Below are 115,343 nucleotides of genomic sequence, written 5' to 3' on the forward strand. Positions count from 1 at the left end.
GAAGGAATTGTCAACGAGTCCAGCCAGTCAGTCTTCACCTCCATGACGTCTTCATTCAGCGTCAGGCTCTTCAACTGCAGAACATCTCCGGACGTTGTTTTCAAAGCTCCGGCACTCGATCCGCTCTTCGACTCGCGACCGGAGTAGATCACCGCGAACACTCGTTCGAGCGGGGCAGTCAATTCGCGGCCTTTGACAGAAACCGTCACTCCTTTATCGGTAATCCGTGTGACCGTTCCGCCCACGTAGTCGAGGACGTCACCTTTCCGAAAGACAAGCAAATCGTCTCGCGAACCTCGCGTCTGTAAGTCCGCCCAACTCTCAGCGATCTGTTCTTCCACCGGACTCCACCGGATTCGAGTCACTTGCTCGGTTGGCAATTCGTGCTCTCCGAGGACCTTCGATTGGAAGTGCATTGTCTGCGGTTCACTCGTGACGGAGTCGAATTGAATCGACGAACCATCGACAAGAACCACCGCACGATCTGTTGTTTCGACCGCTTCAGCAACGCGATCAAACTGTAAGAGCATCAGTTGGTCAATCGCGATTTCTGAGCGTCCATCATCCGACTGAAGGACGACTTGCTCATTGTCGAGAGCCAAGACCTCTCCACGAATGGATTCCCCATCCAACGTTGTCGCTGTCGCAGGTTCGCCCGAGAGAACAGCCATTACAAGCAGTTGCAGCGCCGTATTCAATCCATTGTCCTTTCACGTTGGAAACGATGAGAAGCAACATCTCTTCCTCCGGGAAAGTATAGGCAAACGTCACTCAATTGTCTTGGCGCGAACCGGTCAGAGTGCTGATCAAACTGGTTCATCCCAGCTCACAGGATTACGAACCGCAGTCTGACGAATTCCGGGCTATGGACTCGGTGCGGGGCGATCGGCAAGCTTTTTGAGATACTGTTCAACGGCCTGTCGATAATGCGAAGGAAACTGGCGGTCGAGCATATTGCGGGCTGCTTCACGTGCCTTGGGAGGAAGATCTCCCCAGTTGTCTTTGTTGCCGATATCCTTCTTGTCGGTCAAACCTTCACCTTGGATTCCGCCCAGATAGGTGTCGTCGGCTCCGTTCTCAGGTGCGGAGGAATTCGACGAACCGGCTGAAGACTGCGATTGCTGCTGTTGTTGCTGTTCCATTTTTTTGATCAGCTCATCCAACGTCGCAATGATTCGCTCTTCAACTTCCTGAACACCATACCCGGTTCGTCCGAGATTCAATCGGCGCTCGACATCACGCATTTGTCTTGCCACTTCGCCCAGAGATTTCTCTTTGACGGACTGGAGATCATTTCTCATCAGTTCGCCGAGTTCTTGATATCGCACTGGAACACTTTCTGTGCTCTCAAGAAGCTTATCGAGAGAATCAAGACCTTCGTTTCTGAGCAAGAGATGATGTTCACACACAGAGCGATAGAACAGACATCCCGCTGGATCGACGACGTAATTCAGATCGATCGTTTTGAACAACTCAACAGCTTCTGAATACGCTGTTAACAATGCGAGATGCCTCGCCAGAAAATAGTTCACATTGTGGCTGTAAAGAGGCTCCGCAGCAGCCATTTCTGAGGGAACAGCCTGGAGTCGAAGCAACTCCGGACCATAACTGAACGACTGACACTGGTCCACGATTTTGCGTGTCTGGTCATCTGCGAGATAGAACGTACGCATAAGCGCGTCGAACTTTTGCTCCGGTGAGGGAGTCCCGGAAAATTCCCAGAAGGGTTGAACAGCGTCAACGGCTGGCGATCGTTCCAATCCCCGTTGAGTCAGCCATTCGTTCACACCAAGCTGAAGCTGTTCAGCACTGGGAGAGGAATAAACCTGATCGCTGGCTGCAGGACAGGATTTCGAAATTGCCAGAACGGCAACGAGGCCGAACCCGCACAGAATCACACTCTTAGCAATACGCCGTCTCACTTATTTCTCCCCACTGAAAGGTCATAAGTGGCTTTTTGAATCCGCTGTTGTCGGCGGGCGAGATCATCAATCAAATCAAGCTGCTCTGCATCGAGTGGAACAGAGGGATCATTTTCCGTGCCAATCTGCTGCGTAATTCGATTGATTTGTAATTGTAGGGACCGAATCATCTTCAGTTCTGCAATTTGATTGACAAGAGAAGGGTCATCAGGTTCGGAAGGTTGTCCAGGTTGGCCTTCCTGCTGCTCCCGTTCCTGGTCTTCAAGTTCCTGTTGAAAGGTCTCGATCATCTCCTCAAGTGTTTCAGCAATCAGAGTTTCCACCAACTGCGTGGTATTTCCGGTGTCCTGATTTGCCAAACGATTAATCACGATCTGCATATTCTTGTTCATTTGCTGGACCGCTTCCGGAAACGCGACCGAGGAACCTTCTTCAATCAGCAGATTGAGTGCTTTTTGAGCATCGATGAGATTGTCTTCCTGTTGTTTGCGCACATCAGCAGTTTGCGATGCATAATTTTGCTGCAGTCGCGCGTCTTCAGGAATCTGATTGATTCGCACCGTTTCTGAATTCACACGCAACTGACGCGTCAGCATGTTCTGAAAACGGGCTTCCAGAAGAGTGAGATAAGATTCCTTCTCTTCTTCGCGAAGCTGTCTGAGGATTTCCTCGAGTTCCGCCTTCAGTTCTTCCAGGCGTGCGATGGCGGAATCCTGATCTTCGACAGCTTCATCGTTCTGCTCATTGAGCAGATCTTCGATGGCTTTCTCCATCTCCTTGCGGGCCTGTTCCAACTGCTCTCGCCCCGCAGTCTGCTGTTGTTCTTGTTGCTGCTGCTGTTGACCCTGTTGCTGCTGCCCCTGTTGTTGTTCGCCCTGTTGTTGTTCGCCTTGTTGTTGTTCGCCTTGCTGTTGTTCGCCTTGCTGCTGTTCGCCCTCGCTCTTTTGCCCGCTGCTTTCTGATTCTGAAGACTCAGACTTTTCACCTTCTGAACGTTCGCCGGAAGAAGAAGACTGCTCACCGGTTTCAGAAGAGGAGCTTTCGCTCGAACTTGATTCGCCGTCGCTTTCTGATTTCTCGCCCTCGGACTGTTCTGCCGGGGACGTCTCTTTCGGCTCATCGGAAGATGAGTCTTCGGAAGTGTTGGATTCCTCGTCACTTCCTTCCTCGGAGTCGCTGCTGTCTTGCGAATCTTCGCGTGCTTTGTCCTGTTCGTCGATTTTCTCAGCGAGTTCGTCGGCCTTGTCGGCCACTTTCTTCTGTGCTTCGCTGAGCTGTTCTGAATCGCGACCTCGGAGCGTTTCGGCACGGACATCTTTTTGTCCCGCAATCACGCGATTCGTATCTTTCAGCAACTCCTGAATCCGTCGCATTTCGTCGGCCAGACGTTGCCGTTCGTCGAGACTTTGAAGCAACTTGAGAATGGTTTCCATTCGGGCAAGTACTTCTTTCTGACGGTCCACAGCTGGTCCGTACTGCGCAGGTTGGTCTCCCTGAGTCGAGGGGGACAGAAGCTCGGAAATGAGTTCCATTTCCTGAAGGACGTTTTCCTCCTGGCTTTTGCTGCGCGCCCGATAGAGGATTTCCGCCTGTTCCGGATCTTTTTGACGAATCTGCTCAGCGACGTCGTAGAGAGACTTTTCGAAGCGCTCGTAGTCGCGAAAGAGCTGTTTCTGTGCGTTTGAGAGATCGGCAGCGGGGGCAGCTGGAGAATCTTCGCTGCTGCCTGTCGGTGATTGGCTTTGAGCCTGACTCACCGGCGCGGCCGCCATGACCATCCAGATGAGGAGAATTGGCAGATTCCGCATAATTAACATCTCGTCATTTACTGTGCTCTGAGATGAATGATCTCACTCACTCGTCGAAATCAAAGAAGAAATTTTCTTCAATCCGCTTGTTCTCAGTCTCTTCCAACAACTTACGTTGCTGTTCAATTGTTCTCTGGAGATTTTGAATGAGATCGTTGATCGTCCCACGATCCCGCATTTCATCCAGAATTCGATCCATCTGCGCCAGCAAGTCATCGACTGCCGGGATTGTCTCGTTGATCGATTCCTCGACTCCTATCACTTGCCGTAACCGCATACGCTGCAATGCGTAACGTTCATCCGCAGTATCGAAGAGCTGTTCATTGAGAATTTGAAGCGGGGCAATGACACCGGTGTCGATCCGCTCGAGCTTCTCTTTTGTGTCGATTCCGTTGTTGACCATTTCTTCGCGCAGTTCGCGGAAGGCGACTTCGATGGCCCGTGATTCGGTATGATTTTTTCGCAATTGATGGAGCGACCGCTCAATAAACGACGACAGCACCGGACTTTCCGCCGATCGGACCGCTGGATCGGTGTCGAATCTCTGTGCCCGTTCTGTTTCATTTCCGAGTGAGTTCCGTAGTTCGTCGACTTCAGAACGAATCTGTTCGAATCGGAGACGCAAGTTGACCTCGCGATCGAAAAGTCGCGCGAGCAATTCGTCATCGGAGACAATCTTAAAGCTGAACAACTCTCCGTGAGCGATGTTGGGTCCGTTCAGGTGATCCTTGTCCTCAGCATAAACACCGAGTGTCAGAGTTTGACCTTCCTGAAGTTTGAGTGGACGAAGCGCGAAACGTTCAAACTCTCCCGATGAGGAATCATTCAAGACGAAGTCCTTTTGACCATCGGGACGATTGAGAAGCGGTGTCTGGTTCACTGTCGAGTCGCTTCCGATCCGGTAGCCAAACCAGGCGTCTGCCAGCCCGTAGTCGTCGGAGATACGGCCTTCAATTGGCAAACTGGCATTCCGAGTCACGATGGTCCCAACTCCGGTCCGCTTCGTGTCGATGACCGGAGCACGATCGGCGATTCCCTCGATCAGCAATTGCGTCGGTTCCTGACTGAAAATGTCATCCTCGTCATGCAGGAAAATCTTGAGGCTGGTGTCTGCAGAAATCGGGAACGGGAACGTCACATCATCGTCCATTGCATTCCATTCCTCTTCGGCACCAGTCGTCACGACGAGGGGAAACTGAAAAGCGGTCCGATCGCTTGAATAGAGACTTTCAATTGGCGTCGTCACTGTCAGACGTTTCTGAGTGATGCCGTTTTCATCAAGCAGTTCGAGGCTGACTTCGTCCTTGCTGTCCGATGAATCACCGCGCCGACCGAAACGGAGTCGGAACCTGTCGCTGCGAAGATCGACTTCGCGAAGAGGTTTGTTCGTTTGCGCATTCAGAAGAAACTCCGTTTCCATCGGGAGCGCCACTTGCGTTGCGACGACACGAACGATTTGATCCTCTTGGCCATCCATTCCTGTGTAGCTGGGGTAGTCGCATTCAAGTGTGATGGAATCAATTTCAGGCGGATCGACAACCTGAACTCGATACGGCCGCCGATTCACGAAGTCTCCGCCGATCATCCAGAGTTCGTGATCTTCTACAACTTGTGAGATTGTCTGAACGAAACGCCCGGACCCGACCGGCGACATCGTCGCCCGTCCGCGTTTTGTTCCTCCGGATGCGAAGATCAGATAGTTGAGATCCACTCGTTCGGGAACTGTCATCGCTTCATCACTCTCGACGATCAGTTCCAGATCTGATCCGCGAGGGTGTTTATAGATTCGATTGGAATCAAACTCTTTGACGCGATCACCGGGCTGCGCGAGGACACTCAGATTCAGCGAGTGTTTTCGAAACGGGTCCCAGTAATTTTCTTCTCCATAGAGATACGCCTGCATCCATCGCTTCACCCCAGCTGCGTTGGCAACACTGAAAACTGCCAGCGTGCAGAACAGGACCGCAGCCACCATGCCCAGGCGTTTGAGAGGAGTTGGATCAAAGCTTTCATCGATGTCAATTTTCGTGAGTGCGTCGACGGCTTCTCGGCTCGTCCGTTCCATCATCGCCGACTTGAGATGCGACGCTTCCTCACCTTCGAACTCAACTGTGGTAATCAACCGATCCTGCAGCTGAGGGAAACGTTTTTCCAAAGCGAGAGCGAGGTCGCGATTGCGAAAGCTTCGCAACAGTCGAAAAAAGAACCACGAGGCAGCGACACTCGCCAGGAGAATGACCATGCTCATCAAGACGAGCAGTCGAAACGAGGTCGGCAACTCCAACCGGGAAAACCGGAAGTAGATCACGTCAACGGCGAAGGTGATCCAAAAAATCGCACAGGCAATCGCAATCAGAAGAGCGATCCCTTCGAGGAAAACGTACCGACGAATTGCTCGCCGAAACTTGCTCAGAACACTCTGAATTTCCTGGGGGAGCACAAATGCACCTCTTCTGTTGTGATCAGGCAAGACGAAGTAATTTTCTTGTCAGCCATTCTGCGGACAAGAGAGCGGCCAACAGGACCATCAACCACTTCCGATCCCAGACTTCCTGGATCTTCTGATCAATCGTCACGGACTCGCTTCTGTTTGGCAAACGCAAGGCAACAGCCTCTGCTGCCTGTTCGATTGGGAAATAATCTCCACCGGTTCCTTCAACGAGTTGTCTGAGAATTCCAATCTCTTGAACGAACGAGGCGGCTTCTTGCCGGGGGAAGAGCACATCAATCTCCTGAGAGATGCGTTCATTGGAATCTGGCACATCATACTCAAAGCGATACCGTCCGGGCTGAAGTGGTCGATAATCTCCGACGAATTCCGACGGTCGGACACGATCTTTCGTGAGTGTCGGCCCCGGAAGAATCGGTCGATCTTTGGGACCATATAGATCAAGAGAAATCGAATCCGCGACGAGCGGCTCAAATTCGGGAGTGAGAGATCGTAACCGCAAAGGGACCGACTGGCCCAGATCAAACTCTCGACCATCGAGGATGAAGAAGCTTCGTTGTAGTCCCCTCTTCGACCGCCCTTCGGCAGCTTTCCGAACCGCCTTGATCCAGAAACGTTCGAAGTAGCTTTCATCGATGGCACGCAAACGCCACATCTCGGGGCTTCCCAGATACAGGACATTCCCCTGTCCAAACCGCTGACTGGCGATCAGGATCGGTTGTCCTCCTGGCCCGCGCGCCAGCGGGTCGGTGAACTCTGCGAAGACCGTCGTTCCTGCCTTTGCTCCCACAGTGGGGTAGGTTCGAAAGACACCGGGGAACTCTTCCCATGGCGACGATTCACCGTCTTCGTCGACTTTCAGGAATTCAGCAACCTGTCCCTCTTGAGTCAATCCGACAGGAAACGGAGTGGTGGCGACTTCGGTGTTTCCGAGTCGAAGGCTCACTTCCTCGAGCAAAACGGGATACAACTTTTTGATCTGCGAGAGGTCATCACTGGCCGCCAGTTCCGATGTGTGCACATCCCCAGCGACGACGAAAACCCCTCCGCCTTCGTTCGAAACCCACTCGTTGAGCAACTCCTGCTGCTCCGCCGAAAGCTGCGACCAGTCAGGGTCGAACGCCAGCAAGACGTCGTACTCATACATCGTTTCCTTGTCTTCAGGAAAACGAAAGAGCAGTCGATTGGATTCCTGGCTGATCCCAACCGTTCCCGTCTGGAGCCAGACATCGACAAGAATCGAAGGATGCCGATGAAGAACATTTTTGGAGAACCGATAGTCACGCATCGGTCCGCCCGCCACAACGAGCACTCTCAACGGACGATCGTAGAGGCTGACCGTGCGGCTGAGTTGATTGTCTTCATCGCGAATTTCCTGCCCTTCTTGCAACTTGGCCCGGAGTGTGTATTCGTATTCACCGGCGTCGTTCGGCTTGAGATCGAAGCGAATCTCAGTCGGCGCTGCGTCCGTTGACATTGTCGTGGTTTCAGTGAGAACGACGATCGGTTCGGGATCGTTGGGTCCCTGCTGGAGAAGTTCCACCTGAACGGAATCTCCGGAAACGCCCTGCCCGTTGAGGATTGCGGAGAACTCGAAAGAGTCGCCCTTCTGAACGTCCGTTGGCGCGATCACTCGGACAACTTCCAGGTTTCGCGGTTCCTCAGTTCCTCCCACGCCGACTGCGACGAGCCGCACTTGCTCAGCGATGGCTCGCTCGCGGGGGATCGAAACGTCCTTGCCTGCGTTCACGGCCCCGTCGGAAACGACAACAATTCCCGAAAGAGTCGCTCCTCCTGCTTCGACGAGCATTTGGTCAACGGCATCTCCCAAGCGGGTCAGATGCCCCTCCGGAGCTAAGACCTTCGACCAGTCGAATTCAACATCCGACTCACTTGAGGAATTTGAATCCGACGCCGACGCATTCGTCTGCTGCGATGAAGAGTCATCACCTTCCGATTGCTGCGGAAGACGCACGAGCAATTCGCTCACGTTGTCCTGAAACGTGTAGACGTCCACAATATGATCCGTCCGCAGCTGATCGATGAGCGGAGAATCTTCGAGGAGAGTTTTGACCACTTCTGCCCGCGTTGTGCTCGGAGCGGAAGATGTTCCGGGGTCGTTGCCGGCGGGTTGCTGCATCGATGTCGACGTGTCGACGAGCAGAATGACACGAGAACTTCGAAACGCACTCGTTTGCGTTCTGACATGTGGATTCAAAGCAATGACAATTGCGATCGCCAGAAACGCGAGGCGAAATCCACCGAGCAGCGTTTTCCAGAACCACGGAAGTCGTGACGTATCTTTGCGAACAAAGAAGAACGTGGCGATGACAGCCATTCCAATCAAGATGAATGGCAACCACTCCCACCATAAATATGGCCAGTCAAACTCCAGATTGGACGTTGTCGACGACGTTCCGGACTGGCCCAACAATAATGACGGCGAAAAATTCAATTGACAGGACTTACTAGTAAAGGTGTCATCCATTCCATGCCCTGCGGATCACCGGACGAGATTTCTCCCGCTGGCAGGGGCTTCTGGAAATTGTAGCAGTCTGACCACACTCGTCGACAGGGACTGGTTGAACCGCCACAGATTTTCGATCTCTCCCAAACAGATCCACTTCCTCCGCGATCACGGAAAATTTTCAATAAAAAAAGATCGGTCACCCGAAGGCAACCGATCTATCTGGCTTCTCTCAGCGTTTTTCAGCTTCTCTTGGGGTCAGTGCGAGAACTTCTCCCTCCTGACGCTGAGAGAACGTCAAACTCACTTAGTGGACGCTGTCGCAAGTGTCGCAAGGAGCGGCACAAGCTGGTCCGGCAACATCGCAAGCGTCACAAGGATCGTTGCAGACAGGAACCTGTCGGCAGACAGTCTTTGGAACACAGCGAGTCTTGGTCACGCTGACCTGTCGTGGAATTCGCTTCACGTTTGTGACATAGCGAGTTTCGCAAACTGTTCGTGGAACACAGTAAGGAACTTTTCGTGTGCGTGTTTCACAAACGTATGAGCAAGTCGTGTAAGGAACCTTTTTGGTTCGTGTTTCACATCGGTAGGTGCAGGTGGTGTAAGGAACCTTACGGCAAACTTTTTCACAGGTGTAGGTGCAGGTGGTGTAAGGAACCTGCTTGCATTCGCGAACCATGCAGCATGTTGTGTAAGGAACCTGTCGAGTGCGAGTTTCGCAGCGGTAGGTGCAAGTTGTGTAAGGAACTTGCTTGGTTTCGCAAACTGGAGTTCGAACACAGACAGTGTAAGGAACTTTGCAGGTCTTGACTTCTGGAACCATGCGGGTGCATGTCACTGTTTTGTTCACAGTTTTTGGGCACCAGACTTTTCGGCAAATCGTTCGTGGTGGATCTTGGACCATCACGCGTCGAGTTTGACCTGGCTTGTAAACGCAGCAGCATGAATTTTCGTCGTAGCAGAAAGTGCCTGGGTCCTGAACGCACTTCTCGTAGCATTCCCCGGGAACAGTTTCGGTGACTGTTTTCCACTCACCGCACTGAACAGGAACACATTTCGTCGTGGTCACAGGTCGGAACACTGTCTGGCAGATATCGCGGTAGCAAGTCTTGTAGTCAACTTTGCAGCTTCGAACACAAACATTGCGGTAGCAAGTTTTGTATTGAGGAATCCGAACCGTGTAGCACTGATTGCGGTAGCATGTCTTGTAGACAGGTCGGCAGTAGCTGACGGTTCGATAGCAGGTTTTGTAGACAGGCTTGCGAATCGTCTGCGTCACGCAGCGGTAGCAAGTCTTGTACTGAGGAACCCGCACGGTGTAGCACTGAGTCCGGTAGCAAGTCTTGTAAACAGGCTTGCGGACTGTGTAGCACTCGTCACGGTAGTGAGTGTCGTAGACAACTCGCTGACACGTCACAGGTGTCTTTTCAACGCAGGTGTCGTAAACAGTCACGCATTCGTTGTACGTTTCCGTACACATGATTGTTTCGCGGACAGTCTTGTACGATGGCCCGCAATTCACGCGTGCATTGCAGTAGTCGCCCATCGTTCCGCATGTGTCCAACGGGCAACAACGGAAGCGACCACTTCCGCAGAACAGCCCAGCTTCTGTTTCAGCAGCACTTGCCATTGCCATGCAGGCAGCAAGTAGCGGCACCCATAAGTTGTGTCTCATGACTCCGGTCCTCTTCAACTAACCCCAACTCTCTGGACGCTCCAACAGCGACCACTAGTCAGGGTTTCGGCGCATCCATCTCCCGCACTTCACGCAATCGGAACGTCTTCCCCACTCTCGCAGGTCTTCGCGACCACTAACCTTGTGCAACCGCAACGACACGTGAATGCGTTGTTCTCACTACGTTGGGAATCAACGTCAGGATGTGTCAGAATGGATCGACCGGTAGAACCCGCACGCTTGACACTCGATCACTCGGTCGACACATGATGTGGAACTATCGCCTCAGGAATCCGGCAACCCCCTCAAGGTTGTTACCCCTTTACTACCTTCCCAAAGACCACCAATCGCTAAAGAGAGAATTGGTTCATGAAGTTTGCCATTTGCCAAGAGTTGTTCGAAGGCTGGAGTTGGAAGAAACAGTGTGAGTTTGCAGCTTCTGTCGGTTATACCGGAATGGAAGTCGCTCCTTTCACGTTGGGCTCGAATGTTCAGGAAATCACTTCAGATCAACGCCAGGAACTGGTTCGCGTCGCAGCAGACAACGGACTCGAGATCATCGGGCTGCACTGGCTTCTCGCGAAAACAGAGGGCCTCCACCTGACGACAGCCGATTCCGATGTCCGCAAAGCGACGAGCGACTATCTCATCGAACTCGGCGACTTGTGCGGCGATCTCGACGGAAAGGTGATGGTCTTCGGCTCACCGTTTCAACGGAATCTCGAAGAAGGAACAGACTCACCGCAGGCATTCGACCGCGCTGTCGACGTCTTCAAATCGGCAATGCCACGAATTGCAGATCGGGGCGTTCACCTTCTGATGGAACCTCTGACAACGAAAGAGACCGATTTCATCAACACCTGTGATCAAGCTGCCGAACTGATCGCAGCTGTCGATCATCCCAACTTTGCCCTGCACCAAGATGTGAAAGCGATGCTGGGAGAAGGAACGCCCCTCCCCGAACTGATTCACAAACACCGGGCAATCACACGACACTTTCACGTCAACGACAGCAACCTGCTCGGCCCAGGAATGGGAGAAACGGACTACCACCCGATTTTCGAAGCACTGCTCGAATCAGGATACGACGGCTGGGTCTCCGTCGAAGTCTTCGACTACTCCCCCGGCGCAGAAAAGATCACCCAAGAGAGCATCGACTACATGCGCCAAATCCTGTTCGACCTTGAAAGCAAGTAGAACGATAGACTTCGCTACGAATCGTCTCCTGGTGAGATATTCTTCTCAAACAGATTATCGAGTCGGTTAACGCGTTGATCCCAGCAAAGCGTTTTCGATGGCGTTCACGTCGTAGACGCAGCCGCCCCAGGTTCCTCCGCTGGCTTGTTGCAGAAGAGCCCACATGCGCGTTTCGTCCGGCAGGTCTGGATCGGCGTGCAGTGGATTTGTCACAGGGCGCTCAGCCAGGATCTTTGCACCGGCCTGAGGATCGACGCGTTCGTCTTCCGTTCCGACGAAGTTGATTGTGCCGGTTAGCTCTCCGCAATCGATCACGATTTCGATGAGGTCACCATCCTGAAGCTTGGCGATCGGTCCACCTGCCAGTGCTTCGGGGCCGACGTGGCCAATGCAGGCGCCGGTTGAGACTCCGGAAAAGCGAGCATCCGTGACCACTGCCACATGTTTCCCCCATGGAAGGAACTTGAGGGCGGAAGTAATTTGATAGGTCTCTTCCATCCCAGACCCCAAAGGTCCACGGCACATCAGGACCAGGACATCGCCCGCTTCGACTTTGCGGTCGCCTTGCCCTTTCACAGCCCGGATTGCTTCCCGTTCTGAGGTAAAGACCTTCGCCGGGCCGAGTTTTCGATAAACTCCGTCCGAATCGACAACACTCGAATCGATGGCTGTGCTCTTGATTACTGATCCTTCAGGAGCAATGTTTCCGACCGGAAACGTGACCGTACTCGTCATTCCCCGCTGCCTGGCTGCTTCGGGAGAAAGGATGACATCGTCCGGATTGACTCCGTCTTTCTCCATCAGCATGTTGCGAAACTGTGTTCGTCGATCGGAAGATTCCCACCACTCGAGGACTTCTCTCAATGTGATGCCCGCGGGCGTCATGACATCCAGCTTGAGAAGGTTAAGTTCCCGCAGATGCAACATGACTTCGGGAACACCGCCCGCCAGAAAGACTCGAACGGTCGGATGACCGACGGGTCCGTTTGGAAGAACATCGACAAGTCGCGGCGTCTGCCGATTAATGCGATTCCAATCGGAAACAACCGGGCGTTCGAGCCCCCCTTCGAATGCGATTGCCGGAATGTGCAGCAACAAATTGGTCGAGCCTCCAAATGCTGCGTGAACGACCATCGCGTTGTGCAGAGCATCGGGAGTCAGAATATCTTTGACGGTCTTTCCCTCCGCGATCATGTTGACCAGTGCTTGGGCCGATCGCGTCGCTGCGTCGACCCAAACGGGTTGTCCACTCGGCGCGAGTGCAGTGTGCGGAAGAGACAACCCCAACGCTTCGGAGACAACCTGAGACGTCGCAGCGGTTCCGAGGAACTGGCATCCTCCCCCAGCTGATCCACATGCTTTGCAACCCATCTCCGCTGCGGTGCGAAGATCAATCTCTCCATGCGCGAACCGGGCTCCAATCGTTTGAACCTTGCCAGCATCTTCTCCTTCCGTGGGAGGCAATGTCACTCCGCCGGGAACGATGACACATGGCAGATGATGCTGGGCAGCAATCGCCATCATCGCAGCTGGAAGTCCCTTATCACACGTGGCGACACCAATCACGCCCTTGCGAGTGGGAAGCGATCGAATGAGCCGTTTCATCACGACAGCTGCATCGTTGCGATAAGCGAGGCTGTCCATCATCGCAGTCGTTCCTTGTGAACGACCATCACACGGGTCGGAGACATACGCTGCGAACGGAAGACACTCGTTGCGGCTCAGTTCTTCCGCAGCTTCCCGCATCAACAGACCAACTTCCCAGTGACCGGTGTGATACCCCAACGCGATCGGACGACCGTCCTCAGCCCGGATTCCCCCCATTGTACTCAAGATGAGAACCTGATCACGAAGCAGCTGGTTCGGGTCCCAACCCATCCCGGCATTTTGCGTCATCCCGAACAGGTCCCCACTCGGCAAATCAAGCAGCATTTGATCATTGAGTGGAAGTTCCCCTTTTGGACCTGGGCCATGTGTTGTCAGGCTGAAAAGATCGGGATGAGAACCGTCGAGGAGTTGTTTTGCGTCGAAAGCCATAGTGTTTCCGAAAGTCAGTATCGAACGACTGAAGTCTACTCTGAGGTGAGGAATTCGCTCTGATGAACGCGATGTCATTGCTTTCAGTTCATCTTAGCGATTCCGGAATGAGTTCCGTATTCAACCTGCTCTCCTTTCTTTGTTGGCTCAACTGATGACCGGATCGCAACGAATCTAACAGCCTTGATCAGGGAATTTCCTCTCGGCTCGCAATGCTTCCAATCGACAATCGACCATAAATCACGTATCGTTGATGCATCGCCCGCCTTGTATCCCCCGTTTACCCCAATCCTCCTGCGGTGAGCCTTCCGATGCTTCTCACCTGTAAAACGCCTCTCAATCGTTTCTGCTCGCTTCTCCTGACAGCAGTTGCCACTCTCTCGCTTGTCTCTTCAGGCAATTTGCTCGCAGACGAAAAGGTCGAATTTTTCGAAAGCAAAATCCGGCCCGCCCTGATTGAGCACTGCTACCGATGCCATTCGCAAGAATACAGCGAAGCGAAGGGCGGCCTGACTGTTGACACGCGCAATGGAATTCGACGCGGAGGAGATTCGGGCCCGGCAGTTGTCCCGGGGAAAACTGACGAGAGCCTCCTTGTCGAAGCGATCAACTACGAATCCTTCGAGATGCCTCCCAAGTCAAAGCTTCCTCCGGAAACCATCGCCCATTTCGAGAAATGGATCGCGATGGGTGCTCCCGACCCGCGCGACGAGACAGTCGATCCCATCGTCGCACGCAAAGCCGCAGAAATTGATTGGGAGGAAGCCCGCCAACACTGGTCATTTCAATCACCACAACAGACGACCGTTCCTGACGAAACCGAAAACCGGATTGACTACTTCGTCGACAAAAGACTGGCCGAAGAAGACATCCAACCCAACAGACCCGCCGACGACAAAACACTCCTCAGGCGGCTTTACTTTGACTTGATTGGCTTACCGCCGACGATTGAGGAATCGCAGGAATTCTTCGAACTCGCCAAAGTTGATCGTAATCAGGCACTCAGAACAACTGTCAATAAATTGCTCAACTCTCCCCGATTCGGAGAGCACTGGGCGACTCTCTGGCTCGATATCTCAAGATACGCCGAAGACCAGGCACACATCGTCGGCAACAATAAAGCACTCTTCTTTCCGAATGCGTACCGCTATCGAGACTGGGTCATTCAGGCGTTCAACCTCGATCTGCCGTATGATCAATTCATCAAACTACAACTCGCTGCAGATCTTCTCACTCCGGAAGATGTCAGCGATGATGCCGCCCTCGGATTTATTGGACTCGGACCGAAGTATTACCGTCGATCTTCTCCGGAAGTCATGGCGGACGAATGGGAAGACCGCGTCGATGTCGTCAGCCGTGGCCTGTTGGGACTGACCGTCGCGTGTGCCCGGTGTCACGACCACAAATTCGATCCGATTCCAACCGAAGATTACTACGCGCTGGCCGGTGTGTTCGCCAGTACAGAAATGTGGAACCGACCAATCGACGAGGCGGCCGAAGTCAAAAAAGATGGCCATGCAGAAGACCCCGAACAAGCCCTCCACATCATCCGGGACAAAAACGTTCACGACCTGAATGTCTTGATTCGCGGCGACATCAACACGAAAGGAGAGATTGTTCCCCGACGATATCTGCAAGTTCTCTCCGAAGGAACACCACAACCCTACACACAGGGAAGTGGACGACTGGAACTGGCCGATCAGATCGCCTCTCTCGACAACCCGCTGACAGCCCGTGTGATCGTCAATCGTATTTGGGCTGCCTATTTCGGAGCCCCGCTTGTTTCGACGCCGAGCAACTTTGGTCATCTGGGGACATCCCCTTCTCATCCCCAACTGTTGGATGACCTCGCGTTCCGATTCATGGAAAACGGCTGGTCGCTGAAGTGGCTGCACAATGAAATTGTCACCTCGAACGCTTACCAGCGCTCCAGCGATCTCAACGAGAAAGCGATGGCTGCGGATGAAGCGAACATCAATCTTTGGAGGATGAACCGGCAGCGAATGACCGTCGAGCAATGGCGCGATGCGGTTCTTTCAGCAACCGGTCAACTCGAAAGCGCCATTGGTGGTCCGTCGATGGAACCCGATTCGCTCGAGGAATTGCGACGCACCGTTTACAGCGTTCGAAGCCGCTTCGAACTCAATCCGCTGTTGGCGATGTTCGACTTCCCCGATCCAAACGCGCACTCCGCCCGACGAGTCGAAACAACAACCCCGCTCCAGAAACTGTTCGTCCTCAACAGCCCGTTTATGGTTGCTCAAGCGGACAAGTTTCAACAGCGAATTCTCAACAGCGCAGAGACTGAAGAAGAGCAAATTGACCTGGCTTACCAGATCCTCTTCCATCGGAAACCAGAGCCCGACGAAAAAGACCTCGCGCAGAAGTTCCTGGCCACCGCAGACTGGACACAATTCGCGCAGGTGTTGCTGGCATCAAACGAATTTCTGATCATCGACTGACATCACTCATCGAGAAGACACCCATGTTCGATTCATTCACTCAGCCTGTATCGCGACGTGAGATGCTTAAGAAGTCCGCGACAGGGTTTGGCTCGGTCGGTCTGATTGGAGCTTTGCAGCAATCCGGAAGCCTCGGAACAGCCTCAGCCGGAACCGTTTCACAGCTTGACGTTCTGCCGAAAGCGAAACGTGTCATCTTTCTGTTTATGAACGGGGCCCCGTCTCACGTCGACACATTCGACCCCAAACCCGCGCTGGAAAAACACGCTGGCCAACAACCCTCCGGTAAGCTCTACAAGCCATCGAAGGGAAGCGGATTCATGCCGTCCCCATTCAAATTTGCGGCGCACGGCAAAAACGGCGTCGTTATGAGCGAACTCTTCCCGCACATGGCGCAATGTGCTGATGACCTCTGCGTCATCCGCTCCATGCACACGGATGTCCCCAATCACGAACCGGGACTCCTTATGATGCATTGCGGAAATCTCCAGCCAATCCGCCCCTGCCTCGGCTCGTGGATGTCGTACGGATTAGGCAGCGAAAACCAGAACCTGCCGTCGTTCGTTGCTCTCTGTCCCGGCAGACCTGTTGTCGGTCCGCAACTCTGGTCGAGTTCGTTTCTCCCCGGGGAACATCAAGGAGTCGCCGTCGACACGAACAACCTCGATGTCGAAAAACTCATCGCCAACATTCAACACCCTTCCTTAACTCGAAAAGAACAGCGAACGCAACTCGATCTGCTTCTCGAATTAAATCGTCGCCACGCACAGCAGAGACAAAACGAAGCGGTCTTAAATGAACATATCCAGGCGATGGAACTCGCCTATCAAATGCAAAGCGAAGCTTCTCAAGCTTTCGACATCAGTCTTGAGTCCGAAGAAACTCGCCGCATGTATGGAGAAACTCCGTTCGGACAAAGCTGTTTACTTGCAAGACGACTCTGTGAACGAGGCGTCCGATTTACCCAGGTTTACTACGTCACTAAAAACGGCAAACAACCCTGGGATACACATACAAGAAATAATCAGAAGCACCGCGAACTTTGTGCGGACAGCGACAAAGCCACCGCCGCCCTGCTCGCCGATCTAAAAGTGCGTGGGTTACTCGAAGACACACTCGTCGTCTGGACGGGCGAATTCGGCCGCACGCCCTACTCGCAAATGGATAAAAAAGAAGACCTCGAAAAAGCAGGTCGCGACCATCATCACACAGCATTCACAACGTTGCTCGCTGGCGGCGGAGTGAAAGGCGGATTCACTTACGGAAAGACAGACGAAGTCGGGATGGATGCCGTCGAGAACCGCGTTCACGTCCACGACCTCCACGCCACAATCCTCCATCTCCTGGGCCTCGACCACGAAAAGCTCACCTACCGCTACTCGGGCCGCGACTTCCGACTGACCGACGTCCATGGCTCAGTCGTCAACGACATCATCGCTTAGAACATTTTCTGATTTTGTGTGCACGATCTCGCACGAGCAAGCACAGCCTTTTAACTTATGAAACATTGCAAGCGAGTGCACAGGAAAGAGCACCTTGCTCTATGAGCGGACGCTCCACAGACTCGCATCAAGCAACTCGGACTGAATCAGCGACTCAAATCCACGCGCACGATCTCTTTGTCGTTTCGAGCGAAGACACTTTTCATCGCGAACGCAGGATGAGACCAGATCGTCATTCGCCGCTGCACTTTTCGCGTCGGTTCGACCAGCAGCGCTCTCGAGTGCTCGGTGTACCCGTCGGCTCCGAGAGAAGCGACAATCAATTCGCCCTGCTCGTTGTGAATAAAGAAACGATCTTCATGCGGGATCAGAAACGCGTTCCACCACCGCCCGTCGCCTGTCGCCTCACGTGTCTCCCACAGCCTCTCACCAGTCCCAGCATCTAACCCGCGAAGCTGACCATAGCTGTCGACTCCAAAAATCAAATCATCCTCAAACCATGGTGTCGAGATAATCGAATGCAGCTTGTCAGTCTTAATCTCGCTGTCGCTTTCACCTCGCCAAAGCACCTTGGCATTCGAGCCATCTTCAGCGACTTCGATCATCAACGGCCCATTATAAAACGCTGTAACAAAGACTCTTTGCCCGTGCTGGCGCGCCATCGGAGCAGTTAACCCGGAACGCACAGCGAACGGAACCTCCCAGACGACTTCTCCTGTTTCGGGACGAAGAGCACTAATCGCCTTCGGGTGCCATTGAATTAAAAGTCGATGCCCATTGAAGTCGTGAATCACTGGCGGGCTGTAACCAATAGCCGGATCATCCAGTGCTCTCCAGATCACCTCACCGGAGTACTTATTGAAACTGATCACCAGACCATCCTTCGCCCCGACCAGAGTGATCAGTTGATCTCCATCGACAAGAGGACTCGCTGCCATCCCCCACGTTGGCAACCTGACTCCGAAGTCCTTCTGAAAATCCCGACTCCAAATCACGTCGCCAGTGCTGACATTCAAACACAAAAAATTCCCGACAGCCCCGATTGTGTAAACTCGATCCCCATCGACAACTGGAGTCGCTCGCGGTCCAGCCGGATAGCTGATGTCGTACAGACACGGATACTCGTGCTTCCAGAGCATCTCTCCTGTCTCTGCGTCCAGAGCCAGAATCCGCTCCGTTCCGTTCGTCCCAGCCCCATGGATTCGATCGGTAACGAAAACGCGTCCATCTGCAACCGCCGGACCCGAATACCCTTCCTCAATGGGCGTCGACCAGACACGTGGAAGCAATCCCGCCGGCAGCGACTCGACAATCCCCGACTCTCGCCACACAGCATCACGCTGCGGACCTCCCCACTGCGGCCAGTCATCACCAACCCCCGTAGAAACAAGAATCGACAAAGAAACAAGAAACACAAACAATGAGACCATTGCGATTCCGCTTACTGAGATCTGACGGATGGAAAGAATCAAACATCGAGTATGCCAGAAGACCCTCGACGAAATCCACTCACAGCACAGAATTGGCCGAACACCGTCGATGCATCCTGGCTCCTCGACGACGCATTTATGACACGGAAAGACTTGATCCGACATCCACAACCACCGTCACTTTTGGACCAGCCATTAATCGCTGAATTTCCATGCCCTGCCTGCCCTTACATTTCACCCAAACCCACATAGAACCACGATCCAAGAGCGTGGCCAGCGATCAATTTTCATGTGTTCTCATCAATTCATCTTGTATTCGCTCAACCGATCGATTAATCCTGACTTATGCGCCTGTCGTGTTTATTGTTTTTCACAGTATCACGGGCCACAGGTTCAAAACGGGTTACAGGTTCAAAACGGGTTACGGGTTCATCACGGGTTACGGGAGATCGCGCTCTCGAGTTTCTTAATTGAGTCTTGCGTTGAATTGAACGCGATTATTCTCTGTCTCGCGGAATTTCAAACTGTTGCAATCGTGCCCTGCACACGACTGTTTCGATGGAGGTTTGCGTCAAGCTGAAGGCTTGTTGTGATTCTCAGTCGTAACGAAATGGGTCCTCTAATTCGTTGGCACAACGCGACCGATGTCTGTCTCATCAATCTGACAAGACATTTGATCGCGTCACTGAAACTCACGGGTATTGGACTGTCACCTCACGAAAATGACAGCCAGAAGTTTCCATAGTCAACACGATTCACCTTAGCTCTTAGCAACGCGAAGGAAGCGGGCAATGCCGAATTACAGAATCTACCCAGAACAAGCTGCGACCGGGATCTACAGAGACGCTCTAAAAGCCGAGCTTCTCTCCCACTATGAAGAATCTGAGCTGGGCACGTACCCGCTCAGTCATCCTGTCGTCACTTCATACAAAGCTCGCGTCCTTGGTGCGGAAACTCCCGCCTCCGATTTCGCTGACTGGACCCTGCCCATTATCAAAGAGTTCGGACCACGGGAAAAGTGTCTCAGCCTCGGATCGGGAGTCGGTCAAGTTGAACGATACATGATCAATAACGGATTCACCGAATCGTTCGACTCAATCGAGCTCAATCCTGAACATGTCAGAGCCACGATTCATCGAGACGATCGCGTTGGTGCAATCGTCGGTGACTTGAACTTCGTCAACCTGCCCGAGAATCACTACGATTTTATTCTCTGCCACTCGATACTGCACCATCTGATTAACCTCGAGCATGTCCTGGAGCAAGTCAACAATGCGTTGACTCCTGGCGGAATCTGCCTGATCTACGGTAAGCGCCGTTTGGAGTGCATGTTGACTTGGGTTGTATTCTTTGGGGTTTCTGGTTTTGGAATTCCTGGGGGATGGTGTCTTGTCGCGTGTGGGTTATTCTCGAGTGCAGTGGGTCGAGTGGATTGGAATCATTTCGATCATCTCCCACTGAAGGTCAGTCAGGTCACTTGGGTACGCTTTTCGAATCGCCTCGGACACCGTGCACTCCTTTGCGTTGATGAACCGCAAAGTGTGAACAAAACCAGACTTTCACAAAACCTCAGTTTCCGGATAGCCTCTTAGTTAGTTGACATTCATCAATTCGCTTTTGAATCCACAACTCGAAGAGTAGAACGTGCTGCGAATGAAACACGTAACAACAGTCGACAGAAAGTCATCTTGAGCCAGGTTTCAGAATGCGAACCGTTCTCTCGAAGTGACCGAAATCTTTTTTGGGTCAGCTTCATCGCTGCGCTGATTCCGTACAGTTTCTTCCTTGTTCCCAGCGATCGCGTCATCCCGCAAACCTACTATAGCGACTACACCACAGCCCAACTGCCTCTTCGCGAGTTTGCCCGCGACGAAATTCTCTCCGGCAGGTTTCCTCTTTGGATTCCGGAACTCGGATGTGGAATGCCACTTCATGCAAATATGCAAGCGGGTTTAACAGATCCACTCGTCACTCCCTGGGTGCTGGCTGTCGATGCCAGCTACGGGTTACGGCTCTCAATTGTGTTTCATGCGGTTCTTGGTTTCTGTGGTCAATACTTCCTGACAAGAACACTTGGCGTAAGTCGGTTTGCGAGTAGTTTCTCAGCGCTGGCAATGACCCTGAGCGGTTTCCCGATCGCACATTTGATGGTTGGTCACATCACCATGTTCACCGCTTGGACAAGACTTCCATGGCTCCTATGGAGTGTCGTGAACCTGACCCGTCGTCCGGGACCGTGGACGGCCGGTCTGACCGCAGTTGCCGGAGGTCTCGTTTTAATTTCCGGGCACCCACAAATCGCGTGTTATGCGGGACTCTTAGGAAGTCTCTGGGCGATGATCTCTTTCTTCTGGGGATCAGCTTCGCTGCATAAGAAGAGTTTTCTTATCTGGGCTTCGGTGGCATTGCTTCTGTCGATATCGCTCGCAGCTGTCCAATACATTCCGGCAATGGAATTAATTCTCGAAGGGATGTCTCATTCGGATCGAGGAAAGAGCGCCTATGCAAACAATTTTGCACTCCAACCCAGTGATTTCATCCGCCTTGTGATTCCCAATTTTAAAGGGAACCCGTTCGATGATGAACCGACTTCCAATTTCTTCGAACTCTATCACGAAGAGTACCAGTATCTTGGAATCATCACTCTGGTCCTGTGCGGAATTGCTCTGATTCGAAAGTCCGTTCGAGCGTGGGAAGTCGTTGCGGGATTCTCCATCCTGTTGCTAATGCTCTACTCCCTTGGCAACGACTCATACGTTTTCGCGGCTTTCAACAAGGCTATCTCTCCGCTCATTCTCTTTCGTTGCCCGGGACGAGTTCTTTCGCTGGCAAGCATTCTTGCCCCAATACTGGCTGCACGAGGTCTCGATGGGTGGATGTGCTCGGATGATCGCTTAAGTGCTCAAGCTAGAATTGACGGAGAACAGTCGAGGAAGAGGTCACACAAGCGATCTATTAACCCCTGTGTTCTCGCAGGGTGGGCTGTGCTGCTCCTCACCGGAAACATCCTCGCCTGGCACATCCTCAATGACTTTGAGTCCGGCTTCGGCGACGAAATTCAGTCTTGGTGGAATCGATCAGAGGTCTTCCAGAACGCAGTTCTCAAAGCGACAGCGGTTAGTGTCTCTTCAATCTGGGTACTGATGCACTTGCGATCGATGAGGAATACTCCATCAACAACACTCCGCTTTCATTGGCAGTTCTTATTCCTGGCTGTGATCACAATCGACCTGTGGCTAATGAATGCCAGCCAGTTTCGACTCGTACAGCTTGAGCTTCCACTTAATACAAAAGAGCTACAAACTGGCTCGTATCGTTCTTATCGATTCATTGACCGATCATTAAACACGAACGACATTTTGCTTCAGCTGAGATACTCACGCATGCTACCGGTGGCTGTCCTGAACCGGTTTCCCATGGTCGGGACCAATGAAGGAGGGATCTTCCCAAGCCATGTCCAGAAGGTTCATGAAGCAATCAAAGAATGCCCGGAAAACGTGCTCGATTTGATCAGTAGTCGTGCTGTTTACACTCAGGAAGGGGTTTGGATTAAAAGAGAGACATCGATACCGCGCGTTCGATTTCTTCCGCAACAACTCCGCCATCTGGCAGACATTCCATTGTGTGAAGTGAGTCCTCTCGATTGGAAACAGGATCCCGATTTCCGCTACGAGATTCTCTCAGAGAACTCGCGCGAGTTGCTCATCGATGTTGATCTTCCGGAACCGGGTGTCGTTGGCCTTGCGGATACGCGGTTTCCGGGTTGGAAATGCAGCGTTGACGGTCAACCTATCGAGATTGAAGCCCTGCATGAAGTATTTCGAATGTGCACTTTTCCAGCAGGTCGGCATCGCCTCAGATTCCGTTACGATCCCCCGAGTTTCTACTTCGGAATTGTAATCACTGGCCTAAGCGTGTGCATGACTATTGGATTGCTGATCGTCGGACGCAGATCTCGATCTCATTCCGACAATCACTCCGGTGAGTATCCTCAAGAATGTTTGTCCGAGTCGCACGAATGAATCAGAGAGTCATGAGTCGATTGTTACTTGCGACGACGGCAGTCCTGTTGTTCATTCCGCAGCTATGCAGCTATCCGGAAGTCCCCGACGATCAAACCGTCATCGGTCTGCCGAAGGTTTATTCAGGTGATGAACCGCACTATTACATCGTTCTTTACAGCCTACTTTTCGACGGCGATCTCAACCTTCAAAACAACTATCAGAACGTGCATCAAGGTGGGATGAACGCGGGGTCCCGGATGAGTGGGAGTTCCCTGGATCATCACACAATCTGGTTCGATGACGGGGTGATGACTCGATGGAATGACATCTATCTTGGCTGGGACGAGCCTTGGGACCTCGATGAAAATGGGCACCACGTTCCAACTCCGAAAGCGAATCCACGTGACCAGAACGGGCACCATCCCGAATACTCAACTCACCCGGCGGGCTATCCATTATTTCTGGCAGCTTTAACTTTCGGAATCTCTGATCCCGTCCTGCTTGAATCGGCAGCGGTCTATCTGTCGTGGATCGCAACACTCTGGGCGATGAGCAGCATGATGTCATTGCTTCAGACGTTCCAAACTTCAACGTGGACGTGTGCAGTGATCGTATCACTCATCTTTCTGGGGACTCCGATCTGGCATTACAGCCGTGCGATGTTTTCCGAGATCTGGCTTCTCGCGTTTACTGTCGCTGCCTTTTCGGCAATGGTGAACAACTCGAGCGGATTCTGGAGCGGAACGTTCATCGGACTCGGCACTTTGATGAATCCTCCGTTTGCCTTGCTCGGAATCGTCCTGATGGCAGCATCGATACGATAGAAGAAATGGTCATCGTGTCTTCGGATCTGCATTCCGCTCATGGTGGGAGTCGCGCTGGTGCTTTGGTTGAATCAGTACATGTTTGGATCAATTCTCCGCAGCCCGCAAGCATGGAGATGGGGGAAGTTTTGGGTGGGAGCCAGTGAACTCGTTTGCTCTCCGACACACGGGTTGCTGATGTTCGCACCGATCTCATTGCTTGCAGCTACGAAATGGCCTGAGTTTCTTGAACGAAATGACGAACGCGAGCGAGTCCTCTTAATAGGGTTTGTCAGCTACTTTGCCGTCATGGCTTCCTGGGAAGTTTGGGACGGAGGATATTGCTACGGGCCACGTCTGATTCTCCCGGTGGTCCCTCTCTTCCTGATACCGCTGGTCGACTTCGACTGGAGTTTTCGAACAATTTCTAGTCGTTTAGGATGGGGACTGGCCGTGCTGTCCATCGCGATCAACGGTCTGGGAGCGATTCCATATTGGAGGGCATGGAATCAACATCCGCTCGTCCAATGGTTGGGCAATTAAACGTGGTCATCGAATTCTATTCTTTCCAAAGAGTGGATGAAGTCACGGTATGAACTTGTTGACGGATTCTCTGCTGCAACGACATGCAATGAAGATCATCTTCATTTGGACGGGGATCATTGCAGTTGCGATGCTGCTCACGATCGAACAGTCTCCTCTCTGGACCGATGAAGTCATTCTGCTCATTACAGCTCGTCGAGACTTGATCGACGGGTTACTTCAACGCGAAGACTATTCCGCCCCACTTTACTCACTTCTCGTCCGCGTATTTGTGACTCAAGATGGCCCCCGCGAATGGGTTCTGAGATTCCCGGCGTTCCTAGCTGGGATGATGTGTTTGCCTGCCACATTCTGGCTCGGACGGAAACTGTTCGGAATTCGCGTCGGATTGTTGAGTGCCCTGTTTCTCGGGTTGAGTCCTTCATTCCTCCGATATGCGCGAGAAGCGCGGCCTTACACTCTCTTCATGCTTTTCTCGATCGTGTCGACAGGCATGTTGTTCCAACTCCTTCGCGATTCGGGAAAAGGGCGCTGGAGTTATGTGGTCTCGACCTGGTTGATGGTTTGCAGCCACTACTATGGGTTTCTGACTTTCGCAGGGCAGGGGGTGTCCGTTCTCTCTCTTATTGTTTTTGATCGCCGCGACAAGTCGTCCCTTCATCGCCTGCTAATCGATCAATGCCTGATACTGATTTCACTTGTTCCACTTCAATGGCTGTTTTTCCGTTTTCTGGAAACAGATGCACCTGCCACATTGGGAGGATGGCTTCGACCGCCAAACATGTGGGACATCGTTACCGTTCGCTGCTTGGGTGAGTTCTTTTATCTCCCGTCTGCAGGAAGGGTCATCGCACTGGCCATCGGAATTGCCAGTTGGAATGCGTTCGCCCCCAACAAGAGAGTCCCCGATCGATCCGAACAACTGGCGACGGTGTTGTGCCTGGTCTGGATTCTTTTTGCGACAATCATTCCCGCCTGGGGAATCTCAAGCTTATGGCGACCTGTTTACGAGTTCCGCTACGGATTCCCAGCAACGGTCCCGATCATCCTTTTAATGATGCGCTGCGTAACTGTTCTTCGTCGCGGTTGGCAATTGCTCGCTTTGATGCTGATCGCAGGTGCATTGATCCCGGGAATCGTGAAGGAATTTGAGCGAAGCGAAGGCTTTCCCGAAGTCATTCAATGGGTCGAGTCTCATCGTGATGATGCAACAGAACTCTATGTCACTAACTGGTCCTATTGCGAAGGGTTCCAACATCCTGAACTGGTTGGTCTGGACTACTACAGACTTTCCGGTGATCCTCCGAAATTGCTGCCGCTGAAGTACCCGTACGAACGGGAAGTCGCGGAGACGTTCGATTCTCCCTCCGGCAGAATCATGTGCATCGCCTTTATCGGTCACGAGGAAGTAAAAGAATATTTCGAGAAACGCGGTCGTGAGGTGAATCGGCAGCAGTTTGGCCCGATCACGGTTCTCGATATTTCTCCTGCTCCGAGTCCCGCACAATTTTCACAACCCTGAAAATTCTGTTTGCCTCCCCGGAAATTTGCGAGCTATACTCGAAAGAACGGGCACGTTCTGGTTTTAAGATGAGTAATCGATAACTTGCCGTTGAGGGTTCGTTTTCCTTCACGTTTTGCATATCCGATGAATCGGTTCCGTCATGGAAAACGATCACGATTCGCCGAGGCTGCTCTCTTCGACAGGTGTAAATCCTTTGTGATTCAGCAATCACTCGTCCGTTCACCCTGACCCAGAATACGATCGACAACTCTGAAACGGAGAACGGGTTTTGTGCGCTCCCATTGAAGTCACGAATGCAACGACGATGGACGTTTCGTTGACCGAAAACCTGATCTCCATCGAAACACTCACTACCGAGGGCCGGGTCGTGAACACAAAGTCGAACTGCGCAACCGATCACCAATCCACCGGTTCGGGAAAGTCAACCGAATTGGGCATCAGGATTGAATCGCTTGTGATGTCGCGAGTCACCAACATGTCTCTCGTCGACCATCACTTTCTCTATTCGTTCGTGCTTGAGACTCGTCGGCGTCCACTCGCGATGCGTGACTGGGCAATCACGATGGAAATGATTAGAGAAGATCAGTCTCACAACCTGGATTGGCCCGCGATTACCGAACGCTATCTTGATTGGCTCGAAGAGAACCTTCCGCATCTGGCAGGAAGCCGTTCGTAAGACGCTACGATCGCTGACTCAAGTCATCGGGCCAACCTTCTTTGCAGTCGTTCAAGTGATGACGCGCGGTCTCATTCTTCGCCGATGTCCCGAGAGATGATGTCCGGAAGCGACAGAATCTGATCGAGGTGACCTGCTGAACGTTATACTCATCAACACAAGGCGCAGATCTGCGCGAGTCACTGATTAAGCACGGGCGCTTGATGTTTCAGCGGCGACAGGTCGAAGCATCTTTCGGGTCGACTTTGTCCATTCTTTGAGGTCATCCAACTTCGCTGGCAGCATTGCGAATGAGGCTGCTGCAAAAAAAACGGGCGATCCCTGCCAGCAAGGATCGCCCGAAAGAACTCTTGGTGCTTAACTGTCCAGTTGGGTCACACGTCCCGTGCTGTCGCCGAGTTGGTCGACATTGACGTTCATTCGGTCCAGCATGGAGAGGAACAGATTGTTCATTGGGGTTTCTGCTTCATACCGAACGTGTCGTCCAGTCTTGATCGTTCCATTGGCTTGACCAGCGACCAGAATCGGCAGATCCTCGTGGCGATGTCGATTGGCATCACTGAGGGCAGAGCCATACAGCACCATCGAATGGTCCAGCAATGTTCCGTCCCCTTCCTGAACACTCTTCATCTTGTCGAGGAAGTACGAGAACTGCTTCACGGAGTACTCATCGATTTTCTGTAGCTGAGCAACTTTCTCTTCATCATTGCGGTGGTGCGACAACTGGTGATGGCCGCCGTTCACTCCCAGTTCCTTGAATGTTCGATTGCTTCCCGAGTTCGCCAACATGAACGTGAAAACACGAGTTGTATCTGTTTGGAATGCGAGAACAATCAAGTCATACATCAAGCGAACATGTTCTGCCCAGTCGGCTGGAACACCTTCGGGAATATCGAGATCCGGACGTGCTCGGTTCGCCCGATTTTCCGAGCGTTCGATGCGTTGTTCAATTTCGCGGACACTTGTGAAATACTCGTCGAGTTTCCGCTGATCGTTGGCACCGAGGCGACCTTTCAACTTCTTTGAGTCTGCGGTGACGAAGTCGAGAATACTCTTGCGATAGAAGTTTCGCTCCTGGACAGCTTTGTGATCCTCTCCTCGCCCGAAGAGTCGCTCGAATGCGAGCTTGGGTTTCACTTCCTTGGCCACAGGTGTGGTCGGAGTCTTCCAGGAAATGTTCGACTGGTAGGCGCAACTGTATCCGGAATCACATCGGCCAGCCTGACGACCTGCGTCGATTCCGACTTCAAGTGAAGGAAGCTTCGTCTGATGACCGATCTGACTCGCTGCGATCTGGTCGACTGAAACACCCAAGTGAATGTCTGCCCCATCCGTCTTTCGAGGCTGAGAACCTGTTAGAAACGCAGCCGAATTTCTGGCGTGATCTCCGCCTCCATCTCCGTTTGCACGGGCCTTGTCCTGAGCCAGTCCGGACAAGACCAGCAAATCCTTTTGATGTGCAGCCAGCGGTTTGAGTGTGCGTGACAACTCGAACTGAGACCCCACCTGACTGGGAGTCCAGTCTTTCATGATGGCCCCGTTCGGGAAGAAGACAAACCCCATGCGATTGCCCGCCAGCATCTCGGGAGCTGCCCAGGCTTGAGAAGGAACCATCGCGTCAAGAATGGGCAAACCAAGCGTGACGCCAAGACCTTGAATCATCGTTCGTCGTGAAAGAGTGTTCATCTCAGTACCTCGGTGTTCATTTACGAGTGATCGTCTGGGTGGTGGTACTTCTTCTCATCTGAAACGGTGTCGACTTCACAATCCCCAGCACCAATGCTGAGAAACGATCGTCCTGCTCCAGTTGATTCAAGATTTCGTCAACGGCACACCGGTCATAATACTCAACTCCTCGACCAATGGCATACGTCAACAACTTTTCGGTCAAACAGCGACCGAACTGTTCTTTTCTACGATTCAGAATTTCGACCAGTTCCTCAGGTCCCCGGAAGGATTCTCCACTGGGAAGTTCGCCTGAAGCATCGATCGGAAACTCTCCTTCTTTCGTTCGCCAGCGTCCGATGGGATCGAAGTTCTCCAAGCCGAAGCCGATTCCATCCATCAAGACATGACACGATGCGCAACCGGGATCTTGCCGATGAAGTTCTAACTGTTCGCGAAAGGAGAGTTTCAAATTCTCGGGAGCTGCTTCTTCAAGAGTTGGAACGCTGGGCGGAGGATCAGGTGGAGGATCGTTCAGCAGGTTCTCGAGCACCCACTGACCGCGTTTCACTGGAGACGTTCGATTCGGATAGCTCGTCAGAGTCAAAACACTGGGATTGGTTAACACTCCGAGCCGAGGCTCATCTTTGAACTGGAACTTTCGAAAATTCTCTCCCTCAATCCCTTCGATTCCGTAGAGCTTCGCCAGCCGTTCGTTGAGGAACGTATAACGTCCATTCAGCAAGTCGTAGATGCTTCGATTTTCATTCACGACCGCACCGAAGAACAATTCTGTCTCTTTCCACATATCAGATCGGAGCTGATCGTCGAATTCCGGAAACAGCTTCGGATCCGGCGCGACTTCGTCTGTGGCCAATCGTCGCAGTCCGAGCCATTGCCCGGAGAAACTCTCGATGAACGCTTTCGCTTTCGGATCCTTGAGCATCCGCTCTGTTTGCTCTTTGAGAACATTTGGATCGTTCAGCTTCTTCCGTTTCGCGAGTTCAAAGAGTTCGTCATCTGGCAGACTGCTCCATAGAAAATATGAAAGCCGCGAAGCGAGTGCGAAATCATCGAGTTGCTCAACTCCGTTTCCGATCGGCTCCGCAGATTCGACTCGAAACAGAAACTCTGGAGACACCAACACAGCTAGCACTGCGATTTGCATCGCTCGCTCAAAGCGTTCGTTTCTGTCTGAAGCAAGCTGAGCGAACTCGGCGTACATCTGGATCTCGGCGGTGGTCACCGGTCGACGAAACGCGCGAGGCAGAAAATCTCGCAGGTTCTCAGTCGCTGCCTTTCGAACTGACCGCGACCGAGAAGGCATGGTCTGAATGAGCGGATAGTCCTTCCGAATATCAGCATTCATATCGAGTGGCCCCTCGATTGTGATATTTCGGACGTAGAGATTTCGGTCTTTTCGTCCTTCAGCATCTGCGTCGTAGAAGTCGTTGATGAAGGAAGCCTTCACGAGTTTCTTCCCAGCCCGAGATCGAATCTCGAATGAGAAATCGTTCGACTTCTTGTGGCCTTCGATTTCGACTGTTCGAAGCGATTTCTCATCGACTTCGATTTCCATTTTCGCCAGGTCAGAACCTGCCTGATCGGCTTTGGCTTCAATCAGAATCTGGTAGCGACCGGGGGCTTTCAAATCGAACTCAGCAAACACTGTCCCGCGAGACGGCATCACTCTCCATCCGCCATCGGCTCCGCGGACCGAACCCTCTTTCTTGAGGCGATCACCGGAAACTTCAACGCTGATGTAATCGGGATGATGCGTGGGAATCGCCTGAGCAACGATCTGTTCCGCAGCGTTGAGATACTTTTCGATCAACAACGGCGGAACGGAGAGCACATCGCCAATATTGTCGAACCCGTATCCAACGTCATCAGATGGAAAATCATCTGAAGGTTGAAAATCGACACCTAACAGATCGCGAACCGTATTGTCGTATTCAAGCCGGTTCAATCGTCGAACGGTCACGCGGCCCGGTTCATGTTGCTGACTGCAATCGACATAAAACAGCTGATGTTCCAACCAGTCGGCAACCTGTTTTCGATCTTCTGCGGTCGGTTGATCCGAATCGGACGGAGGCATCGCCCCGAGCTTGACCAGATGCAGAACTTTCGTCCAGATCTCGCGGTCCTGGTTGAGCGCTTCTTCGTCGGAATACCGGTGAAGTCCAAAGTCTCCCTCTTGATAGCCAGAACTGTGACAGTCCGAGCAATACTTCTGAAAGAATGGGAGAATCTCAGCTTCGTAGTCTCGTTGAGCGATCGGCTCGAGCGGCGAATCGGCAGCAAAGCATGTTGATATCTGGAAGCTGCTGATGGCAATTCCGAAGACAAACACCCAGAGCAGGGGAATGCGAACCGACAGAGCAGAGGCTGACAGAGAAGAGAATATCCGCGTACTCGCTTCTGAACGAAAACGGGACTGGCTTACAAACAAAGCGTTGCAAGAACCTCTATCAATGGAGAGATCTTTGATCTTCAAGAATTCACCTGAGAATCAATTGCTGACTTGAACTGGGCGGGGCTCAGTGAGCGATCCAAGTCATAATAAAGGAGGGATTACAGAACTATACGACAAAGAGCACTCGAGTGTCTAATGCTTTTCGCTAACGCACCCTCAAAATCCCCCGACGAAAGCTCCTTCCCCCGTATGACCTGAATTCCTAAATATTGACTGAAGAAGAACTTCCGCGTCCACACCTCCAAAACTCCCGGCAATTCGGATTACCCTCCCGAAACACCCGGAACGAAGTGCACTTCGCTGTCGGGAGAAATCTTTTCGAGCAAACCGTGGCTGCAAACTCGAGAATCGACAGCGACCGCGATTCCCTTTCTCAACTCGCCATTCTCACACAATCGATCTCTCATCCCGGGAAAATGTTCTTCCAGATGATCGATCACTTCACGAACATTGCTGGCGTTTGCTTGGATTGACCGAACTCCTCCGGACAGCGAACGAAGGGACGTCGGGATAAAAACGGTTGCCACGATTGTTCTCCCGATTCTGCGATTTCACTTCAAACAATGCCGAATCTGCCGTTGTATCGGTTCAGAAGGGTCAGTCAGAATGCGGCCCTTCGATTTCATCCTTTTGAGAGAAGTGACAGACCATGGAATTTGTCGAAACGGATCTGCCAGGCGTGAAGCTTGTGAAACCGAAAGTCTTCGGCGATGAACGCGGTTTCTTTCTGGAATTGTATCATCAGGGAAAGTTTCGCGAAGGGGGAATCCCGGACCCATTCGTTCAGGACAATATGTCCCGATCGCAAAAAGGCGTGCTGAGAGGTCTGCACTACCAGATTCAGCATCCGCAAGGCAAACTCGTCATGGCCCTTCAGGGAGAGATCTTCGACGTGGCTGTCGATGTTCGAAAAAGCTCTCCCCACTTCGGGAAATGGGTCGGAGCGACGCTTTCATCGGAGAATCGACACGCGTTGTATGTTCCTCCCGGATTCGCTCACGGATTCCTCGTCCTCTCTGAATCCGCCGAGGTTCTCTACAAGTGCACGGACCTGTATCATCCGGAACACGAGCGGTCGCTGATCTGGAATGACTCCACTGTTGGAGTCGAGTGGCCGACCGATCTGGAGCCGATCCTCTCCGCCAAAGATCAAAAAGGTCTTCCGCTGGCGGAGGTCGAGTGCTTCGACTGAACCTCTGAAAGTAACTGACCGATCATGGATGCCTCGAATGTGCCTTACGTCGCCCTCACGATGGGAGACCCTGCGGGAGTGGGACCAGAGGTGATCGCGGGAGTGCTGGCCGCCCCGGAGACAGCTTCGCTTCAGGCACGTCTGATTGTTGTCGGTGACTCACAGCGTCTCGAACGTGCTTTCAAGCTCATTGGAGAAACACTCCCGATTGTCAGATGTGAGTCGATCGAGGAAGCGAAACAAAGCAGCGTTTCCGAAGACGGATCGCGTGTCGTTGCCTGCTGGAATCCTTCAACGTCGGACCTCTCACAAGTTCAAGATGGCACGATCGATGCCCAATGCGGGGCAGCTGCGTATGACTGGCTCGTGGCAGCTACGGAGGCTGCGAAGTCGGGGATCATCGATGGAATCGTCACCGCTCCGCTGAGCAAAGCCGCACTCCACCTCGCTGGCCATCACTATCCGGGACACACAGAAATTCTCGCCGAGCGTTGTGGCGTCACAGATTTCGCGATGATGTTGTATCTGCCGCAGGGAGAGATCGTCCGGTCCGAATTTGGATTAGGTGTCGCGCACGTCACACTTCACACTTCGATTGCCAGCGTTCCGGGACTGCTCTCTCAATCCGCAGTCTCTGAGAAGATTGAGCTGATTCATCGGTTCTTGAAGCGGATCGGAGCAGAGACGCCTCGTATCGGTGTTTGCGCTCTCAATCCACATGGAGGAGAAGGGGGGCTCTTCGGAAACGAAGAGAACGAGATCATCGCCCCTGCCGTTGAAGAGAGCCGAAAGAAGGGAATCGACGCCAATGGCCCGTTCCCGGCTGATACACTTTTGCAACGTGCAGTCGCTGGCCGTTTCGACGGGGTTGTGGCGATGTATCACGATCAGGGACATATCGCATTGAAGCTGATCGGCTTTCAGAAAGCGGTCAACGTCACACTCGGCTTGCCGATCGTTCGCACGAGTCCCAGCCACGGAACGGCTTACGACATTGCCTGGACCAATCAAGTCGATTCAGGCGGGATGAAAGAAGCACTGCGCGTCGCTCTGCAGCTGATTCAAACTCGCGACTCAGCATAAATCACCCTCATTCGTTGCACATTCGTCTGCACCCAGTGCGACAATCGTGTTACATTCATCGCTTGTCGTGACCCATTCCATTTTTCGTTTCGCGAGTTCGCAGCCACGCTCAGCTGAGGGATGCTATGTACCGCACGGATGCTCTAATCTGCCTGATCACTTTGACAACTCTCCTTGCGACCGACCAGAGTCTGCTGGCTCAGGGACGCGATCGATATTCCGCAGATCGTGAACGAATGGTCGAAGAGTTCATCGTCGCTGAGGGTGTGGAAAACCCGCGAGTGATCGACGTGATGCGAACCGTTCCGCGGCATCTGTTCGTCAAGCCCGAACATCGCCGACTGGCCTACTTCGATCAGGCACTCGACATCGGTTTCAAGCAGACGATTTCGCCTCCGTTTATCGTCGCCTATATGACGGAAACACTCGACCCACAGCCCGAAGACAAAGTGTTGGAGATCGGAACCGGAAGCGGATATCAGGCGGCCGTCCTTTCAGGGCTTGTCGACCAAGTCTACACGATCGAAATTGTCGAACCGTTGGGTGAACGAACTCAAAGGCTGCTCAAACGGCTCGAATACGACAACGTCCACTGCCGGATTGGTGATGGATACCAGGGTTGGCCGGAACACGCTCCCTTCGACAAAATTATCGTGACATGCTCGCCGGAAGATGTTCCGCAACCGCTCATCGAACAACTGAAAGAGGGCGGACGAATGATCGTTCCGCTCGGCGAACGCTACCAACAAGTTTTTCATCTGTTCGAAAAAGTCGATGGGGAACTCAAACAAACAGAACTGATCCCCACGCTGTTTGTCCCAATGACCGGACAGATGGAAGAGTTAAGAAAGGTCAAACCCGATCCACTTCATCCCTCGCTGGCGAATACGGGATTCGAACTCGATAGCAACAGCGACGGCCTTGCGGACAGCTGGCACTATCAACGTCGATCCTCACTCAGTGAAGACGCCTTTCGCGGTGAGAAAGCTCTGCGGTTTGAGAACAATGAACCGGGACGGATGGCACATATTCTTCAGGGGCTGGCCATCGATGGTTCGCAAGTCCCGCGAGTCAATCTCTCATGGGCCATGAAGTCTGCGAACATTCGCCCCGGCCAGTCAACACGAGAGTTGCCGGGCATCACAATCTACTACTTCGACTCAAAACGAATCCCCATCGACCGGGTGACGATGGGTCCATGGCTCGCAGATCAAGCCGAATGGAAGCAGTTCACCCGTGCGATCGAGGTCCCGAGACAGGCCCGAGAAGCGATTCTGCAAGTTGGCTTGAATGGTGCCACCGGAGTTCTTTATCTCGATGAACTGGAGCTGACACCACTCAAGTGATCCCTTGCCTGACATTATGACTGAGGAGGAACACCCAGCGATTTTCCTCCGTCAATGGCGATCGAAGTTCCCGTCACCATCGCAGCGGCATCGCTCGCGAGATACAGAATCGATTCGGCAATCTCCTCGGGAGAAATCATACGTTCATGAGCACGTGCCAACGGGCTGGCATCGATGAACATTTTCTCTGCCTTGGAACGATCCTGATGATCGCGAAGACCTTCTTCCATGATCTCCGTCTCACCAACCGGTCCCGGACAAACACAATTCACGCGAATCCGGTCGATTGAGTGGCACAAAGCGAGGCTCTTCGTCAGGCCCACAAGAGACAGTTTACTGATGGAATAGACCGGGTCGTGTGCTCGCGGCAGAATCCCCGCATTGCTTGCGGTATTGATCACCGATCCGCCCCCTGTTTTGCGGAAATGAGGAATCGCGAATTTGGTCCCGAAGAACGCCGCCTTCAAGTTCGTATCGAGGCATCGATCCCAATCTTCCTCCGAGACTTCGGGAACCTGCTTGACCATGATAATCCCTGCGTTGTTGACAAGGATATCAAGACGACCCGTAGACTCCGCTGCGTGATCAATCAGCTGCGAAAGCTGATCGAGTTGCTGGACATCACAGAGACGTTCTTCAATCCCCAGTTCCTCAAATTCCTTCGTCGTCTCCGGGCGAAGCTTCACATCGCCGGTGAAAACTTTGGCTCCTGCGCGGGACAGCGCGATGGCTGTTGCGCGTCCGATTCCACTACTTGCTCCTGTCACGACTGCGGTTCGTCCCGCAAGGTTGATGCTCATCGTTCTGGTTCTTTGCAAATCTTTTCTTTGAAATTGATATCACGAGACGGATGACAGACCACTGCGAATCAACGGGCAGTCCATCCACCATCGACTGTCACGATGCTGCCGGTCACATAGCTGGAAGCATCACTTGCAAGAAAAATCGCCGCACCCTGAATCTCCTCCAGATTTCCCCAACGATTCATCGCCACAGCCCCAACGATAAACTTCTTCGCCTCTTCGCTGTCGGCAATCGGTTCGTTCATAGGTGTCAGAAATGGCCCCGGGCAAATGGCGTTGCATGTGATTCCAGTAGCTGCCAGTTCCAGACCGAGCGCTCGTGTCATTTGCACGACTGCCCCTTTGCTCGACGTATAAGGAGTTCGATTCGCAAGCCCGACCAACCCCAGCGTACTCGCCATATTAATGATCCGTCCGTAACCCGCCTTCTTCATATGGGGAATGACGGACTTGCAGCAAATCCAGATTCCATTCACGTTGATATTCTGAACTTCCTGAAATTGCTCGAGCGTCAGATCTTCGATCGATCCACGAATATTGATTCCCGCACTGTTGACCAGGACATCGACGCTTCCCGACTCGGCAATCGTCTGTTGAACGACAGAGTCAATTTCCGACATCTTCGTCACATCAGCCGAAACTCCCTTGGCCTGAACACCGAAGTCCTTGGAAATTTCCTCAGCTGCTGCATTCGCCTCATCGATATGTCGGCTGACAAGAACAACATTCGCACCTGCGGAAGCGAGTCCCGCAGCCATCGCCTTTCCGAGCCCTTTGGAGCCACCGGTGACGATCGCGGTTCGACCTGACATTTGAAAGAGTTTGATTCCGGGAAGCATAATGGCGACTTTCAATGGACTCTGAAGATTTACAGGAAAAACGTTGTGGACCAATGTTGTCTGGTCTCTGAGGATAGACGATTCTGACGACAACAAAAAACAAACCACTCTCGAACTCCCTGTTTCGCCGTGAATCCGATTCCGAATCTCGACCAGGCACCGCCACCACGAAACTGGGTTTCTTTCAAAAATGCCCTCATCGTTGCATATCTTGTATGTGCCGCAGTGCTGCTCTGGAACGAAATTCCCGTTTGGCTGAACGAAGAGAGCCAACAGGAACGATTCGCCGGCTGGCTGAGCGGACGTGAACCGGACTGGCTTCCATTCCTTCCGTTTCTCATCCTTTTCCCTCTCTGTTTTCTCGGGGGCGGAGGCTTTCTCAATCGGGCTTCGTCCGGTTCGAAATCGGAGGAGTGGAGTGAATCCCCGCGCGATGAAAAGCCTCGTCTCGTCATGGCCTGGGGACTTTCTCTGGTCGTCGGATCAGTGGCTTTCCTGATGGCTCATTGGACGAGTCACGAATTCGATGGCTTGCCGCCCGCTTATCACGACGAGTACAGCTACCTACTTCAAGCAGAAACATTCCTGAACGGAAAGTGGAGCTATCCGAGTTTCAAGGAGTATCCGGAACTCTTCAATCAGATGCATGTGTTGAACGAGGGAGAGTTCGCCAGCCGGTATTTTCCCGGTACTGGAGCATGGATCAGTCTGGGAATGCTGGTCAGCAACGAATGGTTCGCCCATCTTTTGGCCCAGACATTCGCAGCAATAATGATCTTCTGGACCGGACGTGAGTTGGCCAATTCAGGAACCGGTCTCCTGGCTGGACTTCTCTTCGCACTGTCACCCGGAATGATTCTGTTCAGCAACCTTCTGTTGGCTCATCATCCCACTCTTGTCGGACTCACAATATTCCTGTGGGCGTTTGTGAGGATGATCCGAACAGATTGCCTCACGATGTCCTGGGTTGCTGGAATCGGCCTTGCCTACTCGATGATCTGCCGACCGATGACCGCCGCCGGGTTTGGTTTGCCGTTTGGCGTGCTCTTTGTCTGGTGGTGGATTCGAGGAAGCTGGGGAATCGAGAACCCAGAGAAGCCTCTCTCCTTCCGTCAACGCAGCTTTCGAACAATCGGCCTCGCCATTCCGTTGATCATCGGGTTCGCTGTGGTGATGGTTCAAAACAAGCAGATCACCGGAGATCTCTGCACCAGCCCGTACCAACTTTATACCGACATCTACACGCCTCGACACGTTTATGGATTTAATAATGTCGTCCGCGGGGAACAGGCACTCGGTCCGAAAGTCCTTGAGAATTATGATCAGTGGGCGGAGAATCTCACTCCACAGCTAGCATTAAAAAACGGTTTCATTCGAATTGAAAACAGCTGGCGATGGACCCTTGGAATCATTCCGATTCTCGCCTCTGTGATCATCTTTTTATTGACGATGAGATCAGATGATCGACGATGGTGGCTCATCTTCCTGGCAATTGTCAGTCTGCATGTTGCTCACATTCCCTACTGGTTCTCGGGAATCTTTGGTTGGCATTATGTCTTCGAAACCGGTCCACTGTGGATATTGATTGTCGCAGAAACAACACGACGACTTTGGAGCGATCGAGCGATGTCCTCCCAACGTCTCGTGTGCGTCTGCTGGATGCTGTTTCTGGGGACTTCTGTCCTTGTGAATCTGGTGACTATCAAACCTGTCTGGCCAGCCACTTTGGATCGTGGAGTGGCGGAAGTTCGATATCCTCGAACGCTTTATTCGGAGTTTCGAGAACAGATCGAAGACTTACGCGACCAATCACCAGCGATCGTCTTCGTCATCCCGGATCTGAGCGACCGCAGCATGGACTATGTCACCAATCCTCCCTCACTCGACGGACCCGTTCTCGTTGCGAGAATCAGCGATCCCGACGAGGTCGAGTCGCTCGCGGCGCTCTTTCCCGGACGAGTACCCATCCTGTTTGACGCGCACACTCGAAGCTTCGAAATGTTAGAAAAGGGACGTTCTCAATGAGAGTTGGAATTTTCGCAGACACGCATGACCATCTCGATAACATTCGACGGGTCGTCGCGTTGTTTAACGAAATGGAAGTTGACTGCATCCTCTTCGCTGGGGATCTCGTTTCGACCTTCGCAGTTCCTCCACTGAGACAACTGAACGCGAAGGTTTACGCCTGCTTCGGCGACAACGAAGGTAACCGCACCGGATTAATGGGCGGTTTCAAAGTCATCGGAGAACTTCGCGAAGCTCCTGCGCTTTACACACTGGAAGACGGAACGCGTGTGCTTCTGGCACACATGCCAAGTCAGCTGCGTGGCTGCGAGGAAGACTATGACATCGCGGTTCACGGACATACACATCGACCATCGATCGAAAAAGATCTCCATGGGCGACTTGTTATTAATCCCGGGGAAACGTCCGGCTGGACATTCAATAACCCCACGGTCGCTCTCCTCGACACATCGGCGCTCACCGCAGAGATTATCCCCCTCAACACAGAAGAGCCGATTCCAAGCTGGGAAGAGGAACGTCGCTCACGGGCCGGGTCACTGAACAATGAAAGAGCAGATTAAGAATGTGGATGGACTTTCTAATCGGCCTGTTTGCTGCAAATGCAATTCCTCATTTCGTCTTCGGACGACTCGATGCCGGTGTGCTTGGATTGTTCGGACACAGCGGTCGCGGCAATGTGCTCTATTCGATCGTCTGTGTGGTGATCGCACTTACCCTCTTTCACATGCAGCACGGTCTTGCAACACTCGCCGACCACATGATTCTCGTCGGAGTGCTGACGATTGTCGCCAGCTACTGGATCGGTTGGCCGGTCATCATGCGCTATCTGAAACGCCCGCTTCAAAGCGACTCATCTTCCGAGCGTGACCAAGTATAAGAATCAGGCTGTGTCCCGAGTTCTTCAAGATACAGCTTTCCCCGTTCCATCTTCAGCACGCGATAAGCAGCGGAACTGCCGAAGTCAGAAACGAGCGTCTTGCGTCCGGATTCGGGCTTGCCGTCAATAATGGTCTGTTTCAGAACGTTATCTTCCAGCGACCAGTTCAAATCCAGAATCAACTCGCTTCCGTATCGGAGAGCTGTCAGGAAATCGAAATTGACCTTCATCCGCGCCGTTCCGTCGGACTGCATCGTAATCACTCGGCGAATTCCGTCGTCAAGAATCCAGGTTCCGACGAGGTCAGCGGTTCGAATGGGCTTCGCGTCCGCGCTCACGATCTCTGTCCCGGAAGCCTCCTCCAGTCCTGAAGAATGGTTATCACCGACGGGAATCATGACAGCGGCATCCGGATCCGTTGCAGACGGATTCTGTTTCCCCTCCTGCACCACATAGATCATCCCAGCGACGGCAAGCGTCACGACAAGAGAGGACAACCATCTCGGAAAGGCCGGTCGAGACAGACTCTTTTCCACCGGCTCATCCGAAGCTGTTGCGTTCTGTTCGTTTGAATCTGAAAGAGAATCGTTTGTCATCGTAAAAGTTGCCCTCGAGAAGTGACTGCCTCACTCGTCAGTTGCATTGCTTGACAATTTACAATCCTAACTCGACCCGCCAGAATCGGCTATCCGAATTTTCAAGAACGTGCGGAAGTTGCTCCGTAGTCCATCATTGCTGAAATGGATTCCATCAGGTCTTTTGTTGCGGTGTTGCGTGCGGATTCGCTGATTACGATCTCTGATCAATCAAAAACGAAAGTTCTCCCCACAAATGACTGCTTTCTCCCGAATTCTCCCGCTGCTGGCCATTCTTATCACTCAGCTTCCGGCACTCGCCAGTGAACCTGTTGAGTTCGAAAAGGGTGACAAAGTGGTCATCCTGGGAAATACGCTTGCGGAACGGATGCAGCATTTCGGCTACTTCGAAACCCGATTGCATCACCAGTTCCCGGAGCATCAACTGGTCGTCCGAAATCTTGGATGGTCTGCGGACTCTATCGGTGAGCGGCTCCGGTCGCAGGATTTTCATGAACACGGACACACCCTCATCGACCATCAACCCAACGTCATCCTCGCGATGGTGGGGTTCAATGAGTCCTTCGCAGGCGAGGCCGGACTCGCCCAATTCGAGAAGCAACTGGCTGAGTTTCTTCAGGATCTCAAACAGCTGAAATATCCCTCGACCACTTATTCTCGCGGTTCCTACACACCGAAGCTGCAGGACAAATCCGGTGATCCCCATCACGGAGTGAAAATCGTGCTGCTCACACCGATTGCGAATGAAGATCTTCCTGAGCGGGGAATTTTCGCAGGGAAACAGAACAACCCACGACTTCGCCTCTACTCCGCAGCAATGCAGAAAGTTGCCGCTGACGAAGGAGTGCTCTGTGTCGACATCTTCACACCGACACACCTCGCCATGAACGAATCGACCACTCCCTGGACGATGAACGGAATTCATTTGAATGAAACGGGTTATCAACGCCTGTCAGAAATTCTCGAAGAACAGTTGTTCGGAACGGCATCTCCGTGGGACTCAGAATTTGAAACCTTGAGGAAAGAAGTCGCCGAAAAGAACCAGCAGTTTTTCTACGACTATCGGGCTGTGAATGGTTATTACATCTACGGAGGCCGGAAGAATCCGTTCGGAGTGATCAATTTCCCGGCGGAGTTCGCCAAGCTGCGAGAGATGATTCGACATCGCGATGAACGAATCTGGGCAGTCGCTCAGGGAACGTCTGTCCCCGCTGCGATCGATGACTCCGAGACTGGAGAACTCTCAGAAGTTCGAACGAATTACACGAACGAGATTTCAATCTCTTCACCCGAAGAGGCTGCACTATCTTTCTATCTCTCGGCAGGATTCAAGATCGAGCTGTGGGCTTCCGAAGTTGAATTCCCGAACCTCCAAAACCCCGTGCAGTTCACGTTCGACAGCCAGGGAAGAATGTACGTCACCACAATGCCGTCATACCCGATGGTCCTTCCCGGAGAACAAGCCAACGACAAAATTCTCATCCTGTCTGATGAAGATCACGATGGAAAAGCTGACACGGAAATCGTGTTTGCGAAGGGACTCTATCTCCCGACCGGAATCGAACTCGCACATGGGGGAGCATATGTCGCACAACAGCCCAACCTCATGTTTCTGAAGGACACAGACAACGACGATGTGGCTGATGAATATCAATTGAGGCTGCACGGTTTCGATTCCGCAGACTCTCATCACGCGATCAGTGCATTTGAACTCGGGCCGGGAGGAGCCCTCTATTTTCAGGAGGGGACGTTTCAACACAGCCAGATTGAAACTCCGTACGGACCGCAGCAGGTCGCCAACTCAGCTGTCTTTCGATACGAGCCTCGCCGCGAAAAGCTGGATGTGTTTGTTTCGTACGACTTCGCCAATCCCTGGGGACACTGCTTTGATCAGTGGGGACAGAACTTCGTGGCTGATGCTTCCGGGGGAGCCAACTATGTCGGAGCTGCCTTCTCCGGGGAGGTCATTCATCCACGAAAGCATCCCGTCATGAAAGAGTTTCTCGTGAAGCAATGGCGTCCGACCTGCGGGTGTGAAATCGTTTCCAGTTGGCAATTCCCGGGCGAAATGCAGGGAGACTACCTCTTGAACAACTGCATCGGTTTTCAGGGAGTTCTCCGCTATCGCATTCAAGAGGAAGGCTCGGGATTTTTCGCTCGGCCAGCAGAACCAATATTTCGTTCTGCCGATCCCAGCTTTCGCCCTGTCGATCTTCAATTCGGACCAGACGGAGCATTGTACGTTCTCGACTGGTTCAATCCCCTCGTCGGCCATATGCAGCACAGCTTGAGAGATCCCAACCGGGACAAACAACATGGTCGGATCTGGAAGGTCACCTATCAAGACCGTCCCATGGTGGAATCGCAGAACCTCGCATCGATCACCATTCCGGAGCTTCTCGACCAACTTCAGCAACACGAAGACCGCACTCGATACCGAACGCGCCGGGAATTGGGTCAACGTGACAAACAGGACGTCCTGTCCGCGATCGACTCACTCGTCGCTCAAACTTCTGAAGAAACTCTCTCAGGACAAAAATTGCTGTTGGAGTGCCTGTGGGTCAAACAACATCACGATGCCATCGACGAAGCTCTGCTCGATCGAGTTCTCGCCGCGCCCGATGGTCGCGTTCGAGCTGCAGCAGTGCGTGTCCTGTGCTATTGGCGTGATCGGATCAATGACCCCTTATCAAAACTTCAACTGGCGATGCACGATGAACACCCGCGTGTCCGACTGGAAGTCCTGCGTGCCCTCAGCTTCTTTCATGAGGAACGAGCACTTGAAATCGCAGTGGAGTCGTTGATTTACGAACAGGACACTTATCTGGAATACACGTTGGCGGAGACGTTGGAAACTCTTCAGAACCGCTTCGATGCGAACTCTCCTCCCCTTTCCTCCGATGACCCCATTTCGAAAGAGGACTCTGAGTAATTTCGACGAAATTGGTCCTCGGGACATGTCTCAACTGCCACGACTTTCGAGCCTCCGCAGAGGCGAATCTCCCTGGTATTCCGATCTCCATCGACTCTGAGATCCCGATCAATCTGACTCGATGAAAAAGATTCAGGCCCGATGATCAGTGGAATCGTCTTGTTGGAGTCCCTTGTCGGTTCTACAATCGACGAGATCATTTTTAACAAGCTTTCACAAACTCGCGGGAGTGAACCCAGCGATTTGCTGACACAGTCCTCTTCCGAGAGGATATGGATCAGTAGTCCATCAGGGATTCGAATTCCGTGTTGATATCCGGCGTTGAGGTGAGACGAGTATGAATCATCGATTGGAATCCTTCACTTGGGCAGCCACGTCTGCCCTTCTCACGGCAGCCATCTTTCTGACGACGGTTTCCAGTCAAGGAATCGCCCACGCCCAGGCAGACGACAACGACTCCGCTACTGCCGAACCGGATGAAGACTACTACGAACTAATGCGGGTCTTCGTTGACACGTTCCAACAGATCGACCGCAACTATGTGAAGGAAGTCGATCGACGTGAACTGGTCGACGCCGCCGTTCGGGGAATGCTGTCCGAGCTTGATCCGTATTCCAACTACATTTCCCCCGACGATGTGGAACGCTTCACAGAAGCCATCACTCAAGAATTTGGTGGCGTCGGAATCCGAGTCGGATTCGATGACGAAATGCGAGCCATTGAAATAACAACGCCCATTCCGGGAAGCCCTGCTTATCGTGCCGGAATCAAATCTGGCGATCGGATTGTCGAAATCGATGGCGAAGCTGTCCGCGACTTTCCCAAGAATCGCGAAATGGACCGGGCCGTTGAATTGCTTCGCGGATTGCCGGGCGAAAGCGTTGAAGTCGCCGTTCGTCGTGCCGCATCCGGAGAAGTTGAAAAGATGACGCTCACCCGCGAACTCATTCAACTCGATACCGTGATGGGAAACACTTACAACGAGGATGGAACATGGAACTTCATGTTCGATGACGAGTTGAAAATCGGATACGCCCGGCTGACTCATTTCACGTCGCGGAGTGCCGGCGAACTGCGGGAAGCACTCAAGACTCTCCGCAAAGACGACATGAAAGCGTTCATTCTGGACCTTCGGTTCAACCCCGGCGGACAGCTGCAATCGGCGATCGATATTTCCGATCTGTTTATCGAAGAAGGTCGAATCGTCAGCACCGAAGGACGCAACAGCCGTCCCCGCTCCTGGTCCGCAAAGCGATTCGGCACCTTTACAGGATTCCCGATGGCGATCTTGATCAATCGTTACAGTGCCTCCGCCAGCGAAATCGTCAGTGCCTGCCTTCAAGATCATGATCGAGCTGTCGTGATCGGCGAACGCAGCTGGGGAAAAGGGAGCGTGCAAAACGTCATTGAGCTTGAGGAAGGCAACAGCCAACTCAAATTGACCACTGCGAGCTATCATCGTCCCAGTGGAAAGAACATCCACCGGTTCCCCAACGCAAAAGAAAGCGACGAATGGGGTGTGATGCCGAACGACGGATATCTCGTCAAATTCACCATGGAAGAGATGACCAAGTATCAGGAAGATCGCCGTGACCGCGATATCGTCGATCCCCAGGATCCCGTCGAAAGCACCTTCGAAGACACTCAACTGGAAAAAGCCATCGAGTACCTGAAAGCAGAACTCGGAGTGGATTCAGAGGAAACGGAAGACAGCGTCGAAGAAAAGGCAGCGAGCGGCTCTGAAGAAGAGTCCGAAGAAGCTGACGCAGACGAAGCGGAAGTCTCTCTTCGAGAACTGTTCTACCAGTTTCCAAAACAGCTCGTTGGTTAAATCGTCTTCGTGCGTTTGTTCCATCGAACGGACGTGATTGATGCGATCGAAGATGAATTCGCTGAGAGAAGCTGACCTTCAGACAGCTTCTCGCCAGTTCATCTAAACAGACGCTGCGACCACTTTTACGCTCACGCTTTGAGATCGCTTCAAGAATTTGACATGGCCAATCCTGCCTCAGACGCCAAGGTTTTGCTCGCACTCGAATCGTCATGCGACGAAACCGCAGCGGCCGTCATCGATGATCAACTCCATGTTCTCAGCAGCGTGGTCGCGACTCAGGATGAATTGCATCAACGCTTCGGCGGTGTTGTTCCTGAAATCGCTTCGCGTGCCCATCTTGAGAACCTGCTTCCGGTCATCGATGAAGCTCTGTCACGATCCGGAAAGAGCCTCGAAGACCTTTCTGCAATTGCCGTCATGACCGAGCCTGGGCTCGTCGGCTCATTGCTGGTCGGGCTCACTGCAGCAAAGACTCTCGCACTCGTCACCGATCGACCACTTGTGACCGTGAATCACATTCACGCTCATTTGTTCGCCTGCCAGATGGATGCAGATAATGACATCTTTCCCGCCCTGGGACTGGTCGTCAGCGGCGGACACACCAATCTCTACGATTGCCGCTCCGCAACAGAGTACGAACTGATCGGGTCCACGATCGACGATGCAGCTGGAGAAGCATTCGACAAAGCTGCCGCAATTCTTGGTCTCCCGTACCCAGGTGGTCCGTTCATTTCACGCATCGCGGAAAAGGGAGATCCCAAGGCCTTTCGATTTCCCAGAACGTTCATCAAAGACGAACGCCTGGCTTTCAGCTTCAGCGGAATCAAAACCGCAATTCGCTATACCGCGCTCGGTCAACCCGGTTCAAGAGAACCTGTTCCTGATCTTGATGAACAGCGAATCGCCGATCTGGCCGCCAGCTTTCAGGAAGCGGTGGTGGATGTCCTCGTTGCCAAGTGTCGACAAGCTGCCGAACGCTATGGTCGCACCACGTTGTGCATCGGCGGAGGAGTGGCAGCGAATCTTCGATTTCGTGAGCGTCTCGCGGAAATGGCTTCTCAAACCGGATTCCGCATCATCATCGCCCCTCAGTCGTTGTGCACGGATAACGCCGCCATGGCTGCGATCGCGTGGAAGCTATTGGAAGAAGGAAGAGTCGCCGCTCTCGACGCCGATGTCGTTCCCGGCCTTGTTCGCCTGAAGCAGTAGTCACCCTTCGAGAATGCTTCGCACTGTCGGCTGAACGCGTTTCTGAAACGCTTGCTGCCGCATAGCTTCGAGTGAATCACGCGATCCAAAGAAGAAGACCGGGCGAGACAAGATAGTCTCTCGCCGGGCTCAAGAAATCAAAAAAGCCCACTGACATGATTGTCAGTGGGCCGTCCGTGTCGCGGGGTCTATGAAGCATGCTAGCGAATATCAAAATGGTCCCGATCCGGTGACACGGCATAAACGGGAATAATGGAAACGGAAGGTAGCAAAGACGGCGCCATACGTCAATTATTTCCGCGAATCATCAAAAGCCTTGCGTTTCAGCATCAATCCAACATGGTCGATGCGAATCCACAAAGTCAGTTGGATCGATCTGATCTTGCGAAATGAAACGGTGGCTGATTCGCTCTGCGACACCATTGGATTCGCTAACCCGAAAAGTGCGGGATTCTCTCGTGTTTCGGGAGAAAGGATGGGCTTCGCAGCTGTTTCCGAGACATGGCATGCCGTCTGCTCTGTGATGTCTCTTGAGTAGCATCAGCGCGTCAGCAGAACTTGGCCCGCTACTGCATAGACGTGCGGCGACAGGCGTCCTTGGATCGTTTTCAAGGACGCTTTCGTTTTTTAGAGCAAGTTGCTCTTTCCTGTGCACTCGCTTGAACTCTTTCATCAGGTTAAAGACTGAGTTTGCTCGTGCGAGTGAGTGCGAACCAAAACAGAAAATGCTCAAGTGGGAGACGCTGCAGAAGAATACTGGTTGCAGCAAAACGCAACAACTATTCCGCACCACGTTACGATCCAGTTCCTCATCGTGTACAATTCATTCAATGGGATCTTCAGAATGATGAGAACTACTGATTCGCTGTAAGTGAGATCTGAATGGATGACGTTGAAGTCACGCGCGTTGATCACCTCCCTGCACAACCCGGCTATCTCGCTGTCTATCGAGGAGACGCACTTCTCGAAGCCGTCGAGCTTCCGTTAAGCGGAAGGCTGACGATTGGCCGGGCGCAATCAAATCGCATCGTCATTCCCGATTCCAAATGCAGTCGCGAACACTGTGAACTCTACCTGCGCGGCGGAACTTGGTTCCTCCGTGATCTTGAAAGCCGCAACGGTGTGACAGTTGATGGGGAACGGGTCGTGTCCGATTCCCCCATCACTTATGGGCAATCCATCCAGATCGGTGGATGCGACCTACGATTCAGCCGGAAGCACCCGGACGAAGAAGAAGCGAAACCCACGAAGTCTCCCTCAGATACCGATTCTTCGTACGAAATTATCGAGCGCACTTCCGGGTCTCAATTGGATCGACCGTTCGTCGAGCGCATCAATACTCGTGGCGACGGAACGACAGCGATGTTCCGGATTGCAAGAGAAATTGCATCCGCATCGAGTGTTGCTCAACTCTGCCAGGTCGTCGTGGATGGGCTCATGCGATTCACGAAGTCAGGAATCGGCGGAGTTCTCCTCCCTGAAGAGGGAACGGAAACATCAGAAGCTTCAAGCTTCGTTCCGAAGTTTGTTACAGGCAACTCGCCCAAACCAACCTTCTCAAGCTACTTGAGCCAAATTGTTCTGAGCGACGGAGACGCCGTCCTCGCCCACAACATCTCCACACACTCCGTGCTCGGTGTGCAAGAGAGCCTCCAGCAACTCCATGCGGAAAGCGCGATCTGTGCTCCGATTCGCCACGATGGCCACTTGCTCGGACTTCTCCACCTCTATTGCGTGACCACGGAACACGCGCTGACTCAGATCGATCTTGAGTTTGTCCTCGCCGTCGCTGATCAGATGGGAGACCAACTCTATTCGCTGCTCGAAAAGCAGGAGTTAGCGACCGGAATCGAAAAAGCCCGTCAGCAAGTCCACGAACTGCATCACCAGCTTCGTGCAGAGACGGAACTGGTCGGACATGGTCCGAAGCTCGAAGAACTCAGGCGCTCAATCAGTCGTGTTGCGCCGACAGATGCCCTGGTGCTCATTCGCGGAGAAAGCGGAGTCGGAAAAGAACTGGTGGCCCGCGCCGTACACTTCAACAGTCGACGAAGAGAAGAACCCTTCGTCTGTGTGAACTGTGCCGCTCTGACGGAAAGCCTCCTCGAGAGCGAACTGTTCGGGCACGAAAAAGGCGCCTTCACAGGGGCCTCGACTCGTCGTGCAGGGAAGTTCGAACAAGCTGACAAGGGGACGCTCTTTCTCGACGAGATCGGAGAGATGAGCCCGGAAATTCAGGCGAAGTTTCTCCGCATTCTCGAAGGGCAAGCCTTCGAGCGCGTCGGAGGTGGCGAGTCGATCCATGTCGATGTCCGCGTTGTGACTGCAACGAACAGGGATCTCGAAGAAGCGGTCCGAGAAGGGACGTTTCGAACAGACCTCTTCTTCCGCCTTCAAGTGATCGAGATTCATGTCCCGGCATTGCGTGAGCACATCGAGGATTTGCCAGCCATTGCCCAACACTTTGTCGACAAGTTTTCCGCGGAATCCAACTACAAGGGACGCCGATTCGGGTCGGCTGCGATTCGCAAGTTGCAAAGCCACTCGTGGCCCGGCAACGTTCGAGAGCTGCGCAATGTCGTCGAGCGCGCGGTGATTCTGTCCGAAAATGAAGTCCTCGAACCGGATGATGTTGTTCTGACAAATCTCCGTCTGAGCGAAAGCCAAACGTCCGCAGAGTCAAACGCCGCAACGAATGAGCCAGTCAACGAAGCACTGGAAACCAGCGTCGATCCGCTCGTCGATCTCTTCGGAAGTTTCGTTCAACAGGAAGCCAGCCTCGACGAAATCGATCGCTATTACATTCAGGCCGTCTTGAATGCGACTGACTGGAATAAGTCGAAAGCTTCGCGAATTTTGCAGATCGAGCGAACGACTCTCGACCGGCGTTTGAAGAAATATGAGATCTCGCGACCAGATGGAAATGACGACGAGGATGACGAATGACAGAGTCTTCTGATAGTTCCAAACAGTTGGCACAACTCGTGGACCGATGTCAGCAGGCGATGGCTCACGCCTGGGTTGTCCGCGCGTTTCTGAGGCACTGCGACGAAGCGGAAGATTTCCCGGAATTGACACTCATCAGTCGCTCCATTTTTGATGTTTCACGAGCCCTTGAGACAAGAGTCACTGATCCGATGGGCTACTTCAAAATGCTCACGAAGAAGATCGGAAAGTTTCGCGCAGCTGTCGAAGAGTTCGCCAAACAGGTTCCTGAGATTTCGTCGCACACCAACTTTGCTCAGTCAGTGATTTCACTCCGGGGCTCGGTGATGATCCTCGACGAATCTTTAAAACAAGCACGGGAAGTGGCCATTCAGGCGGAAGCATCGAAGACAGGACCCGCCACCGGATGACATCCCGGTTCATCTCGACTTCGCAACTGCCGCGCTGTCTTGTCCTTAGACAGTGTTCGTCTTAAGCAGTAGCGCCCAGTGCAGGGATTCGCCCAAGCCAAGTGTTTCAGGTCATTGGAATCCATCGCCTGACGACAACTGCCGGGACGAGTAGAGCCAGAATCGTCAGCGAGTAGGGAAGGGCAGCGGAGCCCAAGAATCCGAAGATGACCATGGCATCGATCACAATCAGTGAAAGCAGCAGAACTCCCACCGCGGGCTGAATTGTCGCAGGTGAGGGGAACGAAATCGCCCTCAGCACCCGTCGATTGATCGTAAGAAAGATCACTCCCCAGACAAACAGAATCGAAACCTGATCGGTATCTCCAGGGACGGGAAGATCGATTCCAAAAAAACTCGAGAAACGACCGATCCAGAACGCAATCGCAAACAGCCCCAAGTCAATCACCGCCAGCGACAGAGCGAGCGGTCCGCGAGAATTCTCGACAGCTTCCCGCTTGGCGAACAGCGTCACTCCGACGATATAAACACCAATCGCTCCGGCATACCAGAGCAGAGGTTGTTGAAACACCCCTTGAACCGAGTCAGCCGCCGCGCTCCCCGCCATCAGCAGATTGATTGTTCGGCACAGCCCCATGAAGATCGGACCCAACTGTGTCCGCTTCATGTATCGATCATATAGAAGGACGGACAGGCAGAGCGCAATCGCTAGCAAGAATGTTGGAAGACCGACAATCGCAGCACAGACGAGCCCTGAGCCCATCAGGATGGAACCGAAGGTCGTCGCTGCTTTGGCAGAAACCGCACCGGACGGAATCGGTCGAGAGGGCCGTTCTTCACGATCCTGTTCAACATCGAAGACGTCATTGAACACCATCCCGGCGAGATAGATTCCCACCGTGCTCACTAGAACGAGAATGAAATCGGAAAGAGGAGCCAGTCCACCATGCGCGATCAGGAATCCAGCCAGCGTATTTGAGATGGCTGTAAATACCGTGGGAAAGCGACACAGTCGAAGATAGACGTTCATCTCTGTTTCCGCTTCGAAGCTCAATCAGATCGGGAATTCCGACCCGGCAGGACGAGTCAATCAGCAACGCTTGATGTAAGGTCGCCTGCGCATCGAAAGAGCGAGCCCGTGACGACGATGAAAAAACGGGCGTCCCGAAAAGAGGTCGCCCGTTTGGATCAATTCCATCAGCAATCAAGACGTCGGTCAAAGTGATCAGAAGACCTTGATCGGCAACCTTAAGCGTCTTTCAGCAACGGTGTCAAATAGGTGACGGTGCTGTCCATCGTCGCCAGATGTTCGTAATCCGATTCAGGAATCTGAACTCGATACAGCTTTCGAAGCTCCATCACGATGTCCAGAAAATCCATGCTGTCGAGTTCCATCTGCTCGCGGAACGCGACGGAATCATCCAGGTTGGACAAGTCTTCGTCTGGGGCAATCCGTTCCAAAATTTCAATGATCACCTGTCGGATTTCCGGTGGGGTCATTCCGTTCTGTCTCCTCAATCACTTCTATGTTGGCGAATGTGCCGAGCCGGAAACGAACATTCGAAGTCGTCTCAACGGTCGACACTATTCGAAGACGCCCCCATGCTCAGCCGGGAATTTTTTTACGATCAACACTGAGTTAATCCCGAGCATCCCAAATGAATTATTCAGGATATGCTCGACTTTCTCCATGTGTCGGGGACGGTTCGCCACAATCTGATGCAGATCGCACCTTGGGTCCTGCTCGTCGAGGTTGATTGTAGCGTGGGCAATTCGGTCCTGAAAGGCAGGCAAATTCCCGAGTAATTCCAATGCTCCCGCAGCCCCCATCGCATGGCCGATGAAGCTCTTCGTGTTATTGATCGCCAGAGTGGTTCGGTCTCCGAAAGCAGCTTTCAATGCCCGCGACTCTTCGATGTCTCCCTGCTCAGTTGCTGTCGCGTGGCTGGAAACAATATCGATGTCGTCAGCGGAAAGTTGAGCTTTATCGAGGGCGAGAGCAATACACTCCGACTGGCGACTTGCTGATGGAAGGACGAAGTCCGTCGCATCGGAATTCATGGCATACCCGACAATCTCTCCGTAGATCTTGGCCCCACGCTTGATGGCATCGGGAAGACGTTCGAGCGTACAGATTCCGCCTCCTTCAGCGACGATGATTCCGTTCCGATTGACGTCAAATGGCCGACACGCTTTGGCCGGATCTTCATGCCAGGCGAGGGCTCCCTGACTCGCGAAACTCGCGAAGATCCCAAAGGTATGAATACTCTCAGACACACCCCCGGCAATCGCTAGGTCGACTTCTTTCAGCCGTAACATCTGAACAGCATGGATGAATCCGGCATTCCCGGCAGCACACGCAGCCCCAACAGTCAGATGAGGCCCCGTAATTTTGAGATTGAGTGTGACCTCACCTGCGGGATTATTGGCCACGGTCCGCGGATTGTGATGATGCGACCAGACTTTTGTGTCGTAGTCGAACTGCGAGATTTCGAAGATCTCGTTCTCAGTCTCAACATTTCCGTGTTCTGTGATGCCCAGATAGACACCGACCCGATCGCGACGAGTATTTTCCCAGTCGATTCCGGAATCGCGAATGGCTTCGTTGGCACAGTAAATCGAAACCGATCCGGCACGCGTGCCGCGTCGACGTTCTTTCTTCTTCTGATACCGAAACTCGTCGAAGTGGCAAATTCCCGCGAGCACTGGTTGTTTGATATACCGAGTCTCAAACGGCTGAACACCTGACTTCCCAGCGAGAAGTGCGGACCGGTATTCTTCCAGCGAGTCGCCGTTCGGCGCAGCTAGGCCGACCCCGGTCAACACAATTCGATTTTCGTCCTGCAGTTCGTCCAGCATACTACCAGCATACTCATTGGGGATGCGGCTTTCATCGGATGATGGACACTCGCCGCGTCATGATTTTTGAGACTCCCCCGAAAGGGAGATTATTGGGAGAATGGTCCGAGATTTCGATCCCAATCAACAGTCTGGTGAGAGTAACGCTTGTCCCGAATCGAAACAAGCACCGTCAAGAACAGTCGATCGCAAGCAGTCGCTCCGTTCGCCTTTCCAATGAGTTTCCTCAAGGATTTTTCTTTCTGGTGAGGAACGAACCGTTCACGCGAACAAACACAACCTGCCACTTTGGCTTCTTTCTTTCCCGGTCACGACAGGACTAAAAGTGCCATTTTGGCACCACTCTCCTTATAAAACTCGTAAAACTCTGCAAAATAGAGCGTTATGCACTGAGAACCCCGCTTGGCACAGTCGTTGCATAGCAAATGACTGATTCGAAAGGAGGATCAACACATGGCAATTCAATTTGACAAATTCACAACCAAAGCACAGAAGGCGGTTCAGGACGCTCATTCAATCGCTGAAGAGCGAAACAATCGACAACTGCTGCCGCTCCATCTGCTTACGGCGCTCGTTCAAGACCCGGAAGGAATTCCAAGGGCGATTCTGAAGAAAATCGGAATCGAAGCGACTCGACTCATCACGATGATCGACGGGGAATTGGACCGATTACCTGCTTCCTCGGGATCGAACCTTGAGATCAGTCCGTCGCGCGAATCGATTCAGGTTTTCGAAGAAGCTCAGAAGACAGCCTCTTCGATGCAGGATCAGTTCGTTTCGACCGAACACCTCTTCCTCGCACTGACGAAAGTCGAGGATGCGGCCAAAAGGCTTCTGCATCTCAATGGAATCGAAACTGACGACTTAATGCAGGCCATGAAAGCTGTTCGGGGAGGGCATCAGGTCACCGATCAACACCCTGAAGACAAATATCAGGCTCTCGAAAAGTACGGGAAGGATCTGGTCGAACTGGCCCGTGAAGGCAAAGTCGATCCAGTAATCGGCCGCGATGGAGAAATTCGTCGTGTCGTGCAGGTTCTGTCACGTCGCCGAAAAAACAATCCGGTTCTCATCGGAGATCCGGGTGTCGGGAAAACGGCGATCGTGGAAGGTCTTGCTCACCGAATCGTCTTGGGCGACGTCCCTCAAGTCCTGAAAGACAAGAAGGTCGTCGCGCTCGACATGGGAGCTCTTATCGCTGGAGCCAAGTATCGAGGCGAGTTTGAAGACCGCTTGAAAGCCGTCCTCAAAGAAGTCGAAGAAGCGAACGGACAGATCATTCTCTTCATCGATGAACTTCACACGCTTGTCGGAGCAGGCAAAACTGACGGAGCAATGGATGCTTCCAATCTCTTGAAACCTGCCCTCGCGCGTGGAGACGTTCACTGTATCGGTGCCACCACAATCGATGAGTACCGAAAGTACATCGAGAAGGATGCTGCACTCGAACGTCGGTTTCAACCGGTGATGGTCAACGAACCATCCGTGGAAGACACGATTGCGATCCTGCGAGGTTTGAAAGAGCGGTACGAAAAGCACCACGGAATCAAGATCCGCGATGCAGCACTCGACGCAGCGGCGACGCTTTCTGACCGTTACATCAACGATCGATTCTTGCCTGATAAAGCAATCGATCTGATCGACGAAGCTGCCTCTCGCGTCTCGATGGAGTTGCATTCTGTTCCGACAGAAATTGACGAAGTTCAGCGACGATTGACTCGTCTGGAAATCGCCAACCGCCAACTCTCAGAAGAGAACGAAGAGCATGCGGAGAAAGAACGCCGTGAGATTCAGGCGGAAATGGAACAGCTCAATCAGAAACTCGCGAGCCTGAAAGAGCAGTGGGAATCAGAAAAACTCGGCCTCGGTGATATCACCGAAGTTCGAGAAGAACTCGAGAAAGCTGATCTCGAATACGGACAGCTTGAAGCACTGATTCGAGAACAGCAATCTTCGGGACAAATGGTCGATGAAAAGGACTACCAACGGTTGTTCGAACTCGATCAACGACGTTCCCAATTGCGTAAGCAGGTTGACGAGCAATCGGTTGAGCCTGAAGAACCAGTCAGCGAAACGAAGAGTCGACTTCTCCGAACCGAAGTGGGACCGGAGGAAATCGCTCAAGTCGTCTCTGCCTGGACCGGAGTTCCTGTGAGTCGGATGCTCAAGACGGAACGCGAAAAACTGCTGCACATGGAAGATCTCATCCATCAACGGATGATCAACCAGTCGGAAGCAGTCTCCGCTGTTTCGAACGCCGTGCGTCGGTCTCGTTCAGGAATGCAGGACAAGAACCGCCCAATTGGATCGTTCATCTTTCTGGGACCGACTGGTGTCGGGAAGACGGAACTCTGTAAGGCGTTGGCTCAGTTCCTGTTCGACGACGAGCGAAACATGGTTCGAATCGACATGAGTGAGTTCATGGAACAACACTCCGTCGCTCGACTCATCGGAGCTCCTCCCGGTTACGTCGGCTACGAGGAAGGTGGTCGGCTGACGGAAGCTGTTCGTCGGCAACCGTACTCGGTCATTCTCCTGGATGAAATCGAGAAGGCTCATCGAGATGTTTTCAACGTTCTGTTGCAGCTGCTCGACGATGGCCGCCTGACGGATGGTCAAGGTCGAACTGTGGACTTCACGAATACCATCGTCGTGATGACCTCAAACATTGGGTCACAGGCAATTCTGGAACTTGCAGACGAAGGTGATGAAGCGAAGATTCGTCAGACCTGTCTCGACGCTTTGAAACAACACTTCCGACCGGAATTCCTGAACCGCGTGGACGATGTGATTGTCTTTCATCCTCTGCAACGGACGGAGATTCGAAAGATTGTCGAACTGCAAATCGACCGTCTGGCCAAACAGATGGCTGAGCATGGATTCGCACTCGAAGTGTCGGATGATGCGAAAACCCTTCTGGCGAATGAAGGATATGATCCGACCTACGGAGCACGTCCATTGAAACGTGTGATTCAAAACCGGCTGCAGAACTCGCTCGCGAACGCCATCCTGACGGGTGAGTTTCCGGAGGGATCAACGATTCATGTTGATACGCAAAACGGGGAGTTCACCTTTTCAAGTTGATGCACCCGGTTTACAAGTTCTGCAATAAAACGCGGGAGGCTCGATCTCATCGATTGAGCCTCCCGTTTTCATTTATTAACTCAGACTCTCTATTTCAGTGAATGGAGTTCCCGTTTCATTCACTAATCCTGCTGAACAGCTGCGAGATAGTCGACCAACGTATTAAAGTTCTTTAAGAAAGTGGTCGTAGCAATCACTCTCGTCGCCGGTTCGAAAACAAACGACTTAGACGAAGCTCCATTCTTGTTATCTACGGGCACTCCTCGAGACCTAAACTTTACCGAATCTTTATTCTTCATTGCTCCATCCTGCACCCAGGCACCTCGCTTATCGAGAGAATTCACAATCCGCGCAGCTTCGTTCACGAGCTCTTCAGTCATCCGGACGGGTTTCGGGCGTGTGACCAGATTTCGAGGTTGAGGCTGTTGCATAGAAAGTCTCTCTGCTCGCGATTCGATTCGGTCGAGCTTGGAACTCACTTTGAAACTATAGTGAGTCGGTAAATCATCATCTGTATAGACAAGCTCATAAGCTCGAGTGAAATAGAGTGGTTTATCTGTCCCGATTTCATAAAAGCGCGCCAGCTTACCGTCAGAAATTTCCAGTGAACGATAATATTCAACCGCTCGCTGAACGGGTTTAAGAAACTTCTCTTCGCCTGTCTGTTCGTACAAAGTGAGCAAGGTATCAAGAACGCCCTGAGACTCACCTCCGGTCAAAGCGGGTGGTTCGAACTTCCTGGCCCAGACCGGTTCCATTTCGTGATTGTACTGCTGGGCCCATCCCGGTTGCGGTTCGGGGAGTTGAGCGAGTAACAGAAAGTCACCCCCATCGATTGCCGACTGTCGCCATTGATCATCTTCATAAATCGCATGTGCGAGAAGCATCATCTGGATTACGTCGCAAATGGTGTTGTCGTTGAGCGTGTAGAAATATCGATATGTGGCAGGCTTGAATTCACGCTCCCATGACTTCGGAAACCTCGCTTTTACAACTGGAAACTCCGACGGATCGGGAAACTCGTCGTACTGCTGCGGCCAGGCTCCGTTGGGGTACTGCGCTTTCCTGAAGGAATTCAAAGCATATTGAGCCGCCTCGTGGATTCTCCCGTTCGAAAACCCCAATTCGTTATCGACCAGCATCAGAAACGTCAGGCAAACCTGGGACTTGCCGTCGTCGAGTGTCGTTCGATTGAAACGTCTCTCGGGATTGCTTCGATGATCGACCCGGTAGGCGTAGTTTGGTCGCAGAAGCGGATCGAACTCCATGTTGTTCGCCCAACCACCGGTCTCGAGTTGAGTGCGTACGATGGCATCCGCGACCTCCAGCATCGCATCGCGCAGAATCGGATCGCGAGTCTTCTGGTATCCTCGTAAATAGACCATTCCGACAGCTGGAGTCCCGGGAGCTTCCACCCAAGCTTCACGCGGGCCGACGGCGTTTTCGCCTTCTCGCTGACTCAAATCTTCGCTGACCTGATAAACGTAGCCACCGCTCACGCCAACTTTTTCGCGAAAGAATTTCACTGCTCGGTGGAGAGAGTGTTCCACACGTTGTGTTGATATCTCGTCCGCTGCACTACTGACAGAAGGAGGAACGAATGCGAAACTCAGCCCCGCGATGAACACTCTGACATACTGACGAGTTACGGAGTGATACCATCGAGAACGACAACGAGACGACGAGTTCGTTGACTGAGAAGAATTCGAACCGGAGCGCAATTGACTGGCCATCGTTTAAAGATCCCTGCTGAATAAGATCACGAACCGCAGAAGCTCTTTCCAGTCTTACAGCATTTGTAACGCTTTTCCTTCCTGAGAGCAATTATTTTCGCGGAGAAGATCACCTGATCGGCTCAAGCGCGCATGAGCGAACACTGCATCGGTCGATGGAAATCAACTCAAGCAAGCGCAGCACCGATCACAGAAAGGCAACGTAAGAGATTTATTCGACAGCGATCGTCATCACTGCTTCTCGACTGTAGGCAGGCTCTCCGTTGTCGGTCACTCGCACGACCAACTCGTAGACACCTCTGCTGCGGATCGCACGCTTGCTTCGAACCGTGATCTCGCCCGTCTCGGCGTCGATAACAAACTTATTTGCTTTGCCGGAAATTAATTCGAAAGTCAATTGCTGATCGGGCTGCGGATCGTCTGCTTCGATGACTCCGATGAGAGTTCCTGTCGGGCTCTTTCTCTCGACAGAGAATGACTGATCCAGAAGAACTGGCGGAGTGTTAATCAGAACTTCCGTCACGGTGATCGAGAGGCTGGCCCAAGCATCGTCGGTCCCCCCGATCCCAATTTCGTCAACAACGACAGTCACGTCGAGTCGCGGATTCGTCAGGCGATTTAAAGTTACTCCCGCCTTGAGAAACAACTGCCCATTTGAAATCTCGAATAGATCGGCATCCACTCCGTCGAGTGTGTATTGATACGAACCCATCGCATCACCAACGATCCGTAAATCAGCAACTCGATACGGTTCGCTCGTGTCGAGAGTTTCTCCGATCGTCTCGACAGTGTTGTCCAAAACGAGCCCCGTCAGTAGCTCATTCACATTTCCGACGTTGAGCGAGAATGGTGTCGAACTCCCCGCTTCACTTGAAAGGGAAGGGTCCGTCACGACGATTGATCCACTCAGGATCGGGGTCGTTTCGAAATCAAACGGAGAACCCGGTTTGAGATAGAGCCTGTTCCCATCGATCTCGAACAGAGATGCGTCCGTTCCTTCAATTGCGAGTTCATTCGTCCCGACCCCATCGTCAACGACAGAAATTTCTGCGATTGCGACTCTTTGTGGACGCAGGGAATTTTCATCAATCGAGATCACGAGCGGATTCAACTCAACGAAACCAGTGGTATTTGAATTCACAATTTGAATTGAGATCGTCGCTTCCGACGAGAGCGAAGGGTCTCCATCGTCTGTTACGCGGACGATCACTTCGTGAGTACGAATCTGTCGAACGGACTTTCGGCGCGCGACAGTCAGTTCTCCCGTCTGGCTATCAATCGCGAATGCCCGTGAGTCTGTCGCAGAGACAATGGAATAGGTCAACGATTGATTCGGATCCGAATCGGAAGCTTCAACAGTTCCAACGACTGTTCCGTTCACCTGATTACGAACCATGCCGATCGACTGGTCCAAAATTGTCGGTGGCTGATTCGCTTCGCGGACGTGAACTTCGAATTCCCGCGTCATCGTGAGATTGTCGTCCTCCGTCTCAAGATTCCCGTCGAGTCCTCCATCTTCCACAATCACTGTGACAATTGTGGAACCGGTTTGTCCCGGCACTGGAGTCAATGTCATCAGCGCTTCCGAAGACCCGGGCTGATAGCTGACCTGCGGGTGGGCGATGAGGTCTGGTCGCTGACTCCAGGCTGTGATGCGAATCGGTTGTGATTCGCCGAAGCCTGATGAAATTCCGGTCAGCGTTCGGGTCACCGGTTGCGATCCTACGAAGAGTTCAATCTGTGGAATGGTGTCCAGGGTTGGGGCGTTGTTGAAATCCTCAGACGACGTTGCCACGGTTCCACGAATCAGATACTGGCCAAGACTGACGCCAGCGGCATAACCTTCGGGAGGATTATTGGCCCAGTCACCGTATCCAATTCCTTCGATTGAGATGAAGTGCGTTCCCGCAGCCAGTGTTGTCTGAAGCTGCGCATTCAGATCGTGAGCAGGATTCGAGGACAGAATCAGCGTCCCGGTCGAGTCATACAGCTGAGCGGAGACATCGAGATTGCTGCCCTGCGTGAAGGTCGAGGAGAGATACGCTTGAGTGTACGAGCCGCCTTGAGAACGGAGGAATGCTTCGATGAAGTATGTGTCGATTGCCAGATCAATCGCTCCTCCCGAGGTCGTGAAGGAGAACCAGTCGTTGTCGCCGGACATCTCAATTCGGCCGAAACCCTGAAGCTGTGACTGCTCACCGAATGTGTCGACCACCGTCAGAGGTGTCGCTCCATGCATTCCATTCCCGTGATCATCGGGACGAAATCCGAATCCGTTTTGCGAGGTAATCACAGCGAAGTCATCCGGCCCCGATCCGTAATTGGCAGTGGCGGAACCATTGTTTGTGTCGTGATATTGACCGGTATCCCAGGTCGTGACGTTGCTGTAATAGCCGCTTCCCATGATCGGTCCCCATCCGGTCGACCCCGATCCGTGCCCGTGATAATACCCTTCTGAAGATGTTCCATCATGCGACAACCCCAGCGCATGTCCGACTTCATGAGACGAAGCTGCTGCGACCCCAATCTCACTGGTGTTGAAGACGAACACCGGCTCATCGGTCGAGTCGTTGAAGCTATTGATGTAAGCGAATCCGCCACAACCACAATCGTCCCAGTTGTCCGGAGTGATCACGACGCGCACTCCCCACTGAGCGTACCCCGAACCGCTTCGTCGGAGTGCTTCTTCTCCGGGATCTTCAGTGGTGACATTGACATTGAACGGCGCAAAGTCTTCCGCGACCCGTTCCCAGATTCGTTGAATTCTTCGAAGTTCATTCGATGTAAACGACTGACCGTTTCCATCCGGGTCATAAGCAGAGGAGACAATCGACGCGATTCCACTTGAAGAGTTCCAGGTGGTCCCTTGGGTGACGTGACCATCAAAGTCGAGATAGATGGTGTGGTCCGCTCCGGGAAGACTGTGAAGAAGAAAGGTTTGATCGAGTGGAGCATAGCTGAGTTGCTCAATTGGCGTTTCCACTGAGGATGCTTCTGACCACTCTGCAGGTTCCGGGGGTTCGTTAATTCGTTCCCCACCGTGCTCATCAAAGATTCCGGTGTGAGACTCGTCGTGATCGTGATCGTGGCCGTCGTGATGATCGCCATGATCATCGTGATCATCACAGTCGTCAGTATCCAAATCAGAATGCGACGGCACTCTCACGACCGCCATCATGGGCTTGGGAATCCCACGAGTTGAAGAGAGCAGAAGTCGATCTTCGAGAGACTCGACCCGCAATTGAGAACGAGTCCTTCGGCGTCTCTCTTTTCTCCAAGTCCAGAGCAATCGAAACATTTGATACTCTCAATAGAAACCGGTTCTCCAAACCTAGCTCAACCGCCAACATTCCGATGGGACAAATGAGGCGAATTCTTTCGATTCATCGTCTTCGATTGGGAACTCAGTACGGGGCATTCTGGAAGAACCGGTACATTCGAAACCGAGCAATCGATCCAGCCCACACAATCCGAACAACCGGTTCCGCGCAGCTGAATTGGCATTTCGAAGTGGAAGAGTTATCGTCTCTGATCTGGAATCTCATCGGACGATTGATCACGGGTACTTGGACATGCGCGATTTTGAGTATGAAGCTCCGCAATCACTGAACGGAGCCATCCAACTCCTCAATCAGGAGCGAGTCAAACCGTTAGCTGGCGGAACGGATTTGATCGACCATATCCGAATCGGGCGTGTGGACACCGATCTCGTCGTCGATATCAAGAAGATTCCGGAACTGAATGTTCTCGAAGTGAACCCAAACGGAATGCGGCTCGGTGCTGCGGTTCCCTGTCGTCGGATCATTCAGACATCTGAAGTGAAAGAACTTTACCCGGCGATCCACGATGTCTGCTCGATCATCGGAGGAATTCAGATTCAGTCTCGTGCGAGTGTCGGCGGAAACTTGTGTACATCAGGAGCCGCTGCCGACTCAACACCGGCACTCATTGCACTCGGAGCCGTTTGCATCATCAATGGGCCTGACGGAGAGCGTGAAGTTCCTGTCGAAGAGTTCTGCACAGGCCCGGGAGCGAATGTTCTGAAACAAGGAGAGTTGCTGGTCGAGTTGCGATTCCCACCGGCTGACCCAAATTCGTCCAGCCATTACCGACGCTTCATTCCCCGTTATGAAATGGACATCGCTGTCGTGGGTGTCGGAACGGCTCTGACGTTGGATGAATCGCACTCGGTGATCAAGGCTGCTCGAGTCGGACTGGGAGCCGTCGCTCCGAAACCGTTTCTTGCAAGCAAAGTCTCTGAGTTCCTGATTGATCAACCGGTCAACGAAGAAACATTCACCGAAGCTGGGAACATCGCGCGAACGCTCGTCGCTCCCATCGATGACCATCGCGGAACAGTCGAGTTTCGGACGCATGTGACCGGTGTCCTGGTCCAGCGGGTTCTGGCCGAAACAGCACAGCGAATTCAGCAATCGTAGCGAATTTGGCTCCCATTCGATTTTGAACTTAGATTCCGGAAAGCTCTCGACAATGGCCAAACAACGTGTCGTCTCCACCACAATCAATGGGGAATCCAAATCGTTCCTGTGCGAACCGAGACAGACCCTTCTTGAAGTCCTTCGCGATTCTCTGGACATGACTGGAACCAAGGAAGGTTGCAGCAACGGAAACTGTGGGGCGTGCACGGTTCTGCTGGATGGAAACCCGGTGACCAGTTGCCTCGTGCTGGCCGTTGAATGCGAAGGCTCTGAAATCGAAACGATCGAAGGAATCGCTGATCAGGACGGATTGTCCCCAATTCAATCGGCATTTCTCGAGAACGCCGCATTGCAATGCGGGATTTGCACTCCGGGGTTCATCATGTCTTCGAAAGCATTGCTGCGAGACAATCCGAACCCGACCGAAGAAGAAATTCGCTTCTATCTGGCAGGCAATCTCTGTCGCTGCACCGGATATGACAAGATCATCGATGCGGTCCAGGATGCAGCCCAGCGACAATCGACGTCCTGTCAGACCACAGAGGCATCTTGAGCAAATCGATAGAGATTCAACACAGTGTTTGCTTCGGCTCTCGACTCGACCGCTGAATTGGGTAAACTTGGCTTTGCTCGCTCCAGGAAGCATTTCCTTCAGATCGTTCTGTGCGAATTCGCACGAAATCAACAGAGCTGAGTGCAAAGTCGAGCCGTTCAATCGAGTGCATTCAATAAAGGTTCAAGCACTTGAGCCGATCCGGGACAACAATTGGAGCATTTTCAAATTTGGTTTGCACTGACTCGCACGAGCAAACTCAACTTCTTGATGAGTGAGAACGCGCAAGCGAGTGCACAGGAAAGAGCAACTTGCTCTAGAGAGTTCAAAGTTCGATGCCGAAACAGTGGAGGTTTGCGTCGCACGATCAGGCAGTCATTGGCCGTCTCGCTGAGGAAATGTCCTGTTCCCCTCTCCTGGCACAGGTTCTGGCTGCGCGGGGAGTGACGACGAAGAATCAGGCGGATGCTCTCTACTCGACGAAGATGACCGATCTGCATGATCCGGGTCTGCTTCCCGGAATTTCTGAAGCAGCAGACCGTGTCGTCAGTGCGATTCAGGCGAAACGTCGGATCACCATTTACGGCGATTACGATGTGGACGGAGTGACCGCGACCAGCATCCTTTGGCACTGCCTCAAACTCGCTGGGGCTCAAGTCGACTACTACATTCCTTGTCGACTCGAAGAGGGTTACGGACTCAACCTGGATGCCATTCAAACTCTGTACGACGAAGATCCCTCGCGGTTGGTCATTACTGTCGATTGCGGAATCAGCAGCCTCGAAGAAGCGGCTCTCGCGAAACGTCTCGGGCTCGAATTGATCATTACGGATCACCACACATTCGCGGATCAACTCCCGGAGGCAGCGACGAATGTTCACCCGCGTCTTCCTGGAAGCGAATATCCTTTCCCCGATCTCTGCGGAGCAGGTGTTGCATTCAAACTGGCTTGGGCGATCTGTCAGAAGCTGGGCGATGGAACAAAAGCCTCCCCAAGAATGCGTGAGTATTTGAAAGCTGCGGTGGGACTCGCTGCGATGGGAACAGTGGCCGACGTGGTCCCGCTCGTCGGAGAAAACCGAATCCTCGTCCGCTACGGCTTGTCGACAATCGTTGAGAAGTCGATGACCGGGCTGGCCATGCTTCTGAAGGTCGCAGGACTCGACAGTCAAAAGGAATTGAGCGCGGAGGATATCGGCTTCGGACTGGCCCCTCGAATTAACGCAGCGGGTCGACTGGGACAGGCGCGACTCGCTGTCGAACTGTTGACCACTGAAAACCGGCAACGAGCGGCTCAACTCGCAGATTACGTCGACCAACTGAACAAGAATCGGCAAACGGTCGAACGCAAGATGTTTCGTGAAGCCAAAGAGATGGTCGAAGACAACCCTGACTGGCTCGAAACCGGAGGTCTCGTTCTGGCAAGCGAAGACTGGCATCCCGGAGTCATTGGAATCGTCGCTTCGCGAATCGCTGAAAAGTTCGAACGTCCTGCGGTCATGATCGCGATGAATTCCGAAACACAGGTCGGGCAAGGTTCGGGACGTTCGTTCAACGGGTTCGACCTTCATTCGGGGCTGTCTCATTGTTCCGAGTATCTGCAGGCATTCGGAGGTCACCGGGCGGCTGCCGGTTTGCGCATCGCTGACGATCAAATTGAGGAGTTCCGCGAGGTCTTCGGCAGATACGTATCGGAAAATCAATCATCAGAATCGGAAGAACCTGAACTCGCCGTTGACGCTGAGATTTCGCTGCATGATCTGACCAACAAAGCAGTTAAGGAATTAGACTGGTTGGGTCCATTCGGACAAATGCACCGTCGGCCTATCTTTTCCAGCAGCCGCGTTGAACTCGTCGAAGCACCCGGAACAATGGGCGGAGGCGGGCGGCACCTCGCTGTGAAAGTGCGAGAAGGAAGCAAAGTGATTCGCGCAGTCGCTTTCGGAAAGGGTGACTGGGCAGAAGAAATGGCCGAAGAGATCAATGGTCCGTTCTCGATCTGCTTCTCAGCAAACATCAATCGGTTTCGCGGATACGAAAACGTGGAACTTCAGCTGATCGACTGGAAACCGTCGAGCAGCCATGTCACCTCCAAAGCTGTCTGACTTTCCCGCAGAAGAAAGCCCCGTAAACCATTACTGGACAAATGTTTGCGAATTCGCATCGCCGATTGACTCTCGTAACACTCTCGTCGATGGAGTGACTCCGCGCGACGACTCTCTTCTCGCAAACCGCGAAATTCTCTCAAGTTCTTTTGGGATCGAAATACCCGGGTGACGTCTTAATGATGCCGTGTGTCGGTGACGAGTTGTCCCGATCCGACAACGTGATCTGAACCCAGACCATTATTCCCTCCCAATTCGAACGACCTGTGGACTCACAGACCCTCGGAGAACTGATCGACGAATACGCTCAACCGCTCGAGCTTTATGCCCGGCAGTGGAGCGACGATGCCGCCGATCTCGTTCAAACAGCGTTTTTGAAGCTGCTTGAAGAACCAACCTTTCCGAGCAATGTGAAACCGTGGCTTTATCGAGTTGTGAGGAATCTGGCTTTCTCGTCGCTGCGATCCACTGTTCGTCGACGCAACCGGGAAATGCGGCACTTTGAACAGTCCGAGAACTGGTTCGAGCATGGAGTTGATTCGGAACTGGACGGAGAAAAGGCCACAACAGTGCTTTTGGAACTCGATTCCAGAACCCGCGAAGTGATTGTCGCCCATCTCTGGGGGACATTGACCTTCGAAGAAATCGCTGAACTGACGCATTCATCTTCCAGCACGGTTCACCGGCGCTATCAGAACGGCATTCAACAACTGCGAAAGAAATTGGGGCTCTCATGTCCGACGACCGAATGAATTCGAATTCATCAAATGAGTTCGAGGAGCAACTCCGCTCTTTGCAACCGCGAACGAATCAGCGACTGCGTGATCAAATTCTATACGCAGCCGGTGAGCGTGCTGCGGAGATTCGTATCCGTGATTCGACAAAGCCAAAGGGAGACCGGAGATCGACAGGACTTTGGAAGCTTGCCACAGCTGCTTCGTGGGTTGTGACAGCTGGGTTGTTTCTCTACTCGGTTCGCGTCTCCCCCGACGTCGAACAGATCGTGGATGTTCCCGCTCGCGAAACACCAACTGATCAACAGCCCGAGCTTCCTGAGAGATCGATCTCGACAGAAGAAACTCCTCGTCAACCGGCTGAGCAGAAGATGCAAGCGATGACCCAGTCGAACGGTGGGCATTATCTCAACGCAATCTCATACGTCCCGTTCCTCGATTCGAATCGAAGGCACGGAGAAATTCGGCTTCCTGAGAATTCCCTTCCAGAAAGAACGAACTCGTCGACCGCGACCTATGCCGAGCTTTCCAAACATCTCAGACACTTCAACTCTCATCTGCCTCAAAATGGAGAGACATTGTGAATCGAAATCGACAAGCCATCTTGTTTGTCAGCCTGATTCTCGCCTGGTCCCAGACAAGCAATCAACAGGCTTTGGGGCAAGTTCAAATCGGCCCCAAAGGTCCTGTCGCAACAGAACCGGAAAAGGCGAAGAGCGACATCAAGCTGCACCAACTCACAGTGACTGCCACGGCGGAACCTGTTCCCGTACTCAAGTGGCGGCTTTACCCGACAGTCGATCAAAGGACGCCGGGCAACTCTGTTCCACTCTGGTATCGGTCTCTTCTTCAACTCAACACCAATTCCGAAACAGGTGCCTGGTTCAATCGCATCAACGAACTTTCTCCTTCCGAAAAGGAAGCAATCGATTGGGAGGAGGTCGCGAAGGCTGTCGAAGAACAGTCGCTCTCGCTGGACAGTGCACGCAGAGCAGCTTTTCGAAGCGACTGCAATTGGGAATTACAAATCGGAGAACTACGAGGACCGGAAACAGTCTGGCTGCGACTGGGAGAGTTTCAAGAACTTCGTGAGCTTGGACGAATTCTCTGCATGAAGGCTGCTGTTGAAGTTCAGGGCGGAGAATTTGATCGGGCGATTGAAACGATGCAAACCGCAATGCGACTCGGTACGGATGTCGCGAAGCCGGAAACGTTTATCAACGATCTCATCGGAATCGCTCTGCAGCGAATGACGTTGACGCAAGTCGAAAGATGGATTGCACATCCAGACTCTCCGAATCTCTACTGGGCACTTGCACAACTGCCGCGGCCGATGATCGAGATTCGTTCAGCTCTCGAAATGGAAATGACACTTCCGCAACGGTTCTTTCCATGGCTGGCCGATCCACTCGCCGAAGAGCGGACTCCAGAACAGTGGAACGAATTAATGATGACAACCATTGAGGATGGCGTCGGAATCGGCATTCAGTTTCCTGGTTTGGGGAATCAACCGACTCGTGAAGAAGTGGAACTCGCTTATCAGCAGTTCGCGGTTCGGAACTATGCGAAAGCGAAGGGCGAACTGACCGAGTTTGGATGGACAGAAGACGACGTCGAACAGATGCCCGTGGGACAAGTCCTCGCACTTCGGGAGTTCACGGTCTATCAGAATTACACCCAAACACTGGCCGCGAATGCATTCTTGCCTTTTCCCGAGAGCCAAAGTCGAGCTGATGACTTGTATCAGGCATTGAGTGGGGTCGGCAGGGAGTCCGTAGTCGGCATGCTTTTGCCTGCGGTCCAGCAGGTTTACATCGCACAACAGCGGCTTGAGACCTACCGAAATCTGTACATGGTCGTCGAAGCGATCCGAATGCATCTCAGCCTCAATGATGGACAGCTTCCCAGTTCGCTCGACGAAATTACCGTGGTTCCCGCGCCGAATGATCCGTTCACTGAAGAACCGTTTCAGTACACGCTCAAAGAGGGCGTCGCTGTCATTGATGTTCGGTTTCCGGGTTGGCACAACCGCTATGAGATTCGCGTTAATGATGGTGCGGAAACTCGATGACCTCTCCGACGCACGTCCACGCACATATTGCCTCTCACGAACTCAGCAAACACCGACCTGTCTCTAATATTCAAAGGAAACAGATATGCTTTCCCCTCTGATGTTGAACTTGAAGTTCCTTTCTCCGATTGGGCTTTCACTCTTAATCGTCCTGTCCGTGACTTCGTCCGCTTATTCACAGGATCGGGAAGCGAACGAACAACTTCTTGATCTCAACGGAGATGCGATCGCTGTCGTTGACATTCATTTGGAACCACTCACAGCGGAATGGCTGGCACAGATGGTTCTTGCGAGCGAATCGGGAATCACCGACGAAGACCGCAAACTTCTGACCGAACACATTCAGAAGCACCTGGACCGTCTGAAAGAACTGAACATCACTCAGTTCCAGTTTGCGCTCTTGCCTGTCGTGCCACGGATTTCTGGAATGAACCAAATGGTGACGCTTGCTATTCCGATGTCAGACTCCACAAGTGCTCAGAGCTTGCTTCAGAAATTCGAATCGGGAAATCCTCTTCCATTTCTCATTGATTCCCGTTCGAAGCCACGCGTGGTTGATAACCTCGTGATTCTGGACAATCCCTCCCGAGCGACTTCCCCAAGCTCCTCGGCGGCGGGAGATCGAAGTTCCAAACTCAGCCGCGCGCTCGCTGGGAACTCATCGCCGATCAGTTTGGTCATCGTTCCTTCGAAAGAACAATTGCGCGTCGTCAGAGAACTGGGAATTCTTCCCAAAGAGACAATCGACCTCTTCGCCCAACTGGAATCGGTTCGCGTGACAGTCGACGAGTCAACGACAGAAGTTTCCGTCAGTTGTCGTTTCGATGCGAAAACCAATCTGAATCAAGAACAAGCTGGCCTGATCATTAAAGACATTCAATCAACCCTCGGTTCCGTTCTCAATGTGTCTTCAGAGGTCTCGGGAGACCCGGAAGTCAGCAGTCAGGCGATTCAGTTTCGCTTGAATCAGATGGCTGGTCAGCCGCCGATTCTGGCTCAGATTTTCGGCAACCTCACCAAAGTCGCAAAGAAGCTGAATGTGATGAACCGACTCAAACAAATCGGTTTGGCAATGCATACTTTTTATGACAAATACGGGAGTTTTCCTCCATCGGCGAGCTACAACGACGCTGGACAGCCGCTGCTCAGTTGGCGTGTTCACCTGTTGCCATTTCTCGATCAACAGGAGTTGTACGAACAATTCCACTTAGACGAACCCTGGGACAGCGAACACAATTCGCAGCTGATCAACCAGATTCCCGATGTCTTTCAGCCCGAAAGCCTTGCGCTCTCTCTCTCCGGTCGGACGACATTTTGCGTGCCTGTCGGTGAGTCCACGATCTTTAACGGAAAAACCGGGGTCACATTTCCGGAGATCACTGACGGAACTTCCAACACGGTTATGGTTGTCAACGTTCCCAACTCGGAAGCAGTCGTCTGGACTCAACCGACCGATCTCAAGGTTGACGTAGAAGATCTGCACGCGGCGATCTTTGGCAATCGCGATTCCGCCCGTGCTCTGTTTGGAGACGGGTCGGCAAGAGTATTGCCCGCGAAACTGGATAACGAGGCACTGCGAGCATACTTCACTCGAAACGGTCGTGAGGTCATCAATTACGACTGAGGCATCAGACGGAAGAGTCTCTGCGAGAAGATCTGACTGTCTCCAGGCAGCAAGTTTCACTGTCCGCTCGATTGCTTTCGACGCAATTGGGCGGACATTTTTCGTTCAATCGGAGGTTTCCCGAAGTCTCAAGCAAAGTTTTTGACACCTCGATTCGTTCCGGCGAGTAGTTCCTTACATTCAGGAACCTCTGTCGAAAGACTTTGCCCGTATGAACGCCTTCTTTGACTCTCGATTCCTTCTGTTCGCATTGACCAGCCTGGCTTTGTTGACCAGTCCAGTGCAGGCCCAAACGGCGATTGAACTTCTCCCGGAGACAACGGTGATCTTCGCGGAGGTCCAGCATCCCCATCAGCTCGTTGAATCGGTCCTTGCTCATCCTGTCTCTCGCAAAGTTCAGGATTCGAATGCTTACCGGGAAGCGTTGAAAGATCCCAATGCGATGGGATTTCTGTTCGTCGTCCGGTTCATTGAAGCTCAAATTGGGATGCCTTGGCAAAAGGCGATTGAAACACTCGCTGCCGGAGGAGTGACAATCGCTGTCGACAGTCGGACCGAAGGCGTTGTCGCGTTGATGAAGTCAAACGATCCGGAGAAACTCGCCAGCACTCTGGACAAAGTGATTCAACTGGCGCGATCAGATGCGGAGAACAAAGGCGAAGACGATCCGTTCGAGGAACGAGAATATCGTGGACTGAAAGCTTACGGAAAAGACGGAGGAGGGTTCTTCGTTTATGAGGACTGGCTGATTCTGGTGAACAAGGCCGATACGGCGCGAGACATTGCCGACGCTCTTCTTGATGGACGGGAGACAAGTCTCGCCGACTCAGAAACGTTTCAAGAGGCACTCCAGCACAAAACATCGGAAGATATCTCCTGGGCGTTCGTCGAAACGGAGCCGCTTCGTCGCGGGGACAACGACGATCTGAGGAAGCTGTTCTCGGGAATCGCAGACAATCCGGGCGGAGAGTTCATCCTGGGCGGAATCCTTGAAGCACTCAAAGACGCGCCCTATCTCACAGCTTCTCTGAGTGCGAAGAACGACACACTCACATTGGATTTAAAGATCCCGTTTGAACGAACCTCTCTCTCTGAGAATCGCGAACACTTCTTTGGGCCGCGTGGAACAGGTCATGCTGCAGAGACTCAGGAGATCTCCGGTCTGTTGTTCAGCATCTCCGCTTATCGATATGTTTCCGAAATGTGGCTTCGTGCTGGGGACTTGTTCGACGCAAAAGCGAATGACAATCTCGCACAAGCGGACAGCACTCTCACGACACTCTTCTCCGGAAAAGACTTTGCAGAAGACATCCTCGGTGCACTCGAACCGACGTTTCAGATCGTCGGAATGCGACAGAGTTTCTCCGAAGACCGACCAACTCCCGCAATCAAAATTCCGGCCTTTGCACTCCTTGCCGAGATGAAAGACCCGGAAACAACGACTCGAGAGTTTCGGCGAATCTTTCAAAGCTTTATCGGCTTCTTAAACATTGTGGGAGCGATGGAAGGGCAGCCACAATACGAACTCGGACAGCTTCAACTTGATGAGGGAGAAATCGTTTCGGCAACCTTCATCCCGGAAGTGGGTGAGGAAACCGCTCGCGACGCCAAGATTCACTTTAACTTTTCTCCCACTCTCGCATTCTCCGGGAATCAATTGATTCTGGCATCGACGACCGATTTCGCACGAACTCTGATCACCTCTGATGACTCGGGAGGAACCGAGAAAACTGGCGATTCCGATCAGGTGATCAATACGCTCGCTGAAGTCTCTCTCCCGGAATTGCAACGTGTCCTTGCCGACAACGAATCCCATCTGATTGCTCAGAATATGTTGAAGGAAGGACATTCCCAAGAAGAAGCAAAGCGACAGATCAGAACGCTCTTCGAGATCCTCAATCTCTTCGAAGAAGCATCGTTGCAGCTACTCACCGACGAGCATCACGTTGATCTGAAGCTCGACGTCGTATTGCAACCGTCTGAATAGATTCACTCGTCGTCAATCGATGAGCGATCAAACTGTTGTCGAGAGCATTTTTTGATTTAGTTTGCACTCACTCGCACGGGCAACCTCCGCCGTTTATCGAATGAGACAGCGCAAGCGAGTGCACAGAAAAGAGCCACTTGCTCTAAGAGATGGATTCGATCTTATGCACGACATCGACCCCGGTTGGGCCTGGTCGCCCGTTGAAGAAAGTCAGCAGCCGTGGACACGTCAGCTGGCAGCCCATCTGTATCGCCGTGCCGGATTCTCTGCCACTTCAGAAACACTCGACGAAGCTGCGAACAAGTCAGCGGCGGAAGTGGTCGCTGAACTCGTTGATGGTCGCACCGAATCGGAAGAATACCTCGCCCAAATGAAGCAATTAGGCCGAACGGTCGTTGCGACGGGGAATGTCGAGAATCTCCCTGCCTGGTGGATGTATCGGTTCCTGACGACGACCGACATGCTCCGTGAGAAGATGACACTGTTCTGGCACGGTCACTTCGCAACAAGCGGAGACAAAGTGACCGATCCGCAATTGATGGTTGACCAGAATGAACTCTTGCGGAGGAATTCCCTCGGCAATTTCGGAACACTGGTCGCTGAGATTTCTCGCAATCCGGCGATGCTGATTTACCTCGACTCAGTCACAAATCGCAAAGCTCATCCGAATGAGAACTTTGCCCGGGAAGTTATGGAACTGTTTGCCCTCGGCGAAGGTCGATATACCGAAGACGACATTCGCGAATTGTCGCGATGCTTCACGGGCTGGGAAATTCGGAATGGGCGATATCGCTTTAACCGGTATCAGCATGACTCCGGTCGAAAGTCGATTCTCGGCCAGGAAGGGCCATTCGATGGTGACGAAGGAGTTGCTATTGTGCTTGACCAACCCGCTCTTCCTGATTTCATCATTGGCAAGCTCTATCAGTTTTTCATTGCCGACGAACCAGCTCCCCCGGCCGAGTTGCTGGCTCCGCTGACGATTGAGTTTCGAGAGAATGGACTCAACATCGCCCCCGTCCTCAAGCGCATCCTTTCCAGCCAACTCTTTTACTCTCCGCATTCTGTCGCTCGAAAAGTTCGTTCTCCTGTCGAGTTCTCCGTCGGATTTCTGAGAGCTCTCGAAGGGTCAACGGATCAGTACGCACTGACGTCAGGATTGTCGGAACTCGGACAGGTTCCATTTTTCCCTCCGAACGTCAAAGGCTGGGATGGCGGGCGAACGTGGATTAACTCGTCGACGTTGCTGGCTCGCTCCAACCTCATTCAAAGCATCTTGAAAAACAAGAACACGCGGTTTTCAAACGGAACCCTCAGCGATCTCTTCGACAAACATCGACTCAACTCGTCTCAAGAGATCATCGATTGGCTGGAAACCATGCTCCTTGCAGTGAGCCTTCCCGAGACAGTCAGATTGCAATTGCAATCCAAAATTGATTCCGGTTCCGGCAACCGTGAAGAGCGTCTCAAAGAAGTGGTCCATCTGATCTGCGGACTTCCTGAGTATCAACTTTCCTGAACTTCCTGTCTTCGCTGACGAATTGGAACGAAAAATGTCTCTCTCACGTCGACGATTTCTTGCATTGTCCGCTCCAGCGATGATGGCATTCGGGCGGTCCGCTCCTCGACTCTTCGCTCAGGCAGCCAACCAGTCTTCGGAAAAAGATTCCGACAACATCCTCGTTGTCGTTCAAATGTCCGGCGGGAATGACGGACTGAATACAGTCATTCCGCACAGCCACGACGAATACAAGAAATCCCGCCCAACGCTGGCGATCTCGAAGGACGATGTCTTCGCGATTGACGATGACTTCGGGCTGCATCCTGAGTTGAATGGATTCGCCGATCTTCTCGAAGATGGACGACTCGGAATTGTGCAGGGAGTCGGATATCCCAACCCCAATCGATCGCACTTCGAATCGATGGATATCTGGCACACGTGTTTCCGGAAGAACGAGAGTCGGCAAGATGGCTGGCTGGGTCGTGCAATCGATCAAGTGCAGCAACAATCGAGTCTGGACATTCCAGCGCTTCACCTGGGACATCAAAAACAGCCCTTTGCACTGACATCGCTGGTCCATCGAGTTCCAACAGTCAAATCACTGGATCAGTTTCGTTTGGAGCCACTCTCACAGATGACAGTGCCGGAGCTGCAGCAAGGTGTTCGATTGGAACGATCTGAGTCGGCGAATCTGCTCGGATTTGTGCAATCGAGTACGGAAAACGCTCTCGATGTCGCGCAACGAATGCTTGAAACAACCTCCGGCTATCAACCGAGTGTGACCTATCCGGAGTCTCCAATCGCAAACGATCTCAAGACGATCGCCCAGCTGATCGATTCGGAATTCGCCACTCGCATTTACTATGTGGAAATTGACGGCTTCGACACCCATTCCGAACAGGCCCTGGCTCACGCATCACTCTTGAAACATGTGTCGGAATCGGTGACAGCTTTTCTGAATGACATCCAACAACATGGGCATGGAGATCGTGTGCTTGTGACCTGCTTCAGCGAGTTTGGGAGACGTGTCGCGGAGAATGCAAGCAAAGGAACCGATCACGGGACAGCTGCGCCGATGTTCCTGGCTGGGAATGCGGTTCAACCGGGCCTTATTGGTGAACACCCCGACCTCACGAACCTCGAACAGGGTGACCTCGTTTTCCACACCGACTTCCGCGAAGTTTACGCGGGAATTCTCGAGAATTGGCTCAATCTGGAGTCGAAACGCGTTCTCGGCGGCTCATTCGATCCTGTTGCGTTCCTCAACAGTTCGGTCAGTTAAAGCGTCTCACACCATCGAATTCAGATTCGCTGATGCGAACCTCTGTCGCTTCGAAGTTGTCTCAAAACTGGCCTGACTGCATTTTCACTGCAGCGAGAGTCCTGAAATCGAGAGCAACTTCATTTCTGGATTGAAGCGACAGCAGAGATAGGCAACTTGCTCCAGTTTCTCGCCGTGGCCACTCGCGAGGATCCTGTCATCGCTCTAAACTGCACGCAGGTTCGAACGTTCCGCTCCAATCCGCAAAGCGAAAATCTGATGTCTTCACGGCGAATTCTAGTCACCGCAGCCCTTCCGTATGCCAATGGAAATATCCACATTGGGCATCTGGTCGAATATCTCCAGACAGATATCTGGGTCCGCTTCCAGAAGCTGAGAGGCCATGAATGTCGGTATTTCTGCGCCGATGACACACACGGCACAGCGATCATGATTCGTGCGCGACAGGAAGGCCGATCCGAAGAAGAGTTGATCGCGGATATGCGGGAAGCACATGTTCGGGATTTCGCACGGTTCGACATCGAATTCGACAATTACGGCTCGACCAACAGCGACGAAAATCGTCAACTTTGCGAACAAATCTGGAAGTCCATCCGCGACGCGAATCTTGTCAAAGAAAAAGAAATCGAGCAGCTCTTTGACCCCGAAGCTGGAACGTTTCTCGCGGACCGGTTCGTGAAAGGGACCTGCCCGAAGTGTGGAGCGGAGAATCAATATGGAGATAACTGCGACAAGTGTGGTTCCACGTACTCCCCAGCGGATTTGATTGACCCAAAAAGCGCCCTGAGCGGAGCGACTCCAGAACTCCGAACTGCCCGGCACTTGTTCATCGAACTCGAACAACATCACGAATTCCTGAACGAGTGGACTCAGTCAGGGAAACATCTCCAGCCGGAGATTGCGAATTACCTGAAGGGGCATTTTCTGGGTGAAGAACTCCGCGACTGGGACATCTCCCGGCCCGCTCCGTACTTCGGATTCGAGATTCCCGATGCTCCCGGAAACTACTGGTACGTCTGGTATGATGCCCCGATTGGATATATCGCCAGCACCTGGGAATGGTGCAAGAAAAACCAGGTGGAGCTAGATGACTGGTGGCGAAACGATGAGACAGAGATTCATCACTTCATCGGTAAGGATATCACCTATTTTCATACGCTCTTCTGGCCGGCAATGTTGAAGACCGCCGGGCTGGCACTTCCGGACAGAATTCACATCCATGGTTTCCTGACTGTGGATGGCGAGAAGATGTCGAAGACGAAAGGGACGTTCATTCAGGCATCAACGTATGCCGAACATCTCGATCCAAATTACTTCCGATACTTCGTCGCTTCCAAACTCAGCTCGCGTGTTGATGACATTGACCTGAACTTCGATGAGTTCAAAACGAAGGTCGACAGCGATCTCGTCGGCAAGGTCGTCAACATCGCCAGTCGTTGTGCGAAATTCGTCTCCGGTTCGACTCTCAGCGAAGAGTATCCCGATGACGAGGGACTCTTTCAGCTGGCGAGTGACGCAGGGTCACGAATTGCCGAGCACTACGAGAAGTGCGAGTACAGTTCGGCCATTCGCGAGATCATGGTTCTCGCGGATCGAGCGAATCAGTACATCGAAAACAAAGAGCCATGGGTCGTTCGAAAAGACAAGGATCGTCAGGCAGAACTCCAGCAGATCTGCACTGTCGGCCTGAATCTGTTTCGGCAGATCGTCATTTACCTCGCGCCTGTGCTTCCCAAGCTGGCGAGCGAAACTGAGAAGCTGTTGAATTTCGAAATCAAAAACTGGGACGAGTCCGCGTCTCCGCTTGTCGGGACTCCTGTCGGCAAGTTCCAGCACATGATGACACGCGTTGATCCCAAGAAAGTTGAACAGATGATTGAAGAATCCAAAGATGCCGCGTCCGTCGAATCGGCGCCCGCTTCCAACTTTAATGATGGACCGGAAGCTCTTGAAAAAGAGCCGATGACCGAAGAGCACTGCACAATCGATGACTTTCTCAAAGTTGATATGCGAGTCGCTCGCGTGATTGAAGCGGGTCATGTCGAGGGAGCCGATAAGCTTCTGCAACTCAAACTTTCACTCGGCGGAGACGAAACCCGCAACGTTTTTGCCGGAATCAAGAGTTGCTACAACCCGGAAGATCTCGTCGGACGGCTGGTTGTGTGCTGTGCGAATCTCAAACCTCGCAAGATGCGATTCGGGGTCAGCGAGGGAATGGTTCTCGCTTGTGGACCAGGCGGAAAGGACATCTTCCTTCTTAATCCCGATGACGGAGCCGTCCCGGGAATGCGGGTTCACTAATCCCGTTTCCTCGCACCGTCTTGTCTTTCCAACTTCTCAAACGCTTTTGATATCCGTTTACTGAGTACTTCACATGACGACCATTAACGATCACTTCCTCAAGCTCAAAGCTGGCTACCTCTTCCCCGAAATCGGTCGGCGAGTCAATGCGTTCACCGATTCGCACCCTGACGCAAAAGTGATCAAGCTGGGAATCGGCGACGTCACCGAACCACTCCCCGAAGCGATTCGCGAAGCATTACATCGTGCTGTCGATGAAATGGGCGACCGCGATTCCTTCCGTGGATATGGACCGGAGCAGGGGTATTCCTTCCTGCGTGAAGCGATTGCCGAGAACGATTACACCTCCCGCGGATGCGACGTTTCCGCTGACGAGATCTTTGTCTCCGACGGTTCGAAATGCGACACCGGAAACATCCTCGACATCTTCGGGACCGACAACACCGTCGCTGTCCAGGACCCCGTTTATCCGGTCTATGTTGACACCAATGTCATGTGCGGACGAACCGGACAGGCCGACGATCAGGGTCGCTACGCTGGTCTCACGTACCTGCCATGCACGGCGGAGAACAACTTCACCCCGGAAGTCCCTGATCATCCTGTTGACTTGATCTATCTCTGCTATCCCAACAACCCCACAGGCGCAGTCGCGACGAAAGAGACGCTGAAGAAGTGGGTCGATTTCGCCCGCTCGAACGGATCGATCATTCTCTTCGACGCTGCATACGAAGCGTTCATTCAGGACGAATCGCTGCCGCGTTCGATTTATGAGATCGACGGAGCACGCGAATGTGCGATTGAGTTCCGCAGCTTCAGCAAGAACGCCGGATTCACCGGAACACGTTGTGCATTCACCATTGTTCCGAAGACACTGACCGGAAAGAAATCGGACGGCAGTTCACACTCGTTGCACGCTTTGTGGAATCGACGTCACTGCACCAAGTTCAATGGAGTTCCGTACATCATTCAGCGTGGAGCGGAAGCTGCTTACAGCGACGCTGGCCAACAGCAGATTAAAGAACTGGTCCAGTTCTACCTGACCAATGCGAAGATTCTGAGCGAAGGACTCTCTTCAATTGGGATCTCCGTCTTCGGCGGCGAGAATGCTCCATACATCTGGTTGAAGACTCCAGACAACATGAAGAGCTGGGAATTCTTCGATCACCTGCTTGATCAGGCTCACCTTGTCGGAACTCCCGGCAGCGGGTTCGGAGCCAGTGGAGAAGGGTATTTCCGACTGAGTGCCTTCAACAGCCGAGCGAATGTCAAAGAAGCCGTCAATCGCATCAAAACTCTGATGGGATAGAGCATATCACGCATTTGAAGTCGCGATCGCTGCTTCGATGCACGATTGAATTCCAACGCATGCTGCGGAAAGCTCGTAGAGAGAGCGGAACCCTTCGTTGAATCCTTCTTCGTCACCTCGCACAAGCAGACACAGCAGCTTGCTGCGTCCAGCGTCAATGCGAGACCCGGGAACGAGTTCTCCGCATCATGTTGCTCAAAAGACTCCGTCTTCCATTGGCAGTCATTACCTGCGTGATCGTAATCGCGTTGATTGCGATCACGCAATTTCTCAGCGCGCGAGAACGGGCAGGGAACGAGCTTGCGCTCGCAGCCTCGCTAATTCCGATGGAAACGCCCCTCGACGATGTGACGCAGCACATCGGAAGCCCGCCGGATCATCATTCCCTGGCCCGGGGCGTGCTTCTCAACGGCGTCACATTCCTTGATGAGCAGAACGAACTCGCCCAGCGACACGGCGATGCAGAAGAGTACGAAATCTCCGTCTGGAAACGCGGGACAGCCACAGCTGTCGTTTACTCACAAGACGGCCGCATCAAAGGCCACTCTCTCCAGCTGAGCCAACTGACAAGCCGACCCGCCTGGCTGAGAGTATTTTTGTCTTGGATGCCTTAGGCAGTTCAACTGCCATCTGTGATCGCTTCGACGACCAAAGTTAGGAATACTTGCTCAACTTCAGAATCGAGATAAGACTCATATGGAAGTATGCTAAGCCCTGAACGACCTTGGGTTCAGGACTCGCACCGGCAAAGCTCTGGCGGCATACGCAGCAGATTGTGAAGCTGCTGCGGTCGTTCGCTGCATCCAGCACGGAGAACATCGGCTGATTCTACAGGCCAACACGTTGGAGGAACTCAGTTAGTGAGTCTGACACTCTCCTCCATTTGCACGTTCCGTCGCCCCAATCACTGGCAATCACGCTTGGGTCAGTTTCAGCACCCTTCCGAAAGTCGAGGGCTATGCCGATATCGTCACCGGGAACTCGGTTGACTGCAATGAAAAGCGACCTGTTCACATCTCGCCACGGTAGGTCAGGAACGATTATGGAGTCGCTACCTCGCATCTCATGAAACAACGAAGAATCATCCGGTTTGTCCGCCAAATGCCCAGACGACTCACCCTTCATCGAGGCCACGGACAAGAAGTCCACAGGTTCGTTGAGGAAGGGAACTACCGTCTTGATTACGTTGTCGCCGGGGTGAACCCATTTTCCGTCATCCATCAATGAGATGATGCATGGCGGCAACGGGAAGCCATTTACAGTGACAGTCTTTCGTTTGTTCATCAGGTTTATTCGTAAATCTTGCCGCAGTACAGGAATGTTGCACTCATCTTCCACGGTGAAGCGTCTTTTAGACCTTGATCGGAACCAAACTTAGAATCTTCTGCCCATGCAATGGCCGCTTCAAGAAAATCTTCGATGGTGTGGTTCTCCCAACCGCTAACTCCACGTCCAAACTCGTCAGTCGAGTGGTTGGCTTCTGATATTCTGTCGGCTTGCAACTTCCGAACAAACTCAAGAAATGATTCTGGACCATCGACTGTTTCGAGCAACTCGTGAAGTTCCATTCTTCTCTACTCCCCAATCACCTTGACCAGAACACGCTTGTCCCTTCGACCATCGAACTCACCATAGAAAATTTGCTCCCAAGGGCCGAAGTTCATTATACCCGCAGAAATTCTAGATGTTCATGCCGAAGTCGCCACGAAAGCTGCTGAACTTCGAGATTAGGGGGAAGACTCACATGGATGTGTGCTAATCCCTGAATGACCTTGGGTTCAAAACTCGCACTGGCGAGCTCTGGCGGCATCCTCAGCAGATCGTGAAGCTGCTCCGATCTTTCGAGAGTTGAGCGGTTGTCATTCACAGTTCGTGTAGTCGCTGTGGTCTTTCATCATGCAATTCTCGATCCAGTCTTGCCATCCATTGAAGATGCTCGTGACCGGCCACGTTGGATCAGTCTCGAACTTCCATGTCAGATGAACAACAGCAATGGGTTTGCGGGGATCATCGGTGACAAACAAAACGTCGTCGCAGTCAATTCTTGTTCCATCGGCTCGGGTATTGACGCCGAGCAAAATATGACAATCACACACTTCCCTTCGGAGTTCTTTCGCCAGCAGACCGTCTTCATCGGGTTCAGGTATCCAAGGGTCAAGCCACTTGATGCCTCGTGGATCAGTCATGGTCACGTCCTCCTCCAGTAGTAGGCCGGACTGTCACCACCAGCAGACTCAAAGTATTCTCTGCCGCTTCGAGGAGTGTCGTCTATGTCATGGCAGTCCTTTTCCTCCAACGGGCGCCAATCAGAACAGCGTTGAACGTCGGGTTCGGAAGCAGTCTCCGTGGATAACGTGGGCAGGACTGCCTGCTGACATTCCCAAAGACTCGGCTTGTTTGCCCCGCCTCCCATGCACGGATGTCGAAGTTGCACGGGATCGTCCTCCCACCCACACACCCCACAAATGTCATAGCTCCCCGGAGGTTCGTCGAAGACCAAATAACCACAAGCTGGACACGGAAATCTCATGACTACTCCCCGATTACTTTCACCAAGAACCACTTGGGCCTGCGACCATCGAACTCACCGTAGAAGATATGCGCCAAAAGCCCGAGGTTCATCATACCGGAAGAACTTCAGAATATTGACACGGAAGTCACGGTGAAGGATGCAGAACTCGGAAGCAGACTGCTTCGGTCACTCTCTTGGACTTAAATGAGTTACCGTCCGACGTCTCCGATTGGGTTTCGCTGCAGTTCAGAATCCGTGCTGCGTTGATGGCAATAAGTCCCATTGCCGTGGACCGACAAGACGTACCCATTCGGTCTGTAAAGTGACCAGAGTCTCTCTTCGCTGTCTCGTTCAAATCTCCGACAGCTGAGCTGACAACCAAGATCAAACTCAAAACCTGAGAAACCAGTCTTCTCATTCACCGATAACGAGACGATCTTCTGCCCCGACAACCGAGACATGGCTTTCTTAGTGCGTCGAGCCGAAGATGAGCCGGTCGCAAGAGTCTCTTCATTCAGCGTCAATTTCCAATAACAACACCAGAGCCACAGCCACCATTCTCCACGCACAGTTACCAATCTGCGGGATGCCAACTCTCTAACAACCTGAGACTGTGACTCTGTGACGAAAGGCTCTCGAATCTCAAGAGATGGCTTCCCAAAGTTAATGGACAAGTTTGTCTGGCGACCATACTCAATTCCCCAACATGGGTGACCATAAAGAGGACGAAACCACTTCTCGGGGAATTTCTCACTCACGGCTATGATCCCTACTCCCCGATCATTTTCAACAGCACGCGCTTCCGTCTGCGGCCGTCGAATTCGTAGTAGAAGATGTGTTCCCACGGGCCGAGGTGGAGTTTGCCGTCGGTGATGGCGACGACGACCTCGCGGCCCATGATTTGACGCTTGTGGTGAGCGTCGGCGTTGTCTTCTCCGGTTCGGTTGTGGAGATAGCCTCCTTGTGAAGGGTCGCTGCCGGCGTTGAAGGGGACTATTTCTTCGAGCCATCGCTCGTAGTCAGCGTGCAAGCCGGATTCGTTGTCGTTGATGAAAACACTCGCGGTGATATGCATCGCGTTGACGAGCACGAGGCCATCCTGGATTCCACTCTCAGCGACAAGTTCTTCAACTTGCTGGTGAATTGAGACGATTTGCCGTCGTTTGGGGATGTCCATCCAGAGTTCTTTTGTGAGTGTCTTCATCGCGTCTTTCTCGCAAAAACATCGCCAGATTCATCAACCGCAGTCCCGATTTGACGAGAGTGTATAACACATGGATTGTTTCGAATAGAACGCTTGGGAAGTCGCGTCCTGTGAGATCTGACAGAAACATCAGCGAAGCTGGCGAAACGAGTCGAAGTTTTCGGATTGGAAGCGTAAAATCGGAGGTCGAACGGTCACGAATCCCACACTCGTTGAGTCTCGCAAAGGAATGCTGGAGACCGCGAAATCCCGATTCAAATCGGCGTTTTCCGTTCAATCGGAGGCAGAGTGGCGTCGAAAACTTGTCGATCGCCACTGCAAAACTCCGGCAAAACCTGGTGCGTAACTCCCGTCGAAAAGAACAGTGTTTCTAACCCCCGCACTGATCGTCACTTCGGACACAAAGTACACACTCTCAGCCAACGGGTTTTCGACGCCGCTCAGGCCCTCCAGAATTGCATTAAATCGAGAAATTGCATACACTTGCAAATTCTGAAGAAGCGCTGTGAACACAAAAAGTGGCCCACAGATACTACTGCTGCTTTTTATATATAAGAGACATGAAAGAGACAGGTTTGCTCTTTCAGCCTGTCAGTAACTGAACCATTTCCAAACTGAATCAGCACAATGAAGTTGACCTGTTCTCGAAGTCTGTTGGCCTCTGCACTCCAAATCGTGAGTGGAGCTGTTCCGACGCGATCTCCGAAAGAGATCCTCAAGAATATCAAGTTGAGTCTTGGAGATGGAAAAGCAACTCTGCTCGGAACTGACCAGGAGGTCGGGATTCGATACGAATTGCTTGATATCGAAACCGATTCGGTGGGCGATGTTCTGCTTCCGTATCAACGGATCACAGCGATTCTTCGTGAAGTTCAGGATGACGAAGTCACTCTGGAAGTGAACGAGCAGGCGCTGTGGGTTCGGGCTGGCCAAAGTGAGTTCCGATTGAGTGTCGAAGATCCGGTCGAGTTTCCGGATGTCGCGACCTTCGAAGACGAGAGTTACTTCGTCGTTCCTGGAAGGGCACTGAAGACCGGAATTCAACGCACAATCTTCGCGACCGATGTGGAAAGCACACGCTACGCCCTCGGAGGGGTGCTTCTCGAAATCGACGGAGACAAGCTCACACTCGCTGCCACGGACAGTCGGCGGCTGGCGGTCTATCAGACGCACTGCTCGACTCAGGGAGCGGTTTCCGAGGAAGTCAGCCAACCGGTTGTGCCTGCCAAAGCGATGTCGTTGATCGATAAGTCGATTCACGACGACGAGCAGGAAATCAAAATCGCGATCCACCAGAACGATATTCTCGTTCAGACGGGATTGTCGACGATCTACGCACGACTGGTCGAAGGTCGGTTCCCACGCTATCAGGACGTCATTCCCAACGAGTTCCATCAAAAAATCGAGATGGTGACGAGCCCGTTTCTGTCTGCCGTCCGACAAGCAATGATCGTGACGAACGACGAAAGTCGAGGTGTTGATTTCAATTTTGAAAGCGGCACACTGACACTCACGAGCGTTGGCCAGGATGTCGGTTCGTCGAAGATTCAATTGCCGATCAGCTACGAAGGGGATCAGATTGTCATCACCTTTGATCCGCGATTCGTCCAGGAATTTTTGCGAGTCCTTGATGCTGCCAGCCCGTTGTCGTTGAACCTTGTCGACGGAAACAGTGCTGCGGTCTTTAAGACAGACGAAAGTTACACCTACGTGGTGATGCCGCTTTCTCGAGATGACTAATGCGTATCTCGAAGTCGTCTTCACGAACTCGCACGAGCAACATGCTCTAGATCAGGAGCTGGAAATGAGTCGAATTCCGAAGGAGCGGAGCCGGCCTTATGATCGGACGGAACCGAAATCGGTTGGTGATCTCATGGGCGAGTTGATCGCTCTTCGCGGACTTGCCCAAACTCAGTCTCGGCGGCAATTCGAAGAAGTCTGGAGAAAGCTGATTGGTGATGACTTTGCAGAGTTGGCAAAAGCGACTGGTCTGAAAAATGGAGTTTTGCAAGTGGTCGTTTCAAATTCTGCGTTGCTGTCCGAACTTGCTTCGTTCCGCAAGCACGAACTCCTCGAACGATTTCGCACCGAACATGCGGATCTGAAAGTTCGAGACATCAAATTCAAACTGCGCGGCAAACCGACATCGTAGTTCTTTAAGAATGTATTTCGGACTGGTTCGCGCAGCGACAGCCTAGACACACACTTTGTACCCAAGAAATTGATTCATGAGCGATCAAGCCAAGCCTAATCAGTCAGAAGACTACACTTCAGACACGATTCAGCATCTGGAAGGAATCGAGGGAATTCGCCATCGACCGGCGATGTACATCGGCGGAACGGATTCCTCAGGATTGCATCACCTGGTGTATGAAGTCTCGGACAATGTTCTGGATGAATATTCCAATGGCTTCGCAACCACTGCGAATGTCACGATTCATGGAGACGGGTCCATCACTGTCAGCGATGACGGCCGAGGAATTCCGATTGATGTGATGAAGGACAAAGGAAAGTCCGCGTTAGAGGTCGTCTTCACGGAGATTCACGCGGGCGGGAAGTTCGACCGGAAAGCATACGCGGTCGGAACCGGTGGTCTGCACGGCGTGGGAATTACAGCGGTCAATGCGTGTTCCGAATGGCTGGAGGTCGAAGTCAGCCGCGGCGGATTCAAATACCGCATGGAATTCGCACGCGGACGAATGGTGAAAGATCTGACGAAAGGTGGGCCCACAGATCAAACCGGGACGAAAATCACCTTCAAACCGGACGGAGAGATCTTCCCGAACACGACCTTCAGCTACGACGTGATTCATAAGCGACTGCAGGATTGTGCGTTTTTGAATGCCGGGGTTCGTATTCTGATTACCGATGAACGAACCGGTCAGTCAGACAAGTTCCATTACGAAGACGGGTTGGCCGAATTCGTTAAATGGATCAACCGAACCGAGAACGTCACTCATCCCGATGTGATTCGAATCACGGGAACATTAGAGACCGTTGACGTTGATATCGCTCTTCAGTGGAACGAAGGCTATTCCGAGAGCATTCGATGTTTCGCCAACGGAATCTCAAACTCGGAAGGGGGAACTCACTTCTCCGGGTTTAAGACAGCTCTGACGAGAACACTCAACAACTATGGGAAAAAGAACAATCTGTTCAAGGACATGACTCCCAGCGGAGATGATTTCCGCGAGGGGCTGGCTGGAGTGATTACGGTTCGAATTCCGAACCCGCAGTTTGAATCGCAAACGAAGATCAAGCTGACGAATCCGGAAGTCGACGGGGCTGTGAATTCAGTAGTCGGCGAAGTCCTGTCAAAATATCTCGAGGAGAATCCATCCGTCGCCAAAGCGATCTGTCAGAAGTCGTTGAGAGCGGCAGAGGCCCGCGAGGCTGCGAAGAAGGCCCGCGATATGGCTCGCAGCCAGACGAAGACCGGTTCGGGCGGGCTCCCTGAAAAGTTGCGGGATTGCCGAAATCATGATCTCGCGGTTTCGGAGTTGTACCTGGTGGAAGGAGACTCAGCCGGTGGGTCCGCGGATACCGGTCGAGATTCTGCCCATCAGGCGATTCTTCCACTTCGCGGAAAGATTCTGAACGTCGAAAAAGCGCAGCTGCTCAAAGTTCTTGCGAACACCGAAGTGACAGCAATCTTCAAAGCTGTTGGAATCACTCCAATGGCAGAAGAGCAGGACATCGCAAAACGTCGGTACGGAAAAATCATTCTGATGACCGATGCGGATGTCGATGGTTCACACATTCGCACATTGTTGCTGACCTTCATTTTCCGACACATGCGGGAACTTGTGAAACAGGGCTGTGTTTATATTGCGCAACCGCCGCTCTATCGGGTGCTTCAAAAAGGGAAACGCAATCAGAAGCCGCGCTACGTTCAAACTCATGAAGAGATGATGCTCGAACTTCTGGAGATTGGGCTACGGGATTCCGAGCTCGTTCTGCTTCCTCGTGCCGATTTGATCAACCCCGAGACTGATCATCAGGTCGTCACCGAAACTTCCGGAGAGTCTCGCACGCTGACAGAAGGTGAGCTAAAACGACTTGCGGAAGTCTTGAGTGGTCTCATTGAACCACTCGAAGCACTTGAACGACGCGGAGTTTCGCTGCGGCGACTGGCGATCGATCATTCGACTGCCGATGGTTTGCTCCCACGTTTTAGAATCACCCAGGCCAACATCGATCACTGGTTCGCATCCAAGGAAGACGTGGAAGATTTCCTGCAGAAAGAAGAAGAGCAGGGCCGGCACCATAAAGTTGCCGATGACAAGCTGAAGCCCGCTGAGAACGCCGCTGATTCGAAAGAGGAATCTTCTGGAGAAGAGACGGAAGAAGGATCGGCCGAAGAGCAATTGACTTTGACCGTTGTCGATCTTTTTGAAGTTCGAACAATCAACAGCGTGCTGAAAGTCCTCAAAGAAGAATTCAATCTGACGCTGAACGACTTCCTGACTCCTCCCCCGGTCAACGCGGAGCAGGTCTACCCGTACCAGATCGAGAACTCCGACAATCCGAGAAAGCTGCAGTCGCTGAGAGATTTGGTTCCCACGCTTCGAGAGATGGGTTCAAAAGGTTTGAACTACACCCGCTTCAAAGGGCTGGGGGAAATGAACCCGGATGAACTCTTCGAAACAGCGATGGATCCTGAAACGCGACTTCTGATGCAGGTGACGCTCGAAGATGCAGCTGCGGCGGAAGAAATCTTCCGCGTGCTGATGGGAGATCACGTTGAGCCAAGACGTGAATTCATCGAAAAGCACGCCCTCGACGTCCGTGACCTGGACGTGTAGAGGACAGCCAGCAGAAATGCAGTCAGCAGGCAAGAGGGGTAACTTCTCCGAATCGATCGACGATCTTCGGGAGAAGTCCCCGGCCACTTCATCGCGAATAAAGGTTCCCCCTTGTCAACAAGGGGAAACCTGTTCTCAAGTTGTGGATGTGATCTGCGTCACTTCCGATCAGCTGGGAGCAACCTGTCGGGCGAGCGGTGACAATGTCGCGGACATCACTTTTCCACTTTCCATTCGTGGGTACTGTTCAACAGTGGCCACATCGGAAAGTTTTTGAATGAACCCTTCGAGAAGTTCGCGCCCAAGATCGTGGTGAGCGTTTTCGCGTCCACGAAACATCACATTGACTTTAACTTTGTCACGACGTTCAAGAAACGTCCGGGCTTTCTGGACTTTGACCTGGATGTCGTGATCACCGATCTTTGCCCGCAACCGGATTTGTTTCAATTGCGTTCGGTGCTGTTTTGGTCCGGCGGATTTTTTCCGCTTCTCATACTGAGCCTTGCTGTAATCCATGATTCGGCAGACAGGAGGTTTCGCGTTTGGGCTCACCTCGACAAGATCCATACCTGCCTCTTCCGCCAACTCCAAAGCCTTGACGGTTTCCATTTCACCGAGCATTTCGCCTTCTGCATCAACAAGCCGGATGGGTGTAATCCGGATGTTCTCATTCATTCTCGGACCAGTTTCAGGTGCCCGAGAAGCAGGTTGAGGTTTTCTGATCGGAAGTCTCCTTCTTCTAAACTACTGATGGGTGATTGGTTCGGTCTAGGCGGATGTGTTACTGACACACCGGATTCACCTGAAACTTGAGATTAACCAATATACGATTCAAAATCGGCTCGTAAATTGCAAAATCTTGTGAAAACTGCTGCAGAAACTCTTTCATTCGGGCAGTTGAAGCGTTCTTGAACCATTTTCAGCTTCATTTTGGATTCACTGAATCGGATCAGTGACTGAAAATGAGTGTGATGGACGCGGTCTTCTTTCCTGTGCGCAGACTCAAATCTTGCGAGGCAATTCCAAACTCGTGAACCATCAATCATTTCCTAAAGTCCCTGAAACGTCAATTCCAACGTCTGTCTGCAGGAACTTTTTCTTCTCCCAGGACTCGATCCAGCAGAGTTGGCCCTTTCGCAACTGATGGCTGCGACGGGGAGGTTTTTTGGCCGCTGGCGCAATCGACGCGCATTTTGCGACCACGAAGGTCGGATCCGTTGAGACGAGCGATTGCTTCTTCAGCATCTTCCCAACTGGGCATTCGGACGAATCCAAATCCGCGAGATCGACCCGTCAAAGGGTCCGTCATGAGATCAACTCTCGAAACTCGACCGTACTGTTCAAATCGCGACTTCAGGTCGACATCAGTCGCATCGTAGGGAAGATTCCCAACGTAAATACTTTGCATTGTTTCCTCTATTGCAAAATGACTTCCCGTCATCAGGACGGGACTTGTTCGGTGGAGAGTCCACCTCGACAAGATTTCTTTAGAAAACGTGGTGCCCAAACCGGAAGTTTTCGACCATTTTTTATAGTCTCTGTGTACTTACTTCATTCGAGGGATGCTGCATTCGCTCGTCAGAACTCAGTGCAAACCGACTCGAAAGGAACTCTCAGAGTGATTCGAAATCCGATGAAATGAAGTTGTTTTCCAACGACGTTCATCGTTTCGAACTGGGTGAAACGAGCTGCTCTTAAACGAATGTGCAAGCAAAACCAGACTGAAGAACTCACATCTGAAAAACTGTGTGATGACTCTGCGGCGAAGAGAAACCTGCCACTTTGATGTGCAGGAAAGTCTCGAATTTCTTCAAAAAGACTGACTCACACAACATTCCAAACTCAGCGGCTCCGAAGGGCTGATTCCTTCCGGAGAGCGGTTGAGAGAAGAAGCTCTCGAATCGTGATTGCTCAAAATTGAACAAGTTTCTGAGTCAGTGATGTTCGAGAATATCGATCTCGACTGAGCATTAATGCACTTTGGCACTACTACGACTACTGTGCACTGACTTGGACTGGTGGACTGAATATTCGTCCTGTTTGCTTGTGCGAACTCGGAAATATCGTTTGAAAAAGAGCTCGCAAACAAGCTTTTAAGAGAAGATCGCCCGGTATGGAACAGAAGTTTTCTGCACCACGACACCAAGACTATATTCTTTCTTCGGCTGTTTGGCGATAGGAAAATTCCAAAATGTGCTTGATTGTTGATGGATTGGACGCCCTTCGAGACGAATTTTTGAGGACTTCAATCCGCTGAACTCCGTTTGTTGACGATGTTCACCGGCTCTGCCATCTCTCGAAACACTGGGATATCAAAGGATTCCAGAAGACCAAAGCAGAACAACTCGGGTCCGTCGGGGATCTGTAAATCGCGAGTGAAGATCTCTTTGAGAGATGAGAATCCGTCCACGATTTCGACGCGGTCGAAATACTCCGGATGAAGTGCAGCTGCCAGAAGGACGATCAGCCCTGACTTGGGACCGAGAGCCAGCAGTTCGATTGGCGACTCAGATTCTTCTCGGTGCATTTCGACGATGGAAAGCAGCTGGGCGACTTGAATTCCCAAAGGTCTTTGTCCGACTGATGAAACGAGCAGGCCGTACAGAAAATCTCTCTGAGAAATTGTCGATTCGCCGTGGCTGAACAAGTCGACAGCCAGCACCCGGCGGCCCGCTTCGAGCTGTTTTGCGACTTCCTCCGATGCCTCGGCACGTCCATCATCCGCAATGACAATGGTGAATGCTTCAGTCTCTTCGTGGGGAGTCAACTCTGTCGCGGGAAGGGTCCAGTAATGATCGACTCGAATTCGATGGCCGGTCGATGAAATGGATTCCGTTGGAAGCGGAGACGATTGCACTCGCTCTGCATCAATCACTTCCAGCCTGAGAAGCTCTCGCAGTTTCGATCTGAGTTCGTTCAAGGAGAAATCTTCACGAGCAGATTCACGCGGCAGCTGGGACTGAAGTTTCATCGCGATTGAATGGAAATCGTCAGTCTGCTCAGGCAGTGGGACGAAGAGTTCGTCGCTTGTTTTTAACTCGTTCTCAAAGTCAATTTCTTGAGCGCTCTCAGGACGATCGTCGTTGAGGAAGTGAGTGTTCAGCATCGAGTAGAGCTGTTCTCGATTCTCACGTTCGAAGTTGTGTGTGCCGGGGTCGTGATTCACATGTGTGCGGAGATTCTGTTTTTGTCCGTACAACTCATAAACCGGAAGAGCTGCCTCTTGCAGAGGTTCAAGAGCATGGTCAGCTTTGAAGCAGCATTGATCGAGAGCGTTGAACGTGAGCAGTGTTGGACGAGGAGCCCGCATGGCTGTGAGATGGGTGTAGTCCGCAATCATGGCCAGATCGACAGGTGTTTGTTCGGAGTCTCCAAGATCGGAAACGTGAACAGCTCGTGTTCGATAACTCGAATAGCCAGCGACGGGATTACTGAGTGTAATGCGAGGGTCCAGCGCACTGAAGAAAATCGTCTGCCATCCTCCGCCCGATAGACCGGTGACAGCGACGCGTTCCGGGTCGGCGCGTGGATGCTCCAGAAGTAAGTCGACCGCGCGAGAAAGTGTGAGGTAGTGAATGGCAAGACCGCTTGTGCCACAGAGATCGATCTGATTGCTTCGATAGTGACTGAATCCATTGGACTTCAACTGACCCATCCCGATCCATTCGACATTCAAAGCAAGCATTCCCCGTTTCGCCTGGTTGATGCACCGGATTTGTTTGTAGTCCGCAGCCTTCCCTTTGGAATCATGTCCATTCACATTGAGGATGACGGGAGCTTTGTCGCTCAGTTCGTCTGGCTCATAGAGCAGGGCTGGAATCCAAACGTTGGGAATTGCTTCGTAGCGGAGTTTTCGAATTGAGTAACCCGGCCCACCCGGGATTCGCTCCAACCATTCGACTCGTGTTTCTGCGTCTCGCCACAACTTCGCTTCACCGCGGAAGACAACGTTCTCGAGGACTTGCTGCCTGTTGGTTTCGTTTTGTTGTTCCCATTCCTCCAGAGAATCGCCTGGGGAAAACCTTCTCACGAGTGACTCAGTGAAGATTCGAACTTCCTTCAATGGAAGGTCGACATCAATCTCTCGATGCTGAAGCGAAGAAGTGACTTCATCCCGGTCGACTCCAAAGGCGGGTGCGTTCAACGCCGCGAAAGCGATAAGTAGCTGAACAGGAAACGATCGGCAGGACATGAAGTATCTCCAGAACACGATGGCCTCTTCTGACTGAAGTGTTTGTTCGTTGTCGCTTCGAATCAACATCATGACAACAGGTGACTACGTTAACAAAGAGTCCCATCTGATGACGACCGATGAGGTTTTTTCAGCGCTGACCCAATGCTGATTCGGTGTCCTGTTTTTGTGGAGTGTATTTTGAGTCACGTACAACTCGATGACGAGATCGCTTCCGGCACAGGTCTTTAGACAGCCACGAAGCGAGTCTCTATTCTTCATCGTGACAATTCATAAAATGAGACACCATGAAGACTTCACCATTGCCGCAGATCAGAGAGAGCCGTCACTCCTCTGAGAGACAGCAGGAGAAACGAATGCTTCGATTGACAACAGTGATTCTATTCGCGCTCACAGTCATCCCTCTTCAACTTCAAAGCGTCGATGCTGCAGAGCAGAGATCGACCGTGTTTGAAGCAGGGACCGAGGGTTACAAGATCTACCGGATCCCTGCCATCATCCGGGCAGCAAACGGAGACTTGCTCGCCTTCTGTGAAGCACGGGCTGGCGGGGATGCCAGTGAGATTGATCTCGTGATGAAACGATCTTCCGACGGAGGTCAGACATGGGGAGATCTCAAGGTCGTTCAGGCACGTGAACAGTTTGAGTCGCTGTATCCTGATGTCCCGGTCACAGTGGGGAATCCAGCACCGGTTGTTGACCTGCTCGATCCCGAACATCCCGGGCGAATCTGGTTGCCGTTCACTGTCGAAAACGATCGTGTGTTTGTCACTCATAGCGACGACCACGGCGAGACCTGGTCTGATCCACGTGATATCACAGAGAGCGCGAAGCTTCCGACATGGGGCTGGTACGCGACGGGGCCGGTTCATTCGATCCAACTAAAATGGGGAGCGAAGAAAGGCCGTCTGCTGATCCCGTGTGACCATCGCCTTGGGGATGACGGAGAAGATCGAGGTCCGAATGGAATTCATGTTGTCTACAGTGATGATCATGGGAAGACCTGGAAGTTGGGAGCGATTGACGACACTTATCACGATGGTCTCAATTCGAACGAAACCGCAGCTGTTGAACTCTCAAACGGGCGTGTTTACTTCAATACTCGCGACCAGAACGGAGAAGCACGCGGCACTCGCGGCGACGGTTACAGCGACGACGGCGGAGAGAGTTTTCTGCCGACCCAATCAGTGCAATATCTCTATCTTCGGCCTTCTCCTCCCATCCTGGATCCTCCTGTCGTTCAGTGTTCACTGCTCCGGGCTGCGTCCATTCGTGATGACGATCCGCAGAACGTGATTCTCTTCGCTGGCCCTGATGAAGATGGCCCATCAGGTAAGGGGAGAAGTGACCTGAGAATTCGCTACACGACCGATGAAACGAAAACATGGAATGACGGTCTGATGCTTCATGAAGGACCGGCTGCCTATAGCGATATGGTCATGATCGCTCCAGAAAAAGAGGATGTCGGCGTCATCTTCGAATGCGGAGACAGTGGGAATTCTGCTTATCAGCGGATCGATTTCGTTCGCGTTCCGCTCTCGGAAGTCCTCAACGACTAAACCAACTCTCAGAGAAGTCATCCGGCATTCCAACGGGCGAGCACAACCTGAACCGTGCGATTTGGTTCAGGCAATCGCTTCGACATGAGCACCTTGGTCTGAATGAGGACCTGTCGATTCAAGCCCGTGAATGCCCGGTTGGGATTGAGAGTTCGAGGAAATCTGGCTAGCATTTGACGTTTCACATCGTGCCGATCAATTCGATCGGCACTTTTTGTTTTTAATTGCCAACTCTGGCAACCGTTCGAACTGCTGTCTGGTGAAGTGGGTTCTCAAATCACATCCCGATGTGAGCAGCATCTGACAGTTGTCGGGTCAACTCAGGTGACGTCATGTCGCGAATGTTCGTGAATAGTCTGCAAGATGGTGAAACAGTTGACGAGGTCTATCTTCTTGCAGATCGTCAGCTGCGGGCGAATCGCAATGGAGACACATACTTCCTGGGCCAGCTGCGTGATCGAACCGGGCAGATTTCCGGGCTGTTGTGGAACGTTAACGAATCGATCGTAAGTCACATCAACACAGGGGATTACGTTCGAGTTAAAGGCAAGGTTCAACTCTTTCAGGGGAACCTTCAGGTGATTCTCACGCGTATTGATCTTGCGACGGATGAATCGGTGAATTCCGAGGATTTCATTCCTCAATCGAACTCCGATGTGCTTGTTCAGCTTGAGCGGCTCCGCGAGATTCTGTTGGGCCTCAATGACTCGGATCTATCCGAGCTGATGCAGTCTTTTCTGTCTGACGATGAGATTGTTGAGGGACTCAAAACCGCTCCGGCGGGAATTCGGCTGCACCATGCTTATCACGGCGGGCTGTTGGACCATATTGTCAATCTTTGCGAGACAGCCAGTCGGCTCACGGACCTGTATCCGAATGTCGATTTCAATCTTCTGCTGGCAGGGATTTTTCTTCACGATCTCGGAAAAATTCGAGAACTCAGCTACGACACCTCGTTTCAGTACACCGACGAAGGTCAGTTGATTGGGCATCTGATCATCGGGATCGAAATGCTCGATGACAAAATTCGTGAAACGGAAGATCGCACAAAGCAGGATTTTCCGAAAGAAAAGGCACTTCGGTTGAAGCACATGATTGTCAGCCATCACGGGGCTTACGAATTTGGAAGCCCGAAGCTGCCGATGACTCCCGAGGCGATCGCGCTCCATCACCTCGACAATCTCGACGCCAAAACGAACGAGTTTCAGTCGCTCATTGAGTCAGATCCAAATGCCGCTTCGCACTGGACTCCGTATCAGCCCAACATGCAGAGGAAACTCTACAAAGGCAGTGCTGAGTAATTCTTTTTTTGTTGAGCGAACCAGGCGATTGCTATCGGTGTCTGGGCACTTTTCAATTGCATTGACGATGACGGAATTGATGACGGGAGACTCCCATGAAACACCTCACTTCTCTCTTTGATGTGACTTCGAGCGAAGTCCTCGAAATACTGAAAACCGCTGCGGATCTCAAAGCAGAAACGCTGGCTGGGACGCGCCAACCGTTGTGTGCAGGGAAGGTTTTAACTCAGGTTTTTGAGAAACCTTCGTTGAGAACGCGCGTCAGCTTTGAGGCTGGGATTTCTCAACTCGGCGGAACCAGTATTTTTCTTCATGGAAAAGAAGCAGGGTTACAGGGACGAGAAGAACTCGTCGACATTGCGCGAGTTTTGGGAGGCTATTCCGACCTGATTGTATTGAGAACATTCTCTCAGGAGTTGATTGAAACCGTCGCGAAAAACGCTGGCTGTCCCGTCGTGAATGCACTGTCTGATGACTATCACCCGTGTCAGGCATTGACCGACGTGATGACCATTCTTGAACATGCCGGCTCGATTGAGGGCAAGGAAATTCTGTTCGTCGGGGATGGAAACAACGTTGCCAAGTCGCTGGCTTTGGCATGCGGTCACGTGGGCGCCAAGTTTTCGCTCGCGGCACCAGAGGGCTATTTGCTCGGGGATGAGTTCATTCAGCGACTTCAGTCTCAGTTTCCGGACCTGAAACTCGATCAGACGACGGATCCGTTCGCTGTCGTGAATCGAGCAGATGTTATCTACACAGATGTCTGGGCCAGCATGGGGCAGGAAGAAGAGAAAGATAAACGCTCTGCTGCGTTCGCAGACTTCCAGGTCAATCTTGAACTCCTCGACGCAGCTCCGGGACAAGCACTCTTCATGCACTGCTTGCCAGCCAGACGCGGATTGGAAGTGACTGAAGAAGTCATGAATGACCGCCGCAGCATCGTCTTCGAACAAGCGGAGAACAGAATGCACCTGGCGAAGGGCCTGATCGTGTGGCTGCTCGAACACGCTTCGAAGTAAGCTTCGCGGATTCGTTCGAGCAGACCGGCGGCCTTCGATAGAGACACGTTTTGCGAACACCGAGCGTTGGTTCACGACTTTCGGAGGTTCCACCACGCGGAGAGTTTGTCGATCATTCGTCGAAACCAGACACGACCGATCGAGCGGTGACCGCAGAAAATCCGGCACTGAACACTCGATCCAGGACGAATTCCCGGATCGAGATCTTCATCGATCGTGGCCTGCATTTCGAGAGAGACACCGCGTCCCGTTCTAACAGTCATTGCAGGAGCAATTGATTGGAGAGTGGCTGTGAAGGACTCGTTGGGAGCGTCCGCAGTGACGATCGCGATGGAGATTTGATCGCTGTTCACAGCTTCGATGACAGGTCCGGAATCGCGTTGATCAACATAGAGTTCGACGATCCATGGCCCCTTGAGGTCGGCAACTCTTAATAATCGGTCTGTGCGTTGAACAGGTCGACCGACCGGTAGTTTTGAATTCAGATCGGGAGTGAGAACCGTTCCTCGGATGGGGCTCCGCAGAGTCAGGGCGAATTGTTGCTCTTCGAGGCTTTTGATCTGTGTTCGAATGTTCTGTTCGAGTGCTTTCAGTTCTTCACGACGGGCTGCAAGATCGTGCATTCGATTCCGCTCTCGCGACGACGATTGCGGATCGGTTCGAAGTGTTTCGAGATCATCGATTTGCTGAGAAGTGGTCGCGAGTTCTCCGCGCAGCTCCGAGAGACTCATCTGTAATTCGGGACTCTTCAGCTCAATGAGTTTAGTATCAACGTCGACATCAACTCCGGTCGTTACTAAGACGTTGTCGATGTATCCGTTGGCACCGGCAAAGACATCGCGTTGACGATCGGGGCGAAGGACTCCGTTTCCGTAGATGACAAGCTCAGTCGGGACAGTTGTCAGCAGGAGAAGAGCGAAGGCGATTGTTCCGAGGACCAGCAGGCTTCGCGTCAGTCTTCCTCGAGTCCACGATGAACGTAAGCGGGCGACAAAGCCTTGCTGGAGTCGGGAGTGGTTCAAAGCATGCGTTAGCGCTGTTCGAATGAGCGGAGTACCTTCCTTTAAGTCCGAGACTGAACGAGCCAGTGGGGCGTTCTTTTCAAACTGATCGAAAACCAGAACACCGATCATTTCCGATGAATGATCCTGAGCATGGCTGCGAATGGGGAGAACGACCACTCGTTGTGTGCGGCAACGCTCGTGGTAGCTGCGACAATCGTTTGACGGGTCATCTGCGTTTGAATCGAGAACTTCGCCCGAATTCCAGCAGCTCTTCGCGATCTCTTCCAGCATTTGAGTTGTGGACGAGCGCGGGTCAATAGACTGAACTCCACTGACCGATTTGAGGCGAAGCTTGTCTCCGGTTCTCAGAAGCAGGCTGACTCGATCCCAGCCGGACCACAATCGTGTTTCATTAGTAATGGCTGCGGAACACTCTTCGATATCAAGAGATCGAAAGATCCCGGCAATCCAGTTCGGAGTGTCCAGTGTGTGACCATCGTCCTGTGAGACTGGCTGTGATGGCACGGTGTTGATTCCTGCTCCGACTGGGCTACTCATTCACACGGATATCAACGCTCGCTCGATGTGCTGTCAGTCCTTCCTTGTCCGCAAGAATGCGAACATTGGGAGCGTCTCGACGACAGGCTTCTTCGTTGTAGGAAATGATCGAAGAGCGTTTCAGGAAATCATTCGCACACAACCCGTTTGCAAAACGAGCTGTTCCACCAGTGGGCAGGACGTGTGAAGGTCCAGCGACATAATCTCCAAAGGCAACGGGAGTGAAATGTCCGACGAAAATTGCTCCCGCGTTCTGAACGCGATCCAACATGCGCTCAGGATGATCCATCGAAAGATGCAGGTGCTCGGTCGCCAGCAGGTCCGTCAGTTCTGCTGCTTCGTCTTCATCGCGAGCGAGAATCAGCGCGCCGTAATCTTCCAGACACTTTCTCGCGAGGTCTCCGCGACTCAACTGGCTCAACTGGGTTTCGAGTGCGTTCTGCACTTGTTCAATTAGTGGAGCGTGCCAGGTAATCAGAACCCCGGAACCGGGGCTGTGCTCCGCTTGTGAAATCAAATCGCTGGCGATGTAATCGGGTCGAGCCGTTTCGTCCGCGAGGACAATGACTTCGCTCGGACCGGCGATGCTGTCGATATCCACTTCACCGAAGACATATCGCTTGGCGAGTGCAACGAACAGATTTCCGGGACCGACGATTTTGTCGACTCTCGGAATCCCCTCAACTCCATACGCCAGAGCAGCGACGGCTTGAGCCCCTCCGACTCGATAAACTTCGGTGATTCCCAGTTCATGACAGGTCGCCAGCAGATCGGTGTTGTACCCCCCGAATTCCGTCGGAGGAACGACGATCGCGATTTCCGGGACACCTGCTGCTTGAGCCGGGACCGCTGTCATGAGCACTGTCGACGGGTAAGCTGCAGCTCCTCCGGGAACGCAAATTCCGACCCGCTTGAGTGGTCGATATCGCTGTTTCAGTTCGACGCGAGCATCACCTGACTCGCGGACGATCGAGACATCTTCGGTCAGGATCGCCTTCTGAAATTCCATCACATTGTCGCGGACTTGTCGAACGGTTTCGAGAAACTCCGTGTCAGCCTTCGCATGTGCGGCAGCGAGTTCTTCGGGCGAGACTCTTAGATCCGAGACATCGAAATCCGGACGATCGAGCAGCCGCGAATAGTTGAGGAGTGGCTCGAGACCTTGCGACTGCACGTCGCGACAGATTCGTTCGACGACTTGCTGCGGAGAGAGTGGTTCCCCAAACAGCTCGACAGTTCGCTGTCGACCTGCCTCGGAAACGACATCTCCTCGCGGGCTGAGTTTGTTTCTGAGTTCCGCGAATAATTCTTCGGCGTTTCCCAGCGAACAATCAATCGTCGGAATCTTCAGTGACATGATGTTGCGGATATCTTAAATCAGTTGGGAATTCAGGGAATGAAAAGAGCGGATCGTGTCCTCGTCAATGACGAAACGCAATTTGCAAGAAACAAACTGAGCGGACACGATCCCACGAGACGGGTTCACTCATAGTCCCACTTCATGATCCACGGATCTTCCATCTCTTCCTGGAACTGCTTGAGTTTCTCCTGATACGTTTTCAGGATCTCAGCGTACTCACTTTTCACAGCGAGATTTTCAGATTCGTAGGGATCTTCAGCAATGTGATAGAGTTCGAACTTGGGTCGATGAATATAGTCCCCGACGGTTTTCTGCCCATACGGGGCGGTCATCCCTTTCTGATATTGAGCCTGCCAGGACGAAGCAGCCCACAAGTCTGAAGCGAACGGATAGGGCAGACCGTGAGCGATATTCCAGATCAGCTTGTACTCCTTGTCCCGCACGACACGCATGGGGTAGTACATTTGAATTTCGTGGAATGTGTGCGACGCGAAAATTGTGTCCCAATGCTCAGCATCAGGATCTCCGAGGATCGGAATCCAGGACTTTCCGTGATAGCTGCGAAACTTGTGTCCGCCGTTTCTGTTCTCTTTGAGATTCTCTCCGCGCTCTTTCCAGAACTTGTCGGGATCCACCCAGTCTTTTGGTCCGTTGGTTTTCGGATCGAGGCCTCCGGCGAAGTCGAGAAGTGAGGGTGTGATATCAATGTGGCTGATCATCGCGGTTGAGCGGACTCCACGATTCTCGTTGTATGGATTTCGAACAACGAACGGAACTTTCAACCCTGCTTCGAAGACGGTTGTTTTTCCGCCCGAAAAGGCCATCCCATGATCGGAGGTGAAGACGATCAGGGTTTTGTCGTACAGGTCCGCTTCTTTGAGGATCTTGACGAGTCGAGCCACACCCTGATCAATTCGTGCGCAGGACTGGTAGTACTGAGCGAGTTCTTCGCGAGTTTCCTGGGTGTCGGTCATGAAGTGAGGAATGGGAACGTCAGCTGGATCGTAAAAGACTTCTTCGACGCCGTCGTGTGAACCTTTCTTCGGACGATTCCCGAACAGGTCCGGTTTCAGTTTGCTGCTGGAGGTCTGATCTTTTCCGCCTCCGCGATGAGGATCAGACGTTCCGAAGTACAGGAAGAAAGGTCGATCATCGGACCGATTGGTGATGAACTCTCGGCAATTCTCAGCCATGGCAACAGCGTTGCGTCCGTTCCCTTTCATGTATGTTTCATAGTGGTAAACCGTTTCGGGAGCGACGTGATACTTCCCGATATGACCCGTTCGATATCCCGCATTCGCGAGAACTCGAGGAAGGGCCAGACTGACCACGTTGTCGAAAGACGAAAACTTGTGGTAATGATGCTGATGTCCGTATTGGCCATTCTTGTGATTGTGCAGCCCGGACATCACGACCGATCGGCTGGCACTACAACTTGCTGTTGTGGCGAAAGCATTCAAGAAGAGAGTTCCATCTTCAGCGATGGCGTCGATGGCGGGCGTCTTCGCGACGGGATCGCCGTAGCAGCCAAGAGTGGGGCTCTCATCGTCTGTGATGAAGAAGATGATATTCTTCTCAGCTGCGATTGAGGTGTGTGCAAAACCAAAGATCGTCAGGAGGGTGAGACACAAAAGTTTGTGCATGGCTTTCGGTTCCGGAGCTAGAACAAAGGCAGGGGTGTCGTTCGGTTTGATTCATCCACATGCGGAAATTGCATGAGATCAATGTGGAACGATGAATACAGGACAACTGAATCGGTTTTCGTTACAAGATTCACGTCTTGGATCACAGAGTAACGAATTCACAGACGTTGTTGCCACTGATTGCTTGGCCCCGACAATGAATCGGGTAGGATACGTCATTACAGATCTTTCACGAGATATGACATCATGGATGAATTTCTGAACTCAATTGTGCATGGTGACTGTGTTGAAGGTCTGAATGGGCTTCCGGCTGAGTCGATCGACCTGGGCTTTGCGGACCCGCCCTTCAATATCGGGTACGAGTACGATGTCTATCACGATAAGCTCGGCAGGGAGAAGTACCTCCAATGGTCGCGGGATTGGATCACTGCCACGCATCGGGCTCTCAAGCCGAACGGAACATTCTGGCTCGCGATTGGAGATGAATACGCGGCAGAGCTGAAACTGCTGAGCCAGGAGATCGGTTTTCACTCTCGCAGCTGGGTCATTTGGTATTACACGTTCGGAGTGAATTGCAAACAGAAGTTCACCCGATCGCATGCCCATCTCTTCTATTTCGTGAAAGACCCTCAGCGGTTCACGTTCCGAGCGGATGATCTGGAGAACCGGATTCCGTCTGCCCGGGAACTCGTCTACAACGACAAACGTGCCAATCCGAAGGGCCGCCTTCCCGACGATACCTGGATTATCCGCCCGGAGAATGTCGTTGGAGAGATGATGGCAGAAGATGGAATGTGGAGCCCGGACGATTTGACTCCGACACGGGATATCGACCGAACATGGGCACTTCGTCCGCAGGACATCCAGGGATGTTTTCAAGGGGACGAGGACACATGGTATTTCCCGCGCGTTGCTGGAACGTTTAAGGAGCGGCAGGGCTTTCACGGGTGTCAGATGCCGGAGCAGTTGCTCGGTCGAATCATTCGCAGTTGTTCGAATTCGGGTGACATCGTCGTCGATCCGTTCTCTGGAAGTGCGACAACACTTGCGGTGGCAAAGAAGCTGAACCGGAAGTTCGTGGGCTTTGAACTCTCGGAAGATTACGTCAACTATGGACGTGGTCGACTCGAACAGATTCGAGTGGGTGATCCCCTCGATGGCTCGGCAGAACCGACGAAAAGTGCTCCCGCGACAAAGGCGAAATCTGACAAAGCTTCGAAATCGAAAAAGGTTGTCGCGACTCCGGAACGTGCTCCCTCCGAAGAGCGTTTGGCGGAAGCTCAATTGCAGACTGTGCTGACCGGAATCGTCGAAGCCTTTCAGATGACCCACGACGGGTTTTCTGTCGACCGGGTTGTCGCTGATCCTGCGATCAACGATGAGTTTGTTGAGACTTGCCGTCGACTGGGGCTTGCAGGTGAACCGCGCACCTGGAATTCGCTATTGTTTCGATTGAGGAAGTCTGGAAAGCTTGCGCATATTGAGACGGTCCGAGCTACCACGATGAACTGGCTCGACGTCGATCCATTTTTGCACGCCAGCGAAATCGCGTTGCAATCTCTGCTCAACGAAGAGTTCGCCACAAGCCTCGATGAAATTCTTGTCGATCCACTGCTGGCCAGAAAGTTTGATGAACTCGCTCATCAGTTTGCTCCAGGAAGAAGCTCGTTCGAAATCCGATGGGCTGCCTTGAAGATCCGAAAGCAATCAAAAACGGCGCGACAGCGCGGGGCGATTCTGACAGCTCCCAAGCGGATTGGAAAAGCCATCGTCTTTTCGGAACTGGATGTCTCTCAGATTCCATCCGGACCGGGTGTCTATTTGCTTCGCTCGAAGCAGAAGAACAATCTGTACGCTGGCGAGACCTTAAATCTTCAGCAGCGACTCGCTTTGCATTTCAATGCTTCTCATCCCGTCGATGTTCTTCCGGAAAGCACGACGATTCAAATCTTTCCGACGCAGACGAGACCGTCTGAAATTCTCGCGTGGCAAAGCTGTTTCGTCAGAACGCACAAGCCAAGTTGGAACTACCAGGAACTCGGTTAAACCGCTTCCGGTTGCGCGTGGCTTTAGTCGATGTAAATGAACTCGTTGGAATTCAGAAGCACGTGACAGAAGTCAACGAGTTGAGAAGGCGGAGCATTGGAGAAACTCTCAACGTTCAGCTCCCGATTGTGAACTCTGTCGATGAGGGCTGTGTTGCCGCCATTGAAGTCCCACTGACCGACAATCTGATCCGCGTCGATGTTTGCATCTAAGATTGCTTCGGGGGTCAGAATCTCCTCTTCGGAGAGGGCTGTCCGATAGAGATGCAGGTCGTCAATCCAACCATCCCAGCGATGGCGATTCTGTCGTACACGTCCTCCCACGACGAAGGGGAGACGATTGGTTTCTGCCTGGACGACTCGATGGTCTGCATGTGTCACAGTCTGTTCGTTGGTGATCAGATTGCGAACGACAAACGTTATTCCGTCGGCGGTTGGATTCTCGAGGTCAACCGAAACGGAAACGAAATACGGACGGTTCAATTCAAGATGAATTCCGGAGCGGACGATTTCATACGTTCGCTTCCCTGAAGAGTTCTTTCCGATCAGTTGCAGAATCAGATGTCGCGGTTGATGGGACGACTTCGTCGATGTCACTCCCAACGACCAACCGGGTGACTTGGAATCAGAATTCCAGTGGGAAGCGATCGTCCGGACCGAAGCATCGGGGTAAATCGACCGAAGCAAGAGAGTTGCCGAGACCGTGAATTGGTTGCGGGGGAGATCTTTAGAATCGAGGGTTTGAACGGGCGAGGCCAAAGGGGACTCATTCACTTCGAGCACTTGAGTGTTCGTTTTCGCGCGAGCAACTTCTTCAGCGACGGGACTGCTTTCCTGTGACTCTTCAAGAAAACGAAGCGTTCGATTTAATTCCTGTTCAGTTGGCGGACGTTGCAAAGCGGTGAGATACGCATCCCGAATTTGTGACTCCAGGCTGCGATCGTTCGATTTGACGAGGCGATTGGCGAAGTCCTGTGCATGTCCCAAAGTCTGCTCTCCATTGATCAGCAACAAAGACTGAGATGGAGAAGTCGTGATATTCCGGGATGGGCTGCTGGTGATTCGGTCGGGAAAATCAAACAGAGCGAGCAGAGGATCCATTTTGTTGCGAATGACCTTGTTGAAGATCGTGCGACGATCAGAATCAATCGAAGCAGGCGGGCCTCCGGATTTCAGATTGAGAGTTCCCGCGACAGAAAGTTGCGCGTCCCGAATTTGCTCTGCGGACAACCGTCGAACGTTGAACTTCCACAGGAAGCGATTTTCCGGATCGATCAGTTCGGCTTCTTTATTCGAGGTGAGTGATGATTGACGATAGGCAGCTGAGTGAACGATTTCACGGTGCAGCCATTTCAGGCTCCAGCCTTTTTCGACGAATCGAGTTGCCAGCCAGTCGAGCAATTCCGGATGAGTCGGAGTTTCTCCGAGGTGACCGAAATCGCTGGGGCTGTTGACGATGCCAGCTCCGAAGTGCTGCTTCCAGATCCGGTTGACGATGACGCGAGTTGTGAGTGGATGATTCTCCTTCGTCAGCCAGTTCGCGAGAGTCGTTCTTCGTCCGGTTGTCGGCTCCGGGAGATTCAGTTCTGCGATGTTTGCTGATTCCGGGTCGAAGATGGTGAGAAACCCGGGTTCAACCTCTCCAAGTCGCTCCTTGCTGGGAATAAAGATCTCGGGCGCTTCGTCCCCGAATTCGGAGATTGAACGTCCTTTGGGAAGCGGTTGCGGCTTGAGATCATCAAACTCTGCAAGCTCTTTCTGGAGAGCGTCCCACTTCTTCTTTTCTTCCCCTTTGAAAGTTGTGGGAAGTGTCTTGTATCGATCAAGAACCTGAAGGAAGACGAGGTGACGAAGCTGGTCGTCCAGAGACGAGCGTTTTTCCGCGGGACGGTAATAGATCTCCTGAATGTCTTCAGGAAACATCATCACCATTTTGCGTTCAAGCTCTTTCAGTTTGGGAGCTTTCAGCTGATCAATCTGCTGGCGGATGCTTTCCGTTGCAGTTTCCCATTGCTCGAGTTGCTCTTCGTAGCGGACAATCTCATCCGGAGAAGCGAGGACTTTCTCGTCGTCGAGTGAGATGTTCGCGAAGAATGCTTGCAGGCGGAAATAATCCTTTTGAAGAATGGGATCGAATTTGTGGTCGTGACACCGGGCGCATCCCATTCCGACTCCGAGGAAGGTATCTCCAACAGTGTCGGTGATGTCGTTGAGCATGTCTTGCCATTGTGTGCGGACGTCACGCTGGTTGTACTCGTAGATTCCGCATCGCAGGAAACCGGTCGCAGCGATCGCTTCGGGATCATTGGGAGCAATTTCGTCTCCGGCGATTTGCTCTCGAACAAACTGATCGAACGGTTTATCAGAATTGAACGCCTGAATGACATAGTCTCGGTACTGCCAGGCATTGGGGCGGTAGTCGTCTTTTCGATATCCGTCCGATTCCGCGTATCGGACAAGATCCAGCCAGAACTGCGCCCAGTGCTCGCCATATCGCGGGCTGTCAAGCAGATCGTCAACGAGTCGTTCGTAAGCTTCGGGGGATGTGTCAGCGAGAAACTCATCGACTTGTTCCGGCGTTGGCGGCAAGCCGGTCAAATCAAAATAGAGTCTCCGAACAAGTGTGAGCGGTTCCGCCTCGTCGCTGGGAGAAAGACCGTTCTCATTCATTTTGCGGAGAAGGAATCGATCGACGGCGTTTCGAGGCCAATGCTCAGGTTCGACTTGAGGAACAGTCGGATCGCGAAGCGGTTGAAAAGACCAGAACTGGCGGTCTTCGTCGGTGATTTTGTCGGCAGAACTGGCTGGGCGAACGGTGCGATCTCCTCCCGGCCACGGGGCACCGAGTTCCACCCATTTCACGAGAACGTCAATTTCCTTTTCCGAAAGCTGACCTGCCGGCGGCATTTCGTAGGACTCGTAGCGGATCGCTTCGATCAAAAGGCTTTCGTCGGCCTTGTGTGGAATGACTGCCGGACCGCTTTCTCCGCCGGAGAGAATCTCGGAGATCGAGTCCAGTTTGAGCCCACCTTTACTCACTTTCCCACTGTGACACTCATGGCAGTGCTCGACGAGCAATGGACGAACTCGAGATTCAAAGAATTCCATGGTCTTGGAATTCAGTTCCGTCTGAACCGCAATCTCTTTTGACGTGGAGGGTTCCGCAGCTGTTGCGACTGCTCCGGTCAGACTCAACACGAAAATGAGGCACATTTTGTCGAGAGCGCGGAACGATTTCGGAGAAAATTCGCAAATGATCATCAATTCACCAGAAGACGCAGCTATGTAATGAGGTAACCCTGACACACCCTCATTTTGGGCTTTGTGTTAAATGGACGGACTTGGATTTTTCATGATTCACGATATAGAGTATGTCATTGGTGGATTCGAATGCGAGTTCACTTGAGATTATTGAGGCCCGATGACGCCTCCGGTTCCTGTCAGCATCCGTCTCTTTTGAGAGAATCTCTTGAAGACGTGGAGTCCGTTTCAACGTTTTCATGGATGTTAACGATCCGACTGAATCTGCCCAAAAGGACGGTTGCGCTTTATGATGCTCCCTCGTCGGTGTTATTTTCTTCTCATCATTGTGTCTCTGACCCTGTGTCTTTGCACGAACATCAGGCTTCCAGCTACAGAGCCGGTCCTGGAGTTTGTCGAAGGGCTTCGCCAGCGTGGCTACTATGACACCGCTCTGGAGTATCTGAGCGAGGTCGAGAATCGCCAGAATCTTCCTCAGAACATAGTGGATGTTTTGGCTTATGAACGAGCGGAAACGCTTCTTCAGAATGCTCGGCGGCTGAAGAATCTGGACGATCAGCGGAAGCAACTGGACGCTGCGCAGGCATCGTTCGAACAATTTGTGAAGGCTTCCCCGAACCATCCTCTCGCCGGTCGAGCGAATACTGCGCGCGGACGAATTCTTCTCGAGAAAGCCCGCGTCGAGATTTGGGATGGAGACAAGCCATCCAACGCGGGGAGCCGCGATCTCTTCCGTCAGAATGCTCGCGACCTCATTCAACAGGCACGAGGCATTTTCCAACAGGCAGTCGGACAGCATCAAAATGCTGTCAAGGCGTTTCCGACGTTCATTCCTCCCGAAAACAAAGAGTTGCGGGCAGAGCGTGCCGAGGCGGAATCACAGTTCATGGAAGCGGAGCTCGATCTCACTCAGTGCAAGTACTGGGAAGCACAGACTTATGATCGGGGCAGTGAACAGCACAAAAAGATTCTGACCGAAGCAGCGTTTGAGTTTGAGAAAATTCACGAGCGATTTCGCAGCCAGTTGGGCGGTCTCTATGCCCGAATGTGGCAAGGGAAGTGTTTCGAAGAACAGGATGAAATCGGGATCGCTCTCGGAATCTATGAGGAAATTCTGGGACACGAGGGTCGTTCCGACGCGATGCGAAGCTTGAAGGATTCAGCCCTTCGGTTTCGATTGATCTGTCTGAATCACGAAGAGCGTGAAGACTATAAGCTGGTTGTTCTCGAAGCGGAGGAATGGCTTCGGAATGCCCGCACGCGATCGAGAACCGATGTCGGTTTGGGAATTCAGTGGGAACTCTGTCGTGCTCTCGAAGTGCTTGGGGCCGACCGAACGCTTTCGGAAACGGAACGTCGGAACAATCTCACCGAAGCTCTGAACCGAGCCCGCACCATCGCCCGCTTTCCGGGAGAATTGAAAACTCCTGCCTCAGCGATGATTCAACGCCTGATGGTGGCTCTCAATCGAGATCCCGGTGACCCAAAAGATTTTGACACCGCTTACGGCAACGCCGGTCAGATTTATGAGGAAGTCAATTCTCTCAATCAAGCGATCAATCAGGCCAAGCTCGACGGGAATCTTGCGCAAGCGAAAGAGATTCAAGAGACGCTCATTGCGACCGCTGGGGAGATGGCTCGACTTTACGATCTGGCGATTCGGTTTGTTCAGGAAGACACCGATCCGATCATGGTCAACATCGCGCGATTGAGACTCGCCTACGGCTATTTGCTTCAACAGAAGTATCTCGATGCCGGTGTTGTGGCCCAATATCAGATGGACAAATACGGCGATGAGTTTCCCGAAGTGGGACGGGAAGCGGGCTTCATCGCGATGACGGCGTTTGACTATGCCTACTCCGATGCTTCTCCGGGGAACCGAGAGTTCGAAGCAGCCATGGTCAAAGCGATGGCGGAGAAGCTCGCCAGCCGGTGGCCGGATTCCGGTCGAGCCAATGACGCTCGAAATGCTGTGGCGAAAATCGCGTTCCAGGATGGAGACCTACTACAAGCTGCCGAGTGGTGGGATCAGGTTCCACAAGGATCCTCCGATTACGCGAACGCTCAAATCCGAGCCGGAAAAGCATACTGGCGTCAGTACGATCTCGAAGCATCCAAACCCGCTCTTGAACGACCAACACCGGATCAGTTGAACGAATGGAAAGCGGCTGCCATTCAACATCTTGAAACAGGCATCGCGGAAGCCGAGAAGAATATTTCCGCCGAAACTCCGCTGCCGGATGAAGTCGTCAGCGCGAAACTTTCTCTCGTCAGTATCCGCAACATGGATGGAATCTACGAAACTCCCGAAGATGGACCAATCGGTGCCATCGAGTTGTTGACCGCCGGTCCTCACTCGGTCATCGCCAGTGTTTCCGTCGCTGAAGGAGAGTCTCGACCGACCGAACCTTCCAGCGCGAAGAGCCAGGAAATGGCGAGCTTCGCGTATCAACAGCTTCTGCGAGCGTACATCGGGATCAAGAATCTCGAGGAAGCCAGAAACGCCCGGATGCAACTGGAACAAGTCGCCGGAAGCGACGATGCAGCTGCGTTGACACAGATCTTTGTTTCGTTCGGACGAGAACTCGAACAAGAACTGGAACGCTTGAAAGCTTCCGGTGAGAACGAACGAGTTCAGGAAGTTCGAGAAGGTTTCGAAGGGTTCTTGAACGACCTCTCCAATCGAAAAGAAGGACAGACGTTTTACTCCATGCTTTGGATCGCGGAAACTTTCGCCAGTCTGGGCGACGCGAGCCGCGACGATCAGCAGAAGTCGGAAGAATACTTCACCAAGTCCTCGGACATTTATCGCCAGATCGTGGAGCGAGCAGCGAGCGAGCCCGATTTCGTTTCCGATCCGCGTCAGATCACTTCGACCAAGCTTCGACTGGTCAACACGCTTCGACGGAAACCAGAATTCCCCGCAGCAGAAACGGTGATTCTCGAGATTCTCCAGGAGAGCCCGAATGCTCCCGATGCCCAGTTTGAGGCAGCTTCGCTTTATCAGGACTGGGGACAGCAGGGCGGACCCGACGCGCTCGAACACTTTCAGATGGCGGTTGCCGGTCAAAAGGAACCGATTCGCGTTTGGGGATGGGCTTACACAGCTCAAGCTCTGCAACGAGCGATCTTCGGAAAAGAAGATCCTCGCATGGAACAACTTCACTTTGACGCGAGATACAACCTTGCGGAAACCGAATATCAGTACGGGATGACCGCGCTCGATAACGAGACTTCCGTCGAACATCTGCGTCGTGCTCAAGCAGCGATCTCAGGGTTTCAACGAGTTTCGAATCGCTGGCCGGATGCGGAGTATCAGCGTTTCAACAAGCTCTATCGTCAGGTCCTCGAAGCACTCGGAAGTCCTGTCGTTGACCTCCCGCGTGATGTCGATCGTCCGCAAACTTCCCCGGACACTCCCGCTGAACAGGTTGCTGATCAAGGTGGTCCGACCACTGTCGCCGAAGACTCAGCTGTCGCGACTCCGGAAAGTTCAAGCAGTCCACTGTTGATGATCCTTCTTTTGGTGGTCGGCGGAGCTGCGGTTGCCGGGCTGTACTTCCTCGCAGTCGGTCAGAACAAGCGGAAGTATTCGAAGTATCAAAATTCTTCGACGACGCCATCGACGACCAGTCCTGCTCCGGCCGAATCCATTCAGTTCGACAATGTTTTCGAGGCACCGGCTGATGTCGCTCCTGTGATTAACGTTCCCGATCAGGTGACTGCGGTCAAAGCACCTCCAGTGGTGATCAAAAAATCAGCGTCTGCGACGAAGTCCAAAACTGATGCTCCGGTGAAAAAGAAACGCAAGCTCACCGAAGAAGAAGTGAAGAAGATCAAAGCAGCTCGAGCGGCTAAAGCAGCGAAGCAAAAGAGTTCCTCAGACAAAGAATCCGCAACGGGTGAAACGCCGCCGACGAGGAAGCGTCGCCCTAAACCGCCGAGTTCCGAGTAGCCATTCAGCGAATCATTCGAATTCACCCAACACGTTTTCCAAAAGCTCAAAGCAATGCCGATCATCCCGACTTGTCGTCCTTTCGTAGCAGCATCGTCTCTTGTGCTGTTGCTCTTCAGCCCCGTGCTCGGGCAGGAAATCGATACTGTCTACCTGAAGGGCGAAGCGAAGCCTGTTGCAGGAGAGATTACGGCTGTCGACAAGACTTCTGTAACTGTCAACCAGAAAATCGCCCGGAAGGACGTCCCTGTTCCCGCGAATACCATCTCTTTTATTGCCTGGAGTGGAGAGCCGGCGACTCTCAATCTGGCTCGCAGTAATGAACGCGCCGGAAACCTCTCCGAAGCTGTGGCAGGTTATCAGGAAGCATTGTCGGCAATTGGTTCTGATGCTCCAGATATTAAGAGAGACGTGGAGTTCTTCCTGGCTCGAACGACTTCGAAATTAGCGCAGGCAGATCCGGAACAACTGACAGCAGCGATTCAACAGCTTCAACAGTTTGCCGAGCAGAATCGAAACTTTTATCGCTATTACGACACTCAAATCCTTCTCGCCGAAACGGCTTTGCTTGCGAATGATGTTTCCACAGCTGAGGCGGCTTACACGGTTCTCGAACAGTCGCCCTGGCTCGATTATCAGATGGCAGCAAAGATTGGACGGGCGAAGACATTGCTTGCCCGAAACGACATTGCCGCTGCAAAGCAGGTGTATGACGAAGTCGCTTCGAGCAATCCATCCTTACCGTCCGAAAAGGCGAAACAGCTAGAAGCAATGTTAGGTCAGGCGGAGTGCCTCCAACGTCAATCGGCGTACGATCAAGCTGCCGACATTCTTCAGACAGTCATTGACCAGACCGCAGCAGACGAAAGCCGCGTTCTTGCCGAAGCCTATCTGAGACTCGGCGACGGATACGCCGCACAAGGTCAGAAAGTGAAGGAAGCGATTCTTGCTTATCTTCATGTTGACGTCGTTCCATCACTCGCATCACACGCGGACTTACATGCTGAGGCGCTTTATCGTCTCGCTCAACTCTGGCCGGTCGTCAGTCAACCTGCGCGGGGAGCGGATGCTTCTGCGAAGTTGGAAGCCGATTACCCCAACAGCCCATGGGTTGAGAAGCTGGGAAGCGGCGGTTGAATGGCGAAGAGTCGCCCGGTCATTCAGGTGAACACTCCTGTTCCGGTTTTGCAAGAAAGATGTCTCCATCAAACAGACAAAATCGATGGGAGTCAATGGCGACCCTCTTCACAGCGTCTTATGATTCTTTGAAATTCCAGTCTTAAACATCTCAAGATCACACTCACGGTCGACAGCTTCCCCCCACTGTGCGATCGCTGTTGTTAGCGGAGAATATGATGCTTTCTCGTCTCAGTGGACAACGCCGTATCTGGCAGGCAACCTCTCTGATGATGGCCATCATGGCCATGTTTGTCGCATCGGTTCCAAATTCCGGTTGGGCATATCAGGAAGACGCAGCAACCGAAACGGCTCCTGACTCAACCGAAAACACTACCGAAGAGGCATCAACGGACTCTGAAACTCCCGCAACAGCACCTCGGGAAACCATGCTCAGCTGGATGATTCGCTCATCCGGGTATTTCGGAGCCGTCCTGCTTCTCATCTCATTCATCATGGTGGCAGTGATCATGATGAACCTTCTTCAGGTGCGAAGAGATAATCTTCTGCCGGAAGAGTTCGTGATCGCCTTCGAAGAAAAGCTGACAGCAAAAGACTATCAGGGTGCATACGAAATCGCCCGCAGCGATGAATCACTGATCGCTCGAGTTCTCGCCGCTGGCCTCGGACGCCTGAATCGAGGATACGAAGAAGCGATTGAAGGAATGCAGGAAGTCGGTGAAGAAGAGAGCATGATGATGGAACATCGACTCAGCTATCTGGCACTGATCGGATCGATCGCACCGATGATCGGCCTGATGGGAACGGTTTGGGGGATGATCCAGTCGTTCCGAGAAATCTCAACAGCCGCTACAGCACCGAAGCCAAAAGACCTCGCCGACGGAATTTCGACAGCGTTGTTTACGACTCTCGAAGGACTCGTCGTCGCGATTCCCGCAATCATCGCGTACGGTCTGCTTCGTAACCGTGTCAGCCGTCTTCTGCTGGAGGTCGGTCGAGTGAGCGAAGGACTCATGGCTCGCTTTTCTGCCGTTGGAAAAGCAGGCAACGAGAAAGCCTGATCACGGATTCAGCGAATCGATCAAGCAGCAATGTTGATTTCAGTCGCCACTCCTGAGTGAAACAATGAAGATCAAACACGCCAAGCCAACGATCGTCGAAGCGGACATGACTCCGATGATCGATATGACGTTCCAACTGATCGCGTTCTTCATGATCGTGACGAACTTCGAGCAGACTCAAGCGGACGAACGCGTCAAACTGCCCGCAGATAAACTCGCGCGTCCTCCGAAAGTTGCCCGCGAAAACGACATCGTTTTGAATGTCGGTTTCGATCGGAACGAACTCGGACAGAAGATCAGCCAGGAACCGGGGATCTTTTACGGAGATCAGCCGATTCCGATTCGGGATTACTTCCCGCGACTGAAAGATGAATACACTCTCGCTGCCAAACAATTCGGCGAGGCGGAAGCCCGGAAAAGAACCATTGTGATCCGGGCAGATGGAGATGTTCCGACAGGTTTGATTCAGGAACTGATCAAGCTGGGACAGGAGGCAGGATTCGAAAAGTTCGCCTTAAAAGCCAAGTCCGATGATGAGGCAGGATAGTCACCGAAGGTCGTCGAAGTCGCGCGTTGATCAAGCTGTTTCTGAGGATGGAGTTTGATGACGACTGACTTCGAATTGTTCGAGAATCATCTCTCGACTCGTGATTAATCGATCCAAGCACGATCTCAGGAAATCAGCCTCCCCAGAAGGTTCACATCGCCAACTCAGGTGAGGCGACCAAGAGCGAAGATCAAACGATGAAATTTCGCAAACGAGAAACCGATACCAAAGTCGACATTCAAATGTCGGCCATGATCGATATTGTCTTTCAGCTGCTGATTTTCTTCCTGCTCACATTGAAAATTATCCCGCCGGAAGGGGACTTCAATATCAACATGCCGATCGGTGCTGTTGCCAACGCCAACGACGACATTCCCCCGATGGATCTCAAGGTGAAACTTGAGGCGAATCCGGACGGCACATTGAAACAGCTTTACTTCGGAAGCCGCGCGTTGGGCAACGACTTCCCATTCTGCTTTGAACGATTGAATCAAGACATCGCAGCGATCGCCGGAGGTCAGCAAGGTTACAGCGATGACCTCGAAGTCGAACTCGACCCGGATTACGGTCTTCACTATCGCTACATCGTGAAGGCGATCTCCGCATGCCGCGGCCGCATTCAGGGTGATCAGCAAGTCACCTATATCGAAAAGATCAAATTCGCCCCTGTCGATCGACCAGAATGACGTGATCCACTCGGGAGAACGATCTTCGCGGACTGTAGAGCCTCAGAAATGCTCTACCGAATCCAGCCACCGCCGAGGACGCGATCGTTGTCGTAGATGACAAGTGCCTGGCCGGGCGCGACACCGAATTGCGGCTGATCAAACTCGACCCGTATCCGATCATCTTCTTCGAGTTCAACGAGACACTCACCTGGAGTGTGCTGGTATCGAATCTGTGCGGTGGCACGAAGTGGAAATTCGAGGTCCTCTTTCAGCCAGTTCAATCGATCCGCTTCGACCGAGGTCCTGCCAAGCTCGTCTTTCGTCCCGATGACAACTCGGCGCGTTTCCGGTTCGATCCGAACAACAAATCTCGGTTCGCCGAATGCGATTCCAAGACCTCGTCGCTGGCCGATCGTGAATTTTTCGTATCCGCCATGCTCTCCGAGCACAGCTCCGGACGTATCGACGAGTTCCCCGGCAGTCTCCTGCGGACCGCGATAGTCGTAGAGAAATCTTGCGTAGTCGTTGTCCGGGATGAAGCAGATTTCCTGGCTGTCGGGTTTGTTCGCAGTTCGAATTCCTGCATTTTCCGCAAGCCGCCGAAGCTCCGTTTTCTGGTAACCTCCGACTGGAAACAGGATTCGATCAAGAAGATCTCTTTCGATTCCAAAGAGGACGTACGACTGGTCCTTGCTCGCATCGAGTCCCCGATATAAACCGGGGCGGTCTTCTCCATCGACCGTCGCAAGTTGGGCATAATGGCCTGTTGCGATATGTTCCGCTCCGACCTGTTTTGCGAAGTCCCAAAGCTTTCCGAACTTCAGCCAGACGTTGCACATGACACAAGGATTCGGCGTCCTGCCTGCGAGATACTCGTCAGCAAAGTAATCCTTGATTTGTCCGAAAGCATCACTGAAGTTTAATGCGTGAAACGGAATATCGAGCGCATCAGCAACTCGTCGCGCGTCCGCAGCATCGGAAGCACTGCAGCAACCCTGTTTGTATGACTTCGCATCGACAATCGGGAGCCCGCCAATTCCCGTTTCGCAGGCATCTTCAGTGACACCTGAGCGCATAAAGAGACCGACAACCTCGTAACCCTGCTCTTGAAGGAGCCAGGCTGAGGCTGAGCTGTCAACTCCACCACTCATTGCCAAAACGACGCGTGACATACGGGAAAACGATTGAGGAACAAGAAATCAGCATTCCGGATGACGAAAAATCAAGCAGTCGACCACCCGTCTACGCTTCTATCTTAGCCAAAAGGGGTCAAAATGGTAGATGACCCACTTCAAAGCTTGTCGAAAGAACTCACCGTGCCGCAAAAACCGTTTCTGAATACACTGGGATTTCTGATGCAATTTGCCGCACTCACGTTTCTCCCGCTCCTGATCCTGTGGCAGTTGAACTTCGGATTTCGGCTGATTTGGATGCCTGCCCTCACCACTGCGGGGGTCATTGTCTTTTACGTCGGTCACCGGTTGCGTGAGAACGACGAATGACCCGGACACCGGAACGACCGTCTGCGTTGTCTTTGTCGCTGCTGACCGGTTCGATTCTCTGGGGCCTGTTTCTGAGTTCGGAGACACTTTGCCAGCCGGTTCCGGTTGTGCCATTGCAGACACCCCAAAGACCCGCAGAAACGCTGCTGCCAGGATCAGAGGTGTTGGGTGCTCCGGTCCGTTTCCCAATCGTGACGGAGACCGATTCTCAGCGGCAGCGAGCATTTGAATCGATCAAGACTCTTTTGCAGAACGATCAGCTTGAGGCTGCGCAGCAGCAATTACAGCAACTTGAAGACGTCTCCGCAGGTCGTCTGGTCGCTCTCGACAATCGGCGACGAATGGACTTTCAGCTAGTGGTCGATTTGCATTTTCCGGGCATGGATCACAGGCTGACGAAAGATTCCCGGGTTAATTCGTCCGACGGAAAGACGTCATCACTTTGGAGAGATTTGCTCACTCATTCTAGAACGGCTGATGACGTTCCCGTGGACGCGGACCAGTCCTGGAAACGTGGTAATTTTGAAGATGCCCGACAGGTTTGGTTGACCCTGTTAAATTTCCAGAATGAATTCGGACAAGCTGCGCCGGGAAGCTCGGTTAGTGAGGTCTCGAAAGCAGAAATTCTCAAGCGATTGATCGTCGCCGACGGAGTGACTGGACGACTGCTCACTGCCCGTAAAAGGTTGAATCGCTGGCGGGGATCAATCTTGGATGTTGATGGAAGCGTTGCAGGTCGCACCGGAAATGTTGGGGAACTGCTCGAGCGATGGTTGGACCGTCAGTCGTCGCTTGCCCCGGAAGGATTTATCACCGAACAAGATTCCTTCCCTTTTCAACGAACACGATTTGATTTCGTTGAAGAGAAGTGGTCGAGGCCGGTGGAGTTCATCACCGACTCACTGGCGATCTCTGAACCGGTCATCTGGAACGATGTTCTCCTGGTTTCTGATCAGCTCGGATTGCGGGCATTAAATCTCTTCACTGGTGAGGCTGCGTGGCCGGTCGATCGTGACGACGCGGGGTCTCTCATCGAAACTCCGCCGTTGATGGAGAATCGAGAGATCGTCCCGTTTGCACAAGAATCAGGAAGCCTCGTCAACGACCTTTGGATTGGTCGAACAGGCGTGGCGCGGTTTGTCGTCAATCGAGTGCGAGATGAATTTCAACGTTCGCGCGTCTTTGCAATTGATCTCCAGCGACAAGGACAAATTCGATGGACCGTTGCTGCCAATGATTTGCGAACCGATGCGAACGATGCAGCACAATGGATTTTCTCAGGTCCGCCGAAAATCGAAGAGGACCTCGTTGTCATTCCATTGCGAAGTGCCGAGCCTGATTACGGTCTGCGACTGGTGGCCTTTGATCAGGCCTCCGGGGAACTGATCTGGGATGAGCGGATTGGATCGACACTCGGGGAGACCTCGACGCCGGACCGCGTGTTTCTCGACGAGATACATATTCAAGACCAGATGATCTTTTGGAACATCGATCAGGAGGCTGTTGCTGGCCTCGATTTGACGACTGGTCGTTTGTTGTGGGTGACAGCTCTCCCATCACAAAGCTGGTCTCGAGTTGACGCGGAACTTTTTGAGTCTTCTCCCATTGATGGAGCTGTCTGGGGAAGCGATCAGGCTCTGTTCGCGCGTTCGAAGGAAGGAGTCGCGCGACTGGACCCTTACACAGGAGATCTCATTTGGCATACCTGGAGAAGACGAGGATCGGAACGCTTCCTCGGAGTTCACGAAGGACAATTGATCGCGGTCGGTTCGGGACTCGCAAGTTTTGAAGTGGAAAGAGGCGACGTTCAATGGGAGTACGAGATAGAAGGCTTTCAGCAGCCTGCGAATGCTCTTCTTTTCGGCGGCGCGATCTTCGCGCCCACCGGAGACGAAGTCTGGACGATTGATGCACACTTGGGACAGATCCTTCAACGAGATTTCACGCAGCTGTTGACGGGGCATGAAATCGAGTCCGTGGCGATTCGAGATTCATTGATCATCGCTACGGGAAGCAAGGAACTGACGACATTTAAAATTGTCCGTATCGCAGAATCGCCGCTTCACCTGCGTGAATAGAGCAAGTTGCTCTTTCCTGTGCGCTCGCTTGAACTCTTTCATCAGGCAGAAGACTGAGTCTGCTCATGCGAGTGAGTGCAAACCAAAACAGAAATTGCTCTAAACGGCGGACTGCGACTTCGAACTTCATCAGCGACCGCTCTTAAATAACACAACGATTGTCGAAGTTTACTTTCGATTGATAATACCGGTCGAGCGATCTTCTTAATCAGCGATCGATGTAATCGACAACACGACAGAAGCGTCTCCGGCGGAGACAGGTTTTCCCTCTTCCGCAGACTCGTTAATTTCCGAGGCGCGCGTTTCGGTCAGAATTGTGGCCATCCAGGTTGTCAGAACTTGATTGATTAAAGTGGAATTATCAGGCGATGACCACGAGACACGGATGCGATCGTCCTCTTCAAGATCTGCGTCTTTACGAAGTTGCTGGATGTGACGAATTAAGTCACGAGCCATTCCTTCGTGGATCAGTTCTTCGGTCAGTTTGGTTGATAGGGCAATCTGAATTCCTTCGGAGTCGGCGCTTGCCCAGTCCGTTGCCTGCTCGACGCTGACCAGAACATCATCCGGACCCAGAACGACTTCTTCGCCGTTGATGGAGAGAGTGACAGATTGACCGCTCCGCAACGGAGCTAATTCAGAGCCTTCCATCTCCGGAAGCTGCTTACGAATGGCGCCGAGCAGTTTTCCGTACTTTGGACCGAGGGTCTTTAGATTCGGTTTAAAAATGTAATTCACAAGATCGTCGAGGTTCCCCACTCGCTGGACCGACTTAACATTTAACTCATCGCCAATGATGTCGAGTGAGTGCTCTAAGGCTTCGGCAACCGCCTGATCTTGACAGGCAAAACGAAGTTCAGCGAGTGGCTGTCGAACGCGGAGTTCAGCGGTTTCTCGCAAGCGATGTCCCATTCGAACAAGTGTCTGAATCGCCTGAACGCGGGCGCTTAGTTCGGGATCGAGTTTTGCGGAGTCCACTTCCGGGTAGTCGCACAAGTGGACGGAAACGGGGTTCGTCCCGTCGTCAGTCGACACGAGGTTTTGATAGATCCTTTCACTTAAGAAAGGAATCGCAGGTGCCAACAGCTTGGAAAGAGTCACAAGCACTTCGTAAAGCGTTTGATAAGCGGCAAGTTTATCGGTGTCCCATTCTGGGGCTCCACTGCTTTCGCCATCCTGGCCTTGTTCGACAGCTTTCCAGAATCGGCGTCGGTTGCGGCGGATGTACCAGTTGGAAAGTTCATCGATGAACTCAGTCGCTGACGACATGAATCGAGCGACATCAAATGCTTGAAACGAATCGTGTGCGATTTGAGTGAGTTCCTGAAGTCTCGATAGGACCCAGCGATCGATCTCTGGACGCTCTTGCAAAGGAACCGGGTCCTGCTTTGGATCGAATCCGTCGAGGACAGCGTAATTCACGAAGAATGCGTAGCTGTTCCAGAGTGGAATGAGAACCTGCCGACGAACGTTGTCCGCCGGGGTGCTGGTGACTTTGCAGGTCGGCAACCCTTCTTTTGTCTCGGAAATTGGACCGTCAACTGTTTCGAGAGTGACCGGTTCCTGCGGGATTCGAAGACCGAAACGCAGATCGCTGGCGGGATTCTGAGCGAGGTACATCCAGCGAAGCGTATCGACACCGAGTTGCTCGGCAGCCTCTTCAAACCAGATCGCTGT

The 115,343-nt window shown here is 52.6% G+C and carries 81 protein-coding genes and 1 pseudogene (2 of these 82 running past the window's edge); 48 read left to right on the forward strand and 34 right to left on the reverse strand.

Features of this window, described 5'->3' with window-relative positions; translation table 11 throughout:
* From KOR42_RS11545 to KOR42_RS11570, 6 genes are all read right to left on the reverse strand, one after another.
* Positions 1 to 698, reverse strand: the 5' portion of a protein-coding gene (locus tag KOR42_RS11545) for an NPCBM/NEW2 domain-containing protein (protein WP_146509831.1). It extends 499 nt beyond the left edge of the window; the window shows 698 of its 1,197 coding nt (coding positions 1-698); its start codon is at positions 696 to 698; its stop codon lies beyond the left edge, outside the window.
* Positions 699 to 863: 165 nt separating this feature from the next.
* Positions 864 to 1,922, reverse strand: coding sequence for a hypothetical protein (locus KOR42_RS11550; protein ID WP_146509832.1), 1,059 nt, complete (start codon positions 1,920 to 1,922; stop codon positions 864 to 866).
* A complete protein-coding gene (locus KOR42_RS11555) occupies positions 1,919 to 3,730 on the reverse strand; it encodes a hypothetical protein (protein WP_146509833.1) in 1,812 nt (603 codons plus the stop codon). The genes KOR42_RS11550 and KOR42_RS11555 overlap by 4 nt, the downstream gene beginning before the upstream one ends.
* A 46-nt stretch (positions 3,731 to 3,776) precedes the next feature.
* The gene (locus KOR42_RS11560; RefSeq protein ID WP_146509834.1) at positions 3,777 to 6,170 is read right to left on the reverse strand and encodes a hypothetical protein; all 2,394 of its coding nucleotides are present in this window, start codon (positions 6,168 to 6,170) and stop codon (positions 3,777 to 3,779) included.
* Positions 6,171 to 6,192: 22 nt separating this feature from the next.
* Positions 6,193 to 8,634 carry a vWA domain-containing protein gene (locus tag KOR42_RS11565; protein ID WP_146509835.1) on the reverse strand — a complete coding sequence of 814 codons (2,442 nt, stop codon included), beginning with the start codon at positions 8,632 to 8,634 and terminating at the stop codon, positions 6,193 to 6,195.
* Between the two features lie 319 nt (positions 8,635 to 8,953).
* Complete coding sequence (locus KOR42_RS11570) at positions 8,954 to 10,324, reverse strand: hypothetical protein (RefSeq protein ID WP_146509836.1); 1,371 nt, start codon at positions 10,322 to 10,324, stop codon at positions 8,954 to 8,956.
* A 369-nt stretch (positions 10,325 to 10,693) separates the two neighbouring features.
* On the opposite strand from KOR42_RS11570, the gene KOR42_RS11575 reads away from it, so the two are divergent.
* Positions 10,694 to 11,521, forward strand: coding sequence for a sugar phosphate isomerase/epimerase family protein (locus tag KOR42_RS11575; RefSeq protein ID WP_146509837.1), 828 nt, complete (start codon positions 10,694 to 10,696; stop codon positions 11,519 to 11,521).
* 66 nt (positions 11,522 to 11,587) lie between these two features.
* Here the strand turns inward: KOR42_RS11575 and KOR42_RS11580 are convergent, their stop codons facing one another.
* The gene (locus KOR42_RS11580; RefSeq protein WP_146509838.1) at positions 11,588 to 13,558 is read right to left on the reverse strand and encodes a YjhG/YagF family D-xylonate dehydratase; all 1,971 of its coding nucleotides are present in this window, start codon (positions 13,556 to 13,558) and stop codon (positions 11,588 to 11,590) included.
* A gap of 311 nt (positions 13,559 to 13,869) precedes the next feature.
* Here KOR42_RS11580 and KOR42_RS11585 point away from each other — a divergent pair, with 311 nt between their 5' ends.
* A complete protein-coding gene (locus KOR42_RS11585; RefSeq protein WP_146509839.1) occupies positions 13,870 to 16,020 on the forward strand; it encodes a PSD1 and planctomycete cytochrome C domain-containing protein in 2,151 nt (716 codons plus the stop codon).
* Positions 16,021 to 16,043: 23 nt separating this feature from the next.
* Complete coding sequence (locus KOR42_RS11590; protein WP_197441076.1) at positions 16,044 to 17,462, forward strand: DUF1501 domain-containing protein; 1,419 nt, start codon at positions 16,044 to 16,046, stop codon at positions 17,460 to 17,462.
* 146 nt (positions 17,463 to 17,608) lie between these two features.
* Here KOR42_RS11590 and KOR42_RS11595 read toward each other — a convergent pair whose 3' ends face one another.
* Entirely contained in the window at positions 17,609 to 18,892 is a 1,284-nt protein-coding gene (locus KOR42_RS11595; protein WP_146509840.1) for an outer membrane protein assembly factor BamB family protein, read from the reverse strand.
* A gap of 791 nt (positions 18,893 to 19,683) precedes the next feature.
* Between KOR42_RS11595 and KOR42_RS11600 the strand changes: the two genes are divergently transcribed.
* The 6 genes from KOR42_RS11600 to KOR42_RS11625 all read left to right on the forward strand — a co-directional run bounded on the left by KOR42_RS11600 (position 19,684) and on the right by KOR42_RS11625 (position 26,443).
* Positions 19,684 to 20,484, forward strand: a complete 801-nt coding sequence (locus tag KOR42_RS11600; RefSeq protein ID WP_146509841.1) for a class I SAM-dependent methyltransferase — start codon at positions 19,684 to 19,686, stop codon at positions 20,482 to 20,484.
* Between the two features lie 96 nt (positions 20,485 to 20,580).
* A complete protein-coding gene (locus KOR42_RS11605) occupies positions 20,581 to 22,914 on the forward strand; it encodes a YfhO family protein (protein ID WP_146509842.1) in 2,334 nt (777 codons plus the stop codon).
* An 11-nt stretch (positions 22,915 to 22,925) separates the two neighbouring features.
* A complete protein-coding gene (locus KOR42_RS11610) occupies positions 22,926 to 23,720 on the forward strand; it encodes a hypothetical protein (protein WP_146509843.1) in 795 nt (264 codons plus the stop codon).
* 78 nt (positions 23,721 to 23,798) lie between these two features.
* Positions 23,799 to 24,242 carry a hypothetical protein gene (locus KOR42_RS11615; protein ID WP_146509844.1) on the forward strand — a complete coding sequence of 148 codons (444 nt, stop codon included), beginning with the start codon at positions 23,799 to 23,801 and terminating at the stop codon, positions 24,240 to 24,242.
* Between the two features lie 49 nt (positions 24,243 to 24,291).
* Positions 24,292 to 25,764, forward strand: coding sequence for a glycosyltransferase family 39 protein (locus KOR42_RS11620; protein ID WP_146509845.1), 1,473 nt, complete (start codon positions 24,292 to 24,294; stop codon positions 25,762 to 25,764).
* 271 nt (positions 25,765 to 26,035) lie between these two features.
* Entirely contained in the window at positions 26,036 to 26,443 is a 408-nt protein-coding gene (locus tag KOR42_RS11625; RefSeq protein ID WP_146509846.1) for a hypothetical protein, read from the forward strand.
* A gap of 357 nt (positions 26,444 to 26,800) precedes the next feature.
* Here KOR42_RS11625 and KOR42_RS11630 read toward each other — a convergent pair whose 3' ends face one another.
* From KOR42_RS11630 to KOR42_RS11640, 3 genes are all read right to left on the reverse strand, one after another.
* Complete coding sequence (locus KOR42_RS11630) at positions 26,801 to 28,129, reverse strand: DUF1552 domain-containing protein (protein WP_146509847.1); 1,329 nt, start codon at positions 28,127 to 28,129, stop codon at positions 26,801 to 26,803.
* Between the two features lie 16 nt (positions 28,130 to 28,145).
* Positions 28,146 to 30,605, reverse strand: coding sequence for a DUF1592 domain-containing protein (locus KOR42_RS11635; protein WP_146509848.1), 2,460 nt, complete (start codon positions 30,603 to 30,605; stop codon positions 28,146 to 28,148).
* 242 nt (positions 30,606 to 30,847) lie between these two features.
* Entirely contained in the window at positions 30,848 to 31,111 is a 264-nt protein-coding gene (locus tag KOR42_RS11640) for a MoaD/ThiS family protein (protein WP_197441078.1), read from the reverse strand.
* A gap of 122 nt (positions 31,112 to 31,233) precedes the next feature.
* Here KOR42_RS11640 and rfbC point away from each other — a divergent pair, with 122 nt between their 5' ends.
* The 3 genes from rfbC to KOR42_RS11655 all read left to right on the forward strand — a co-directional run bounded on the left by rfbC (position 31,234) and on the right by KOR42_RS11655 (position 34,205).
* Positions 31,234 to 31,776, forward strand: a complete 543-nt coding sequence (gene rfbC / locus KOR42_RS11645; protein WP_146509850.1) for a dTDP-4-dehydrorhamnose 3,5-epimerase — start codon at positions 31,234 to 31,236, stop codon at positions 31,774 to 31,776.
* Between the two features lie 24 nt (positions 31,777 to 31,800).
* Positions 31,801 to 32,859, forward strand: a complete 1,059-nt coding sequence (pdxA, locus tag KOR42_RS11650; protein ID WP_146509851.1) for a 4-hydroxythreonine-4-phosphate dehydrogenase PdxA — start codon at positions 31,801 to 31,803, stop codon at positions 32,857 to 32,859.
* Between the two features lie 125 nt (positions 32,860 to 32,984).
* On the forward strand, positions 32,985 to 34,205 hold the full coding sequence (locus KOR42_RS11655) for a protein-L-isoaspartate(D-aspartate) O-methyltransferase (protein WP_146509852.1): 1,221 nt from the start codon (positions 32,985 to 32,987) through the stop codon (positions 34,203 to 34,205).
* 14 nt (positions 34,206 to 34,219) lie between these two features.
* On the opposite strand, the gene KOR42_RS11660 is transcribed toward KOR42_RS11655, so the two are convergent.
* On the reverse strand, positions 34,220 to 35,005 hold the full coding sequence (locus KOR42_RS11660) for an SDR family NAD(P)-dependent oxidoreductase (RefSeq protein ID WP_146509853.1): 786 nt from the start codon (positions 35,003 to 35,005) through the stop codon (positions 34,220 to 34,222).
* Between the two features lie 68 nt (positions 35,006 to 35,073).
* The gene (locus KOR42_RS11665) at positions 35,074 to 35,820 is read right to left on the reverse strand and encodes an SDR family NAD(P)-dependent oxidoreductase (protein ID WP_231740860.1); all 747 of its coding nucleotides are present in this window, start codon (positions 35,818 to 35,820) and stop codon (positions 35,074 to 35,076) included.
* A gap of 252 nt (positions 35,821 to 36,072) precedes the next feature.
* Here KOR42_RS11665 and KOR42_RS11670 point away from each other — a divergent pair, with 252 nt between their 5' ends.
* The 3 genes from KOR42_RS11670 to KOR42_RS11680 are packed head-to-tail and all read left to right on the forward strand — an operon-like array spanning position 36,073 to position 38,749.
* On the forward strand, positions 36,073 to 37,872 hold the full coding sequence (locus tag KOR42_RS11670; RefSeq protein WP_146509855.1) for a hypothetical protein: 1,800 nt from the start codon (positions 36,073 to 36,075) through the stop codon (positions 37,870 to 37,872).
* Positions 37,869 to 38,432 carry a metallophosphoesterase gene (locus KOR42_RS11675; RefSeq protein ID WP_146509856.1) on the forward strand — a complete coding sequence of 188 codons (564 nt, stop codon included), beginning with the start codon at positions 37,869 to 37,871 and terminating at the stop codon, positions 38,430 to 38,432. The genes KOR42_RS11670 and KOR42_RS11675 overlap by 4 nt, the downstream gene beginning before the upstream one ends.
* Positions 38,433 to 38,440: 8 nt before the next feature.
* Positions 38,441 to 38,749 (forward strand): hypothetical protein, encoded by a 309-nt coding sequence (locus tag KOR42_RS11680; protein ID WP_146509857.1) that lies wholly within the window; start codon positions 38,441 to 38,443, stop codon positions 38,747 to 38,749.
* Here the strand turns inward: KOR42_RS11680 and KOR42_RS11685 are convergent.
* On the reverse strand, positions 38,713 to 39,345 hold the full coding sequence (locus tag KOR42_RS11685) for a hypothetical protein (protein WP_146509858.1): 633 nt from the start codon (positions 39,343 to 39,345) through the stop codon (positions 38,713 to 38,715). The two genes, KOR42_RS11680 and KOR42_RS11685, sit on opposite strands and share 37 nt — an antisense overlap.
* Positions 39,346 to 39,580: 235 nt before the next feature.
* Between KOR42_RS11685 and KOR42_RS11690 the strand changes: the two genes are divergently transcribed.
* From KOR42_RS11690 to KOR42_RS11710, 5 genes are all read left to right on the forward strand, one after another.
* On the forward strand, positions 39,581 to 42,277 hold the full coding sequence (locus KOR42_RS11690; protein WP_146509859.1) for a PVC-type heme-binding CxxCH protein: 2,697 nt from the start codon (positions 39,581 to 39,583) through the stop codon (positions 42,275 to 42,277).
* A gap of 337 nt (positions 42,278 to 42,614) precedes the next feature.
* Positions 42,615 to 44,108 carry a S41 family peptidase gene (locus KOR42_RS11695; RefSeq protein WP_146509860.1) on the forward strand — a complete coding sequence of 498 codons (1,494 nt, stop codon included), beginning with the start codon at positions 42,615 to 42,617 and terminating at the stop codon, positions 44,106 to 44,108.
* A 162-nt stretch (positions 44,109 to 44,270) separates the two neighbouring features.
* Positions 44,271 to 45,320, forward strand: coding sequence for a tRNA (adenosine(37)-N6)-threonylcarbamoyltransferase complex transferase subunit TsaD (gene tsaD, locus KOR42_RS11700; protein ID WP_146509861.1), 1,050 nt, complete (start codon positions 44,271 to 44,273; stop codon positions 45,318 to 45,320).
* Positions 45,321 to 46,202: 882 nt separating this feature from the next.
* Positions 46,203 to 48,266, forward strand: a complete 2,064-nt coding sequence (locus tag KOR42_RS11705; RefSeq protein ID WP_146509862.1) for a sigma 54-interacting transcriptional regulator — start codon at positions 46,203 to 46,205, stop codon at positions 48,264 to 48,266.
* Positions 48,263 to 48,676 (forward strand): amidohydrolase, encoded by a 414-nt coding sequence (locus KOR42_RS11710; protein WP_146509863.1) that lies wholly within the window; start codon positions 48,263 to 48,265, stop codon positions 48,674 to 48,676. Before KOR42_RS11705 ends, KOR42_RS11710 begins: the two co-directional genes overlap by 4 nt.
* A 106-nt stretch (positions 48,677 to 48,782) precedes the next feature.
* Here the strand turns inward: KOR42_RS11710 and KOR42_RS11715 are convergent, their stop codons facing one another.
* The 3 genes from KOR42_RS11715 to KOR42_RS11725 form a co-directional block, all read right to left on the reverse strand.
* The gene (locus tag KOR42_RS11715; protein ID WP_146509864.1) at positions 48,783 to 49,706 is read right to left on the reverse strand and encodes a UbiA family prenyltransferase; all 924 of its coding nucleotides are present in this window, start codon (positions 49,704 to 49,706) and stop codon (positions 48,783 to 48,785) included.
* 218 nt (positions 49,707 to 49,924) lie between these two features.
* Positions 49,925 to 50,176 carry an acyl carrier protein gene (locus KOR42_RS11720; RefSeq protein WP_146509865.1) on the reverse strand — a complete coding sequence of 84 codons (252 nt, stop codon included), beginning with the start codon at positions 50,174 to 50,176 and terminating at the stop codon, positions 49,925 to 49,927.
* Between the two features lie 84 nt (positions 50,177 to 50,260).
* Positions 50,261 to 51,535, reverse strand: a complete 1,275-nt coding sequence (locus KOR42_RS11725) for a beta-ketoacyl-[acyl-carrier-protein] synthase family protein (RefSeq protein WP_146509866.1) — start codon at positions 51,533 to 51,535, stop codon at positions 50,261 to 50,263.
* Positions 51,536 to 51,988: 453 nt separating this feature from the next.
* Between KOR42_RS11725 and clpB the strand changes: the two genes are divergently transcribed.
* Positions 51,989 to 54,619 (forward strand): ATP-dependent chaperone ClpB, encoded by a 2,631-nt coding sequence (gene clpB / locus KOR42_RS11730; RefSeq protein WP_146509867.1) that lies wholly within the window; start codon positions 51,989 to 51,991, stop codon positions 54,617 to 54,619.
* A 122-nt stretch (positions 54,620 to 54,741) separates the two neighbouring features.
* Here clpB and KOR42_RS11735 read toward each other — a convergent pair whose 3' ends face one another.
* Positions 54,742 to 56,145: a pectate lyase gene (locus KOR42_RS11735; protein WP_231740861.1), complete on the reverse strand. Its 1,404-nt coding sequence runs from the start codon at positions 56,143 to 56,145 to the stop codon at positions 54,742 to 54,744.
* A gap of 418 nt (positions 56,146 to 56,563) precedes the next feature.
* Complete coding sequence (locus KOR42_RS11740; RefSeq protein WP_146509869.1) at positions 56,564 to 59,650, reverse strand: cadherin domain-containing protein; 3,087 nt, start codon at positions 59,648 to 59,650, stop codon at positions 56,564 to 56,566.
* A 274-nt stretch (positions 59,651 to 59,924) separates the two neighbouring features.
* Between KOR42_RS11740 and KOR42_RS11745 the strand changes: the two genes are divergently transcribed.
* From KOR42_RS11745 to KOR42_RS11805, 13 genes are all read left to right on the forward strand, one after another.
* Complete coding sequence (locus KOR42_RS11745) at positions 59,925 to 60,791, forward strand: FAD binding domain-containing protein (protein ID WP_146509870.1); 867 nt, start codon at positions 59,925 to 59,927, stop codon at positions 60,789 to 60,791.
* A gap of 52 nt (positions 60,792 to 60,843) precedes the next feature.
* Complete coding sequence (locus KOR42_RS11750) at positions 60,844 to 61,344, forward strand: (2Fe-2S)-binding protein (protein ID WP_146509871.1); 501 nt, start codon at positions 60,844 to 60,846, stop codon at positions 61,342 to 61,344.
* Positions 61,345 to 61,679: 335 nt separating this feature from the next.
* Positions 61,680 to 63,449 carry a single-stranded-DNA-specific exonuclease RecJ gene (recJ, locus tag KOR42_RS11755; RefSeq protein WP_146509872.1) on the forward strand — a complete coding sequence of 590 codons (1,770 nt, stop codon included), beginning with the start codon at positions 61,680 to 61,682 and terminating at the stop codon, positions 63,447 to 63,449.
* Between the two features lie 266 nt (positions 63,450 to 63,715).
* The gene (locus tag KOR42_RS11760; RefSeq protein ID WP_197441080.1) at positions 63,716 to 64,201 is read left to right on the forward strand and encodes an RNA polymerase sigma factor; all 486 of its coding nucleotides are present in this window, start codon (positions 63,716 to 63,718) and stop codon (positions 64,199 to 64,201) included.
* A gap of 41 nt (positions 64,202 to 64,242) precedes the next feature.
* Positions 64,243 to 64,767: a hypothetical protein gene (locus KOR42_RS11765; RefSeq protein ID WP_231740862.1), complete on the forward strand. Its 525-nt coding sequence runs from the start codon at positions 64,243 to 64,245 to the stop codon at positions 64,765 to 64,767.
* Positions 64,764 to 66,254: a hypothetical protein gene (locus KOR42_RS11770; protein ID WP_146509875.1), complete on the forward strand. Its 1,491-nt coding sequence runs from the start codon at positions 64,764 to 64,766 to the stop codon at positions 66,252 to 66,254. Before KOR42_RS11765 ends, KOR42_RS11770 begins: the two co-directional genes overlap by 4 nt.
* 85 nt (positions 66,255 to 66,339) lie before the next feature.
* Entirely contained in the window at positions 66,340 to 67,878 is a 1,539-nt protein-coding gene (locus KOR42_RS11775) for a DUF1559 family PulG-like putative transporter (RefSeq protein ID WP_146509876.1), read from the forward strand.
* A 211-nt stretch (positions 67,879 to 68,089) separates the two neighbouring features.
* Complete coding sequence (locus KOR42_RS11780) at positions 68,090 to 69,865, forward strand: hypothetical protein (RefSeq protein WP_146509877.1); 1,776 nt, start codon at positions 68,090 to 68,092, stop codon at positions 69,863 to 69,865.
* A gap of 163 nt (positions 69,866 to 70,028) precedes the next feature.
* A complete protein-coding gene (locus tag KOR42_RS11785; RefSeq protein WP_197441081.1) occupies positions 70,029 to 71,384 on the forward strand; it encodes a DUF1800 domain-containing protein in 1,356 nt (451 codons plus the stop codon).
* Positions 71,385 to 71,418: 34 nt separating this feature from the next.
* Positions 71,419 to 72,648 (forward strand): DUF1501 domain-containing protein, encoded by a 1,230-nt coding sequence (locus tag KOR42_RS11790; RefSeq protein ID WP_146509879.1) that lies wholly within the window; start codon positions 71,419 to 71,421, stop codon positions 72,646 to 72,648.
* Between the two features lie 258 nt (positions 72,649 to 72,906).
* The gene (gene metG, locus KOR42_RS11795; RefSeq protein ID WP_146509880.1) at positions 72,907 to 74,949 is read left to right on the forward strand and encodes a methionine--tRNA ligase; all 2,043 of its coding nucleotides are present in this window, start codon (positions 72,907 to 72,909) and stop codon (positions 74,947 to 74,949) included.
* A gap of 73 nt (positions 74,950 to 75,022) precedes the next feature.
* Complete coding sequence (locus KOR42_RS11800; RefSeq protein WP_146509881.1) at positions 75,023 to 76,255, forward strand: LL-diaminopimelate aminotransferase; 1,233 nt, start codon at positions 75,023 to 75,025, stop codon at positions 76,253 to 76,255.
* 188 nt (positions 76,256 to 76,443) lie between these two features.
* Positions 76,444 to 76,869: a hypothetical protein gene (locus KOR42_RS11805; RefSeq protein WP_146509882.1), complete on the forward strand. Its 426-nt coding sequence runs from the start codon at positions 76,444 to 76,446 to the stop codon at positions 76,867 to 76,869.
* A 675-nt stretch (positions 76,870 to 77,544) separates the two neighbouring features.
* On the opposite strand, the gene KOR42_RS11810 is transcribed toward KOR42_RS11805, so the two are convergent.
* From KOR42_RS11810 to KOR42_RS11835, 6 genes and pseudogenes are all read right to left on the reverse strand, one after another.
* Positions 77,545 to 77,823 (reverse strand): DUF7660 family protein, encoded by a 279-nt coding sequence (locus KOR42_RS11810; protein WP_146509883.1) that lies wholly within the window; start codon positions 77,821 to 77,823, stop codon positions 77,545 to 77,547.
* Positions 77,824 to 77,829: 6 nt separating this feature from the next.
* Positions 77,830 to 77,919 (reverse strand): annotated as a pseudogene (locus KOR42_RS27845) (secondary thiamine-phosphate synthase enzyme YjbQ); the annotation flags it as partial.
* Between the two features lie 195 nt (positions 77,920 to 78,114).
* The gene (locus KOR42_RS11820) at positions 78,115 to 78,441 is read right to left on the reverse strand and encodes a hypothetical protein (RefSeq protein WP_146509884.1); all 327 of its coding nucleotides are present in this window, start codon (positions 78,439 to 78,441) and stop codon (positions 78,115 to 78,117) included.
* Positions 78,442 to 78,443: 2 nt separating this feature from the next.
* The gene (locus KOR42_RS27850; protein ID WP_146509885.1) at positions 78,444 to 78,785 is read right to left on the reverse strand and encodes a CPCC family cysteine-rich protein; all 342 of its coding nucleotides are present in this window, start codon (positions 78,783 to 78,785) and stop codon (positions 78,444 to 78,446) included.
* A gap of 191 nt (positions 78,786 to 78,976) precedes the next feature.
* On the reverse strand, positions 78,977 to 79,525 hold the full coding sequence (locus KOR42_RS11830) for a hypothetical protein (RefSeq protein ID WP_146509886.1): 549 nt from the start codon (positions 79,523 to 79,525) through the stop codon (positions 78,977 to 78,979).
* Between the two features lie 11 nt (positions 79,526 to 79,536).
* Positions 79,537 to 79,971 (reverse strand): secondary thiamine-phosphate synthase enzyme YjbQ, encoded by a 435-nt coding sequence (locus KOR42_RS11835; RefSeq protein WP_146509887.1) that lies wholly within the window; start codon positions 79,969 to 79,971, stop codon positions 79,537 to 79,539.
* A 627-nt stretch (positions 79,972 to 80,598) separates the two neighbouring features.
* On the opposite strand from KOR42_RS11835, the gene dnaN reads away from it, so the two are divergent.
* From dnaN to KOR42_RS11850, 3 genes are all read left to right on the forward strand, one after another.
* A complete protein-coding gene (dnaN, locus tag KOR42_RS11840; protein ID WP_146509888.1) occupies positions 80,599 to 81,711 on the forward strand; it encodes a DNA polymerase III subunit beta in 1,113 nt (370 codons plus the stop codon).
* A 64-nt stretch (positions 81,712 to 81,775) separates the two neighbouring features.
* Positions 81,776 to 82,123 carry a DUF721 domain-containing protein gene (locus KOR42_RS11845; protein ID WP_197441082.1) on the forward strand — a complete coding sequence of 116 codons (348 nt, stop codon included), beginning with the start codon at positions 81,776 to 81,778 and terminating at the stop codon, positions 82,121 to 82,123.
* Positions 82,124 to 82,199: 76 nt separating this feature from the next.
* Positions 82,200 to 84,776 (forward strand): DNA gyrase subunit B, encoded by a 2,577-nt coding sequence (locus tag KOR42_RS11850; RefSeq protein WP_146509890.1) that lies wholly within the window; start codon positions 82,200 to 82,202, stop codon positions 84,774 to 84,776.
* Between the two features lie 168 nt (positions 84,777 to 84,944).
* On the opposite strand, the gene infC is transcribed toward KOR42_RS11850, so the two are convergent.
* From infC to KOR42_RS11865, 3 genes are all read right to left on the reverse strand, one after another.
* Positions 84,945 to 85,451, reverse strand: a complete 507-nt coding sequence (gene infC, locus KOR42_RS11855) for a translation initiation factor IF-3 (RefSeq protein WP_146509891.1) — start codon at positions 85,449 to 85,451, stop codon at positions 84,945 to 84,947.
* Positions 85,452 to 85,842: 391 nt separating this feature from the next.
* Complete coding sequence (locus KOR42_RS11860) at positions 85,843 to 86,184, reverse strand: RNA recognition motif domain-containing protein (RefSeq protein ID WP_146509892.1); 342 nt, start codon at positions 86,182 to 86,184, stop codon at positions 85,843 to 85,845.
* Positions 86,185 to 87,021: 837 nt separating this feature from the next.
* Positions 87,022 to 88,968: an alpha/beta hydrolase gene (locus KOR42_RS11865; RefSeq protein ID WP_231740863.1), complete on the reverse strand. Its 1,947-nt coding sequence runs from the start codon at positions 88,966 to 88,968 to the stop codon at positions 87,022 to 87,024.
* 356 nt (positions 88,969 to 89,324) lie between these two features.
* Here KOR42_RS11865 and KOR42_RS11870 point away from each other — a divergent pair, with 356 nt between their 5' ends.
* The 3 genes from KOR42_RS11870 to argF all read left to right on the forward strand — a co-directional run bounded on the left by KOR42_RS11870 (position 89,325) and on the right by argF (position 92,847).
* Entirely contained in the window at positions 89,325 to 90,527 is a 1,203-nt protein-coding gene (locus KOR42_RS11870; protein ID WP_197441083.1) for a sialidase family protein, read from the forward strand.
* A gap of 332 nt (positions 90,528 to 90,859) precedes the next feature.
* Positions 90,860 to 91,828, forward strand: a complete 969-nt coding sequence (locus KOR42_RS11875) for a 3'-5' exoribonuclease YhaM family protein (protein WP_146509895.1) — start codon at positions 90,860 to 90,862, stop codon at positions 91,826 to 91,828.
* A gap of 95 nt (positions 91,829 to 91,923) precedes the next feature.
* Positions 91,924 to 92,847, forward strand: coding sequence for an ornithine carbamoyltransferase (gene argF / locus KOR42_RS11880; protein ID WP_146509896.1), 924 nt, complete (start codon positions 91,924 to 91,926; stop codon positions 92,845 to 92,847).
* 71 nt (positions 92,848 to 92,918) lie between these two features.
* On the opposite strand, the gene KOR42_RS11885 is transcribed toward argF, so the two are convergent.
* From KOR42_RS11885 to KOR42_RS11895, 3 genes are all read right to left on the reverse strand, one after another.
* Entirely contained in the window at positions 92,919 to 94,376 is a 1,458-nt protein-coding gene (locus tag KOR42_RS11885; protein WP_197441084.1) for an efflux RND transporter periplasmic adaptor subunit, read from the reverse strand.
* Between the two features lie 25 nt (positions 94,377 to 94,401).
* The gene (gene hisD, locus KOR42_RS11890) at positions 94,402 to 95,766 is read right to left on the reverse strand and encodes a histidinol dehydrogenase (RefSeq protein ID WP_146509898.1); all 1,365 of its coding nucleotides are present in this window, start codon (positions 95,764 to 95,766) and stop codon (positions 94,402 to 94,404) included.
* 125 nt (positions 95,767 to 95,891) lie between these two features.
* A complete protein-coding gene (locus KOR42_RS11895) occupies positions 95,892 to 97,412 on the reverse strand; it encodes a sulfatase family protein (protein WP_146509899.1) in 1,521 nt (506 codons plus the stop codon).
* A gap of 246 nt (positions 97,413 to 97,658) precedes the next feature.
* Here KOR42_RS11895 and KOR42_RS11900 point away from each other — a divergent pair, with 246 nt between their 5' ends.
* On the forward strand, positions 97,659 to 99,458 hold the full coding sequence (locus KOR42_RS11900; protein WP_146509900.1) for a DNA methyltransferase: 1,800 nt from the start codon (positions 97,659 to 97,661) through the stop codon (positions 99,456 to 99,458).
* 23 nt (positions 99,459 to 99,481) lie between these two features.
* Here the strand turns inward: KOR42_RS11900 and KOR42_RS11905 are convergent, their stop codons facing one another.
* Complete coding sequence (locus KOR42_RS11905) at positions 99,482 to 102,718, reverse strand: DUF1549 domain-containing protein (RefSeq protein WP_146509901.1); 3,237 nt, start codon at positions 102,716 to 102,718, stop codon at positions 99,482 to 99,484.
* A gap of 289 nt (positions 102,719 to 103,007) precedes the next feature.
* Here KOR42_RS11905 and KOR42_RS11910 point away from each other — a divergent pair, with 289 nt between their 5' ends.
* The 5 genes from KOR42_RS11910 (at position 103,008) to KOR42_RS11930 (ending at position 110,104) form a co-directional block, all read left to right on the forward strand.
* Positions 103,008 to 106,673: a tetratricopeptide repeat protein gene (locus KOR42_RS11910; RefSeq protein WP_146509902.1), complete on the forward strand. Its 3,666-nt coding sequence runs from the start codon at positions 103,008 to 103,010 to the stop codon at positions 106,671 to 106,673.
* Between the two features lie 54 nt (positions 106,674 to 106,727).
* Positions 106,728 to 107,810, forward strand: coding sequence for a tetratricopeptide repeat protein (locus tag KOR42_RS11915; protein WP_146509903.1), 1,083 nt, complete (start codon positions 106,728 to 106,730; stop codon positions 107,808 to 107,810).
* 218 nt (positions 107,811 to 108,028) lie between these two features.
* Positions 108,029 to 108,871, forward strand: a complete 843-nt coding sequence (locus tag KOR42_RS11920) for a MotA/TolQ/ExbB proton channel family protein (protein ID WP_231740864.1) — start codon at positions 108,029 to 108,031, stop codon at positions 108,869 to 108,871.
* Between the two features lie 64 nt (positions 108,872 to 108,935).
* Complete coding sequence (locus KOR42_RS11925; RefSeq protein WP_146509905.1) at positions 108,936 to 109,418, forward strand: ExbD/TolR family protein; 483 nt, start codon at positions 108,936 to 108,938, stop codon at positions 109,416 to 109,418.
* Positions 109,419 to 109,615: 197 nt separating this feature from the next.
* Positions 109,616 to 110,104, forward strand: a complete 489-nt coding sequence (locus KOR42_RS11930; RefSeq protein ID WP_146509906.1) for an ExbD/TolR family protein — start codon at positions 109,616 to 109,618, stop codon at positions 110,102 to 110,104.
* 53 nt (positions 110,105 to 110,157) lie between these two features.
* On the opposite strand, the gene mnmA is transcribed toward KOR42_RS11930, so the two are convergent.
* A complete protein-coding gene (gene mnmA, locus KOR42_RS11935) occupies positions 110,158 to 111,258 on the reverse strand; it encodes a tRNA 2-thiouridine(34) synthase MnmA (protein WP_146509907.1) in 1,101 nt (366 codons plus the stop codon).
* A gap of 102 nt (positions 111,259 to 111,360) precedes the next feature.
* Between mnmA and KOR42_RS11940 the strand changes: the two genes are divergently transcribed.
* Positions 111,361 to 111,588 carry a hypothetical protein gene (locus KOR42_RS11940; protein ID WP_146509908.1) on the forward strand — a complete coding sequence of 76 codons (228 nt, stop codon included), beginning with the start codon at positions 111,361 to 111,363 and terminating at the stop codon, positions 111,586 to 111,588.
* On the forward strand, positions 111,585 to 113,666 hold the full coding sequence (locus KOR42_RS11945) for an outer membrane protein assembly factor BamB family protein (RefSeq protein WP_146509909.1): 2,082 nt from the start codon (positions 111,585 to 111,587) through the stop codon (positions 113,664 to 113,666). Before KOR42_RS11940 ends, KOR42_RS11945 begins: the two co-directional genes overlap by 4 nt.
* Positions 113,667 to 113,870: 204 nt before the next feature.
* On the opposite strand, the gene KOR42_RS11950 is transcribed toward KOR42_RS11945, so the two are convergent.
* Positions 113,871 to 115,343, reverse strand: the 3' portion of a protein-coding gene (locus tag KOR42_RS11950; protein ID WP_146509910.1) for a class I tRNA ligase family protein. The gene runs 2,217 nt beyond the window's last position; only the last 1,473 of its 3,690 coding nucleotides appear in the window; its start codon lies beyond the right edge, outside the window — the gene reads right to left on this strand; it ends in the stop codon at positions 113,871 to 113,873.

Source organism: Thalassoglobus neptunius (genome assembly GCF_007859735.1).
GTDB lineage: Bacteria > Planctomycetota > Planctomycetia > Planctomycetales > Planctomycetaceae > Thalassoglobus > Thalassoglobus neptunius.

Excerpts from the sequence above, each read along its gene's own strand:
- KOR42_RS11555 (WP_146509833.1), bottom strand. The coding sequence starts at position 3,730 with ATGCGGAATCTGCCAATTCTCCTCATCTGGATGGTCATGGCGGCCGCG.
- KOR42_RS11570 (WP_146509836.1), bottom strand. The coding sequence starts at position 10,324 with ATGAGACACAACTTATGGGTGCCGCTACTTGCTGCCTGCATGGCAATG.
- KOR42_RS11575 (WP_146509837.1), top strand. The coding sequence starts at position 10,694 with ATGAAGTTTGCCATTTGCCAAGAGTTGTTCGAAGGCTGGAGTTGGAAG.
- KOR42_RS11580 (WP_146509838.1), bottom strand. The coding sequence starts at position 13,558 with ATGGCTTTCGACGCAAAACAACTCCTCGACGGTTCTCATCCCGATCTT.
- KOR42_RS11585 (WP_146509839.1), top strand. The coding sequence starts at position 13,870 with ATGCTTCTCACCTGTAAAACGCCTCTCAATCGTTTCTGCTCGCTTCTC.
- KOR42_RS11590 (WP_197441076.1), top strand. The coding sequence starts at position 16,044 with ATGTTCGATTCATTCACTCAGCCTGTATCGCGACGTGAGATGCTTAAG.
- KOR42_RS11595 (WP_146509840.1), bottom strand. The coding sequence starts at position 18,892 with ATGGTCTCATTGTTTGTGTTTCTTGTTTCTTTGTCGATTCTTGTTTCT.
- KOR42_RS11600 (WP_146509841.1), top strand. The coding sequence starts at position 19,684 with ATGCCGAATTACAGAATCTACCCAGAACAAGCTGCGACCGGGATCTAC.
- KOR42_RS11610 (WP_146509843.1), top strand. The coding sequence starts at position 22,926 with ATGAGTCGATTGTTACTTGCGACGACGGCAGTCCTGTTGTTCATTCCG.
- KOR42_RS11615 (WP_146509844.1), top strand. The coding sequence starts at position 23,799 with ATGTTTGGATCAATTCTCCGCAGCCCGCAAGCATGGAGATGGGGGAAG.
- KOR42_RS11620 (WP_146509845.1), top strand. The coding sequence starts at position 24,292 with ATGAACTTGTTGACGGATTCTCTGCTGCAACGACATGCAATGAAGATC.
- KOR42_RS11630 (WP_146509847.1), bottom strand. The coding sequence starts at position 28,129 with ATGAACACTCTTTCACGACGAACGATGATTCAAGGTCTTGGCGTCACG.
- rfbC (WP_146509850.1), top strand. The coding sequence starts at position 31,234 with ATGGAATTTGTCGAAACGGATCTGCCAGGCGTGAAGCTTGTGAAACCG.
- pdxA (WP_146509851.1), top strand. The coding sequence starts at position 31,801 with ATGGATGCCTCGAATGTGCCTTACGTCGCCCTCACGATGGGAGACCCT.
- KOR42_RS11655 (WP_146509852.1), top strand. The coding sequence starts at position 32,985 with ATGTACCGCACGGATGCTCTAATCTGCCTGATCACTTTGACAACTCTC.
- KOR42_RS11660 (WP_146509853.1), bottom strand. The coding sequence starts at position 35,005 with ATGAGCATCAACCTTGCGGGACGAACCGCAGTCGTGACAGGAGCAAGT.
- KOR42_RS11665 (WP_231740860.1), bottom strand. The coding sequence starts at position 35,820 with ATGTCAGGTCGAACCGCGATCGTCACCGGTGGCTCCAAAGGGCTCGGA.
- KOR42_RS11675 (WP_146509856.1), top strand. The coding sequence starts at position 37,869 with ATGAGAGTTGGAATTTTCGCAGACACGCATGACCATCTCGATAACATT.
- KOR42_RS11680 (WP_146509857.1), top strand. The coding sequence starts at position 38,441 with ATGGACTTTCTAATCGGCCTGTTTGCTGCAAATGCAATTCCTCATTTC.
- KOR42_RS11685 (WP_146509858.1), bottom strand. The coding sequence starts at position 39,345 with ATGACAAACGATTCTCTTTCAGATTCAAACGAACAGAACGCAACAGCT.
- KOR42_RS11690 (WP_146509859.1), top strand. The coding sequence starts at position 39,581 with ATGACTGCTTTCTCCCGAATTCTCCCGCTGCTGGCCATTCTTATCACT.
- KOR42_RS11695 (WP_146509860.1), top strand. The coding sequence starts at position 42,615 with ATGAATCATCGATTGGAATCCTTCACTTGGGCAGCCACGTCTGCCCTT.
- tsaD (WP_146509861.1), top strand. The coding sequence starts at position 44,271 with ATGGCCAATCCTGCCTCAGACGCCAAGGTTTTGCTCGCACTCGAATCG.
- KOR42_RS11705 (WP_146509862.1), top strand. The coding sequence starts at position 46,203 with ATGGATGACGTTGAAGTCACGCGCGTTGATCACCTCCCTGCACAACCC.
- KOR42_RS11710 (WP_146509863.1), top strand. The coding sequence starts at position 48,263 with ATGACAGAGTCTTCTGATAGTTCCAAACAGTTGGCACAACTCGTGGAC.
- KOR42_RS11715 (WP_146509864.1), bottom strand. The coding sequence starts at position 49,706 with ATGAACGTCTATCTTCGACTGTGTCGCTTTCCCACGGTATTTACAGCC.
- KOR42_RS11720 (WP_146509865.1), bottom strand. The coding sequence starts at position 50,176 with ATGACCCCACCGGAAATCCGACAGGTGATCATTGAAATTTTGGAACGG.
- KOR42_RS11725 (WP_146509866.1), bottom strand. The coding sequence starts at position 51,535 with ATGCTGGACGAACTGCAGGACGAAAATCGAATTGTGTTGACCGGGGTC.
- clpB (WP_146509867.1), top strand. The coding sequence starts at position 51,989 with ATGGCAATTCAATTTGACAAATTCACAACCAAAGCACAGAAGGCGGTT.
- KOR42_RS11740 (WP_146509869.1), bottom strand. The coding sequence starts at position 59,650 with ATGTTTCGATTGCTCTGGACTTGGAGAAAAGAGAGACGCCGAAGGACT.
- KOR42_RS11745 (WP_146509870.1), top strand. The coding sequence starts at position 59,925 with ATGCGCGATTTTGAGTATGAAGCTCCGCAATCACTGAACGGAGCCATC.
- KOR42_RS11750 (WP_146509871.1), top strand. The coding sequence starts at position 60,844 with ATGGCCAAACAACGTGTCGTCTCCACCACAATCAATGGGGAATCCAAA.
- recJ (WP_146509872.1), top strand. The coding sequence starts at position 61,680 with ATGCCGAAACAGTGGAGGTTTGCGTCGCACGATCAGGCAGTCATTGGC.
- KOR42_RS11775 (WP_146509876.1), top strand. The coding sequence starts at position 66,340 with ATGCTTTCCCCTCTGATGTTGAACTTGAAGTTCCTTTCTCCGATTGGG.
- KOR42_RS11780 (WP_146509877.1), top strand. The coding sequence starts at position 68,090 with ATGAACGCCTTCTTTGACTCTCGATTCCTTCTGTTCGCATTGACCAGC.
- KOR42_RS11785 (WP_197441081.1), top strand. The coding sequence starts at position 70,029 with ATGCACGACATCGACCCCGGTTGGGCCTGGTCGCCCGTTGAAGAAAGT.
- KOR42_RS11790 (WP_146509879.1), top strand. The coding sequence starts at position 71,419 with ATGTCTCTCTCACGTCGACGATTTCTTGCATTGTCCGCTCCAGCGATG.
- metG (WP_146509880.1), top strand. The coding sequence starts at position 72,907 with ATGTCTTCACGGCGAATTCTAGTCACCGCAGCCCTTCCGTATGCCAAT.
- KOR42_RS11800 (WP_146509881.1), top strand. The coding sequence starts at position 75,023 with ATGACGACCATTAACGATCACTTCCTCAAGCTCAAAGCTGGCTACCTC.
- KOR42_RS11805 (WP_146509882.1), top strand. The coding sequence starts at position 76,444 with ATGTTGCTCAAAAGACTCCGTCTTCCATTGGCAGTCATTACCTGCGTG.
- KOR42_RS11810 (WP_146509883.1), bottom strand. The coding sequence starts at position 77,823 with ATGGAACTTCACGAGTTGCTCGAAACAGTCGATGGTCCAGAATCATTT.
- KOR42_RS11820 (WP_146509884.1), bottom strand. The coding sequence starts at position 78,441 with ATGACTGATCCACGAGGCATCAAGTGGCTTGACCCTTGGATACCTGAA.
- KOR42_RS27850 (WP_146509885.1), bottom strand. The coding sequence starts at position 78,785 with ATGAGATTTCCGTGTCCAGCTTGTGGTTATTTGGTCTTCGACGAACCT.
- KOR42_RS11835 (WP_146509887.1), bottom strand. The coding sequence starts at position 79,971 with ATGAAGACACTCACAAAAGAACTCTGGATGGACATCCCCAAACGACGG.
- dnaN (WP_146509888.1), top strand. The coding sequence starts at position 80,599 with ATGAAGTTGACCTGTTCTCGAAGTCTGTTGGCCTCTGCACTCCAAATC.
- KOR42_RS11845 (WP_197441082.1), top strand. The coding sequence starts at position 81,776 with ATGAGTCGAATTCCGAAGGAGCGGAGCCGGCCTTATGATCGGACGGAA.
- KOR42_RS11850 (WP_146509890.1), top strand. The coding sequence starts at position 82,200 with ATGAGCGATCAAGCCAAGCCTAATCAGTCAGAAGACTACACTTCAGAC.
- infC (WP_146509891.1), bottom strand. The coding sequence starts at position 85,451 with ATGAATGAGAACATCCGGATTACACCCATCCGGCTTGTTGATGCAGAA.
- KOR42_RS11860 (WP_146509892.1), bottom strand. The coding sequence starts at position 86,184 with ATGCAAAGTATTTACGTTGGGAATCTTCCCTACGATGCGACTGATGTC.
- KOR42_RS11865 (WP_231740863.1), bottom strand. The coding sequence starts at position 88,968 with ATGTCCTGCCGATCGTTTCCTGTTCAGCTACTTATCGCTTTCGCGGCG.
- KOR42_RS11870 (WP_197441083.1), top strand. The coding sequence starts at position 89,325 with ATGCTTCGATTGACAACAGTGATTCTATTCGCGCTCACAGTCATCCCT.
- KOR42_RS11875 (WP_146509895.1), top strand. The coding sequence starts at position 90,860 with ATGTCGCGAATGTTCGTGAATAGTCTGCAAGATGGTGAAACAGTTGAC.
- argF (WP_146509896.1), top strand. The coding sequence starts at position 91,924 with ATGAAACACCTCACTTCTCTCTTTGATGTGACTTCGAGCGAAGTCCTC.
- hisD (WP_146509898.1), bottom strand. The coding sequence starts at position 95,766 with ATGTCACTGAAGATTCCGACGATTGATTGTTCGCTGGGAAACGCCGAA.
- KOR42_RS11895 (WP_146509899.1), bottom strand. The coding sequence starts at position 97,412 with ATGCACAAACTTTTGTGTCTCACCCTCCTGACGATCTTTGGTTTTGCA.
- KOR42_RS11900 (WP_146509900.1), top strand. The coding sequence starts at position 97,659 with ATGGATGAATTTCTGAACTCAATTGTGCATGGTGACTGTGTTGAAGGT.
- KOR42_RS11905 (WP_146509901.1), bottom strand. The coding sequence starts at position 102,718 with ATGATCATTTGCGAATTTTCTCCGAAATCGTTCCGCGCTCTCGACAAA.
- KOR42_RS11910 (WP_146509902.1), top strand. The coding sequence starts at position 103,008 with ATGATGCTCCCTCGTCGGTGTTATTTTCTTCTCATCATTGTGTCTCTG.
- KOR42_RS11915 (WP_146509903.1), top strand. The coding sequence starts at position 106,728 with ATGCCGATCATCCCGACTTGTCGTCCTTTCGTAGCAGCATCGTCTCTT.
- KOR42_RS11920 (WP_231740864.1), top strand. The coding sequence starts at position 108,029 with ATGCTTTCTCGTCTCAGTGGACAACGCCGTATCTGGCAGGCAACCTCT.
- KOR42_RS11925 (WP_146509905.1), top strand. The coding sequence starts at position 108,936 with ATGAAGATCAAACACGCCAAGCCAACGATCGTCGAAGCGGACATGACT.
- KOR42_RS11930 (WP_146509906.1), top strand. The coding sequence starts at position 109,616 with ATGAAATTTCGCAAACGAGAAACCGATACCAAAGTCGACATTCAAATG.
- mnmA (WP_146509907.1), bottom strand. The coding sequence starts at position 111,258 with ATGTCACGCGTCGTTTTGGCAATGAGTGGTGGAGTTGACAGCTCAGCC.
- KOR42_RS11940 (WP_146509908.1), top strand. The coding sequence starts at position 111,361 with ATGGTAGATGACCCACTTCAAAGCTTGTCGAAAGAACTCACCGTGCCG.
- KOR42_RS11945 (WP_146509909.1), top strand. The coding sequence starts at position 111,585 with ATGACCCGGACACCGGAACGACCGTCTGCGTTGTCTTTGTCGCTGCTG.